The sequence below is a fragment of the Cognatundibacterium aquatile genome (assembly GCF_014699135.1).
GTDB classification, from domain to species: Bacteria; Pseudomonadota; Gammaproteobacteria; order Burkholderiales; family Burkholderiaceae_D; genus Undibacterium; species Undibacterium aquatile.
Genome location: NZ_JACOFT010000002.1, coordinates 173,015 through 288,357 on the forward strand (window position 1 = coordinate 173,015; position 115,343 = coordinate 288,357).

97 protein-coding genes, 1 tRNA gene and 1 CRISPR repeat array (2 of these 99 running past the window's edge) are annotated in these 115,343 nt (G+C 47.7%); of the genes, 43 read left to right on the forward strand and 55 right to left on the reverse strand.

Going from position 1 to position 115,343, the window contains the following annotated elements:
• The 3 genes in view from H8K26_RS05190 to H8K26_RS05200 are tightly spaced (at most 8 nt apart) and all read right to left on the reverse strand, a layout consistent with a single transcriptional unit that may run on beyond the window.
• On the reverse strand, nt 1–560 hold the 5' portion of the coding sequence (locus tag H8K26_RS05190; protein ID WP_190477873.1) for a LysE family translocator. The gene continues 58 nt to the left of window position 1, outside the view; only the first 560 of its 618 coding nucleotides appear in the window; the start codon lies at nt 558–560; the stop codon falls past the left edge of the window.
• Between the two features lie 8 nt (nt 561–568).
• Nucleotides 569–1,378 (reverse strand): alpha/beta fold hydrolase, encoded by an 810-nt coding sequence (locus H8K26_RS05195; RefSeq protein WP_190477875.1) that lies wholly within the window; start codon nt 1,376–1,378, stop codon nt 569–571.
• A 1-nt stretch (nt 1,379) separates the two neighbouring features.
• Entirely contained in the window at nt 1,380–2,690 is a 1,311-nt protein-coding gene (locus H8K26_RS05200; protein WP_190477876.1) for an O-acetylhomoserine aminocarboxypropyltransferase, read from the reverse strand.
• 153 nt (nt 2,691–2,843) lie between these two features.
• Between H8K26_RS05200 and H8K26_RS05205 the strand changes: the two genes are divergently transcribed.
• Nucleotides 2,844–3,293 carry a CBS domain-containing protein gene (locus H8K26_RS05205; RefSeq protein ID WP_186885470.1) on the forward strand — a complete coding sequence of 150 codons (450 nt, stop codon included), beginning with the start codon at nt 2,844–2,846 and terminating at the stop codon, nt 3,291–3,293.
• A gap of 87 nt (nt 3,294–3,380) precedes the next feature.
• Complete coding sequence (locus tag H8K26_RS05210) at nt 3,381–4,373, forward strand: NAD(P)/FAD-dependent oxidoreductase (RefSeq protein WP_190477878.1); 993 nt, start codon at nt 3,381–3,383, stop codon at nt 4,371–4,373.
• A 179-nt stretch (nt 4,374–4,552) separates the two neighbouring features.
• On the opposite strand, the gene H8K26_RS05215 is transcribed toward H8K26_RS05210, so the two are convergent.
• The 6 genes from H8K26_RS05215 to H8K26_RS05240 form a co-directional block, all read right to left on the reverse strand.
• Complete coding sequence (locus H8K26_RS05215; protein WP_223826860.1) at nt 4,553–6,358, reverse strand: ABC transporter ATP-binding protein; 1,806 nt, start codon at nt 6,356–6,358, stop codon at nt 4,553–4,555.
• A 110-nt stretch (nt 6,359–6,468) separates the two neighbouring features.
• Complete coding sequence (gene lysS / locus H8K26_RS05220; RefSeq protein ID WP_190477880.1) at nt 6,469–8,007, reverse strand: lysine--tRNA ligase; 1,539 nt, start codon at nt 8,005–8,007, stop codon at nt 6,469–6,471.
• A 119-nt stretch (nt 8,008–8,126) separates the two neighbouring features.
• Nucleotides 8,127–9,231, reverse strand: a protein-coding gene (prfB, locus tag H8K26_RS05225; protein ID WP_186885467.1) for a peptide chain release factor 2 whose coding sequence is annotated in 2 segments (ribosomal slippage) — nt 8,127–9,149 and nt 9,151–9,231 — 1,104 coding nt in all. Because the reading frame shifts where the segments join, the coding sequence is not laid out codon by codon here.
• Nucleotides 9,232–9,343: 112 nt separating this feature from the next.
• Nucleotides 9,344–9,634 carry a hypothetical protein gene (locus H8K26_RS05230; RefSeq protein ID WP_186885466.1) on the reverse strand — a complete coding sequence of 97 codons (291 nt, stop codon included), beginning with the start codon at nt 9,632–9,634 and terminating at the stop codon, nt 9,344–9,346.
• Nucleotides 9,635–9,793: 159 nt separating this feature from the next.
• Nucleotides 9,794–12,037 carry a YgiQ family radical SAM protein gene (locus tag H8K26_RS05235; protein WP_223826908.1) on the reverse strand — a complete coding sequence of 748 codons (2,244 nt, stop codon included), beginning with the start codon at nt 12,035–12,037 and terminating at the stop codon, nt 9,794–9,796.
• A 176-nt stretch (nt 12,038–12,213) separates the two neighbouring features.
• A complete protein-coding gene (locus H8K26_RS05240; RefSeq protein WP_190477884.1) occupies nt 12,214–12,642 on the reverse strand; it encodes a ribonuclease HI family protein in 429 nt (142 codons plus the stop codon).
• A 143-nt stretch (nt 12,643–12,785) separates the two neighbouring features.
• On the opposite strand from H8K26_RS05240, the gene H8K26_RS05245 reads away from it, so the two are divergent.
• The 4 genes from H8K26_RS05245 to H8K26_RS05260 all read left to right on the forward strand — a co-directional run bounded on the left by H8K26_RS05245 (nt 12,786) and on the right by H8K26_RS05260 (nt 17,894).
• Complete coding sequence (locus tag H8K26_RS05245; RefSeq protein ID WP_190477886.1) at nt 12,786–13,745, forward strand: 2-hydroxyacid dehydrogenase; 960 nt, start codon at nt 12,786–12,788, stop codon at nt 13,743–13,745.
• 263 nt (nt 13,746–14,008) lie between these two features.
• A complete protein-coding gene (locus H8K26_RS05250; RefSeq protein ID WP_190477888.1) occupies nt 14,009–15,400 on the forward strand; it encodes an MBOAT family O-acyltransferase in 1,392 nt (463 codons plus the stop codon).
• 8 nt (nt 15,401–15,408) lie between these two features.
• Entirely contained in the window at nt 15,409–16,683 is a 1,275-nt protein-coding gene (locus H8K26_RS05255; protein ID WP_190477890.1) for an SGNH/GDSL hydrolase family protein, read from the forward strand.
• Nucleotides 16,680–17,894: an SGNH/GDSL hydrolase family protein gene (locus tag H8K26_RS05260; protein ID WP_190477892.1), complete on the forward strand. Its 1,215-nt coding sequence runs from the start codon at nt 16,680–16,682 to the stop codon at nt 17,892–17,894. The genes H8K26_RS05255 and H8K26_RS05260 overlap by 4 nt, the downstream gene beginning before the upstream one ends.
• A gap of 190 nt (nt 17,895–18,084) precedes the next feature.
• On the opposite strand, the gene H8K26_RS05265 is transcribed toward H8K26_RS05260, so the two are convergent.
• Both H8K26_RS05265 and H8K26_RS05270 read right to left on the reverse strand, forming a co-directional pair.
• A complete protein-coding gene (locus tag H8K26_RS05265) occupies nt 18,085–18,303 on the reverse strand; it encodes a hypothetical protein (protein ID WP_186885459.1) in 219 nt (72 codons plus the stop codon).
• A 41-nt stretch (nt 18,304–18,344) separates the two neighbouring features.
• Complete coding sequence (locus H8K26_RS05270; RefSeq protein ID WP_186885458.1) at nt 18,345–18,599, reverse strand: hypothetical protein; 255 nt, start codon at nt 18,597–18,599, stop codon at nt 18,345–18,347.
• A gap of 613 nt (nt 18,600–19,212) precedes the next feature.
• Here H8K26_RS05270 and H8K26_RS05275 point away from each other — a divergent pair.
• Together H8K26_RS05275 and H8K26_RS05280 are read left to right on the forward strand one after the other, a co-directional pair.
• Nucleotides 19,213–20,697 (forward strand): sensor domain-containing diguanylate cyclase, encoded by a 1,485-nt coding sequence (locus H8K26_RS05275; RefSeq protein WP_223826861.1) that lies wholly within the window; start codon nt 19,213–19,215, stop codon nt 20,695–20,697.
• Nucleotides 20,698–20,875: 178 nt separating this feature from the next.
• Nucleotides 20,876–21,394 carry a hypothetical protein gene (locus H8K26_RS05280; RefSeq protein ID WP_223826862.1) on the forward strand — a complete coding sequence of 173 codons (519 nt, stop codon included), beginning with the start codon at nt 20,876–20,878 and terminating at the stop codon, nt 21,392–21,394.
• A gap of 58 nt (nt 21,395–21,452) precedes the next feature.
• Here H8K26_RS05280 and H8K26_RS05285 read toward each other — a convergent pair whose 3' ends face one another.
• Nucleotides 21,453–24,590, reverse strand: a complete 3,138-nt coding sequence (locus H8K26_RS05285; RefSeq protein ID WP_190477894.1) for a bifunctional diguanylate cyclase/phosphodiesterase — start codon at nt 24,588–24,590, stop codon at nt 21,453–21,455.
• A 720-nt stretch (nt 24,591–25,310) separates the two neighbouring features.
• Here H8K26_RS05285 and H8K26_RS05290 point away from each other — a divergent pair.
• On the forward strand, nt 25,311–25,925 hold the full coding sequence (locus H8K26_RS05290; protein WP_190477896.1) for a LysE family transporter: 615 nt from the start codon (nt 25,311–25,313) through the stop codon (nt 25,923–25,925).
• A 69-nt stretch (nt 25,926–25,994) separates the two neighbouring features.
• Here H8K26_RS05290 and H8K26_RS05295 read toward each other — a convergent pair whose 3' ends face one another.
• Complete coding sequence (locus H8K26_RS05295) at nt 25,995–26,744, reverse strand: tetratricopeptide repeat protein (RefSeq protein WP_190477897.1); 750 nt, start codon at nt 26,742–26,744, stop codon at nt 25,995–25,997.
• Between the two features lie 85 nt (nt 26,745–26,829).
• Nucleotides 26,830–28,905, reverse strand: coding sequence for a bifunctional 2',3'-cyclic-nucleotide 2'-phosphodiesterase/3'-nucleotidase (locus tag H8K26_RS05300; protein WP_190477899.1), 2,076 nt, complete (start codon nt 28,903–28,905; stop codon nt 26,830–26,832).
• A 468-nt stretch (nt 28,906–29,373) separates the two neighbouring features.
• Between H8K26_RS05300 and H8K26_RS05305 the strand changes: the two genes are divergently transcribed.
• The gene (locus tag H8K26_RS05305; protein WP_190477902.1) at nt 29,374–30,228 is read left to right on the forward strand and encodes a patatin-like phospholipase family protein; all 855 of its coding nucleotides are present in this window, start codon (nt 29,374–29,376) and stop codon (nt 30,226–30,228) included.
• Nucleotides 30,229–30,353: 125 nt separating this feature from the next.
• Here the strand turns inward: H8K26_RS05305 and H8K26_RS05310 are convergent, their stop codons facing one another.
• Nucleotides 30,354–30,896 (reverse strand): C40 family peptidase, encoded by a 543-nt coding sequence (locus H8K26_RS05310; RefSeq protein ID WP_186885452.1) that lies wholly within the window; start codon nt 30,894–30,896, stop codon nt 30,354–30,356.
• Nucleotides 30,897–31,072: 176 nt separating this feature from the next.
• On the opposite strand from H8K26_RS05310, the gene H8K26_RS05315 reads away from it, so the two are divergent.
• The 4 genes from H8K26_RS05315 (at nt 31,073) to greA (ending at nt 36,734) form a co-directional block, all read left to right on the forward strand.
• The gene (locus H8K26_RS05315) at nt 31,073–31,480 is read left to right on the forward strand and encodes a heme-binding protein (RefSeq protein ID WP_186885451.1); all 408 of its coding nucleotides are present in this window, start codon (nt 31,073–31,075) and stop codon (nt 31,478–31,480) included.
• A gap of 273 nt (nt 31,481–31,753) precedes the next feature.
• The gene (gene carA, locus H8K26_RS05320; RefSeq protein WP_190478790.1) at nt 31,754–32,908 is read left to right on the forward strand and encodes a glutamine-hydrolyzing carbamoyl-phosphate synthase small subunit; all 1,155 of its coding nucleotides are present in this window, start codon (nt 31,754–31,756) and stop codon (nt 32,906–32,908) included.
• Nucleotides 32,909–32,913: 5 nt separating this feature from the next.
• Nucleotides 32,914–36,132 carry a carbamoyl-phosphate synthase large subunit gene (gene carB / locus H8K26_RS05325; protein ID WP_186897303.1) on the forward strand — a complete coding sequence of 1,073 codons (3,219 nt, stop codon included), beginning with the start codon at nt 32,914–32,916 and terminating at the stop codon, nt 36,130–36,132.
• 125 nt (nt 36,133–36,257) lie between these two features.
• Nucleotides 36,258–36,734 (forward strand): transcription elongation factor GreA, encoded by a 477-nt coding sequence (gene greA / locus H8K26_RS05330; RefSeq protein WP_186885449.1) that lies wholly within the window; start codon nt 36,258–36,260, stop codon nt 36,732–36,734.
• A gap of 65 nt (nt 36,735–36,799) precedes the next feature.
• Here greA and H8K26_RS05335 read toward each other — a convergent pair whose 3' ends face one another.
• Entirely contained in the window at nt 36,800–37,273 is a 474-nt protein-coding gene (locus tag H8K26_RS05335) for a YhbY family RNA-binding protein (protein ID WP_186885448.1), read from the reverse strand.
• A 99-nt stretch (nt 37,274–37,372) separates the two neighbouring features.
• Here H8K26_RS05335 and H8K26_RS05340 point away from each other — a divergent pair, with 99 nt between their 5' ends.
• The 5 genes from H8K26_RS05340 (at nt 37,373) to H8K26_RS05360 (ending at nt 42,517) form a co-directional block, all read left to right on the forward strand.
• Nucleotides 37,373–38,017: an RlmE family RNA methyltransferase gene (locus H8K26_RS05340; protein WP_186885447.1), complete on the forward strand. Its 645-nt coding sequence runs from the start codon at nt 37,373–37,375 to the stop codon at nt 38,015–38,017.
• Between the two features lie 121 nt (nt 38,018–38,138).
• The gene (gene ftsH / locus H8K26_RS05345; RefSeq protein ID WP_190477904.1) at nt 38,139–40,028 is read left to right on the forward strand and encodes an ATP-dependent zinc metalloprotease FtsH; all 1,890 of its coding nucleotides are present in this window, start codon (nt 38,139–38,141) and stop codon (nt 40,026–40,028) included.
• Between the two features lie 61 nt (nt 40,029–40,089).
• Complete coding sequence (folP, locus tag H8K26_RS05350; protein ID WP_190477907.1) at nt 40,090–40,932, forward strand: dihydropteroate synthase; 843 nt, start codon at nt 40,090–40,092, stop codon at nt 40,930–40,932.
• A 66-nt stretch (nt 40,933–40,998) separates the two neighbouring features.
• Nucleotides 40,999–42,336 (forward strand): phosphoglucosamine mutase, encoded by a 1,338-nt coding sequence (gene glmM / locus H8K26_RS05355; protein WP_190477908.1) that lies wholly within the window; start codon nt 40,999–41,001, stop codon nt 42,334–42,336.
• A 104-nt stretch (nt 42,337–42,440) separates the two neighbouring features.
• A tRNA-Arg gene (locus H8K26_RS05360) sits at nt 42,441–42,517 on the forward strand.
• A gap of 199 nt (nt 42,518–42,716) precedes the next feature.
• On the opposite strand, the gene H8K26_RS05365 is transcribed toward H8K26_RS05360, so the two are convergent.
• The 5 genes from H8K26_RS05365 to H8K26_RS05385 all read right to left on the reverse strand — a co-directional run bounded on the left by H8K26_RS05365 (nt 42,717) and on the right by H8K26_RS05385 (nt 45,658).
• The gene (locus tag H8K26_RS05365) at nt 42,717–43,517 is read right to left on the reverse strand and encodes a sulfite exporter TauE/SafE family protein (RefSeq protein WP_190477909.1); all 801 of its coding nucleotides are present in this window, start codon (nt 43,515–43,517) and stop codon (nt 42,717–42,719) included.
• 18 nt (nt 43,518–43,535) lie between these two features.
• Complete coding sequence (locus H8K26_RS05370) at nt 43,536–44,396, reverse strand: MBL fold metallo-hydrolase (RefSeq protein WP_190477911.1); 861 nt, start codon at nt 44,394–44,396, stop codon at nt 43,536–43,538.
• A gap of 23 nt (nt 44,397–44,419) precedes the next feature.
• Nucleotides 44,420–44,800: a rhodanese-like domain-containing protein gene (locus H8K26_RS05375; RefSeq protein WP_186885441.1), complete on the reverse strand. Its 381-nt coding sequence runs from the start codon at nt 44,798–44,800 to the stop codon at nt 44,420–44,422.
• A 185-nt stretch (nt 44,801–44,985) separates the two neighbouring features.
• Complete coding sequence (locus tag H8K26_RS05380; protein ID WP_370527155.1) at nt 44,986–45,177, reverse strand: YgaP family membrane protein; 192 nt, start codon at nt 45,175–45,177, stop codon at nt 44,986–44,988.
• Nucleotides 45,178–45,295: 118 nt separating this feature from the next.
• Nucleotides 45,296–45,658, reverse strand: coding sequence for an ArsR/SmtB family transcription factor (locus H8K26_RS05385; protein WP_223826863.1), 363 nt, complete (start codon nt 45,656–45,658; stop codon nt 45,296–45,298).
• 126 nt (nt 45,659–45,784) lie between these two features.
• Here H8K26_RS05385 and H8K26_RS05390 point away from each other — a divergent pair, with 126 nt between their 5' ends.
• From H8K26_RS05390 to H8K26_RS05420, 7 genes are read left to right on the forward strand one after another with little or no spacing between them, the layout of a single operon-like run.
• On the forward strand, nt 45,785–46,843 hold the full coding sequence (locus H8K26_RS05390) for an efflux RND transporter periplasmic adaptor subunit (RefSeq protein ID WP_190477913.1): 1,059 nt from the start codon (nt 45,785–45,787) through the stop codon (nt 46,841–46,843).
• An 11-nt stretch (nt 46,844–46,854) separates the two neighbouring features.
• Complete coding sequence (locus H8K26_RS05395; RefSeq protein ID WP_190477915.1) at nt 46,855–50,058, forward strand: efflux RND transporter permease subunit; 3,204 nt, start codon at nt 46,855–46,857, stop codon at nt 50,056–50,058.
• A 10-nt stretch (nt 50,059–50,068) separates the two neighbouring features.
• The gene (locus H8K26_RS05400) at nt 50,069–50,278 is read left to right on the forward strand and encodes a YgaP family membrane protein (RefSeq protein WP_186885438.1); all 210 of its coding nucleotides are present in this window, start codon (nt 50,069–50,071) and stop codon (nt 50,276–50,278) included.
• Nucleotides 50,279–50,293: 15 nt separating this feature from the next.
• On the forward strand, nt 50,294–50,722 hold the full coding sequence (trxC, locus tag H8K26_RS05405) for a thioredoxin TrxC (RefSeq protein ID WP_190477917.1): 429 nt from the start codon (nt 50,294–50,296) through the stop codon (nt 50,720–50,722).
• Between the two features lie 39 nt (nt 50,723–50,761).
• Complete coding sequence (locus H8K26_RS05410) at nt 50,762–52,036, forward strand: NAD(P)/FAD-dependent oxidoreductase (protein WP_190477920.1); 1,275 nt, start codon at nt 50,762–50,764, stop codon at nt 52,034–52,036.
• Between the two features lie 13 nt (nt 52,037–52,049).
• Nucleotides 52,050–52,379 carry a rhodanese-like domain-containing protein gene (locus tag H8K26_RS05415; protein WP_190477922.1) on the forward strand — a complete coding sequence of 110 codons (330 nt, stop codon included), beginning with the start codon at nt 52,050–52,052 and terminating at the stop codon, nt 52,377–52,379.
• Nucleotides 52,380–52,385: 6 nt separating this feature from the next.
• Nucleotides 52,386–53,027, forward strand: coding sequence for a class I SAM-dependent methyltransferase (locus tag H8K26_RS05420; protein WP_190477924.1), 642 nt, complete (start codon nt 52,386–52,388; stop codon nt 53,025–53,027).
• Between the two features lie 123 nt (nt 53,028–53,150).
• Here H8K26_RS05420 and H8K26_RS05425 read toward each other — a convergent pair whose 3' ends face one another.
• From H8K26_RS05425 to H8K26_RS05465, 9 genes are all read right to left on the reverse strand, one after another.
• Nucleotides 53,151–53,462 (reverse strand): high-potential iron-sulfur protein, encoded by a 312-nt coding sequence (locus tag H8K26_RS05425; protein WP_190477925.1) that lies wholly within the window; start codon nt 53,460–53,462, stop codon nt 53,151–53,153.
• A gap of 190 nt (nt 53,463–53,652) precedes the next feature.
• Nucleotides 53,653–54,003, reverse strand: coding sequence for a TrbG/VirB9 family P-type conjugative transfer protein (locus tag H8K26_RS05430; protein ID WP_190477927.1), 351 nt, complete (start codon nt 54,001–54,003; stop codon nt 53,653–53,655).
• 79 nt (nt 54,004–54,082) lie between these two features.
• On the reverse strand, nt 54,083–54,448 hold the full coding sequence (locus H8K26_RS05435; RefSeq protein WP_190477929.1) for a hypothetical protein: 366 nt from the start codon (nt 54,446–54,448) through the stop codon (nt 54,083–54,085).
• On the reverse strand, nt 54,441–54,956 hold the full coding sequence (locus tag H8K26_RS05440) for a hypothetical protein (RefSeq protein ID WP_190477931.1): 516 nt from the start codon (nt 54,954–54,956) through the stop codon (nt 54,441–54,443). The genes H8K26_RS05435 and H8K26_RS05440 overlap by 8 nt, the downstream gene beginning before the upstream one ends.
• A gap of 5 nt (nt 54,957–54,961) precedes the next feature.
• Nucleotides 54,962–58,048: an efflux RND transporter permease subunit gene (locus H8K26_RS05445; protein ID WP_190477933.1), complete on the reverse strand. Its 3,087-nt coding sequence runs from the start codon at nt 58,046–58,048 to the stop codon at nt 54,962–54,964.
• Nucleotides 58,038–59,201 (reverse strand): efflux RND transporter periplasmic adaptor subunit, encoded by a 1,164-nt coding sequence (locus tag H8K26_RS05450; RefSeq protein WP_190477935.1) that lies wholly within the window; start codon nt 59,199–59,201, stop codon nt 58,038–58,040. Before H8K26_RS05450 ends, H8K26_RS05445 begins: the two co-directional genes overlap by 11 nt.
• Nucleotides 59,198–60,583: a TolC family protein gene (locus tag H8K26_RS05455; protein ID WP_190477937.1), complete on the reverse strand. Its 1,386-nt coding sequence runs from the start codon at nt 60,581–60,583 to the stop codon at nt 59,198–59,200. The genes H8K26_RS05450 and H8K26_RS05455 overlap by 4 nt, the downstream gene beginning before the upstream one ends.
• A 120-nt stretch (nt 60,584–60,703) precedes the next feature.
• Nucleotides 60,704–62,092 carry a sensor histidine kinase gene (locus tag H8K26_RS05460; RefSeq protein ID WP_186897319.1) on the reverse strand — a complete coding sequence of 463 codons (1,389 nt, stop codon included), beginning with the start codon at nt 62,090–62,092 and terminating at the stop codon, nt 60,704–60,706.
• Nucleotides 62,093–62,097: 5 nt separating this feature from the next.
• The gene (locus tag H8K26_RS05465; protein ID WP_186885426.1) at nt 62,098–62,766 is read right to left on the reverse strand and encodes a response regulator transcription factor; all 669 of its coding nucleotides are present in this window, start codon (nt 62,764–62,766) and stop codon (nt 62,098–62,100) included.
• Between the two features lie 208 nt (nt 62,767–62,974).
• Here H8K26_RS05465 and H8K26_RS05470 point away from each other — a divergent pair, with 208 nt between their 5' ends.
• The 9 genes from H8K26_RS05470 (at nt 62,975) to H8K26_RS05510 (ending at nt 71,763) form a co-directional block, all read left to right on the forward strand.
• Entirely contained in the window at nt 62,975–63,376 is a 402-nt protein-coding gene (locus tag H8K26_RS05470; protein WP_190477939.1) for a DUF2946 domain-containing protein, read from the forward strand.
• A 480-nt stretch (nt 63,377–63,856) separates the two neighbouring features.
• A complete protein-coding gene (locus H8K26_RS05475) occupies nt 63,857–65,788 on the forward strand; it encodes a TonB-dependent receptor (RefSeq protein ID WP_223826864.1) in 1,932 nt (643 codons plus the stop codon).
• An 84-nt stretch (nt 65,789–65,872) separates the two neighbouring features.
• Nucleotides 65,873–67,240, forward strand: coding sequence for a PepSY-associated TM helix domain-containing protein (locus H8K26_RS05480; RefSeq protein WP_190477943.1), 1,368 nt, complete (start codon nt 65,873–65,875; stop codon nt 67,238–67,240).
• A 99-nt stretch (nt 67,241–67,339) separates the two neighbouring features.
• A complete protein-coding gene (locus H8K26_RS05485) occupies nt 67,340–67,762 on the forward strand; it encodes a DUF2946 domain-containing protein (protein ID WP_190477945.1) in 423 nt (140 codons plus the stop codon).
• A 180-nt stretch (nt 67,763–67,942) separates the two neighbouring features.
• On the forward strand, nt 67,943–68,218 hold the full coding sequence (cydP, locus tag H8K26_RS05490; RefSeq protein WP_190477947.1) for a cytochrome oxidase putative small subunit CydP: 276 nt from the start codon (nt 67,943–67,945) through the stop codon (nt 68,216–68,218).
• Entirely contained in the window at nt 68,215–69,834 is a 1,620-nt protein-coding gene (locus H8K26_RS05495) for a cytochrome ubiquinol oxidase subunit I (RefSeq protein ID WP_190477949.1), read from the forward strand. The genes cydP and H8K26_RS05495 overlap by 4 nt, the downstream gene beginning before the upstream one ends.
• Nucleotide 69,835: 1 nt before the next feature.
• On the forward strand, nt 69,836–70,972 hold the full coding sequence (gene cydB / locus H8K26_RS05500; protein ID WP_190477951.1) for a cytochrome d ubiquinol oxidase subunit II: 1,137 nt from the start codon (nt 69,836–69,838) through the stop codon (nt 70,970–70,972).
• 22 nt (nt 70,973–70,994) lie between these two features.
• Complete coding sequence (gene cydX, locus H8K26_RS05505) at nt 70,995–71,108, forward strand: cytochrome bd-I oxidase subunit CydX (RefSeq protein ID WP_186885418.1); 114 nt, start codon at nt 70,995–70,997, stop codon at nt 71,106–71,108.
• A 40-nt stretch (nt 71,109–71,148) separates the two neighbouring features.
• Complete coding sequence (locus tag H8K26_RS05510) at nt 71,149–71,763, forward strand: Crp/Fnr family transcriptional regulator (RefSeq protein ID WP_190477953.1); 615 nt, start codon at nt 71,149–71,151, stop codon at nt 71,761–71,763.
• A gap of 152 nt (nt 71,764–71,915) precedes the next feature.
• On the opposite strand, the gene H8K26_RS05515 is transcribed toward H8K26_RS05510, so the two are convergent.
• The 5 genes from H8K26_RS05515 to H8K26_RS05535 all read right to left on the reverse strand — a co-directional run bounded on the left by H8K26_RS05515 (nt 71,916) and on the right by H8K26_RS05535 (nt 79,774).
• Nucleotides 71,916–73,922: a putative bifunctional diguanylate cyclase/phosphodiesterase gene (locus tag H8K26_RS05515; protein ID WP_190477955.1), complete on the reverse strand. Its 2,007-nt coding sequence runs from the start codon at nt 73,920–73,922 to the stop codon at nt 71,916–71,918.
• A 206-nt stretch (nt 73,923–74,128) separates the two neighbouring features.
• Complete coding sequence (locus tag H8K26_RS05520; RefSeq protein WP_190477956.1) at nt 74,129–75,460, reverse strand: sigma-54-dependent transcriptional regulator; 1,332 nt, start codon at nt 75,458–75,460, stop codon at nt 74,129–74,131.
• Nucleotides 75,453–77,333, reverse strand: a complete 1,881-nt coding sequence (locus H8K26_RS05525; protein WP_190477958.1) for a sensor histidine kinase — start codon at nt 77,331–77,333, stop codon at nt 75,453–75,455. Before H8K26_RS05525 ends, H8K26_RS05520 begins: the two co-directional genes overlap by 8 nt.
• A 295-nt stretch (nt 77,334–77,628) precedes the next feature.
• Complete coding sequence (locus H8K26_RS05530) at nt 77,629–78,933, reverse strand: dicarboxylate/amino acid:cation symporter (RefSeq protein ID WP_186885413.1); 1,305 nt, start codon at nt 78,931–78,933, stop codon at nt 77,629–77,631.
• A gap of 580 nt (nt 78,934–79,513) precedes the next feature.
• Nucleotides 79,514–79,774 (reverse strand): hypothetical protein, encoded by a 261-nt coding sequence (locus H8K26_RS05535; protein ID WP_190477960.1) that lies wholly within the window; start codon nt 79,772–79,774, stop codon nt 79,514–79,516.
• A 256-nt stretch (nt 79,775–80,030) separates the two neighbouring features.
• Between H8K26_RS05535 and H8K26_RS05540 the strand changes: the two genes are divergently transcribed.
• Both H8K26_RS05540 and H8K26_RS05545 read left to right on the forward strand, forming a co-directional pair.
• Nucleotides 80,031–80,216 (forward strand): hypothetical protein, encoded by a 186-nt coding sequence (locus H8K26_RS05540; RefSeq protein WP_317889251.1) that lies wholly within the window; start codon nt 80,031–80,033, stop codon nt 80,214–80,216.
• A gap of 437 nt (nt 80,217–80,653) precedes the next feature.
• The gene (locus tag H8K26_RS05545) at nt 80,654–82,162 is read left to right on the forward strand and encodes a tyrosine-type recombinase/integrase (protein WP_190477963.1); all 1,509 of its coding nucleotides are present in this window, start codon (nt 80,654–80,656) and stop codon (nt 82,160–82,162) included.
• Between the two features lie 296 nt (nt 82,163–82,458).
• Here H8K26_RS05545 and H8K26_RS05550 read toward each other — a convergent pair whose 3' ends face one another.
• The 9 genes from H8K26_RS05550 to hsdR form a co-directional block, all read right to left on the reverse strand.
• The gene (locus H8K26_RS05550; RefSeq protein WP_190477965.1) at nt 82,459–82,731 is read right to left on the reverse strand and encodes a type II toxin-antitoxin system TacA family antitoxin; all 273 of its coding nucleotides are present in this window, start codon (nt 82,729–82,731) and stop codon (nt 82,459–82,461) included.
• Nucleotides 82,732–82,918: 187 nt separating this feature from the next.
• Nucleotides 82,919–83,293, reverse strand: a complete 375-nt coding sequence (locus tag H8K26_RS05555; RefSeq protein WP_190477966.1) for a hypothetical protein — start codon at nt 83,291–83,293, stop codon at nt 82,919–82,921.
• A gap of 51 nt (nt 83,294–83,344) precedes the next feature.
• Nucleotides 83,345–84,214: a GIY-YIG nuclease family protein gene (locus H8K26_RS05560; protein WP_190477968.1), complete on the reverse strand. Its 870-nt coding sequence runs from the start codon at nt 84,212–84,214 to the stop codon at nt 83,345–83,347.
• 363 nt (nt 84,215–84,577) lie between these two features.
• On the reverse strand, nt 84,578–85,435 hold the full coding sequence (locus H8K26_RS05565) for a DUF3800 domain-containing protein (protein ID WP_190477970.1): 858 nt from the start codon (nt 85,433–85,435) through the stop codon (nt 84,578–84,580).
• A gap of 449 nt (nt 85,436–85,884) precedes the next feature.
• Nucleotides 85,885–87,549 carry an AAA family ATPase gene (locus tag H8K26_RS05570; RefSeq protein ID WP_223826866.1) on the reverse strand — a complete coding sequence of 555 codons (1,665 nt, stop codon included), beginning with the start codon at nt 87,547–87,549 and terminating at the stop codon, nt 85,885–85,887.
• Between the two features lie 14 nt (nt 87,550–87,563).
• The gene (locus tag H8K26_RS05575) at nt 87,564–89,321 is read right to left on the reverse strand and encodes a restriction endonuclease subunit S (protein WP_190477972.1); all 1,758 of its coding nucleotides are present in this window, start codon (nt 89,319–89,321) and stop codon (nt 87,564–87,566) included.
• The gene (locus H8K26_RS05580) at nt 89,322–90,791 is read right to left on the reverse strand and encodes a type I restriction-modification system subunit M (protein WP_190477974.1); all 1,470 of its coding nucleotides are present in this window, start codon (nt 90,789–90,791) and stop codon (nt 89,322–89,324) included.
• A gap of 11 nt (nt 90,792–90,802) precedes the next feature.
• On the reverse strand, nt 90,803–91,624 hold the full coding sequence (locus H8K26_RS05585; protein ID WP_190477976.1) for an HNH endonuclease: 822 nt from the start codon (nt 91,622–91,624) through the stop codon (nt 90,803–90,805).
• 79 nt (nt 91,625–91,703) lie between these two features.
• Nucleotides 91,704–94,094, reverse strand: a complete 2,391-nt coding sequence (gene hsdR, locus H8K26_RS05590) for an EcoAI/FtnUII family type I restriction enzme subunit R (RefSeq protein ID WP_190477978.1) — start codon at nt 94,092–94,094, stop codon at nt 91,704–91,706.
• A gap of 340 nt (nt 94,095–94,434) precedes the next feature.
• Here hsdR and H8K26_RS05595 point away from each other — a divergent pair, with 340 nt between their 5' ends.
• Nucleotides 94,435–95,007, forward strand: a complete 573-nt coding sequence (locus H8K26_RS05595; protein ID WP_190477979.1) for a recombinase family protein — start codon at nt 94,435–94,437, stop codon at nt 95,005–95,007.
• A gap of 114 nt (nt 95,008–95,121) precedes the next feature.
• On the opposite strand, the gene H8K26_RS05600 is transcribed toward H8K26_RS05595, so the two are convergent.
• Nucleotides 95,122–96,369 carry a type II toxin-antitoxin system HipA family toxin gene (locus H8K26_RS05600; RefSeq protein ID WP_190477981.1) on the reverse strand — a complete coding sequence of 416 codons (1,248 nt, stop codon included), beginning with the start codon at nt 96,367–96,369 and terminating at the stop codon, nt 95,122–95,124.
• Entirely contained in the window at nt 96,353–96,691 is a 339-nt protein-coding gene (locus H8K26_RS05605; RefSeq protein WP_190477983.1) for a helix-turn-helix domain-containing protein, read from the reverse strand. The genes H8K26_RS05600 and H8K26_RS05605 overlap by 17 nt, the downstream gene beginning before the upstream one ends.
• Before the next feature lie 576 nt (nt 96,692–97,267).
• Between H8K26_RS05605 and H8K26_RS17935 the strand changes: the two genes are divergently transcribed.
• Together H8K26_RS17935 and H8K26_RS05615 are read left to right on the forward strand one after the other, a co-directional pair.
• Nucleotides 97,268–97,405, forward strand: coding sequence for a TA system antitoxin ParD family protein (locus H8K26_RS17935; protein ID WP_317889262.1), 138 nt, complete (start codon nt 97,268–97,270; stop codon nt 97,403–97,405).
• Nucleotides 97,406–97,411: 6 nt separating this feature from the next.
• Nucleotides 97,412–97,693, forward strand: a complete 282-nt coding sequence (locus H8K26_RS05615; RefSeq protein ID WP_190477985.1) for a type II toxin-antitoxin system RelE/ParE family toxin — start codon at nt 97,412–97,414, stop codon at nt 97,691–97,693.
• Between the two features lie 221 nt (nt 97,694–97,914).
• On the opposite strand, the gene H8K26_RS05620 is transcribed toward H8K26_RS05615, so the two are convergent.
• From H8K26_RS05620 to H8K26_RS05630, 3 genes are all read right to left on the reverse strand, one after another.
• The gene (locus H8K26_RS05620; RefSeq protein WP_190477987.1) at nt 97,915–98,409 is read right to left on the reverse strand and encodes a hypothetical protein; all 495 of its coding nucleotides are present in this window, start codon (nt 98,407–98,409) and stop codon (nt 97,915–97,917) included.
• A 62-nt stretch (nt 98,410–98,471) separates the two neighbouring features.
• Nucleotides 98,472–98,807, reverse strand: coding sequence for a hypothetical protein (locus H8K26_RS05625; RefSeq protein WP_190477989.1), 336 nt, complete (start codon nt 98,805–98,807; stop codon nt 98,472–98,474).
• A gap of 14 nt (nt 98,808–98,821) precedes the next feature.
• Nucleotides 98,822–99,241 (reverse strand): hypothetical protein, encoded by a 420-nt coding sequence (locus H8K26_RS05630; protein ID WP_190477991.1) that lies wholly within the window; start codon nt 99,239–99,241, stop codon nt 98,822–98,824.
• A 75-nt stretch (nt 99,242–99,316) separates the two neighbouring features.
• Between H8K26_RS05630 and H8K26_RS05635 the strand changes: the two genes are divergently transcribed.
• Together H8K26_RS05635 and H8K26_RS05640 are read left to right on the forward strand one after the other, a co-directional pair.
• Complete coding sequence (locus H8K26_RS05635; RefSeq protein ID WP_190477993.1) at nt 99,317–99,739, forward strand: MerR family transcriptional regulator; 423 nt, start codon at nt 99,317–99,319, stop codon at nt 99,737–99,739.
• Between the two features lie 62 nt (nt 99,740–99,801).
• Nucleotides 99,802–102,156, forward strand: a complete 2,355-nt coding sequence (locus H8K26_RS05640) for a VIT domain-containing protein (RefSeq protein ID WP_190477995.1) — start codon at nt 99,802–99,804, stop codon at nt 102,154–102,156.
• A 134-nt stretch (nt 102,157–102,290) separates the two neighbouring features.
• Nucleotides 102,291–105,981: a CRISPR direct-repeat array (repeat unit 28 nt; unit sequence TTTCTAAGCTGCCTGTGCGGCAGTGAAC).
• Nucleotides 105,982–106,480: 499 nt separating this feature from the next.
• Here H8K26_RS05640 and cas6f read toward each other — a convergent pair.
• Genes cas6f through cas1f form a run of 6 tightly spaced genes read right to left on the reverse strand, consistent with a single transcriptional unit; the run spans nt 106,481 to nt 115,065 of the window.
• Nucleotides 106,481–107,083 carry a type I-F CRISPR-associated endoribonuclease Cas6/Csy4 gene (cas6f, locus tag H8K26_RS05645; protein WP_190477997.1) on the reverse strand — a complete coding sequence of 201 codons (603 nt, stop codon included), beginning with the start codon at nt 107,081–107,083 and terminating at the stop codon, nt 106,481–106,483.
• 13 nt (nt 107,084–107,096) lie between these two features.
• Entirely contained in the window at nt 107,097–108,080 is a 984-nt protein-coding gene (gene csy3, locus H8K26_RS05650; protein WP_190477999.1) for a type I-F CRISPR-associated protein Csy3, read from the reverse strand.
• An 11-nt stretch (nt 108,081–108,091) separates the two neighbouring features.
• Entirely contained in the window at nt 108,092–109,156 is a 1,065-nt protein-coding gene (gene csy2 / locus H8K26_RS05655) for a type I-F CRISPR-associated protein Csy2 (RefSeq protein WP_190478001.1), read from the reverse strand.
• Nucleotides 109,153–110,673: a type I-F CRISPR-associated protein Csy1 gene (locus H8K26_RS05660; RefSeq protein ID WP_190478003.1), complete on the reverse strand. Its 1,521-nt coding sequence runs from the start codon at nt 110,671–110,673 to the stop codon at nt 109,153–109,155. Before H8K26_RS05660 ends, csy2 begins: the two co-directional genes overlap by 4 nt.
• The gene (cas3f, locus tag H8K26_RS05665; RefSeq protein WP_190478005.1) at nt 110,666–114,004 is read right to left on the reverse strand and encodes a type I-F CRISPR-associated helicase Cas3f; all 3,339 of its coding nucleotides are present in this window, start codon (nt 114,002–114,004) and stop codon (nt 110,666–110,668) included. The genes H8K26_RS05660 and cas3f overlap by 8 nt, the downstream gene beginning before the upstream one ends.
• Nucleotides 114,001–115,065 carry a type I-F CRISPR-associated endonuclease Cas1f gene (gene cas1f, locus H8K26_RS05670; protein WP_190478007.1) on the reverse strand — a complete coding sequence of 355 codons (1,065 nt, stop codon included), beginning with the start codon at nt 115,063–115,065 and terminating at the stop codon, nt 114,001–114,003. Before cas1f ends, cas3f begins: the two co-directional genes overlap by 4 nt.
• A 156-nt stretch (nt 115,066–115,221) precedes the next feature.
• Here cas1f and H8K26_RS05675 point away from each other — a divergent pair, with 156 nt between their 5' ends.
• Nucleotides 115,222–115,343, forward strand: the beginning of a protein-coding gene (locus H8K26_RS05675) for a WYL domain-containing protein (RefSeq protein ID WP_190478008.1). The gene runs 733 nt beyond the window's last position; the window shows 122 of its 855 coding nt (coding positions 1–122); the start codon lies at nt 115,222–115,224; its stop codon lies beyond the right edge, outside the window.

Sequence of the window (115,343 nt, forward strand, 5' to 3'; positions counted from 1 at the left end):
GTCATTACTGCATATTTTTCTTGTGTCGCCCAATGGCTGGCTTTGCTTGCCAACACACCGTATCCCAGCAAAATAAAAAATTCAGGAATAATGGAGCAGATGGCCAGAATCAGCATTTGCAAACCGACGGCTTCATGCTGATCGATAAACTGCGGCAGGATGGCTACAAAAGTCAGCAAGATCTTGGGATTGGTCAATTGCAGGCTAAGAGCGCTGAAAAAGATGCGGCTTCCTTTTTTTGGCGGCCCATCCAGTCTGGAGATGCTGATGGGTGAGGGTTTTCCCAGTATTGCTGATAAGCCCAGATAGACCAGATAGGCAGCACCAAGATACTTGATTCCCATGAACAACATCGGCGATGTCAGCAGCAAGCTGCCGATACCAGTTGCCGAGAGCGCAAAGTAAATCGCATTGGCAGTCAAAATCCCCAACGTGACAAACAAAGATGTTTTCCAGCCCCGCGCAATGCCAACCGCAACCACCATCATGACTGCCGGGCCGGGAGAGAGTGACATTGCCGCTTCTGTCGCGGTGAACAAGGCCCAGCTTTCAAGATTCATCGCCACACTCAGCTACCTCGCACGAAATCGAATAAGGTATCTAGCACGGCATCGGCCTGTTCTGCCATCAGGTCGTGTCCGCAATTGTCTATAACGGAAGTTTTGCTTTGAGAAATCAGACTACGCAAGCCTGCAATTGCTTTTGGTGGGGTCATCTGATCTTTTTTGCCGAGCAGGAATAAGGTCGGACACCTGACTGATTGCGCAGCGATTTCGCCGTTGCTGTAGGTGTTACAGGCGAAAAAATCCGTATAAAAAACCAGCTCTGGGTTGATGGCAGAAATGCGTTGCATCAGCCTCTTGCTGCCGCCAAGGACGGAAAATCCAGGTCCAGGGCAGGAAGGTTTATGCGCAATGCTGCTGTGTGACCAGATGTTCACCATATCTATCGCAGCCTGCTCGTCGTCGCGTGCCGCATTCAAAAGCAGGTCTGATACCTTCATCGGGTAGGCTGTACCTATCATTGCGAGATGACTGACTCTGTCAGGCGCCCGATAACTGGCTTCCAGAGCAATCAGCGAGCCCATACTGTGTCCTGTCAGAGCGGCGCGCTCAATACCGGCAGCATCAAGCAAAGCAATCAGCCAGGTCGCCATCTGCTCTACGTTATTCAGCGCCTGGCCTTTGCTGCGGCCATGTCCCGGTAAATCAACAGCGAGGACGTTATAACCATGATGGGCGAAATAGCGGGACTGTAAGGCCCAGACGGAATGATCATTCTGTGCGCCGTGTATGAACACGATGCTTGGCAGCGCAGGATTGAAGGTTTTACCTCCGGTGTAGCAATAAGCGTCTTTTCCTTGAATTTGAAACAGCATCTCAGGCTCCTTTCTGAGCAGCTTTCAAGCCGCGTGTCAGGTCTTCAATCAGGTCTTCGACGTTTTCCAGACCCACAGATAAGCGCAGTGTTCCTTCCGTAATGCCGGAGGCCTGCAATTGCTCTGCCGGGACGCGGAAATGGGTGGTGGATGCCGGGTGTATCACCAGCGATTTCGCATCGCCGACGTTCGCCAGATGTGAAAACACATGCAGCGATTCAACGAAACGCTGGCCGGCAGCGCGATCACCTTTCAGATTGAACGAGAAAACCGCTCCACAACCTTTGGGAAGCAGGGTTTTTGCCAGTTCGTAGTCAGGATGTGTTTCTAATTCCGGATAAGAAACCGCAGCAACAGCAGGATGTTTTACCAGAAAATCAACGATTTTGCGGGTATTGGCAACATGTCTGTCCATGCGCAAGCCCAGTGTTTCTACGCCTTGCAGGATAGCGAATGCATTATGTGGGCTCATGCAGGCACCGAAGTCGCGCAATCCTTCGCGTCGTGCCCGTAAGGAAAATGCGCCGACAGTCGACTCTTCGGCAAACACCATGCCGTGAAAGCCGTCATAGGGTTCGCAAAGCTCGGCAAAACGTCCGGTTCTGTCATACGCTTTCTGCCAGTCGAATGTGCCGCCATCGACCAGTAAGCCACCAATCGCAGTGCCATGCCCGCACAAAAATTTAGTTGCGGAGTGAAAAACCAGATCAGCACCGTAATCAAACGGACGTAATAAATACGGCGTGGTAAACGTTGAATCCAGCATCAGCGGTAAATCGTGTGCGTGGGCAATTTCTGCGATCAAAGGTATGTTCAGAACATCCAGTCCGGGATTGCCGAGAGTTTCAGCAAACAAGGTTTTAGTATTTGGACGTATCGCCGCCCGCCAAGCGTCCGGGTCACGCGGATCAACGAAGGTGGTTTCTATGCCAAAGCGTTTTAAGGTATAGGCGAGAAGGTTTTGTGAGCCGCCATACAAAGCACGGGAAGCAACGATATGTGATCCGGCACCGGCGATGGTCGTTAAACCCAGATGCAATGCGGCTTGTCCGCTGGCGACGGCTATTCCGGCAACTCCGCCTTCAAGTGCCGCAATCCGCTCTTCCAGTACTGCATTGGTCGGATTTGAAATACGCGAATACACGTGACCGGCGCGCTCCATATTGAATAGCGATGCGGCGTGATCCGAATCTTTAAACGCAAATGAGGACGTCAGATAAATGGGGGTCGCACGTGCGCCTGTTGTTGGGTCGGGCGTCGCACCGGCATGTAAAGAAAGTGTGTCGAATCCGGGATAATGGGGGGCACTCATAAACTCTGGTCTCCGTATTGTGATCAGCCAATGCTACCATTAAGACTGCAAAATGAAATTCCGTTTTCATGTTGAACTTGCTGGATTTTTTGCATGGCTTGCGATACATTGAAAACAGTTTTAAAAAAACAGAATACACAGGAGGGGAGCCCCATGAAAGTTTCGGAAATTCTTCAGGTCAAAGGCAACATCCTTTTCACTATCACACCTGATACGCCGATTGCAGATGCGATCAGTGTCATGGAAGAAAAAGACATCGGTTCTCTGGTCGTAATGGAATATGGTGATCTGGTTGGCATACTGACCTTCCGCGAAGTGATTCGCGCGATTCATACGAATAAGGGTTCGCTGGGCAGCGGTACCGTCCGTAAATATATGGACGATCATCCTATGACGGTCACACCGGAAACCGAAGTTAACGAAGTACGTCGCATGATGCTGGAAAAACATTCACGCTATCTGCCTGTCATGGATGCAAAAACGCTGATGGGCGTGATTTCGTTTTACGACGTGGCGCGTGCAGTGCTCGAAGCGCAGAGTTTTGAAAATAAAATGCTGAAAGCGTATATCCGCGATTGGCCTGTTGCCGAAAATGAAGAATAGGTAACCGCCTGATGCCGGTTTGATTCGAAATAACGCCCGCAAATAATCAGATGCGGGCGTTTTTTATTGTCTGGAAAAGGGGAAATTATGCATATCGCCATCGTAGGTGCCGGATTATCCGGACTCACCGCAGCTCGCCAATTGCAATCGCAGGGACATCATGTCACCGTGTACGAAAAAAGCCTGGGTGTCAGCGGGCGCATGAGTACACGACAAACTGAGGTTGGCGGTTTTGATCACGGCGCCCAGTATTTCACTGCGACGTCTGACCGCTTTAAAAAAGAAGTCACCGATTGGAAAAAGCTGGGCTGGGTTGCCGCCTGGGATGCGCGTCTGGCAACACTGGATGCCGGACATGCTAAGCCTGCGGGGCGCAGTTCGACGCGCTATGTTGCCGTGCCTGGTATGAATGCACTTGGTAAGCAACTGGCACATGGTCTGGATGTCCGCAAAGAACAACAAGTACTCGGATTGGAGCAGCATGACAAACATTGGCTACTCAAAATTCAGTCAAATACGGTTGCGATTCCAGCGACGGCGGGCCCGTTTGATGCGGTCGTACTGGCAATCCCGGCCGATCAGGCGGTGCCTTTACTTGCTGTTGCGCCTAAATTCGCTAAACAAGCGGCACAGGCAAAGCTCGCGCCTTGTTGGACGATGATGCTGGGATTTCAGAATTCTCTGGAACTGCCATACGATGGTGCATGGGTCAATCAGTCGCGTCTTGGCTGGATAGCCAGAGATACCTCCAAGCCAGAACACCGCGTAGGCGAACGCTGGGTTGCGCATGCGACACCGGCATGGAGTCTTGAACATCTGGAGGAAGATCCCGAGCGCGCTAAGGAAAAATTATTAAAAGCCTTCCATGAAGCTACCGGATCGTGGGTGCAGCCTATTTATGCGGTCGTACACCGCTGGCGTTTTGCGCAGGCAGAGCATCCATTGGCGCAGGATTGCTTATGGGATGCCAAACTGGGAATCGGTGTCTGTGGCGATTGGTTTGCGACCGGACTGGAAGGCAATGGCAGAGTAGAGCATGCTTTCCTCAGTGCGCTCGCGCTGGCAAAAACAATTTCCTGATGTGTTGTGAATGCTGACAACCCCTATTGCAAGGGGTGTCAGTATCGATATCTAATCTGCTCCAACGTGACTGCAACGATTATCGTTGCAGATAAAAAAGTCGGCTGCCCCCAAATGTTGGGTGCATTCCTCATGCCGAAAAAATTAAATTTAAGCAGACAGCATTACGTGGCTGATCATTACGTGGCTAATTGTGTTTGACCTTGTGCGCGTTCGCCTGTTTGCAGACGCCACAGTGCTGCATAGCCAGCATTTAATTTCAGTAAATCGTCATGGGTGCCACTTTCGACAATTCGGCCCGCTTCCAGCAAATAGATGCAATCGGCCTGTCTCACCGTTGAAAGTCTGTGTGCGATGACGATGGTGGTGCGGTCACGACTGACGACATCGAGACTGCGCTGTATTGCGGCTTCGGTTTCATTGTCAACTGCGCTGGTCGCTTCATCGAGAATCAAGACCGGTGGATTTTTTAAGATTGCCCTTGCCAGTGCCAGCCGTTGGCGCTGGCCGCCGGAAAGTTTCTGCCCGCGCTCGCCGATACGGGTGGCAAAACCCAGAGGTAGCTTGCTGATAAATTCAGTCGCTTCCGCCGCCTGAGCGGCAGCGGCAATCGCTGTTTCTGTCACGTTGTCTGAGCCGTAGGCAATGTTGTCAGCGATGGTGCCATCGGTTAAAAAACTATCTTGTGCAACGTAGCCGATCAGACGACGTAAGTCCTGCAGGTTCACGCTATCGGTCGCAACGCCATCAATATAAATTTTTCCGCTTTGCGGTGTGTAGAACCGCAATAACAGTTTGACTAGCGTTGACTTTCCTGACCCCGTTGAACCTACGAAGGCGATAGTTTTGCCAGCCGGAATTTCGAGGTTGATATTGTGTAAGGTTTGTTGCTCGCCATAGGCAAACCCAACTGCGTCAAAACGGATATGTCCCTTCACATCGGCTGCACGCAAGTGTTGTCCTTCGTAGGTGATATTGATTTTCGTATCGAGCAAATTCATGGCGCGGTCAATGGCTGACATCGAGCGTTGATACATATCCGCGACCTCTGCCAGGCTGGTCATCGGCCATAACAGGCGTTGCGTCAGATAGACCAGTACTGAATATGCGCCGACTGCCAGCTCATCATGCAGGGTCAGCCAGCCGCCGTACACCAGCGTCGCGGTGAAGCCTGCCAGAATCGCCATCCTGATAACCGGGGTAATGGCAGCGCTGACCGCAATTGCACGTGCATTGGCTTGGCGATAAGTATTGCTGGCTTCGGCAATGTGATTTTTTTCAAAATCTTCGGTTGCAAACGCTTTGATCGTGGCTAGCCCGAGCAGATTATTGTTCAGGCGGGCGCTGACATCGCCAGCTGCTTCGCGGACTTCTGCGTAACGCGGGGCCAGCCGTTTCTGGAACCAGAATGCGCCAAACAGAATTGCCGGTACTGGCAGCAGGGAAATGATCGCTAGCGAAGGTTGCAGCACAAAGAAGACAGCGCTGACCATCACGGACGAGCAGATCACCTGAATGATCTGGTTCGCGCCACCGTTCAGAAAACGTTCCATCTGATTGATGTCTTCGTTCAGCACCGACATCAGATTGCCGGTACGCTGATTTTCAAAATACGCCATCTCCAGTTTTTGTACGTGGTCGTATGTGTCTAACCTTAAATCATGTTGCAGATTCTGCGCCAGCTTGCGCCATTTCAGCGACAGTAAATATTCAAACCAGGATTCACCCATCCATATAAACGCATTGACCACACCGAGAAACACCAATTGATGCCAGGTTTCCGTAATGCCGAAGCCGCCCAGCACACGTTTAGCAAGGAAGCTTTTTTCGCCATTGACGACGATATCGACTGCCACGCCGATCAGCACTTCCGGCAGCACATCAAAAAATTTGTTCAAAATCGAATACAGTGTCGCCAGCCGCAAATCAGTTTTATAAGCACCGGCATAGTGTAGTAATTTCTTAAGCGGATGTATGGCTGGCATGGTATGTGGCTCAATCTGAGTAATTCACGTAAATGAAAGAAACAAAAAAGGGACTGCTTGATACAGTCCCTTTTCGTTACTTACGGTGTGTTTCGCTATCGTACCTGAGATCAGTCTTCGCGGCGCAGATGCGGGAACAGAATCACGTCACGGATATTCGGTGAGTCGGTAATCAGCATCATCAGACGGTCGATACCGATACCGCAGCCGCCGGTCGGTGGCAGGCCATATTCGAGCGCTCGGATGTAATCAGCGTCGTAGTACATCGCTTCTTCGTCGCCCGCATCTTTGGCGGCAACCTGTGCCTGGAAGCGTGCTGCCTGATCTTCGGCATCGTTCAATTCCGAGAAACCGTTCGCGATTTCGCGGCCAGTCATGAACAGCTCGAAACGCTCGGTGATGCCGGGAACAGTATCAGAAGCACGTGCCAGTGGCGACACTTCGACTGGGTAGTCGATGATGTACGTCGGATTCCATAACTGCGCTTCGGCGGTTTCTTCAAACAGTGCCAGTTGCAAGGCGCCAAGCCCAGCGGTAGCAAACGGTTTGACACCGAATTTCAGTAATTCAGCCTTGATGAATTCAGCATCGTGCAATTGCTCATGCGTGTATTGCGGTGCATATTTATTGATTGCGCCGACGATGGTCAGGCGTTCAAACGGCTTCGACAGATCAAGTTCTTTACCCTGATACGTCAGCACTGCTGTGCCGTGTGCGTCTTCTGCGGCTTTGCGAATGACTTGTTCAGTGAAGTCCATCAGCCATTTGTAATCGACATAGGCTGCATAGAATTCCATCATCGTGAATTCAGGATTGTGACGCGGTGATACGCCTTCGTTTCGGAAATTACGGTTGACTTCGAATACGCGATTGAAGCCGCCGACCACCAGGCGCTTCAGATACAGTTCAGGTGCGATACGCAGGTACATTTCCATGTCCAGCGCATTGTGATGCGTGATGAAAGGCTTGGCTGCCGCACCACCTGGGATTACATGCAGCATCGGTGTTTCGACTTCCATGAATTCATGGCTGGCCATGAAATTACGGATCGATGTCATTGCCGCAGTACGTGCTTTGAAGGTGCGGCGCGTGTCTTCGCTCATGATCAGGTCAACATAGCGCTGACGGTATTTGGTTTCCTGATTTGCCAGACCGTGGAATTTATCTGGCAGAGGGCGCAGCGACTTGGTCAGCAAACGCAAGGTCGTGACTTTAACGGTCAGCTCATCAGTTTTGGTTTTGAACAGCACACCTTCAACACCGAGGATGTCGCCCAGATCGTAATGGCGGAAGGCTTCCATCGCCTCTTCACCAGTTTTATCCAGCGTCACATACAACTGTATGCGGCCATCAGCCTTCAGGCCGGACGCATCTTGCAAGGTCGCGAAAGCAGCTTTTTTACCAGCTTCTCGCTTGAGCATCATGCGGCCAGCAACGCTGACTTCGACATTCATTGCTTCCAGCTCTTCGCGGCCTATCGTGCCATACTGCTCTTGCAGGCTGGCGGCTTTATGTTGCGGGCGGAAGTCGTTAGGGAAGGCAATGCCTTTGGTACGGATAGCATCGAGCTTGGCACGGCGTTCCGCGATGATGGAATTTTCATCGACCGGTAATTCGCTGGCAGCGGTTTGATTATTCAGTTCTGACATAAGATTTCTCTCAGATTTCTCTTCGTTGTCCGGGCAGTTTGTCTGCCTGTTTGTTTTGTCGGCGCAATTTCAAATGACGGAAATTGCGCCGTTGTACTTGCTTGTTTGGCTCGATTTATTTAAACGCCTTGCTTCAAAGAAGCGGCGATGAATTCATCAATATCGCCATCGAGTACGGCTTTGGTATTACCTGTTTCAAAACCGGTACGCAGGTCTTTAATGCGAGACTGATCGAGCACGTAAGAGCGAATCTGGTGACCCCAGCCGACATCGGTTTTGGAATCTTCCAGATTTTGTTTTTCGCTCATGCGCTTGCGCAATTCGAGTTCAAACAATTTCGCTTTCAGCATTTCCCAGGCTTCCGCACGGTTGCGATGCTGGCTGCGATCATTCTGACATTGAACAACAATGCCTGATGGGCCGTGTGTCAGACGAACGGCAGAATCAGTTTTGTTAATATGCTGACCACCAGCACCGGAGGCGCGATAAGTATCGGTGCGCACATCAGCTGGGTTGATGTCGATCTCAAATGAATCGTCGACTTCAGGGTAAACGAACAAGCTTGAAAACGAAGTGTGGCGGCCATTATTTGAGTCAAATGGTGACTTGCGCACCAAGCGATGTACGCCTGTTTCGGTGCGCAGGAAGCCATACGCATAGTCGCCTTCGACTTTCAGGGTAGCCGTCTTGATGCCGGCAACGTCACCATCGGATTGTTCAAGAATTTCAACCTTAAAGCCTTTGCGTTCGCAATAACGCAAATACTGGCGCAACAGCATCGATGCCCAATCCTGTGCCTCGGTTCCGCCAGCACCCGCCTGGATATCGATGAAGCAGTTGTTCGGGTCCATGGGGTTGTTGAACATGCGGCGGAATTCCATACCTTCGATCAGGCCGCGCAAATGCTGCGCGTCGGTTTCGATGGATTCCAGCGTATCGTCGTCGTTTTCTTCTTTGGCCATAGCAAACAGATCGTTCGCATCGCGCAAGCCGGATTCCGCTTCGGTCAGCGTGTTGACAACGGCTTCAAGGGATTTTTTTTCTTTGCCCAGATCCTGCGCGCGCTTAGGATCGTTCCAGACCGTTGGGTCTTCTAGTTCGGCGTTAACTTGTTCGAGTTTCTCTGACTTGATATCGAAGTCAAAGATACCTCCGTAATTCGGCTTCACGGACCGTCAGGTCGGCAAGCAGGGATGACAGGCTATTGAGGCGTTCGGCTTCCATAATATTAGCTTTTCTTATGCAATCAAACCTTGCATTATACCTTGTACCGCGCCAAGAATACTGAATTTGCCTGCCTGCGGATGTTTATCTGATGCGCTTGCGCTCTATTACGTTACCAGACTGAAGTCGTGGTCGTTGGTTTTGCGTGACGATGACTTTCAAACCATTTTGCCAGATGGTCTTTAAAGCAGCTTGGGCAAATGTGATATTGAGTGAGTTTCGACTGGCCGCCGTTCGGAAACGATTCTTCCTCTTCCATAGAAATAGTGGTGTTAATTTTCTCGTATTCTTTTGTACCCCAGTTTTCATCCCACAGAGATTCTGCGCCACAGACATCGCAGGTAAGCTTGTCAAAGACTTCTTCAGTGTGTTCAAGAATCAGAACCGTTTTCATGTGTTTCATATTTCCTCCGTTGGATGATGTTGGAATCGAAGCAGCGATGAATTGATTCTACATCAGCCAATTGTGGTGAAGTGTCAGAAAAAGAAAAAAGCTGCGGAGCGGGTATGCTCGCAGCTTTGAAATAGACTTGTCCGATTTGCGCCGGATTGTGCCTGATTATTAGCGTCTGCCTGATTTTGCTGGGCTGGTTTTCGGTTTTGCTGATTTGTAAGCTAATGGCGGGCGGGCAGTTGTCGTTGAGGCTGGCCTGGATGTGGTCGCGGCATTGACACGCGCAACTGGCTTTTTGCCATAAGTATTGATTTTTGGTGCAGCGACACGTCGCCCATTGGCTACACCGCTTTCATCGACGGTAACAGGAATCGCAGGTTGGCGTGGCGGTATCAGATGACGCGGGCTGCTGCCAATCAGATCGCGCCGCCCCATGCGTACTAACGCTTCGTGGATGATTTCCCAGTTTTCCGGCGCATGATAGCGCAACAGTGCCTTATGTAGTTTCCGGATTTTTCCTGAACGCGCAGTTTCCACGACTTCAGAATCCGCACTGACTTTTTTGAGCGGATTTTTGCGGGTATGGTACATCGTCGTCGCCAGTGCCATCGGCGTTGGCATAAACGTTTGTACCTGATCGAGTTTGAAGTCGTTTTTCTTGAGCCAGATCGCGAGGTTCACCATGTCTTCATCGGTGGAGCCCGGATGTGCAGCAATGAAATAAGGAATCAGATATTGTTCCTTATTCGCTTCACGCGAATATTTTTCAAACATCTGTTTGAATTCATCGTAGCTGCCGATGCCGGGCTTCATCATTTTCGATAAAGTATCCGCCTCAGTATGTTCAGGTGCGATTTTTAATAAACCGCCGACGTGATGCGTTACCAGTTCTTTCACATATTCTGGGGAACGTACAGCGAGGTCATAACGCAGTCCGGAACTGATCAGAATTTTCTTCACGCCCGGTATCGCCCGTGCTTTGCGATAAATCGAGATTAATTTGCTGTGATCGGTGCCGAGGTTTGTACAAATTGATGGATAAACGCAAGACAGCCGGCGGCAGGATTCTTCGATTTTTTTATCTTTGCAGGCGAGACGATACATATTCGCCGTTGGGCCACCCAGATCAGAGATGGTGCCGGTAAAGCCTTTGACTTTGTCGCGGATTTCTTCGATTTCGCGAAGAATAGAAGGTTCTGAGCGGCTTTGTATGATGCGACCTTCGTGCTCGGTAATGGAGCAGAACGTGCAACCGCCAAAACAGCCACGCATGATGTTGATGGAAAAACGTATCATTTCCCAGGCTGGAATACGTGCTTTACCATAAGATGGGTGTGGCGCACGTGCATAGGCACGGTCATAGACACCGTCCATTTCGTCCATCGCCAGCGGCAGCGGTGGTGGATTCAGCCAGACATCACGTTCACCATAGCCTTGTCGCAGCGCTTTGGCATTGCCGGGATTCGCTTCCAGGTGAAATACGCGTGATGCGTGCGCGTACATCACAGGGTCATCTTTGACTTCATCGAACGATGGCAGGCGTATCACTGATTTGTGCTGTTTATTCTTCAGCATCAATTGACGTTCTTCACGGCTCATCATACGAACCGCCTGCTGCTTAACAACATCCGTCTTCACTTCCGTTGCCACTGCAGTTTGCACAAGATTTGTAGCCGTTGCGCTGTCGCCTTCGCCAGTTGCGCATTTCGCGCCTTCTTGCGGTGTCATCGCGTACGGATCAGTGTGAGCTTCGACTTTTCCCGGCGTATCAATTTTGACGGAATTGATTTCTACCCATTCTTCATCTGGCAACCAGCCGCGTGGCACCATAAATGCCGTTCCGCGCAAATCACGTATTTCTTTAATCGGTTCACCTGCTGCCAATCGGTGTGTCAGGTCGATCAGCGCCCGTTCAGCGTTACCGAATAATAGTATGTCTGCCTTAGAGTCAGGTAAAACAGAGCGGCGCACTTTATCTGACCAGTAATCGTAATGGGCGATCCGGCGCAGACTGGCTTCGATACTGCCGATGACAACGTTGGCATCCGGAAAAGCTTCGCGCGCGCGTTGTGCATACACGACCAGCGCACGGTCAGGGCGTTTGCTGCGGTCGCCATCGGGTGTGTAGGCATCTTCCGAACGAATTTTTCTATCGGCAGTGTAGCGATTGACCATAGAGTCCATATTGCCGGCAGTAACGCCAAAATACAGATTTGGCTTACCGAGAGCGCGGAATGCGTCGGCCGAATGCCAGTCGGGCTGGCTGATGATGCCGACACGGAAGCCCTGATGTTCAAGTACGCGGCCAATCAAGGCCATGCCAAAGCTTGGGTGATCGATATAGGCATCGCCGGTGACCAGAATGACGTCACAACTGTCCCAGCCGAGCGCATCCATTTCAGCGCGTGACATAGGAAGAAAAGGTGCAGCGTTGTCACCGCCAACTTCAGGGCGGAAACGTGGGCGTGAGAAGAGATTTTTAGGCAAAGGATTCATGGGCGCGATTGTACCGGAAAGCCTGCAACCTTGCCCGCCGGCCGATGAATTTATGCTGAAGAATCAAATGCTTGCGTACTTTAAACGGCGCATCAGGTGCGTAAAAGCTGGTCGGTTTCGATATTTTTATGTCGCGGCACCCATTTCAACTTTAATCGCGGCAAAGATTGCATCAGCTCCAGCGCCTGCTGGCGATAAGTGGATAGCAGTCTGGATGCCTTCGCTTCCACGGCCAGAACATCGTTGATCACAACCAGACTGTCTCCACGCAGCAGTACCGTTTGTGTTTCTGGCTGCGTCACCTGTTGTGTCAGTAGTGTCAAGGCTGCGATCAGTGCCTGATATTCGGCGTCGCTGCTGTCACCGTGACCAATGTTGGCGGTGTGTTGTGTGACTTTGCCATCAGGACTATGCAGTATGCAGGCGATTTTGCAGTTGCCGGGATTCGGTTTTGCAGAGCCGTCAAACCAAGCCAGCCAGTCGGCTTCGCGGGAGTTTTTCAGAGAAGAAGAGGGCGGCATAAAAAGGGCGCTTGAATAACTTAACAGGTCGCTTGAGCACTCATTATATTCTGTGGATAGGGCATTCATGGGAGATTGCGTCATTGCTGGCGCGTCGCGGTATGATCTTGCTTTGTTAAAAATCCAAAAAGAAGCACCATACAATGAAACCAGATCACGTCAGAATGCCGATTCCTTTTGTTGCTGCATCTGACTATACACAGACGAATGCCTGGGTGCAGGCCTTACAACAGGCGATGCCAGACGAACGCATCGTTGCGTTTGATCGATTATCCGAAAATGAAAAGCAAAGTGTGACGGTCGCGATTGTGGCGAACCCAGATCCTGCGAATTTACAGCAACTGCCTGCGCTGATGTGGGTGCATAGCGTCTGGGCTGGCGTAGAGCGTCTGGTCGCTGATCTTGGTCAGAGTAAATTAAAGATCGTGCGCCTGGTCGATCCGCAACTGGCAGAAACGATGGCAGAAGCAGTGCTCGCATGGACTTTATATCTGCACAGGGAGATGCCAGCCTATGCGCGACAGCAGAAAAATAGCCAATGGCTGGCGCGGGAATATATCCGGCCACAATCTAAAACGATCAGCTTGCTGGGATTGGGGGCTTTAGGTGAGGCAGCGGCGAAACGCTTGCTGGCAGCGGGTTTCCAGGTGTGCGGCTGGAGTCGCAGTCAGAAAAATATTGCCGGAGTTGATTGTTTTTCAGGGGAAGCTGGTTTGTCCGCGATGTTCGCCAGAACCAGTATTCTGGTTTGCCTGTTACCGCTGACACCGGACACCAGAGGCTTGTTGAATGCCGCACGGCTGACGCAGTTGCCTAAGGGGGCATCACTCGTGAATTTTGCCCGCGGTGCGATTGTGCGGGATGCCGATCTACAGGCGGCACTTAATACTCAGCATCTGCAGCATGCGGTGCTGGATGTGTTTGAAACGGAACCGTTGCCTGACGCCAGCTGGCATTGGCAGCATCCACAGGTCACAGTGTTACCGCATATTTCTGCCCCCACAGACAAGCAAACCGCCTCGGCGATTGTTGCGGGTAATATTCGCCGTTATCGTGATGATGGCAGTTTACCGGTATTGGTGGATGTGGCTAAGGGGTATTGAGTAGGCTAACAAGCGTATTAAAAGGAGTTGGACGTAAGACTAGTGTTCGTAAATCCTTGTCGCATTATTCACTGCAAATGACTTGCGCAATCGCGATGCAACAAGATTGAAACAGCTTTGCAGGTTTCAGGCACGATTGTTGTGAAATGCATTGCGTAAAAATATTGAGATAATGTAAAGTCTTCCTCTTTGTTTTCCGCTGCTTATTGTCATTGCTGGCGGCTGATTGATTTTCGTTTGCGTATTTTGTCTCCGAACCTAGCATGAGTTACCTGTCGCCCGAATTTGCTGTTTGCTTTTTGTTGTTTCTATTACTTTACTGGGCGCTGGCACGTTGGAGTTCTGCACAAAAAGTCGCTTTGCTGCTCGCGTCCTACGCCGTGTATGCATCGCTGGACTGGCGTTTCAGCGCGACGCTGGCATGCTATACGGCGTCGCTATTACTGTTGCTCGCTGCGGCAAAGCGCTGGTCGCAGCACAGAAAAAAACTGGCTGTTGTAGGTGTTGCCGCGTCAGTGATCAATCTGGCGGTTTTTAAATATTTTGATTTCTTTCGCGAGGGTTTTCAGCTCGCAGCTGCTGCGTTGCAGTCCGATTGGGTGATTCCTGCACTGGATATTATTCTGCCTGTCGGTATTTCGTTTTATACGTTTCAAGCCATTGCCTATATCGTCGCGGTTGGCCGCAATGAGCGCGATCCTGCCAATCCGCTCGATAGCGCTTTGTACCTCGCGTTTTTCCCTACACTGATGGCGGGCCCTATCTGCCGCCCGGATACGTTGCTGGCGCAGATCGAAGAAAAAACCGTGCGTCAGATTCGTCAGCCTGACCGTATTTTCTGGTTATTACTTTCTGCATTGATTAAAAAAGTCTGGCTGGCAAGCTGGATTGCTGCAACCTGGGTCAATCCGCTGTTTGCGAATCCCGATGCCTATCAGGGTGTCGAGCTGTTGTTAGGCATGTACGCATTCGCGATTCAGATTTATTTTGACTTCAGTGGCTATTCCGATCTGGTCATCGCGATGGCGATGCTGCTTGGATACAAGTTAAATCAGAATTTTAATTTGCCTTATCTGGCCGTTAACCTGCGTGAATTCTGGCGGCGCTGGCATATCTCACTCTCTACCTGGATACGGGATTACGTATATATCCCTATGGGTGGAAATCGTGGCGGCTGGTGGGCAACGCAACTGACCATTCTTACTTCCATGCTGATCAGCGGAATATGGCATGGCGCCAGTATTAAATATCTGATCTGGGGCGCATTGCACGGGCTGGGCATGGTTGCACAAAACGTGCTGGAGAAAATCACCGGTCGCAAAGCGGGCGGCTTTCTCAGCGGTGTGATCACCTTTCATTTTGTCTGCGTTGCCTGGATATTTTTCCGTGCCGATGGCTGGCAGGAAGCGCTCAATTATCTGTCTGGCTTTACTCGTCACGGCGGCGCGATTGAACTCAATGTGCTAGGCGGATGTGCTTTGTTATTGTTATTTTTCTGGGTGTCATATTACTTTGAGCAAGTACGTGACAGCAGTCTGGGCTTATTAGAAAAAACGCCTTTGATATTAAAACCTGTGCTGCTTGCTTTTCTGGTGTTACTGATTAATTTGCTAGGGCCATCAGGGGTGCCAGCGTTTTTATATTATTCCTATTAAGAGCTTGCATGATGGCGAAGGTCAAAACAAGAGTAAAACCGAAAACCGGTACAGCGTTAAGAGCAACAAAAGTCGATACTGGTTCGATGCCGACACTGGCGGTCATCGCACTCACGCTGGGTTTATTGTTCTGGTTGCGGCAAGATGCGCTCGATATTTACTGGCAGCAGACGCGGCACGGAGAATTAGGGCTGACGCATCTGTCGGATGCTGAGTTATGGCACAGCGGAGCGGACGTCACCAAAGTCGTATCGCGGACGTTGAATCAGCAAATCGGCGCAATGGAGGAAACGCAGGAACGTCTGATGCTCGCAGCTAATGTGTTGTGGCTGGGTAAATCAGCGCTGATACAAAAGGATGAACCGACACTAGCTGCGGCACAAAAAATACATACAACAAATGGCCTGACGTTGAAGGCGCACGCGGATGGAATTGCTGCCAACGTATCGACATCGCCCGTTGCCGGTAAAAAAACGAATAAAGAGAACGGCAGCGATGCCGGGCAAAGTCAGAAAGAATCAGATAAGGTCGCCAGCGTCAGCAGCGACGCGCAACTGCATACAGCTGAAGCAGTGACCGAAACGGAAGAAAACCGGGCAGTTCCATTGACTCAGTTTGCGTCACTCAATGAAGACGGGCGTATCGTGCTCAGCCCCAGCGACAAAGTCTTGCTGGTCGGTGATTCCATGATGCAGGGCGTGGCGCCGCATGTCGCGCGGGCACTGCAAAATGGAAATGTGAAGTCACTGGATCTGAGTCGTCAGAGTACGGGGCTGACTTATCCTGGTTATTTTGACTGGCCGACGACGATTAAGAACACGATCAGTAAAGAACGTATTTCGGTGCTGGTGGTATTTCTTGGTGCGAACGATACCTGGGATATGCTGTTTGGCAACAAATATGAACGCTTCGGCAGCGAGAAATGGCAATCGACCTACGCGTCCAGAGTGGAAAGTATTGTTCGATATGCGCATGCGCAGCATATACGCGTGATCTGGCTGGGTGCGCCGAATATGGGGCGGGAAAATATCAACCGCGGTGTCAAAGTATTGAATCAATTATTTTCTGCGGCGATCAAAGATAGTGCTTCGCGCTATTTATCGACCCGTGAGCTATTAAGCGATAATGCCGAGACCTATCAGAAAGCGATTACGAGGGAGGATGGAAAAAGTGTGACTGTCCGCAACGAAGACGGCATCCATTTCACCCGTGCCGGACAGAAAATTCTGAGTGATCTGATTTTGCGTCAGTTTGCTTTACCAACAGTGAGTAAGCCTTTGTGATCTATCCTTTTTTGTTCGGACGTCTGGCGTCTGTTTTGCTGACGTTCTGTCTTTTTTCATCCGCTGTGGAGGCGACGGTATTGCAGGATTATGGGGATCCGAATGCAGCGCGGCTCTGGCGTCAACTGGCGGCGTTGGAACGCGGTGAAAGTAAGGATGTCATTCATATTCTGCAATTAGGCGACTCTCATACCGGCGGCGATTATTTTACCCAGGCGTATCGCGAGCGTTTGCAGCAGCGTTTCGGCAACGCGGGCATAGGCTGGATTACTCCGGGTTATGTTAAAAATCAGCGTTCTGCGCAGGTCTTGATGAAAATGGCGGGGCAATGGAATACCCGCATCAGCCGTGCGAATCCGGAAAATTTTCCGCTTGGCGGTGTTGCCAGCATGCCGTCTTCAGGCGCTTACATGGAAATTGTACCGAAGCAGCCTTTGAATGGTGTCTACCGTGTCAGCATCTGGTCGCGCAAAGTGTCTGATCAAGCCGCAGGCGGCTGGAAACTGGCTTTTCCCGATGGCGATATCCGCGATCTGACGGCACCGGTGGGCAACGATTGGCAAGTCAGCTATGTGATCGGCAGCGGCGCGGAACTGAATAGTTTGTTTCTGCGTTCCGAGGGTAATCCGGCGGAGCTGGGCGGCATTGCAATTGATGCGATTGCGCCGGGTGTCAGCGTTGATGCGCTGGGCATCGTCGGAGCAACACAACGTGTGATCAGTCGCTGGCAACCGGAAGCGGTGCGCGATCAGTTGCGCTGGCGTCGTCCGCAATTGCTGATTTTGTCGTATGGAACAAACGAAGCGTTTGACAGTAAACCTGACTTTGACGCTTACCGGCTGGATTTGCAAACGACGATACGACAATTGCGCAGCGCTGCGCCTGAGGCGGCGATTTTGTTGATCGGGGCGCCGAATTCAGCGAAAAAGACCGGGCCTGGTGAGAGTGCAGGGTGTCGCTACAAATTGCCGATGGCATTACGTACCGTACAAACCATACAGCGTGAAACAGCAGTCGCTGAAAAATTATTGTACTGGGATTGGGCGGCGGCGATGGGCGGTGATTGTGCGATACAACGCTATGCTGAAGCCAACCCGCCATTGGCGCGACCAGATCTGGTGCACTTTACGGAAGATGGTTACGCCCGCAGCGGCAATGCTTTGTATGAAGCGCTGATGCAAAAATATCAGCAACATCGTTCTGCCAGATAAATGCGCTGACAGCACTCAGAAGGCTACTATCCGACCCCATAAATGACTAAAAACGGGGGAGTATCTGCCGATTTCGCCTTAATGTCTCAGTAAATAAAGGGCGTTAAAATATACTCCCCCCAGTATATTTTTCTGATTTTTTAGTATTTTTTGCTTCTGGAGCTTCTGGATGATGAAAATCTGGGCTGAATCAGTCGCGCCATTGACCAGTGGCGATTCTGTGTTTTGCCTCGCGGATGACTTCTTCATCCGCTTGCGGCTCGGTCTGACAGATCATGTCAAGCTCCAGTACGCCGCCTTCTTCCCCGGTCAGTAAATTCCTGATCGTGGCATATGGTGCGATAGCCGCGGTGTCCTGAATATCATGCTCAAAGGTGATCTCGAAATTTCCGGTTTTAAACGTTCTCAAGATGGTTTCCTTTCAGGTATTAAAGCCTGTCGGCGTTGTCTTCAGGATTGCTGAACCCAGCCGATTTCGATATCGGCGCTGTGCAGATAATAACCTTCGCTCTCTATGCCCGCGATTGCTGCTGCGACATCCAGAGCCACAGGTTTGACCAGCCCCAATGTGTCGAAGCCGCGCTGTATCAGCCGGACATCGGCATAATCAGGGTCTTCCAGATTTAATAGTTTGATGTCGGTATTGGCAGCGACAGACAAGTGCTTTTTGGGCTGAGCGACACTCTGATAAATATCAATTTGCATATTTCCCTCAAAAAAATGATGGGTGGCTGCGTGCATTCAGAAAAGATCAAAAGATCATATCTTGCCAGAACAATTTGAATACTGACGAAAATAAAGGATACAGTTTTATGTCCTTGTTGTGATCATGTCTTTTGTTCGTTTGTGGTTTATCTGACTGATCAGTATCACCGGGTCGCATGTCGCACTTTACCTGAGTTATTTCGGTAACTCGTCATTAAGTAAAATGCAACACTGCGCAGCGTTGTGATGTAGGACGCAGATATTTCTCCTGGCACAATGGTTTGCAATTCATTTCTGCACTTTTGAATATAATTTCTTCCAACCTTCCTTCGCCAGGTACGTCACCTCGTTGACGAAGTGTTTCTTGCCAAATCTTATTGGCGAACGATACAAGTTTGTTTTCCTTTTTTCTTCTGAATTCTCGAGGTTTGAGTTGTCAGTACAGGCGGTTAATACGCTGCTGAATGCCCTCATTACGCCAGTTGCTTGTTGCTGGATATTTGCTGGTTGAACACAGTGCGAATCGGAATAATGTTCATCAGCATTGATCTTCACATGCAATATCACGCATCAAGTGGCCCAAAATTTTTCGTCATTTTTCGGATAATTCAAATTGAATTTCATTTCAAAAAATCAAGTTATCTCAAAATTCCTATCAGACTATGGCGCTTTGCTTTTATTGCTAAGCATAGTCGGTACATGGTTGACTGTTGATTTTTATCAGGAGCGCGAGCAAATTATCGAAGAGTCAAAGAAGCTTGCGATCAACAAGAGTCAGTTGGTTGGCAGTTCAGTCGGTGAGTTGTTTCTTGTCACAGATTACGTGCTGCGCGACATCATTGGCAGACTCGATGTCGTTAAAGATTTGCAGTTAACTAGCAAGGATAATGAAAGAAATATTCACCTGACCGCAATTCTTTCGGAGAAACTCGAAACGGTCACAGGCCTCAGGGATTTCGCGGTATTGGATCGTGACTGCCGCATTGTGGCGACTGCAAAATCACCTTTCATCGGCGTTAACACCGGCCAACATTTTTGCGGAGGTGTGAAGGTGAGTCCGGGGCAAAGTACACATATAAAGTATTTATCCGCTGATCAATCGATTTCAGGTCGATCCGCTGTGTTGATGTCGCGTATCCTGGGGACTGCCGACGGGATTTTTCTTGGCGGTGTTGTGGCGGTGGTCGATCTGGCATTGGCACAAAAATGGATTGAAGCAATACATACTGAAGCAAATGATGTACTCGCCATTATGGATGCGGATGGCCTGCTGCTGGCAAACAAGCCGGCACAACCAGATGCGATAGGGAAACCCGTTCCCGTGCCAATGGCTCAGTTTTTTTACAGCCGGATTAATGACCCCACTTCATTCATCAATAATTCCCCCTACGATGGTCGCCGGCGAATTACCGGGGTGAGTAAAGTGGAGCGCTTTCCGTTTATCACGATTGTCGGCTTTGACTATGACCGTGTGTTGAAGGCTTGGCGTTACAGAATGTGGCAGTTTGCCACTGGATTTCTGCTCTTGTGTATTTTCGCTGTAATCGCTTTGCGATCGCATCACGAGGCGTTGTGTCAACGCGAGAGAATGCGAAAACTCGCCACCACAGATGCACTAACGAATATTGCAAACCGTCGTCACATCATGGATATCGGGAACAGAGAATTTACCCGGGCCAGACGTTATACGCATTCGCTTTCAGTATTGATGCTGGATATTGATAAATTTAAGTTTATTAATGATCGTTGGGGGCATCCGGTTGGTGACCGGGTAATAAAAGAGTTGGCAAACTTGCTGACTATTACCGCCAGAGATCAAGATGTCAGCGGACGTTTGGGGGGCGAGGAATTTACGGTGATACTGCCGCATACTGATACAAGTGGCGCGAAAATCATTGCCGAACGCTTGCGTGTCGTCGTCGCTGAAGCGCAGGGCGTAAATCTGGATGACAATACCATTGTCCGTTTTACAGCCAGTATTGGCGTCGCTACATTGAATGTTGAAGATACATCTTTTGATATGTTATTGCAGCGGGCTGACAGGGCTTTATACAAAGCAAAAGAAAATGGGCGTAATCGCGTAGAAAGCGATAACTGATTTTGTTTCACTGGATGAGCTGATCGTGGCAACGGGTAGGTAAGTCGGTTTTGCTTTGTCCGTGGTGTTTTTGTTTATCAAACAGAGGAGAGGGTGTAGGATGCTGCACGTCGCCTGATGATTGCTTGCCATTGGCTGCAATCGGCATAACACGGTGTTGACAACACGTCGGTTTACCATGAAAACATTCAGCGTTTATTCCATCATAAAACAACTCGTCTTTTTTAGTTTTGCGGCCACTTTAAGCTCATGTGCCAGTTGGCATTCGGCAGATATCGCTGTGCTGCAAACGGAAAATGACGTGCTTGCCAAGCTGGGCAATCCTACCCATGTGTATCAGGATGGGCAAACGCATTTACTTGAGTACATGCATGGTCGCAGGGCACAGGCGACGCACATGGTCAGGGTTGCTGCCGGCGGCAAAGTGCTTTCGTATGAACAAGTGCTGACAGACCAGAAATTTGCCGAAATCAAACCGGGCGTATCTGATAAGGCGGCTGTGTTGAGAATGCTGGGTGCGCCGTATGAAAATGTGTATTACTCCAGAGTCAGGCTGGAAGCGTGGTCGTATCCATACAAGGAAAGTGGTGTGTGGAATTCACTGATGGCAGTCTATTTCGACCACTCTGGCATTGTGCGTAAACTGGAAAATGGCCCAGACCCTGTGTTCGAGCCGCGTGAACACCGGCGTTTCTGATAGCGTTTGGTCAGCGGCAGTATTAAGCGGGGCCGCGTCATCCGCATGTGCATCGACTTTAATCGACGGTAAGCGTGCCGGATCGTTCGGTAAGCAAACGGTTTAGTTCGTCGGCTGGTAACGGATGGCTGAGTAGGTAGCCTTGCACTTCATCACATCCATATTTCTTCAGACAGGCCAGTTGTTCTTTGGTTTCAACGCCTTCGGCGATGACCGTCAGTTGCAGGTTGTGTCCGAGCTGAATGATGGTCTTGACAATGGCCGCACCATCGGCACTGGTCAGCATATCGCGCACAAACGACTGATCAATTTTCAGCTTATCGACGGCCAACTGCTTCAGGTAAGAGAGACTGGAGTAGCCAGTTCCAAAGTCATCGATCGATAATTTGACACCCAGATTTTTTAATCCGTGCAGGATGTTTATGGTGGCGCCGACATCTTGCAATAAAATCGATTCCGTCAATTCCAGTTCAAGTTGATGCGGTGGCAAGCCAGACTTTGTGAGTGCATTGGCAACCACATCCAGAATTTTGCCACGTTTGAACTGTAATGCCGACAGATTGACAGCGACGACCGGGGCGTCAGGATAGTCGCGTAACCAACTGGCGGCCTGACGGCATGCTTCGTTCAGTACCCATTCGCCGATAGGCACGATGTGACCACTGCGCTCTGCCAGACTGATGAATTTGCCTGGCGAAATTAAACCATCCACCGGATGTTGCCAGCGCAGCAGCGCTTCTGCACCGATGATCTTTCCGCTATGAATGTCGGACTGTGGCTGATAATGAATGCGGAATTCCTGATTGCGTAATGCATGTACCAATCCACCGGTCAGCCTGATCTGTTCTGTCAGGCCAGAATTCATCTCATGCGAGAAAAAGCAATAGGTGTTACGTCCGGCTTCTTTGGCGCTGTCGACAGCTGCATGGGTATGTTTGAGCAACGTGTCGAAATCTTTCCCATCCTCAGGATATAAGCCGATACCGATAGAGCATGAAATATTCAGCGTATTGCCGTCGATATCAACAGGATCGATAAAAATATCGCTGATGGTATTCGCCATTCCAGCCACGCCGATTGCATCGCGTTTGCCAGTCAGAAGAACGACAAATTCATCGCCGCTCAGCCTGCTGATGGTAGCGGTTTCTGGTATGCACTGACGCAGTCGCTCCACGACTTTAATCAATACACGATCTCCGGTTGCGTAGCCGAGGCTGTCGTTGATGTGTTTAAAGTGATCAAGATCGAGATACAGCAGCGACACCATTGTGTTTTCATTGTCAGCGATCATTGCCGCATGTTCGAAACGGTCTTGCAGCAGTGTCCGGTTTGGCAGGTGCGTCAAGGAGTCGAAGTTGGCCAGGAAATCCAGTTTCAACTTGGCTTCGGCGTGCGCGGCGCGGGTACGCAAGTTGATAATGCCAAACGCGAGATCGTTAGCGAGTTCCATCAGCAGCCTGATTTCTTCTGCATCGAAAGCGTTTGCTTCACTGGAGTAGAGGGTGAGGGTGCCAATAGTATGTTCGTTATGAATCAACGGTAAACCTATGCTTGACCGGTAGCCACGTTGTATCGCTGCCGTGCGCCACGGCCGCATTCTTTCGTCGGTTAATACATTTTGAATTGTCGTCGGTTCACCGGTTCTGATCGCAGAACCGACCGGCCCGCTACCGAGTGCGTTGCCGCCCCAGGAAATATTGATGCCATCGAGATAGCCATTCTCGTAACCAGACTGTGCAACAGGCTTCACAGTCCGTGCATCGTCATATTCAGCATATCCGACCCACGCCATCAGATAGCCGCCACTTTCGACGCACAAGCGACTGATTTCATTGAGCAAGGTATGCTCGTCTTCAGCCCGTACGAGCGCCATGTTACAGTCGCTGAGCAAGCGCAAATCGCGATTGAGCCGTTTCAATGCCAGTTCGCTGAGTTTGCTGGCGGTGACGTCCTGCACTGTGCCGATTAAGTGCAGGACGTGTCCATCTTCCTGATAAAAAGGTTTACCACGCTCGTTGACGTATTTTATCTGCCCGTCTGTTAATAGTAAGCGACGGGTAATTTCATACGCGGTCTTGTTTTCAATGGCGTCGTTGTAACTGCGACTGAGCAAGACCCGGTCATCGGGGTGCGTCGCATCGACGAAAGAATGAGCTGAAGGCGTAAAAGTGTCGGGAGTCACTTCGTAAATACGGTACACCTCGTCGGACCAGATCACTTCGCCGGTGCTCCGGTTGATATCCCAGTTACCGATCTGCGCAAGTTGCTGGGCGATTTTCAGATTCACCTCGCTCTGACGTAATTCTGCCTGTGCTGATTGGTGCTGATCTGTGATTTGTTTTAATTTGCTTTGCATTTCTGCCAGGCGCGCGAGCACGGAACCTTGCAGGCTTTCAGTCACAGCCAATGGTTTGTTGAAGTCGCCGTTGCCGATACGTGTAATCTCTGCGTGGACTTCGCTAACCGAGCCACCCATAATGATCCTGAGGGCGCGTGAGGTGCGGTAGAGCATCAGTAGTGATAGCACTGCCAGACCAATAAAGAGAATCCTGATTAACAATGCACGATGTTCTGCGTTGCTGACTGCGTTATTGGTTCGCGCTGTCATCAAACCATAAAAATCATCGATGGGCTTCATGATCGCTGCTTTAGCGTTCAGGTAAGCAAAATCGTGCAACATCTGACTTGCTTTTTCTTTGCCATTCTCAGATTGGCGCAATTGCATTGCTTCTCGTTCAGTTTGTGTCAAACGGTCTGAAAAAACCTTCGCTTTTGACAAAACACTGAGTTCTTGCTCGGTAAAACCTGCTTCTCGCATCAATTCCAGAAGTGGCTTCGTCTGTTTGCTTTCCGCTGTCGGTGGTGTTCCTGTCGCGAGCACCAGATCCCAATAGATGCCTCCATAGTTCACTGGTCTTGGTTTTTTACCATCGCGGATATCCAGTATATCCTGATAGTACTGCGACTGCCGGCGATCACCGGAAACAACATAAAGTTGCGCCATGCGTGTCAGGTCATCAGAAGACTGGCGCAACTCATCTGCCAGAAGAAATGAGTTCAGTCGCTGTTCGTTCGCTGCATCGATTGTTTTTTCTGCGATGACGGACAGAGTGAACGTGCAGACCAGGATGACCAGTAACGACAGTGTGTACCAGATGTGGCGTTTAAACGAATTTGAATTGACAGTGGATGGCATGGGCAATCAGTTGATGTCGATTCGATAAAAAACTCAGGATTCGATGAAAATTTGATACTGAAAGGTTGTCGTAAATTTACGTTAAGTAGGAATAGTAGTGGAATCAGAGGGTAAAAAACCTAAGGTACGGATATTTTTTTGCTGGAAGCCGGAGTCATGATAAATGATGGAGGTTGGAATCATTAATATTAATTTAATAATTTCAACTTGGCTCAACCTCTTGGTTTTCTATTTATTTCAGGGACGACGTAGTTGTGAAGTGATTTTGCAGGAAATATGCAGGAACTTCATTTCTGATGTGCGATTGCGGAGGGATGCGGATAAAAAAATAGCCCGCATTAGCGGGCTTAAATCCAAACCTTGACGGTGTTGGAGGAGACAGGAGTAACTATACTGCACTGCAATAAATACGTAAAATCAAATATTTAGATAATAATCATTCATAAAATGAATAACTATCTGGTTCACTTTACTTTTCAGGCTGGTATGACAATCGATCGCGTCCGTTTGCCAGAATGAAAGCGGGCCGGTGGCGGTGCGAAGCGGAGTGCTCGTCCGCAACGAGTAATTCATTCTGATCAACGCTGTCAACAATGACCAGAATCGCTTGTTTGCCTGCAAACAAAGAAATAAAGAAATGCTTGATTGCAAGTCAGGTTTTCTTTTAATGTGTAAAGCAAGACCATTATTTGGTGTATTTGCTTAATTTAAGGATTTATCATGCTCGGCGTTACTGATTACGGCTCGTTTGTCATCGCATTTATTGTGTTACTGATTATTCCCGGGCCTGGCAATCTGGCGTTGATCACCTCGACCAGCAAAGGTGGTATCAAAGGCGGTCTGGCGGCAACGCTTGGTGTGATATTTGGCGATCAGGTCTTGCTCTGGATGGCAGTGGCTGGCGTTGCTGCAGTGCTGCATTCGTATCCGGCTGCTTTTCAGGCCGTGCAGTGGTTAGGTGCGGCGTACTTGATCTGGCTGGGATGCAAGATGTTGCTGGCCAAACCGGGTGTTGCACCGGTGTTAAACATCAAGCCGCATCATTACATGCAACAGGCGCTGACGATTACCTTGCTCAATCCTAAAGCCATCGTGTTTTATATGGCTTTTTTTCCCTTATTTGTGGATCCGGTGCGCCATCAGGGACTTATCACGTTTGGGTTTATGGCAACGACCATCGCGATTCTGACGTTCATTTATGGTTTGATTGCGGTGCTGCTGACACATTTTCTGGCGGAGCGCCTGCGTGCTAATCCGGCAGTGACCCGTGTATTGGAAAAACTGGCAGGTTTATCACTGATCGGTTTTGGCCTGAAACTCGTTTCTTCGCGTTAGACCTTGTGTCTGCGTAAAAAAAAGCCTGCGAGATGCGGGCTTTTTTTTTTGCGGAAAATTTAGCCGCTTTTACTGAAATTTATTCCAGCGCAACATGCGTTCATCGGACGCTTCTTTCAGTAAGTGACGGGCGCTGAGTTTATCGGGATCGTGGTGCTTTTTATCCCCTTCCAGTTCCATCGCAAGAGCTTGTATCGCCGGAGGAAAATCGCCTTCCGCTGAGTGTTCCAGCCATGTCCTGGCTTGTACGGGATCTTTGGCGATGCCGTCGCCATCGGCGTAGGCATTCGACAGCAGGAACATTGCCTGGGCATTGCCCTGATCGCTGGCGACTTTTAACCAGTGCACCGATTTTTGCAGATCAAGCGGTGTGCCTTCGCCGTATTTTGCCATGCGTGCCAGCATGAAACTTGCCTTGGCATTGTTTTTCGTTGCTGCTGCTTCGTACCATTTCCATGCAACCGCCAGGTTTTGGGGAAGTCCAAGTTTGGCTTTGTAGTTCGCTTCAGCGAACGCGAATTGCGCTTCGGTATCGCCAGCTTTTGCTGCTTTTTCCATCCATTGCGCTGCTTCTGCCTGTTTGTCCTGTTGTACTGCAAGGGCTAAGCCGAGTTCTCTTTGTGCTGTGACTATTCCCTGATTCGCCCATACTCTGAGAGTTTTAATGGAATCCGGGTGTTGCGCTTGTATCGCGTGCATGCCTGTCGATTCAATTTCCGCGGTGCCGGGATGGTTGTTGACGCCAGGTGTGCACGCAATGAAAAGGCTGGTGGTGCAGGTGAGGGCAGCACGGGTGATGATGTTTTTCATGGTATTCATATTATAAAAACCTGCCCCTGTTGCCAGGAGCAGGTTTACCGCTGAAATGACTACTTACAACTTTTTAATGCGGATTGCCTTGCGATTATTTGCTCAGGTCAATGGCATATTTGGCGAAACCGTTGGCATCGAGTGCGCCTTCGGATTTCACCAGGCTCAGGCCAGAATTGCCGGCGATGGCCAGTTTGCCAGGTGCTGAGCGCAGAATGACGGGACCAGCAGTCGTGGCTTTAACGAAGCTCCAGCTTTTGCCCGAGCCATTTTTTGCCAGAGTCAGTTTGCCTTGTTTTTTCACGTAATCGCTGACCACAGCCTGATTTGCGTCAGGTGATTTGATGATAGTTTTGCTGCCGTCGATACCTGGGACATTACCACCGCCTGCTGCACGATAGTCGTTAGTGGCTACGATGAAATCATCAGTGTCAGCAATAGGCTTACCTGCGTATGTCAGATTCACGATGCGGCTGCCAACGGCTTTCGTTACATCAATCTGATAAGTCAGCGCATTGTTTTCAGCGTAGAACACATCGTAGTTATAGATGGTTCCATACGATGGCACCAGATCTTGCTCTGTGGTCAGGGCAGGATTGATTTGCGCGAACTGTTTTGCGACAGTTTCCAGCCATGCTTTCAGATCTGAACCTTTGATCTTGACTGCCTGGATATTATTGTTGCCGTACAGGTAAAGGTCGCCAGGATTACGCACTTGTAAGCCGACTGGTGCCGTCGATGTCGCGGTTGGTGCGACATCGGTAAAGTCTGTCGCACCATTGCGGCCAGCCTTAAACGGCGCGCTGCAGGAGATGACAGGGATCGTTTTGTAGCTGGCGATGGTTGCGTCAGTTGAGTTGGTAATGAAATTTTTGACGTAATCGATCTGTGCCTGATTCACGATTTGAATCGCGCTGACATCGCCGACCAAAGCAAAGTAAGCAGACATTTCAAAGTCGGTTGTCGTTCCCAGAGGCTGAGTTGCGTAAGACAGAGCTGCTTTATGCTCAGTATCGACCAGCGGAGCAACAGATGCATCGGCATCAACAATTGTTGTGCCATCTTTGTATTTAAAGCCGCGCGCTTCGACGTTTGTCTGATCTTTTTGTACTACCCATTTACCACCCTGGTATTTCAATACCATCTGGATGATGCCGAGACGACGTCCCCAGCTTTGTGCCATCACGGTAGGAACGCCATTAACCAGACCTTTGACGGTATCCACCTGGCTTGCTGGTAGCGCAGCTAAGGACGCATCGATCGCCGGGCCGTTGGTTTCTTTGGCTTTTGGGAAGATCAGATGAGAGTGGCCTACCATCAGAGCATCAATGCCGGTGTTGGTCAGATGCAGGCTGGCATTTTCCATTTTTGGGCTATAGGCTGAAGCATCCAGACCGCCGTGAGATAAAGCGACGACCAGATCAGCACCTTTTGTGCGCATTTCAGGAATGTATTTGTTCGCTGTTTCGACCGCACCATTTACCATGACTTTACCCGCCAGGTATTTTTGATCCCAGTCCATGATCTGCGGTGGAACAAAGCCCATGATGCCGACATTCAGCGTAACACTCAGCGGTGAGCCGTCTGGTGTCGTTGCATTGAATTTTTTAGGAATGATGGAGTAAGGATTGAAGATCGGTTTCTGGCTGCTGACGCCGACGACGTTAGCAAGAACGACAGGGAAGTTAGGTGCGCCGCAGTTGACTGGTTTTGTAACGTCACTCAGACCAAAATCTGTGTTGGTGATCTGGCTGAGGAAATTCAGACCATAGTTGAATTCGTGATTACCGACACCGGCACCATCATATTTCAGCGCGTTCATCACTTTATGGATGGCCATCGTGCCACTGCAAGGAACTGGTGAGGCCACAGCTTGATAATCACCGAGCAATGTACCCTGAATCACGTCACCATCGTCCAGCAATACGGTATTTGGATTTTCTGCGCGTGCCGAATTGATCAGTGCGGCAGTGCGCTCAAGACCGAGGCTGGTATCCGCTTTTAAGCCGTAGTAGTCATAACTCAGAATGTTTTGATGTAAATCGGTCGTTTCAAGTAACGCGACTTTTAAAACAGTTCCCTCAGGAATCACGCTGACAGTATTTGAGCTGGTGCCGCAGGCTGTTAAGGCTAATGCTGTAAGCGGCGGTAGCCAATGGATTGTTTTCATGTTGTCTTTCTCAATTTTAGGTTCAGAAACGGTTGCCAGCGATTGCGCAATCGATTGCTAATTTCATTAAAAAATATAAATTTTTATTCTTTGTCTTCATTCCCAAAAGACCTGAGGATTATCAGTGGTGAATATGTCAATGATATGACAGTACAATATTTTCTTTTTATTAATGCACAGTTGCTTCTGAAAATTAAGTAAAAACGTGTTCTGAACCGGTCTGTTTTCTCGCTGTCCAGACGTGAGCAGGTGTTTGGAAATATAATTCGGTTCTGCAAACAAGATGTTGTTAAAGCGTTTTGCTTTAATGGTGTTGTCTTGAAGTAATTCCTTATTCAGTTTCTGACCAATCACATGCCAACCTTCTTCGTGTTTTCTGTTTTCGCATTTCAGTTACGATTTTCACAGTTCAAAAAATATACAGCGCTCTTTGCCTCGGTGTCCGCATTGAGTCTGATGAGTGCTTGTATGAGTACGCAGCCATCGGTGGTGCCGACGCCAGTGACGGCGATTCCTGTTGCTAAGGCAAACCGGCCGGTCAGGATAGGTCTGGCGCTGGGTGGTGGCGCGGCGCGTGGGTTTGCCCATATTGGCGTTATTAAAGCGCTGGAATCGCAGGGGATACAGGCTGACATCGTGGTTGGTACCAGCGCTGGCAGCGTTGTCGGGGCGATGTACGCTGCCGGTAATAATGGTTTTGCGCTGCAGAAGATGGCACTGGAAATGGACGAGGCAACGATTTCTGACTGGTCTTTACCCTTGTTTGCCAAATCCAGCGGTGTCCTCAAAGGCGACGCCTTACAAGCGTATGTGAATCGCATGGTACATCAGACACCGATTGAAAAACTTAAAAAGCCGTTTGGTGCGGTGGCGACCGATTTGTCCAGCGGGCAAGCCGTTTTATTTCAGCGCGGTAATACTGGCACGGCGGTGCGCGCATCGTCTGCGGTGCCCGCGGTGTTTCAACCAGTACGGATCAATGATCGGCAGTATGTTGATGGGGGTTTAGTGGCTCCAGTGCCGGTACGTTTTGCCAGAGATATGGGGGCCGATCTGGTGATTGCCGTCAATATCTCTCAACAACCCGAAGCGCAAAACGGCAACAGTACAATCGATATCTTGTTGCAAACAGTGACGATCATGGGACAGAGCATTAATCAGTTCGAGCTGAAACAGGCGGATGTCGTGATTCGCCCTGAACTGCCAAGCATGAAGGGCAGTGATTTTGCTGGTCGTAATCTGGCGATATTGGCGGGTGAGCGGGCTGCGATGGCAGTGATGCCTGAATTGAAGCAAAAATTAAAGGCGATGCAGGAGCGCTGATTGAAAAGGTATTGACTGGTAAATATACTCCCGGGGAGTATTTTACAAAGCCTGGTGTCGACGCTGGCGCCAGGCTTTTTTATTTAAAAATCAGGGGAAGTATATGCAGGGGGTTGAAATGCTAACTATTGCTTGGTGTCGTTGTCGTTAATGCGGCGGGCGCCGTTGAAACGATTTTTCCAGTAGGCAATATCCATGCTTTCAATCCGCACCTGACCACCAGCGGAAGGGGAGTGTATAAATTTATTGTCCCCGAGGTAGATGCCGACGTGGGAAAAGCCGCGGCGCAGCGTGTTGTAAAACACCAGATCACCAGGCTGAAGATCTTTCTGATCGATATTTTCGCCAACGCGACTGATTTCTGCGGCGGTACGGGGCAGGTTGGCACCTAAGGCATCTTTGAATACCAGGCGTACAAAGCCGCTGCAATCGAGACCGTTTTCCGGCGTGCTGCCACCACGTTTGTAGCGTATGCCCATGAAGTCCATCGCTTTCATGGTCAGATCAGAGGCACGTTGTTTGATTTCTTGCAGTTTGCTGAACGCAGTGGAGGATTCAGGGAAGGGATTGTCGCTTGCCTGAGCCTGATGGCAGACGGATAGTTGCAATGCTGCTGCGACGAGCACTAATGTGGCATTTCTTTTTAGTCTGGAAACGTTTATTAGCATCTTGGCACTTATTGAAGAAAACTGGTCAACTTTAAGCGAAGTCTTCAATAATGTAAACCTTTGGGGCGTCATTTCATGGATTGCCCCTTTTAGAAGTGAAAATTGAAAAACACTTTTTACTCCAATGAAATTAGGCATCGCGTACAATCCCCGCTCTACTAAATACGGAGCTGACTATGCAAACCAAACCTATTCTGACGCTGGATGATGTCAAAAAAATCGCGGCAGCAGCCGAGGCAGAAGCCAAAGCAAATAACTGGGCGGTGGTGATCGCGATTGTTGACGATGGCGGGCATCTGATGTGGCTGCAGCGACTGGATGGCGTGGCGCCGGTTTCTGCGCACATTGCTCCAGCCAAGGCAGCGACGGCGGCATTAGGTAAGCGTGAGTCTAAGATTTATGAAGACCTGATCAATAACGGACGCTATTCGTTCCTCAGCGCACCGCTGATTGAGGGGATGCTTGAAGGTGGTGTTCCTATTTTTGTTGATGGCCATTGCGTTGGTGCTGTTGGTGTTTCCGGCGTGAAGTCTCAAGAAGATGCGCAAATTGCCAAAGCAGGGATTGCCGCCTTAGGTTTGTAAGTGTTTATCTTCCCGTGTTTTTATTCATGGATGCTTAGTGGGTAAGTTGAAACACGGGAATTCAGGGGTTTGCAAGGGTTTATGATTTGCCTGAGAGGTGGTTTTGAGCTATAATTCGAGGGTTTAACTAATTCGAAATCTCGCCGTAGCGCCTACCCAAATTCTCATCGCTCCATTCTTATTGACAGGCCGCTCGTTTATCGTTCGGCCTGAGATAACGCAACTTGGGGCGTCGCAGCGGCGGTAACAATACAGGAGTTGCCCTTGCTGCCCATTCCGCAGTCCCTTCTTCGTTCCGGTCAGGACACCGCCATACTTGCTCTTGCCGATGGAACTATTTTCACTGGATATTCTATTGGCGCTGCCGGTCATACTCTTGGTGAAGTTGTTTTCAACACTTCCATGACTGGCTATCAGGAAATTCTTACCGATCCCAGTTACAGCTCTCAAATTGTCACCCTGACGTATCCGCATATTGGTAACACCGGTGTTAATTCTGAAGACGTTGAATCAGACAAAATCCACGCCGCTGGTCTGATTATTAAAGATTTACCGCAATTGGTTTCCAATTTCCGTTCCGAACAATCCCTCTCTGCTTATCTCCAGTCTCAAAAAATCGTTGCTATTGCCGGTATTGATACCCGCAAGCTGACACGTATCTTGCGTGAAAAAGGTGCGCAGGGCGGTGCGATTCTGGTTGGAGCAGATGCTGAAAAAGCGATCGCGCTGGCGAAATCGTTCCCAGGTCTGTCTGGCATGGATCTGGCGAAAGTTGTTTCTGCCAAGCAGGCTTATGATTGGACTGAAGCAGAGTGGGTGCTGGGTCAGGGTTATGGCCAGTTGAAAGATCCGAAGTTTCATGTGGTTGCTTTAGACTTTGGCGTCAAGCGCAATATTCTGCGTATGCTGGCCGAGCGCGGTTGCAAGGTTACCGTATTGCCCGCGCAATCCAGCGCTGCCGACGTGCTGGCGCTGAATCCTGACGGCGTGTTTTTGTCGAATGGTCCTGGCGACCCTGAGCCTTGCGATTATGCAATTGCTGCTGCCAAAGAGTTGATCGAGAAGGGCATTCCGACCTTTGGTATTTGCCTGGGTCATCAAATCATGGCGCTCGCCTCCGGTGCAAAAACACTGAAAATGAAATTCGGCCATCATGGTGCCAACCACCCGGTGCAGGATCTGGATACCAAACAGGTATTGATTACGTCACAGAATCATGGTTTTGCCGTTGATGCCGCCTCTTTGCCAGCAAATTGCCGTGTTACGCACGTGTCTTTGTTTGATGGCTCCCTGCAAGGCTTTGCGCGTACTGATAAACCAGCTTTCTGCTTCCAGGGGCATCCTGAAGCGTCTCCGGGACCGCATGATATTGCGTACCTGTTTGATCGCTTTATCACATTGATGACCACGGCAAAGACAGGAGAATAATAAAAATGCCAAAACGTAACGACATAAAAAGTATTTTGATTATCGGCGCTGGCCCTATCATCATCGGTCAGGCTTGCGAATTCGATTATTCCGGTGCACAGGCTTGCAAGGCTTTGCGCGAAGAGGGTTATAAAGTCATTCTGGTTAACAGTAATCCAGCCACCATCATGACTGATCCGGAAATGGCCGATGTGACTTACATCGAACCTATTACCTGGCAAGTGGTTGAGCGCATCATCGCTAAGGAAAAACCGGATGCGATCCTGCCGACCATGGGTGGTCAGACCGCACTGAATTGCGCGCTGGACTTATGGCGTAACGGCGTGCTCGACAAGTATAAAGTCGAACTGATCGGCGCAACTCCTGAGGCGATCGATAAAGCGGAAGATCGACTGAAATTCAAAAATGCGATGACCAAAATTGGTCTTGGTTCTGCCCGTTCCGGCGTCGCACACTCGATGGATGAGGCCTGGACAGTACAAAAGGATGTCGGCTTTCCGGTCATTATCCGTCCTTCGTTCACTATGGGTGGTACGGGTGGTGGCATCGCCTACAATCCGGAAGAATTCGAGACCATCTGCAAACGCGGTCTGGAGGCGTCGCCTACCAATGAATTGCTGATCGAGGAATCGCTGATAGGCTGGAAAGAGTATGAGATGGAAGTCGTGCGCGACAAGGCCGACAACTGCATCATCGTCTGCTCCATCGAAAATCTGGACCCTATGGGTGTGCATACCGGCGACTCCATTACTGTGGCGCCAGCACAGACTTTGACCGATAAAGAATACCAGATCATGCGTAATGCCTCATTAGCGGTGTTGCGTGAAATCGGTGTCGATACTGGTGGTTCTAACGTGCAGTTCTCGGTTAATCCGGCTGATGGTCGCATGATCGTCATTGAGATGAATCCGCGTGTGTCCCGTTCATCTGCATTGGCATCCAAGGCAACTGGTTTCCCTATCGCGAAAATCGCTGCCAAGCTGGCAGTTGGTTTTACGCTCGATGAATTGCGCAATGAAATTACTGGTGGTGCTACGCCAGCTTCTTTCGAGCCTTCGATTGATTACGTCGTCACCAAAATCCCACGTTTCGCATTTGAAAAATTCCCGCAGGCAGATAATCGCCTGACGACACAGATGAAATCTGTCGGTGAAGTGATGGCGATCGGTCGCACCTTCCAGGAATCGTTTCAGAAAGCGTTGCGCGGCTTGGAGGTCGGCGTCGATGGCATGAATGAAAAAACCCAGGATCGTGAGACTCTTGAAAAAGAACTTGGTGAGCCAGGTCCAGACCGTATCTGGTATGTTGGTGATGCTTTTGCCCAGGGTTTTACTATGGAAGAGGTGCATCAGCTGACGCATATCGACCCATGGTTCCTGGTGCAGATTAAGGATATCGTCGACATCGAATTATGGCTGGACGAACAGTCACTCGACAGCGTTGATAAAGCCCTGATGCTGCAACTGAAGCAAAAAGGTTTCTCTGACCGTCGCCTGGCAAAACTGCTGAAAACAACCGATACTGCGATTCGTGAAAAACGCCGTGCTCTGGGTGTGCGTCCAGTGTATAAGCGCGTTGATACTTGCGCCGGTGAGTTCGCCACGAATACCGCCTACATGTATTCGACTTATGAAGAAGAGTGCGAATCCAATCCGACTGATAAGAAGAAAATCATGGTGCTGGGCGGTGGCCCTAACCGTATCGGTCAGGGTATCGAATTCGATTATTGCTGCGTCCACGCTGCATTTGCGATGCGCGAAGATGGCTATGAAACCATCATGGTCAACTGCAATCCTGAAACAGTTTCGACAGACTACGATACGTCTGACCGTCTGTATTTTGAGCCGTTGACGCTGGAAGACGTACTGGAAATCGTCGACAAAGAAAAGCCAGTTGGCGTGATCGTGCAATACGGTGGTCAGACACCTTTGAAGCTGGCACTGGATTTGGAAGCGAATGGCGTTCCTATCGTCGGCACCTCGCCTGACATGATTGACGCTGCTGAAGATCGCGAACGTTTCCAGAAAATGCTGCAGGAATTGGGTTTGCGTCAGCCGCCTAATCGTACTGCGCGTACTGAGGCTGATGCGCTGGCGCTGGCACAGGAAATTGGTTACCCATTGGTTGTGCGTCCATCGTATGTGTTGGGTGGTCGTGCGATGGAAATCGTGCATGAACAACGTGATCTTGAGCGTTACATGCGTGAAGCCGTAAAAGTATCGCACGACTCTCCGGTATTGCTGGATCGCTTCCTGAATGATGCGATCGAAGTCGACGTCGATTGCTTATCTGATGGTCAGCGTACATTCATTGGCGGTGTGATGGAACATATCGAGCAGGCTGGTGTACATTCCGGCGACTCGGCATGTTCATTGCCACCATATTCTCTGTCGCAAGAAACCATTGCTGAACTCAAGCGTCAGACTGCGCTGATGGCTAAGGGCTTGAATGTCGTTGGTTTGATGAATGTGCAGTTTGCGATCCAAAAACAAGACGGTAAGGATGTTGTTTTCGTTCTTGAGGTGAATCCACGTGCTTCCCGCACTGTGCCTTACGTATCTAAATCAACAGGCTTGCAACTGGCGAAAATCGCTGCGCGTTGCATGGTCGGTCAGTCTCTGGATTCGCAGGGCATCGGCGCTGAAGTTGTGCCGCCATACTTCAGTGTTAAAGAGGCCGTATTCCCATTCGTGAAATTCCCGGGTGTTGATACTATTCTTGGCCCAGAGATGAAGTCGACTGGTGAAGTCATGGGTGTTGGTAAAACATTTGGTGAAGCTTTTGTAAAATCCCAGTTGGGTGCCGGTGTTAAGTTGCCTACCTCAGGCAAGGTTTTCCTCAGCGTGAAAAATAGCGATAAGCCGCGTGCAGTAAAAGTAGCAAAAGACCTGGTTGAGCTTGGTTTCTCTGTTGTCGCCACTCGTGGTACTGCTGCTGCGATTGCTGCTGAGGGTGTTGCAGTTTCCATCGTCAATAAAGTGGTTGAAGGGCGGCCGCACGTTGTTGATATGATCAAAAACAATGAAATTGCGATGGTCATTAACACAGTTGAAGAAAAACGGAATGCGATTACTGATTCACGTGCGATTCGTACCTCAGCACTGATTGCGCGTGCGACGACGTTCACAACGATTGCGGGCGCTGAAGCTGCAGTCGAAGGGATGCATCATTTGAATGAATTGCATGTTTATGATTTACAAGGTTTGCATAAGACCTTAAACTGATAAAAATTACAGTGTTGGGGCTCTGTGTTCTAATACTGCATCTTCGATACAGAGGTCACAAAAGATATCGCTTACGTGATGTCGGATGTGGCCTCTGTATTTTTACTTTTAAAAGTGTGAACGATATGAGTACAGTACCTATTACCAAGTTCGGTGCAGAGTTGTTGAAGCAAGAGTTACACAACCTGAAGACAAAAGAGCGCCCAGATGTGATTAACGCAATTGCGGAAGCGCGGGCGCAAGGGGACTTGTCTGAAAATGCCGAGTACGATGCTGCCAAAGAACGTCAGGCTTTTATTGAAGGTAGGATTGCTGAGTTGGAAGGTAAGCTGGGATCAGCGCAAATTATTGACCCGTCTACTTTGGATGCAGAGGGGCGCGTCGTCTTTGGTGCGACCGTACATCTGGAAGATCTTGAAACAGAACAGAAGGTCAGTTATCAGATCGTCGGAGAAGATGAGGCCGATATTAAATTAAGTAAAGTATCAATTACATCACCGATAGCCCGTGCTTTGATTGGTAAGTATTCTGGTGATGTCGTTGGCGTACAGGCGCCAGCGGGTGTACGTGAGTACGAAATTTTAGAAGTCAATTATATCTGATGGTCTTACCCGGTCTCATGCATGACCGGGTTATCTCTGCAGGGTAGATAATCCACCCTGTGCCATCATTTACCTAAGGCTGATTTTTTCGCGCTGGCTTGACGAGGTTTTGCACGTTTAACATTGCCACCTTGGGTGACGCGCTCATTACCCTTTACCATTACTTTTGAAACCGTTGGTTTTTTTGTGCCGCTTGGGCTAGGTTTGACGATAGTTACTTCACGTAAGCCTCTGCCCTTTTTAACCAGCTTGGTCTCTTTTACGCCTTCTAATTTAGGGCGGTAAATAACCAGCAACTTGCCTATGTGTTGGATAGGTGCAGCATTCAGTTCTGTGCAAATCGTATCGTACATTGCGCTACGTGCTTCGCGGTCATCACCGAAAACGCGTACTTTGATTAAGCCATGTGCATTCAGTCCTGCATCAATTTCTTTCAGAACTGCTGGTGACAGTCCGGCGTCGCCGATCAAGACGATAGGTTTTAGTCCGTGAGCTTCGGATCGGAGTTCGCTTCTTTCGGCGGGTGTAAGTTTTAACATAAATTTTCCTTGTGCATTTTATTTTTGGTGCACGATAAATACATCGCCTGGCTCAGCCAGGCTAAACACAGTTTCTTTTAAAAGCAGTATTTTACGCGAATGGCTAAGAATAAATTCAATCAAAATTGGGTTCACGATCATATTAATGATCCTTATGTGAAACTTGCACAAAAAGAGGGCTATCGCGCGCGTGCCGTTTATAAGCTAAAAGAAATAGATGAGGCTGAAAAACTGATTCGTCCTGGCCAGGTTGTCGTCGACTTAGGTGCGACTCCGGGAAGTTGGTCGCAATATGTGAGAAATAAACTCGCCGGAAAAGATGGTGGCGGCATTAATGGGGAAATCTTCGCGCTTGATCTGCTGCCGATGGAGCCTATCGCTGATGTCCAGTTCATACAAGGCGACTTCCGGGAGGATGACGTGCTGGATCAGTTGGAGAGCAGGTTGGTTGGCAGGAAAGTTGATTTGGTTTTATCGGATATGGCGCCAAATTTATCTGGTAATTCAACTGTGGATGCCGCCAGGGTTGAGTACATCATCGAATTAGCGGTCGCTTTCGCTAAGGCGCATCTGAAGCCCGGCGGTTCTTTGCTGGTCAAATGTTTTCATGGACCCAGTTACAATAATATTGTGAATATATTCAAGGACGAGTTTAAGGTTGTCATGAATAAAAAACCGAAGGCAAGTAAAGATAAATCTTCCGAAATATTTTTGTTGGGAAAAGGCTTAAAGCATCCTGATTGAGTATTTTCCTCTTGATAATCCTCAATATCGCCAGCATATGCTGGCTAGCAAGCTCTACCTATTGGGGGTAGAATGACTGATTACAGTGTCAAATGGCGTATGTTGCGTCCAAGGAGTTCTCGTGAATAATATGTTTTCAAAAGCAGCTATATGGGTAGTAGTCGCCTTAGTGCTTTTCACACTTTTCAAGCAGTTTGAGGGGAAAAGTATCGGTGCTGGTATGGCTTCTGTGCCTTATTCCGAGTTTTTGGAAGAGGTCAAAGCAAAGCATATTAAAGAGGCGACAATTGACGATGCTAATCGCACAGTCACCGCTGTCACTACAGATGGAAAGAAAATCAAATCCCAATTAACGATTTTTGATCGCGGTTTGGTTGGTGATCTGGTCAATAATGGCATTAAATTTGATAACAAACCGCCAGAGGAGCAATCTTTCCTCTCGCAAGTGTTCATCTCCTGGTTCCCTATGCTTTTATTGATTGGTGTATGGATTTTTTTCATGCGTCAGATGCAGGGCGGCGGCAAGGGGGGGGCATTTTCCTTTGGTAAGTCAAAAGCACGTATGCTTGACGACACAAATAACAATGTGACGTTCAGTGATGTTGCTGGCTGTGATGAGGCTAAAGAAGAAGTCACTGAAGTTGTTGATTTCCTGCGCGATCCCACAAAATTTCAGAAGTTAGGTGGACGTATTCCGCGTGGCATTCTGATGGTGGGACCTCCAGGTACTGGTAAGACCTTATTAGCTCGCGCGATTGCTGGCGAAGCTAAGGTGCCATTCTTTACCATTTCTGGTTCTGATTTCGTCGAAATGTTTGTCGGTGTAGGTGCGTCACGTGTTCGCGATATGTTTGAAAATGCGAAGAAACATGCGCCTTGCATTATCTTTATTGATGAAATTGATGCTGTTGGTCGTCATCGCGGTGCTGGCATGGGCGGTGGTAATGATGAGCGTGAACAAACCCTGAACCAGATGCTCGTTGAGATGGACGGTTTTGAGGCAAATTCCGGTGTGATTGTGATTGCTGCAACCAACCGCGCTGACGTACTCGACAAGGCTTTATTGCGTCCGGGTCGCTTTGATCGTCAGGTTTCTGTTGGCTTGCCGGATATTCGTGGTCGCGAACAAATTTTGAATGTTCACATGCGTAAGGTGCCTATCAGTAGTGATGTAAAGGCAGATATCCTTGCACGTGGTACCCCAGGTATGTCCGGCGCTGATCTTGCAAATCTGGTCAATGAAGCGGCGTTGTTTGCTGCGCGCCGGAACAAGCGTCTGGTTGAAATGATCGACTTTGAAGACGCTAAAGATAAGATTTTCATGGGGCCAGAGCGTAAGTCTATGGTGATGCGTGAAGATGAACGTCGGAACACCGCCTATCATGAATCTGGACATGCAGTTGTTGCTAAGCTCATGCCGAAAGCCGATCCTGTCCATAAAGTAACGATTATGCCGCGCGGGTTTGCATTGGGTTTGACCTGGCAGTTACCAGAACATGATCAGATCAGCGGCTATAAAGATAAGATGCTGGAAGAAATCTCTATTTTGTTCGGTGGTCGTATTGCTGAGGAGATTTTTGTCGGCCAGATGTCGACTGGGGCTTCCAACGATTTTTCACGTGCGACTAAGCTGGCTCGTTCCATGGTGACACGTTTTGGTATGTCTGACAGCATGGGTGTGATGGTATATGAAGACAGTCAGCAAGAAGGTTATTTCGGAGGCTCTTCTAAAACTATTTCCGAAGCTACCCAGCAAAAAGTAGATGCTGAAATTCGTTCTATTCTTGATACACAATATGCTCTGGCGCGTAAATTGTTAGAGGAAAACAGAGAAAAGGTCGAAATGATGACCAAAGCTTTGCTGGACTGGGAAACGATTGATGCTGATCAGGTGAATGACATCATGAATGGTCTTGAGCCGCGCCCACCTAAGATCGGTCAGTCTGCTGGTCGTTCGTCTTCGGATAATACATCAGGAGGTGTTTCTCCTAACGCGGCGGCACCTGCCTGACCTATTGAGTTTTAAGGCTATCCAATTAAAAAGGTGAGGAGAAATCCTCGCCTTTATTTTTATGAACAAATTTTTTCAGTGCGGACGTTATCGTTTTCCGCTTCAGGGTAATAAAGTAAAGCCGTTGGTGATGGGAATATTAAATATCACTCCCGACTCGTTTTCTGATGGTGGACGCTATTTATCTTTAGACGGTGCGCTTTCTCGTGCGGAACAGATGATCAATGATGGCGTTGATATCATTGATATCGGAGGCGAATCAACCCGTCCGGGTTCGGCTCCTCTGTCTTTGGATGAAGAGTTAAGCAGAGTAATGCCCGCCATTTTTGCATTACGCGATTGTGGTAAGCCCTTATCTATCGATACGTATAAACCTGAAGTGATGCGTGAAGCATTGCTTGCCGGTGCAGACATGATCAATGACATCAAGGGCTTTAATTCACACGATGCTATTAACGTAGTTGCAGGTACGGATGCAGGCTTATGCGTGATGCACATGCAGAATTTGCCGGCCAATATGCAAAGTCGCCCTGATTATCATGATGTAGTCACGGACGTAGAAGGTTTTTTACGGCATCGCGTCGATGCATTATTGAGTGCTGGAATAAAGCCAGAAAATATTTGTATTGATCCGGGTTTTGGTTTTGGTAAAACGCTGGAACATAACAGTACATTGTTCCGGAGTATTGACGAAATACAGACCAAGCTGGGTTTACCTATGTTGGTTGGCATCTCACGTAAAACGGTGATCGGAGAAATTACCGGAAGACCAGTTGAGCGCCGCCTGGCTGGTAGTCTTGCCGCTGCAATCGCTGCCGCAGATCGTGGTGCAAAAATTATCCGTGTTCATGACGTTCAGGAAACAGTTGATGCTTTTAATGTGTGGCAGGTATTAGGTAATTAAATAAAAAGCATGTCAGATATTCTGCCTGGATATTTTTAAGTAACTCCCGCAAATAAAATAAATAAAATGACTAGAAAATTTTTTGGTACGGATGGCATTCGTGGCAAAGTCGGTGTCGCACCGATTACACCTGATTTTGTTATGCGTCTTGGATACGCTGCGGGTAAAGTACTTGCTCAAAGTGGTTCTGAGTCACGACCGACGGTTTTGATCGGCAAAGATACGCGTATTTCGGGATATATGCTGGAGGCGTCTCTCGAAGCTGGATTTGCTGCTGCAGGTGTGGATGTCATGCTTTCTGGTCCTATGCCTACACCAGCGATCGCTTATCTGACAAGGGCTTTGCGTTTGTCGGCAGGGGTGGTTATCTCGGCGTCACACAATCCTTTTGACGATAATGGAATTAAGTTTTTCTCTGCCGAGGGAAACAAGTTGCCCGACGATGTTGAATTTGCGATTGAAGCCGAGCTTGAGAAGCCAATGCAAAGTGTCAGTTCTGAATATCTTGGTAAGGCACGACGCTTACGCGATGCGAATGGCCGTTATATTGAGTTTTGTAAAAGTACGTTTCCATCAGAACTTGATTTGCGCGGATTGAAGATCGTTGTAGATTGCGCCCATGGCGCTGCGTATGATATTGCACCCCATGTATTCCACGAATTAGGGGCGGAAGTTCTCGCTATTGGTAATGCGCCGAATGGTTTGAATATCAATGATAAAGTGGGCGCGACCGCGCCTGAGGCGCTGGCTATTGCTGTCAGAGCAAATCATGCTGATCTGGGGATTGCTCTGGATGGTGACGCGGATCGCCTGGTCATGGTGGATAGACATGGAGTAATTTACGATGGTGATCAGTTATTGTATTTAATGGTATTGGACAGGCTGGCAGTTGGCTCTGTCGCTGGTGCTGTCGGCACATTAATGACTAACATGGCGGTGGAGATTGCCTTCAAAGAGCTGGGGGTCGGTTTCACCAGAGCAAAGGTCGGAGATCGCTATGTGCTTGAGCAAATGCGCGAACGCGGCTGGATACTTGGTGGTGAAGGGTCCGGACATTTATTGTGCCTGGATAAACATTCAACAGGCGACGGTATTGTGTCTGCATTGCAGGTGTTATCAGCATTGCGTCGCACCGGAAAAAATCTGGACCAATGTTTTGATAAACTCAAATTATTTCCACAGGTATTGTTGAATGTGCGTGTCAGTCCCGGATTCGACTGGCAAAAAAATTCAGCATTGGTTCAGGAAAAAATAAAAGTAGAAGCAGAGTTGGCAGGGCGCGGGCGTGTATTGATTCGAGCTTCCGGTACTGAGCCAGTTATACGTGTCATGGTGGAGGCTGACGACAATGAATTGGCCACGACTTGCGCACGCCGCTTAGCTGCTTGTGTCGATAAAATCTGAATGAATTTTGTTTTTAGTTGTGCAGGCATTCTTGAAACTGTGGCTGATACCATGTAGTATTCAGCCTTCAGTTTTTATCTCTTCTGATGAAGACATAAGTAAGGCTGTCCATAGCTCAGTTGGATAGAGCACGAGCCTTCTAAGCTCGGGGTCGCAGGTTCGATTCCTGCTGGGCAGGCCACAACTCCCGCATATTTTCCATTCGCTTTGGTAATTCTTTCACTTGTATAAGCTTCCGTTTGATTGCCGGTGGAAGCAATCTTCATTTGTGAAAGCTCGCTTCGGAATTCGTAATATATTTGATGATCGTGCTGCTACTTCATCAGTAGAGTATATAGACGATGATAAACGAAGATCTCCAATCACAGATCGTCAGTTCTTCAGAGCACCAGTCCGCTGCCTTTGAGCAGCATACTCACTGCAACGAATAGTACAAGCCATGCAAATAGCAGTTGTATTGTTGCCTGATTGAGGCGTTTGGCGATTTGCAGTCCCCCCAATAAACCAAATGTGCTGCCGATCGTAAATGGCAATGCAACTGCCCACGGCAGACTGCCATGAAGTGCGGCCGAAGATACGCCGCTGATGGAGACCAGTGTGATCACTGCCAATGAGGTTGCCTGAATACTGCGTATATCGAGATGAGAGTGCCGTATCAGTGACGGAATGATGATAAATCCACCACCGACCCCGACTAAGCCACTCAAATATCCAGAAATAAAACCGGTTCCCGCGATCGCTCTTGCGCAACGCATGGTCCAGTGAAAACGTTGATTGTCCGCGTTTAAACTGCATGCGACATCTTGTTCATTGCGTGAGAGTTGTTTACTGCGGAATGATCGGAAAGAAATCAGCAATAAAATACATGCAAAGAGAATCAACAGCGGTTGATTAGGTATTCGCTGTGCTGAAAAAACGCCGACTGGGGCCGCCAGCATGCCGGAAATACCCATTAACACTGCAGCACGGTAGCGGACTATGCCCTTGCGCAAACCAGTGATGCTGCCGAGAGCAGCCGCAAAGCCAACGGCCATTAAACCGACAGGTGCTGCTTGTTGTACTGATAAATGGAGGCCGTAAACAAGCAGTGGAATAGAGAGCATGCCACCACCGGCACCGGTCAGCGCCAAAACAAAACCGACGACGGTGCCCAGAATGATGGTGATAAAACTCAAGTCCATAGTTGATGTTGTTGCGTTTTACAACGCGTTGATTGGTAACTTCAGATAGCTGACGTCGTTACTTTCAACGGGCGGAAATTTTCCGGCACGTATATTTACCTGCACTGAAGGCAAAATCAGGTTGGGCATATCCAAGGTTTTATCACGTGCTTCACGCATAGTGATAAACGTGAGCTGTGAAACGCCATCGTGAACATGAATATTGTTTTTACGCTCTGCCTCTACGGTCGTTACCCACATTGGAGAGCGGTTTTCCGGTGGATAGTCGTGGCAAAGATGCAGACGGGTATCGTCCGGAAGTTGAAAAATCTTTTGTATTGACTGATAAAGTATTGCCGCATTTCCACCGGGAAAATCGCAACGGGCAGTGCCATAGTCTGGCATAAATAATGTGTCGCCGATAAAAGCATCTTTCCCAGTCAGGTACGTCACACAAGCTGGGGTGTGCCCCGGCGTGTGTATGACGCGCACGGTTAATTCTCCGATCTGAAATTCCTCGCCGTCGTGAAACAGATGATCGAATTCCTTTCCTTGCGCACTGATGTCCTCAGCATTGAATATCTTTTTGAAAACACGCTGAACATCGCAAATGTGAGCGCCGATGGCGATTTTCCCACCGAGTTTCTTTTTCAGATAGGGTGCTGCCGATAAGTGGTCCGCATGCGCATGTGTTTCAAGCAGCCAGTCAACAGTCAACCCCGCTGCTTTCGCATACTGAATCAATTTATCTGCGTTAAGGGTAGAAGTTCGTCCTGATTTAGCATCAAAATCTAAAACACTGTCGACGATTGCTGCTTTTTTTGTCAGTGGATCTGTGATGATATGCGTGACCGTACTCGTCGCTGCATCAAAAAAGGAATCTATGATCGCTTCGTTCATATATTTTCTTCGGCGGAAAATCGTTACTCAAATGTTGGCAGTGCAGGGGAAACAATGCTTTTGCCTGACTGTATCCAGGCATCAAACCCACCGGCAATCGATTTTACTTGTAAGTAGCCCATCTCATGTAAAGTGCTTGCTGCTAAAGCCGCGCGTCCGCTGGTTTTGCAATAGACAACAATATTCAGATTGCGTGCCGACAGCTCAGGGCTGCCGCTCAGTTTAAACTCAAGTAAGCCGCGCGGAATATTAACTGCACCTTGCAAATGACCGGCTGCGTATTCATCCGGCTCGCGGACATCGAGCAGAATATCAGCTTCTTTTATTGCATGTTCAGCATCGGCGATGGATATTTCCTGTATCTGAGATTTTGCTGCGGCAACGAGGTCATGTGCTGTTTTCATATACTTTTTCTTTTAAGAATGATTAGTGGTGTCAACATGCCAGGCTTATTTCATCAAGTCTGGATGCATTATTCTGGATAAAAGCAGGCCATACATGACGAATCTTCGTATCACTACAACTGCCGCAAGGGTAGTGATGGTCTATCGAAATCTTGTAATGGCCTGATATCACATCATCAACGCAATTACTTTGTTTTGCAGGTACTGATGCCAAATGGCAAGTACGCTGGGCAAACACGGAAAATGCCTGTCAGCAGCGGAACAACGCCCAGCCATCCCCATGCACCGATATACCCGGCAAAGTGCGCACCTAATAAAAGTGCGCCAATAAGAATTCTGACTACCCGGTCTGCGGATCCTACGTTTATTTTCAACATGATTTACTCCTTATTTGTTTTTTAGAAAAATCAGAAACACTATAGAACTATTTCAACTATCGCGAATGAACAATTAAATAGTTTTTGCTATACATTGATCTATTTAAAACAGCTTAGGTCAATTTGACTTACCTGACAGCGCCGCAGCTTGCTCTGTCAACTGGGAAGCGACGTTATGGCACACCAGATCACATAGCGCGTAGATGGAAGGATCTGCGATCTTGTAGTACACAGAAGTTTTACGGCTTTCTCTTGTAATAATTCCATGATTTGCTAAGTTTGAAAGATGGCGGGACACATTCGCCTGAGAACAAGAGCAAATGATTGCCAGTTCTCCTACATTTTTTTCACTCGCTCTCAACGCATTCAGTATTCGTAGGCGAGTTGGTTCTGCGAGCACAGAAAAATACTGAGCAATTTGCGTTAACGCCTGATCCGGTAAGCCCTTCAACAAGGAGCATATTTTTTCATTATTGCTCATCACCATGCTCATTTTAAATAAATGGCAAATATTTAAAACTGTATTTGCGTAACTGTGCAAATAAGTATATGATCAATTCGTGCTTAATGCAATTACTAATATTATTTTGAATGAGGAAATTGAATCATGACGGGAAAATCATGGATTTATGCTTCCCTTTTGCTTGCTCTGACAGGTATGACTGCATCGGTTCTGGTAGTCGCTGGGAATCTCACGGCAGTGCCTGTACGCTCAACGAATGACGCAGTCAGTTTTGTCGCCGATGGTGTGGTGGAGGCCGTCAGGCAAACTGGTATTGCTGCGCAAATCTCCGGTGCAATTATTGATCTTCCTGTCAAAGCTGGCGATACCGTGAAAGCGGGGCAAGTGCTCGTCCGCATGGATGCAAGAGCCGCGAACCAGGAGGCGAAGGCGAGCCGGGCGCAAGTAGATGCGGTGCGCGCCAGTTTAGTTGTTGCTCAAAAAGACTATGAACGGCAAAAACAACTCTTTGCTAAAAATTACATTAGTCAGGCTCAGTTAGATCGCGCCGAATCTCAATTTCAGACCGCCAGTGCGCAGGCCAATGCTCAGATCGCCCAAGCGGGCGCTTTACAAACGCAGTCTGGATTTTATGTGTTGGCCGCGCCGTATGCGGGTGTTGTTTCTGATGTTCCCGTGATGTTGGGGGATATGGCAATGCCCGGTCGTTTGTTGATGACAGTTTTTGACCCCGTTGCGATGCGCGTGACCGCAACCGTTCCCCAGGAACGTGTTGCAGAGATTGCTGCTGAACAAAAAATTATTGTAGAAATTCCCGGCATGCCTGCTTCTCAGCGTTTGATTCCTGCAAACAAAGTCACTGTTTTGCCGATGGTGGATGCGGCAACGCACACGGTACAGGTCAGGCTGGAATTGCCGCAAAAAATATCGGGCTTAAGTCCGGGGATGTTTGCCCGCGTCAGCCTGAAAAGCAAGCCTGTGAACAGTGATGCGAATCGCTTATATGTTCCGTTGAAGTCCTTGTTTCGTCGTGCTGAGCTGAGCGCTGTCTATGTCGTCAATGCGCAAGGAAAGCCCATACTACGGCAGGTAAAGTTAGGTCCGGTGACAGGAACCGAGCAAGAGATACTCAGCGGCGTGTCGGCAGGTGAACAAGTCGCAGCAGATCCGCTTGCTGCAGCGCGTATTGCAACCTCCCGCTAAGGAGATTTCAGATGAATAAAATCTTGGGAATATCCGGGCGCATCGCGGCTTTTTTTCAGACCGCGCAGATCACGCCGTTGCTGGCTTTAGTGGCATTTCTGCTGGGTTTGTTCGCCGTAATGGTGACACCGCGGGAAGAAGAGCCGCAAATCAATGTGACGATGGCGAATGTACTGATTCCTTTTCCAGGCGCGTCAGTTAAAGACGTCGAGCAGATGGTGGCTATCCCGGCAGAACAAGTGTTGAGTCAGATCGAAAATGTCGAGCATGTGACATCGGTATCGCGCCCTGGTCTGGCGATTATGACTGTTCAGTTTGAGGTCGGCGTTCCGCGTACAGATGCTTTAGTGCGCTTGTATAACACGGTGCACAGCAACCGGGATTGGTTGCCTGTCAATCTGGGGACATCTGAGCCATTGATAAAGCCCAAAGGTATTGACGATGTTCCTATCGTTTCCCTGACCCTGTGGAGCAAAAATCTGCAAACCGGCGCGTTTGATATCGAACGCGTCGCACATAGTATTGAGGCGGATTTAAAGCGGGTTAAAGGAACGCGAGAAGTCATGAGCATAGGCGGACCCGGGCGGGCGATCAATGTAGAACTGGGCCCTGCAAAACTCTCTGCCAACGGTTTGACAGTCGCCGATTTGCGGAACAGTTTACAGTCGGCCAATTCCGGTATGCCGGGTGGTGAACTGGTTGCAGGTAGTCGGTCGATTCAAGTGGATGCCGGAGAATTTCTGCGCGATGCAAAGAGCGTTGGTGAACTGGTGGTCGGCGTAAAGGCTGGCAAGCCTGTGTATTTACAAGATGTCGCCAAAATTGAAGACGGGGCTTTACCTGCTGCAAAATTTGTATGGCACGGCGTTGCCGGTAAGGATGCCGCTGAATATCCGGCCGTCACAATTGCGATCACAAAAAAGCCAGGCCAAAATGCGGTCGATGTTGCGACTGCCGTGATTGCGCGAGCCGAAATCTTGCGTAATACCGTTATCCCTGCGGACGTTGAAATGACGACTACGCGGAATTATGGGCAGACCGCAGACGATAAAGCAAAAAAATTAATTCAAAAATTATTGTTTGCCACCGCATCTGTCGTTGCGCTGGTCTTTCTTGCTCTGGGACGTCGCGAGGCGGCGATCGTCGGTACGGCGGTCATTCTGACGCTGACGGTCACCTTGTTCGCCTCGTGGGCATGGGGATTTACTCTGAACAGGGTATCTCTGTTTGCCCTGATTTTCTCTATCGGGATACTGGTGGACGATGCGATCGTGGTCGTTGAGAACATACACCGCCATCAGGCCTTATTCCCCGGAAAGACTTTGCAGGAAATCATTCCAGGGGCAGTCGATGAAGTGGGCGGGCCGACCATTCTGGCGACGCTGACCGTGATTGCTGCGTTGTTGCCGATGGCCTTTGTTACTGGCTTGATGGGCCCTTACATGAGTCCGATACCGATCAATGCGAGTATGGGGATGTTGTTGTCTTTGGCGATTGCCTTTGTCGTCACGCCCTGGTTGGCAAGATTGTGGATGAAAGAGGGGTATCACGGTGGTGACGGTATTGCGACAAAACTGGCACCACTATTCAGTAAAGCCTTCAGGCCGTTTCTTGAGGAAAAAAACGGCGCAAGTAACCGACGTAAATTAGGTCTTGGCGTTGCGATTCTGATTGCTCTTTCCGTCTTGTTACCGGTACTGGGTTTCGTGCAATTAAAGATGCTGCCTTTCGATAATAAATCCGAATTTCAGATTGTCGTGGATATGCCGGCGGGCACACCCGTTGAAAAAACGGCGGCTGTATTGCATGAGCTTGGGGCTTATTTACAAACTGTGCCGGAAGTCACTGATTATCAAGCCTATGCGGGTACGGCTGCACCGATTAATTTTAATGGGCTGGTGCGCCAATACTATTTACGTGCAGCCAGTGAGCTTGGTGATATTCAGGTTAACCTCGCCGATAAACATCATCGTACTGAAAAAAGTCATGTCATCGCAACCCGCGTCAGACCGGCGTTGCAGGAAATTGGCAAGCGTTATTCTGCGAACGTGAAAATAATTGAAGTACCACCGGGCCCACCCGTGCTGGCACCAATTGTTGCTGAGATTTACGGCCCCAGTGACGAGGGGCGCAGGCAAGTCGCGAAGTCTGTTCGTACTATCTTTGAAAAGACGAAAGGAGTGGTCGATGTTGATGACACGAGTATCGTTGACGCCCCGCGAAAAATCATTCTGATCGACAAACGCAAGGCGTCACAGCTCGGTGTTTCGCAAATGACGATCGTGACCACGCTGCGTGCTGGTCTCGCTGGTGACGCAGCAAGCTATCTTCACGATGAAAGTAAATATCCTGCATCAGTCAATCTGCGTTTACCTGTCAGTGATCAGGGCAATATTGATCAGTTGCTCTCGTTAGGCGTGAAAAATGCGCAAGGCAATATTGTTCCGGTGCGCGAACTGGTGACGATCTCCGATACGGTAAGAGAGCAGCCGATCTATCATAAAGATGGGGCAGCCGTGAATTATGTGACTGGCGACATGGCCGGTGCCATCGATAGCCCGCTGTACGGCATGTTCGCGATGCGTTCTGACATTGCTAAAGTGCAGACACCAGGCGGTGCTGCGATAGACGAGTACTTTATCAGTACACCAGCAGACACTTATCGCGGCTTCAGCCTGAAGTGGGATGGTGAATGGCAGGTGACTTATGAGACTTTCCGTGACATGGGCGCAGCCTATGCTGTCGGACTGGTGCTGATTTACCTATTGGTGGTCGCGCAATTCGGCTCTTATCTGACACCGCTGATTATCATGGCGCCGATTCCACTCACCATCATCGGCGTCATGCCAGGACATGCGCTGCTTGGTGCGCAATATACGGCGACCAGCATGATAGGCATGATCGCTTTAGCTGGCATCATCGTGCGCAATTCCATCCTGCTGGTTGATTTTATTCATGTTCAGGTGGCGGCGGGAATGACGTTTAAAGAGGCGGTGGTGAGTTCTGCAATTACCCGGGCTCAACCGATTGCGCTGACTGGTTTGGCAGCCATGATGGGGGCATTTTTTATTCTTGATGATCCCATTTTTAACGGGCTCGCGATCTCTCTGATCTTCGGTATTTTTGTTTCAACATTGCTGACCCTCGTGATCATTCCATTGCTGTATTTCACGGCGTATCAGCATCAATATCCATCGCAAACTCAATCACAGTAAGGAGCTTCACATGAACAGCTGGCAAGTAGTACGCGTTATTGCAGGTTTTTTCATCCTGTTAAGTCTGGCGTTGGGAATTCCCGGCAGCCCCATTTTCGTCAATCAGTGGTGGCTGGCTTTTACCGCATTCGTCGGTATTAATTTATTTCAGAGCGGCCTGACCAAATGGTGTCTGATGGAAAGCATTGTCCGCAAACTCGGCATCAAAGCAGGTAACTGAACAAAGGAGATTGTCATGCACCTGGTTTGCCCTGTATGCGGTGCTACGAATCGTGTCGCAGATGAACGCTTATCTCAGCATCCAGTCTGCGGCAAGTGCGGTGCTGATCTGATGGCGATTGAACCTGTACCAATCAGTGAGCAGGTCTTGGTTAAGTTCATCGAAAAGACGGAGTTACCGGTATTGATCGATTTCTGGGCCGATTGGTGTGGCCCTTGCCGGGCGATGGCACCACAATTTGCGGAAGCCGCGAGAAATGCACCAGATATTCGTTTTATAAAAGTGGATAGCGATGCGGCACCGATGGCTAGTCAACGCTATGGCATTCGTAGTATTCCGACTTTGCTACTGATGTATCAGGGGCGGGAAATTGGACGGCAGAGCGGAGTGATGCACGCTTCGCAAATAGTTGCATGGGTGCGCAGCATATTACCGAAGAAGTAATCAGCGCAAATTGATGAACGATACACAGGAGGAGACACCATGGCGCATATCGTTATATTGGGAGCGGGCACCGGCGGCATGCCGGCCGCTTATGAGTTGCGCGAAAAACTGGATACGTCGCATCGCATTACCGTGATAAACGCAGTTGATTATTTTCAGTTCGTACCTTCAAATCCCTGGGTGGCTGTTGGTTGGCGTCAGCGCGAGGCGATTACATTTCAGATTCGTCCCTATCTTGAAAAGAAAGGCATAGAATTTATTGCACAAGCTGTTGTGCGTATTGATCCAGAAAAAAATTCATTGACTGTGAATGATGGCACTGTTGTTGAATATGATTTTTTAGTGATTACTACCGGGCCAAAGTTGGCATTTGATGAGGTGCCAGGCGCGGGTCCAGTGAATGGATTTACGCAGTCAATTTGTTCTGTCGATCACGCAGAACATGCTTACCAGGCATATCAGAAATTTTTAGAAGATCCTGGGCACGCGATTATTGGTGCGATGCCGGGTGCATCGTGTTTCGGTCCTGCCTATGAATTTGCATTTATTTTCAATAAGGATCTGAAGAAGCGCAAATTGCGCAATAAAGTTCCGATGACCTACGTGACAAGTGAACCTTATATCGGACATCTCGGACTTGGTGGTGTGGGTGACTCCAAGTCGATGTTGGAAAGCGAGTTCCGTCATCACGATATTAAGTGGATTTGTAATGCAAAGACTACTCGCGTTGAGGATGGAAAAATGTTTGTCAGCGAGATGGACGACATGGGCAATCTCAAAAAAGAGCATGAGCTACCGTTTAAATACAGCATGATGTTGCCGGCGTTTCGCGGTGTTGATCCAGTTGCTGCTGTTGAAGGTTTATGTAATCCCCGTGGTTTCGTTCTCATCGACGAAAATCAGCGAAGTAAAAAGTATCGGAATATTTTTTCTGCCGGTGTGTGTGTTGCGATACCACCGGTAGAAGTGACACCGGTGGCCACAGGTGCGCCGAAAACGGGATACATGATAGAAAGCATGATTACCGCGATTGTGCATAACATCGAGGCTGATCTGGCTGGTACACCGGCGACTGCCAAAGGGTCATGGAACGCGATCTGTCTTGCTGATATGGGCGATACCGGAGCGGCTTTCGTTGCTTTGCCGCAGATACCCCCACGGAATGTAGCCTGGTTTAAAAAGGGACAATGGGTGCATCTGGCCAAAATCGCTTTTGAAAAATATTTCCTGCATAAAATGAAAGCAGGAACCTCTGAACCGATTTATGAAAAGTATGTCTTGAAGCTTTTAGGCATAGAACGTTTAGATAAATAAAATAGGTAAAACAATGAGTTTGTTAGGAAAATTAATCGGAGCATTTGTCGGTACAGAACAGGAATTACCGGCAAATGCGATATTGATCGACGTCCGTTCTTCAGGTGAATATCAAGCCGGATACATAGCTGGTGCTGATTCTTTACCATTGGGCGAGGTCGGTGACCGTATTCACAGCGTCGTGCCAGACAAGGACGCACCCGTCATCGTCTATTGCCAGTCGGGTGCCCGTTCTGCTTCCGCAAAAAATATTCTGGCGAACATGGGCTATACCAATGTCGTCAATGGCGGCGGGGTTGGTAGTCTGGCGCTCCGTTTACAAAAGCAAATTTGCCGTTTGTAATCCACCATGGCAACACAAATAACTGCCCCCCGATTCAGCAATCCTGAGGAAACCTGGAGCAAGCGTTTTTCTTGCGACGAATATATTTTTGGAACTGAAGCCAATCATTTCCTGATTCACTGCCAAGACGCGCTCCATCCCGGTATGCGTGCGCTGGTTGTTGCAGACGGGGAAGGGCGTAATAGCGTCTGGCTGGCAGAGCAAGGTTTGATCACAACAGCGTTTGATATTTCACCTGTCGGCGTGAATAAAGCAAGGAAGTTGGCGCAACAAAAAAATATTGACGTGAATTTTGTCGTTGCTGACTGCGATCACTTTGATTGGGAACCAGCGCATTACGATACTGTTGTTGCGATTTTCGTCCAGTTCGCTGATCCGGAAATGAGAGCACGTCTGTTTTCGAATATAATCCGTGCACTAAAACCGGGTGGTGTTCTGATTCTTCATGGATACAGCCCGGCGCAGCTTGAATACAAGACCGGCGGCCCTCAGGATATTGCCCGCCTTTACACAGAAGAATTACTGCGTGATTCTTTTTCTTCGCTGGATATTCGCGAATTGCGTTTTTACGAAGAAGTATTGAATGAAGGAACGCAACATGCCGGTAAATCAGCTTTGGTTGGTATGCTGGCTTATAAACCTGAATAAAACAGACTGTTTAAGCAGGGGGGAATGATGCAGAGAATCCAACCATAAACCGCAGTCAACTATAACTGTGGTTCCGGCAAGTTTCCGCTGCAGAAGCCGGAAACTTGCTAAATTCAGACGAACTTACGCTTTCTTCGCCCAGGCTGCACACCAGCCTTTGCCATTAACCAGTTTGTTACCCATGGCACCGCAGGCACCCCAGCTGTCAGTTGCTTTACCTTGATACAACATGCAGTTAGAGCAGGTTTTTCCAGCCGCATAGGCAGGGAATTTTTTAGCATCGACTTTCGTCGCATCGTTTTTATAGCCCAATGCAGTTGCGGCAGCATCAGTTTCCGCGATTTTTTGTGCTTGCGCCTGTGCGAGTCCGCTGGCTGAAATTGTCAGTGCAACGACTGGAATAGTTTTGAAAATGAATTGGCGACGTGACGTCATGGCAATGTCCTTTGGCTGGTTCATAGAAAATAAAATTGAAACTACTTTTCTAAGTCTATGCTTTCTATCAAAGTCAGATGTGAGTTGAATCAATAAAAGATAGAAATTTGTTTTTCTTATGCTTTTATTTTTAATTTTTTATCTGAAACATGATGTCCGGTGAGCCAATCTTCATGTCAATTTCAGATCATCAGTTTTTAGCTTTTTCTTTAAAAATCCCGACAGCAGGCTCGCCTGCATGGCGTAAAACGATATGACTGAATTTCGCTGGGACAATTAATGTTTTGCCTTCAGAATCAAAGTTAAATTTTGATTCTGTACCGGCTGAATCAATAGAAAATATTTCGGGTGTCAAGGTCGCGGTTTTTAACTTTATCAAGACATCTTCATTGACTTGACTGACTTCGACAGGATACAGATTGCTATCTGCATCACCTTCGATTTTGTAGACGAAGTTTTCATGTTCTCTGACTGCTTTCTGACATGCGGAGGTAAAAGCCAGCATGCAAGCCAAAGCAATAATTTTCAGTATTTTCTTCAATTGTTTACTCCGCTATCTGTCGTTTAAATTTTACTACTCTAATCCATCGTGCCGAAGCAGATGAAATCTGAGCTCGTTTTTATTTTTCCTGAAGAACCTGAACAAATGTTGAAGTTTTTCCTTCACTACATTTTTCCGGGATTATTTCAATTTCATCCCCTGCTTTGACTTCGGTATCTTTAGGAACTTCAACGATCGTCGTGATGAATTTTCGTATGTGGCGATAATGAACTTTAACGAAATGCCGATTTTGAATATCATCGCCAGTCAATAAATCAAGACATGGCAGTATGGCGTCTTCGGGAGGTTTTGTGCTGATAATTGACAGTACCCAGGCACGGCGAGCACCTTGATCCCAATGTATATCCGTTGCGAATGCAGAGCTGAATATTCCAGCCATGCAGAAAAAGAAAATGAACAGTTGGTGGCTTAAGTGTCTATTCATGATCGATTTTTGCCAGATGCAGATGGGCTAACAATTGTTGAGTCTCGGATTTATTTATCCTTGAAATATGTTCATTTCTTTGATTAAAGTAAATGCCGAGATTCACTTTGTAAAAATAGGCTACTCCGGCTTTAAACTCCCGTTCTATCTGATCACCGCCGAATGTCGCTGAGCCTAACTGATGTTTGCCAGGTGAAACTTCAAATGCGATGAAGGTATCTGGAGCAAGAGTTGTAATTTTTTTCTGATCGAGACTGACCCTGGTGGGTAATTGTGCAGCGACGAATCCTGAGCGAACGAGATACAGTTTTGCCTTTTCTGCTGTGGGTAAATGCAATTCCTTTGCTTGCATTTCGTCGGCATCGTCAGCCATAGGAACGGAGATGCATTCGCGCCACGAACCAAATATCTTGCATGAGGCGGTTTTATTTGCACTATGTACCGGCACGATGGATACACAATACAGGCAGATAAAAACGCTGAAAGAATGGGGCAGGGATATCTTCATTTACTTTACTCTTCCTCTCGTGCTTTATCTTTGAAGAGGGAATAGCTCAGCGGCAACAACAGTAAAGTGAAAATAGTTGCCGTAATAATTCCCCCAACAATCACCACCGCAAATGGTCGCTGTGTTTCTGAGCCGATTCCGTGTGATAGTGCGGCAGGCAATAATCCCAGGCCTGCCATCAAGGCTGTCATCAGAATAGGGCGCAAACGCGCAACGGCACCTTCAATCGCGCTAGGAAAAGTAATATCTTTCTTTCTTTCGAAATCAAGAATTTGTTCCAGCATGATGACGCCGTTTTGCACAGAAATACCCGCAACGGCAATAAAGCCAACCGCAGCGGATACTGAAAAGTGCAAGCCTGCAACTGCGAGACCGGCGATGCCACCGACCATGGTAAATGGCACCATGACCAGTACAAGTAATGCCATTCTGATTGACCTGAATGCCCAGAATAGCAAGGCGAAAATCAGGAAAATGGTCACGGGAACAATGATCGCCAGACGTTTCACTGCACGCTGTTGATTTTCAAACTGACCGCCCCAGGTTATAAAATAACCAGGTGGTAAATTCACTTGTTCACTGACTTTCTTTTGTGCTTCGGCGACAAAATTACCCTGATCTCTGCCCAGTAAGTTTGCTTTCACAGAGGCATTACGACCGCCAGCTTCACGGCTGATGCGACCGGCACCTTGTTTCAGAAATATTCTGGCAATATCAGCCAGATCTATGGTTCCGGCTCCGCTCGGCAAATTGACTTGTAGGGCGCCTATGCTGTCAATGGAGTTGCGATAAGCTGCTTTCAGTCGAACGGTAATATCAAACCGTTTATCACCCTCAAAAAAAGTATTCACTGGATAATCCGCGAGCGCAGTCTGAATCGCGTTATTCACATCGACGACATTAATACCTAATCGCGCAATTTTTTCGCGATCTATCACGATATTGAGTTCAGTTTGCCCGCCGATTTTGACTGCATCGACATCGGCCGCACCTTCTATGCCGCGTAAGATGTTGGCAATCTGTTCGCTTTTCTGAGTCAGCACATCAAGATCCGGACCGAAGATTTTGATCGCGATTTCTCCTTTGACGCCGGATAAAGACTCTTCAACACTGTCTTGGATCACCTGCGAAAAATTGGTCGGAACGCCAGGTAAGACGCCGATTTTGGCAGTCATATTGGCAATCAGACTTTCTTTATCTTTAAATTTCCATTCACTGTGCGGTTTCAGTTCGGCGAGAATTTCCATATTGTTCGGGCCTTTAGGATCCGTACCATCATCTGGTCTGCCCACGTGAGCTACAACGGATTTCACTTCCGGATAGCTGAGTAAAATCGAACGCACCTGACGCTCAATATCTTTGGTTTTTTCTAAAGCAGTGGATGGCGGCAGGCTGATGGTCAGCCAGATATTTCCCTCATCCAGTTTAGGAAGAAATTCACTGCCCAACTGGGGAGCGAGACCCAATGTAATGATAAGAATCAATGTCGATACAAAAATGACGCCATGTTTTTTCTTTGTCGCAGATTGCAGCAATTCTCGGTAGAACTGTTGCGCTTTCTCCAGCCACTGACTATGCCGCTCAGCAAGACTGTGCTTTTTCATTGTCAGAGTCAACAAAGTAGGAATCAGGGTGATCGTCAGAATCAAGGCGCCGAGCATGGCAAAACTTAAGGTCAGCGCGACTGGCGAGAATATTTTTCCTTCCACTCGTTGAAACGTGAAGATGGGAATGAACGCCAGAATAATGATGGCTTTGGCGAACAGGATGGGATGGCCCATTTCAACGACGGTATCTTTGAGAACATGTTTTCGCCATAGAAACAGATTCCCATGTTCTTCATTATGCTTGAGTGCCAGTCTCACCATTAATGCTTCAACCAACACGACAGCACTGTCGATAATGATGCCGAAATCAACAGCGCCCAGTGAGATCAGATTGGCCGGAATCCCTCGCAGATCAAGCATGATAAAGGCGCACATCAGCGATAAGGGAATCACCGTGACGACAATCAGGGCCGCGCGCCAGTTACGCAGAAATACAATCAGAATCGCGACGACCAACACGGCACCGACGACCAGATTCTCAAAGACTGTCATGATCGTGTGATGCAATAAATCAGTGCGATCATAAATCGGGCGTATCTTCACGCCCTGAGGTAACTTGGCATTAACGATCTCGATTTTTTTCTTTAATTCTTCAATGATTTTCGCTGCATTACCGCCTTTGGTCATCTGTACGATACCCAGAACATAGCTGTCACCCTGGTTATACGAGACGATTCCAGAGCGGGGGTGATGCGTAATTTCTACATCTGCCACATCGGATACCAACACAGTTTTTCCATTCTTTGCATTGATAATGACGCGGCCGATATCTTCTTTCTTTTCAAACAGACCCTGACCACGGACAACCAGCGCTTCATCGCCACGGCGTATCGTGCCGCCACCGACATTGCTGCTGTTGTTTGTCAGTGCCTGACTGACCTGATCGAGTGTGACGCCGTAACGTTTTAAGGCATTCGGATCGACCTGAACCTGATATTCTTTGACCGTGCCGCCAAAACTGACCACATCGGCGACGCCAGATACAATCCGTAATTCCGGACGTATCGTCCAGTCTTGCAAACTGCGCGCATCATTTTCAGACATGTCCTTGGGAACTTCCAGCACATACCGATAGATTTCACCGACGGCGGTCGTCAGCGGTGCAATTGTTGCCTGTACGCCTGTGGGCAGCGTGACGCCTTGCAGTCTTTCGAGTACCTGTTGGCGAGCGAAATAGTCGTCGGTGCCATCTTTAAATGTGATGGTCACCACCGACAATCCTGTAATCGAAACGGAACGCAATTGTGTCTGCCCGGGAACGCCGCTCATTTCGCGTTCTATCGGCAATGTCACTGCACGTTCAACTTCTTCGGCTGCCTGTCCCTTGAATTGCGTGACTATCTGTACCTGTACGTCTTGCACATCAGGGAATGCTTCAATCGGCAAATTGCTCATAGCGCGATAGCCAAAGAAAATTAAGGCAACCGTCAGGACTAAAACAAAAACGCGCTGCGTCAGAACAAAATCAACGAATTTATTGAGCATGTGATGCAACCTCTGAGTTGAGTAACAGAGCGCCTTCTTCAACGATGCGTTGCTTGTTGTTCAGTGCAGCATTCGATGTCACATCGGCATAACTGACATCACGGTCTTTGCGCACAATATTGATTTTTTGTTTTTGAAACTCACCTTCGCGTTTTTCCAGGAAAACATAGTTATAAAGACCTTCAACGATCAGTGCAGCATTCGGTATACGAAACGCTTTCTTATCGCTATCGGCCAAAAATGACACGCGGGCAAACATTTCCGGACGCAGCTTTCTGTCCTTGTTATTTAAAACTCCCCTGATTTGTATCCGCCGTGTGGTTGGATCAAGCGCTAAACCAACACGATCAACAAGTGCATCAAAAATCTGATCGGGATAAGCGTCAAATTCAAGCTGAATCTTTTGTCCGTTCTTGATGTTGCCTATATACCGTTCAGGGACATCTACGAGCACCCACAATCGGTTTAAATCCGTTATCGTCAACAATGGAGCCGTGGCATCGGGGCGTACTTCCAGGCCTGGGTTAATTTGCTTATCTGTCACCAGCCCGCTGATCGGGGCTTTCAGAACGAATTTTCCATTTTCGCTGCCTTGCGCATTCAGGTTGCGCATGCGCAAGCCGGCGCGTTTTGTTTCTGCTGCAGCCTGCAGATAATCAGCTTCGGCAGATTCAACATCCTTACGCGCAATCACTTCTTGCTCGAGTAATTTTTGTGTTCGATCCAGATTTAGTTTCTTACGCTGCTGGTCTGCTTTGGCTTTTGCGAAGTCGGCGTCTGCCGTTGCCATATCCGGCGAGTCCAGTATCAGAAGCGGAGTATCTCTCTTAACGTAATCGCCAATCTCGACGGTAGAGCGGATGACGCGTCCTGCAACAGGCGAGCTGACGCGGCTAGTCACGTTTTCGTCGTAAGCGAGTTTGCCGTTCATCGTGTCCGCTATAGGCAAGCTGACTTCGCTGATGGTTGCTAATTTGATTGAAGCAAGTTGCGGTGCATTTGCCGGGTAGCTTATTTTTCCGATTTCCGCTTTTGCTGTCTGCGGAGTGTCTGTCTTTTTCTCAGTCGCTGTGACTAGTTTTGCGGAGTAGATTACAGCGATGCCAGCGAAAGCAAGCGCGATAAGTACAACAGGGATTTGACGTAATTTCATTTGTGCTCCAATTCTTCCAGGCTGATACGCAGTGTCATGCTGGCTTTCGCCAGATCAGCTTTGGCGTTGATCGTATCTAACTCGATTGACCTATAAGTGCGGCGCGCATCCAATACATCCATGACGGGAACGGCACCATTTTTAAAGGCGAATTCAGTCGCCTCTGCTGATTTACGAGCCGCCGGAAGTAATTCATTTTGAAAGCGCGCCAGCAGTGTCTTTGATGTTTGCAGTGATTCAAACTGCAGGTTCAATTCGTTGCGTGCTGCATCAATGGTTTTTGCTAAGTTTTCTTGCGCCGCATCGACGGCGACTTCCGCAGCGCGGATTTCTCCCTGAAATTCGTAGCGACTGAACAAGGGGATTTGTATGGAAATGCCATAGCTATTTCCGGAGCCCAGTTGATTGGCGGGGCTGGTTGGATAATGCTCGAATTGCAGGCCAACAGTGACATCACGTGTCCTTGCTGCGAGGGCTAATTTCCGTGCCGCCAGCGCAGCGTCCAGTCTGGCTTTCGCCGCAGCAACGTCCGTGCGTTTCTGAATTAATTCTTCTGACAAAACGCTTGCTGGCAACGCATCTTCAGTGTGCCAATCATCCATGACCTGTAGCGACATGAACGGTGCTTTGATACCTATGAGTAAGGCCAGAGCACTTTGAGCACGTTTAAGTTCACTGGCTGACTGCAGCAGATCATTTTCTGCGCGCAACGCATCCACACGTACCCGGGCGACATCTGCACCAGCAATATCCCCTGATTTTTTGCGCTTATCCGCCGCGTTTAAGGTCGCCTGATAAGAATCAGAATTTTCTTTACTGATACGTAATTTGTGTTGCGCTGCCGCCAGATCAAAATAAGCAGCACCGATCATTTGTTTTAATTGACGCTCTGTGTCGTTAAAGTCCAGCCGACTGGCCCTTTCAAGATGCGTCGCAGCTTCAAGCCGTAATTCACGCTTGCCACCGCGTTCGACAAGCTGATCAATTCTGAGGGTGCTATCGACGGTTTTATTTTTCAGCGAACCTGGACCTATACCTAGTCTGGGATTGATCCCGCTGGTTTGAATTGTCAGATTTGGGTTGGGGGCTGCGCCAGCGATTGTCGTTGCCGCCTCTGCATTGGCGACATTGGTTTTTCCAAGCTTCAAATCATGGTTGTATTGACGTGCTAACTGAATTGCACGTTCCAGACTGAGTGGCGATAAGACCACTTCCGGAATGTTTCCGGAAATGTCGGTATTGTTATGTGCCTTGTTTGATTGGTTCTGAACTGGTTCAATGAGTGACTGAGCATAGCTATGTATTGCTGAGCTACATGCTGCGGCAATGGCTATCCTGACGACCCAATTAAACTTTGCCAGTGTAGGGCAAGGTTTAGTCATTTTTATCCTGCATGATGGGAGTAATACATTGCCCCATTATGCAAATGCAAACTGTCAAAAACATGACAGTAAGCTGACAAAATCCTGACAACTAAAAATATAAACGTTATTCTTTAACCGTCATTCATTATCGCGAATTGCCGGAAAGTGAACCGAAAAAATGGTGCCTCCTGCTTCGGCGTCACTGATCGTGATTTGCGCATTATGATCTTTGACAATGTCGGCAACGATTGCCAGTCCGATACCATTCCCTTTGACACGTTCACCTGTTCCTTCGTAGATACGATAGTGACGGTGAAAAATCAATTCTCTCTCTGCCTCAGGTATGCCCGGGCCGTTATCTTCAACGGAAAAAATTACTTGTTCGCCTTCGGTAAAGGTGTTGACCGTGACGACCCCACCCTCTGGGGTATAACTGATCGCGTTATCGATCAGATTTTCTATCAGATCGCGCAGTAAGAAAGCATCGCCGGAAATACGCGTCGGAGCAAGCTCAAAACCTAAGTCGATATTTTTTTTATCAGCCGTGCCCAGAAAATGAGGAATGCAATCAGTCACGATCATATCGAGCGATACGGGCTCTAGTCGTTTTCGTTCAAATTTACTTGGTTCTGCTCTTGCGAGTGAAAGCAACTGATTTGTTTGCCGTATCATCCGTTCGGTTGAAATCATCATTAACGAGATGGATCTGGCTGTTGTTGTCTCGCTCGCATATTTGTCCTGTAGCCATTCGATTTGCGCTTTTAATCCGGCTAAAGGCGTGCGTAACTGATGCGCAATATTGGCCAGAAACTCTTGTTGGGCATTGGAACCGATTTCTATTTTTTTGAGCAAACGGTTAATGGCGGTCACCACAGCACCAAGTTCCAAAGCGTTTTCTTCAACCGGGATCGCAGACAGCGCATCAAAATCGCGTTGATTCAGATCCGCCTGTATTTTCTTCAGTGGTAACAAACCTTTTGTTACCGCGATCCACACCACGCCCAGAAGTAAAAAGGTTAAAGCCCCTTCGATAAATATTAACGCTGTCAGTATTCTGGTACGGATCGCATTACGCTTTTTTAACGTCTCGCCAGCATAAATGACGACATCCTGATCGCCCGCTGAAAATTTAATATTAATGATACGAATCTCTTCTCCACGCATTTTTCCATTTGAAAAATGAGGTTCGTCGAGATTCTCCGGCTGAGCCAGAGTCGGAAAGTCGGAATCGCCAGCCAGCGTCTGATTTTTTTGATTGCGGATCGCAAAATAGATGGTGTTGATATGATCAACCCTTAGTACCTGCTCTACAGAAGAGGGCAGATCTACGCTGATGCCAGCTTCTGTTTTATTTAACCGGGTCGCCAGTGCCCAGCATGTATCAGCCAGACTTTGGTCAAACGCAAGTTGAGCCGGCTCCCAGGCCAGCCAGTACACAAGACCGCCGCCGATGAAATTCACTAATAAAAGGGGAATGATTAACCATCCTAATAGACTGCGACGAATGCTTGGCTGTCCGGAACTCATCAGTTTCACTTTTCCTCTTCCAGCATATAGCCAAAGCCACGAATTGTGCGGATCATCACCTTAGCGTTGTTGAGTTTTAAGCGTATCCGTGAGACATAGACTTCAATTGCGTTGAGCGAAATATCTCCGTCATGCAGCAAGATGGCATCGATGATCTGCTGTTTGGACACGACACGGTTTTCATTTTTAAGCAGATATTCAAGTATTGTCCATTCCCTGGCAGATAAATCGATGACCTGACCATCAACGGCAGCCCGCTTTGTTTGTGAGTCAAGATGAAGCAGACCAAGCCGGATTCCGACCGAAGCAGGGGATGATCGTCGGACCAAGGCCTTTAAACGTGCCACTAATTCCAACGTCGAAAAAGGTTTGACGAGATAATCATCTGCCCCCATTTCAAAGCCTTTGACGCGATCCAGGATCGCATCTCTTGCAGTCAACATCAGGACGGGGAAATTATTTCGCTGAATTTTCCGTATGTGATGCAGTACATCAAAACCATCCATATCCGGCAAGCCGATATCCAAAATCATGACCGAGATTTTTTGTTCCTGAGAGATAAAACAGGCGTCTTTACCATTGCGTGCGACGTCCACCAACATGCCATGCTCGCGCAACATCTGAGAGATGCCTTCTGCCAGCACCGGATCGTCTTCGACTAAAAGAATATGCATAAATGAAAAGGAAGAATGATTGGCGATTGAGGACGCTTACTGTTTCGGGACATTATTGCATGAGCGTTGACACAGAGACGCTCTTAAATACGCATCATGCTACGAAGATGGAAGCGCAGCATCGTCGTAGTATTGTTTTGTCGCGCGGACGATGAACTGAGTGATAAGCTGAGTTATAAAATGCGTTATGTTGAATTATAATACTGACATGAAACTTGGAATAATCAATCGACACTGGTATGAAAAGAGCATCTGGATCGCATGTATTGCGATCTTTTTGAATGCGCTGCTACCGTCATTGGATTATGCCGTTTCGAAAATGATCTCTCCACAAGAGATGGTAGAAATATGCTCTGCTGCCGGAACAAAATTTCTTCCGGCCGAGCAAGTTCTGCTCAGTAAGTCTTCTCCCGATACTACGCATCACCAGTTTAAACAATGTTCATTTTGTGCGACGCATGCCGGAACATTTGCGTTGCCGGTTGATCTGTCTGTGCGGTGGATGGTGCCTGTTGGTCACGCCTTGCTGCCTTTCCTGTTTTACCATTCCCCTAAGCTATTATTTTCCTGGTTGCATGCGCATCCGCGCGCTCCTCCTGCTATCGGCTGATTGATTGGCTGATTGTCTTCGCGACTATTATTGAATTTTTTGTGATTCGAGCAGATATCATTCTGTTTCGATCCGTTTGCACATTCATTCATGTCGCCATGACACCTCAGCATTGTTTGTACGCTGCTGATTGTGATGCTGAATGCATCCCGGCGTACATCTTTCTACCTGATACGTAATTTACGACAGACAGCCGAATTTATTTGCGCTGAAGCGGGCAACATCTGCTGTATTCGTAAGTTAAAACCCGTCTTACTTTTTCAGGTCAACGGGTGAGCACTATTGTGACCAAGGATCTTTATGTTTTTCTGTACATCGTCTGCTAACCGTTTAATTCATCAAGCTCATTCAGAGCGATTTTCCCTTCCTGTTTTAAGAACTTGTGCGCTTGTTATTGCAAGTTTATTTGCTCCTGTCGGTATTAACTCCGCCTCAGCAGAAACTGTCGCCAATAGTGGCGGCGGGCTCAATGATTCAGCAATGGAAATTGGTAAAGTCGAAATCAGCGGCCAAAAAAATGGCCCGATAGCGGCAAAAAGTGTCCTCAGTTCCGTCGATATTCTTGGTTCCGATCTGATACAGACCCAGCAGGTAGTGAATACGTGGGAGCTCTTCAGCAAAGCACCTGGTGTGATGATGACCCAGTTCAGGCAAGGGAGTGAATCAGGTAAGCTGTCTTTCCGTGGCTTCAATGGTGAAGGTGAAGTGAACGCGGTCAAGTTGCTGATCGATGGTGTGCCGAGTAATGATAATGGCGGCGGCATGCAACTGCTGGACATGTTATTCCCATTAGAAATCAGATCGATTGAAGTCGTACGTGGAACGAATGATCCACGTTATGGACTGCACAATATCGCCGGAAATGCGAACATCGTTACTCGTAGCGGTGGCAACTACAACGACGCGCGGGTGACCTACGGCAGCTTTGATACAAAAGAGGTACAGCTCGCAAAAGGATGGGAAAGCAATAACTGGTCGCAGAATTATTTTGCCGGTTATCTGAAATCAGCGGGATATCGTGATAACGCGACCTTTGAAAAATCCACCGTGGGTGGCAAATGGTTTTATACCACTGATGATGCTCGTATGCGATTTGGCGTCATTGCGCGTCATACAGAAAGTAATGGAGATGAAGCCGGTTACCTGACGGCAGCTGATGCTTATACTCGTCCGACGATATCGTATCCTTATGCGCAGTCTGAAGGTGGCAATCGTCAGATGAATCAATTAAGTGTGCATATTGATGCTGATCCTACAGATAAAATATCGCTGGCGACTAAGGTGTATCTGAATCAGATAAAAGATCAGCGCTGGTTACGCTATTCCAGTACAACATCGCAACAGGAACGTGTTATCGATGAAACGCATGTCGGCGTTCTGAATTCTGTGACGTATCGCCCAGGTCTTGCATTAACAGATTGGTTGAAAGATCTGGCGATTGAGGCGGGCGTCAATGCCGAACATCAGGATGATAAAAGTCCGCGTTACAGTACGTCGAACAAGGTAAGGGTGACGACGACCCGAGATCAAAAATTTACGCTGAATAATTACGGGGCATATATACAGGCCGCCATTCAGACAACAGATACCTTAAAAATTATTCCTGCGTATCGCGTGGATAAATTTGATGGCAGTTTTACTGACGTATCCAAAAATGTGCACTACGGTATTCAGGATTATGGGGTGATCGGTCAGCCCAAGCTGAGCATCGTGTACTCGCCATTGCACTCAGCTAGTGTCTATGGCAATTGGGGGCGGACATTCCAGATTGGAGCGGGTGCTGCAGCATACAAATCGAATAAAAATGATTTGCGCCCGTCGATTAATGATGGCTGGGAAGCTGGCGTTAAACTGGCACCAGCCAGCTGGATAAACGGTCGCTTTTCTGTGTGGGAACAAAGTGCATCGGATGAAGTAAAACGCCGTTTGAATGATCCCTCCGGCGATTCTGAAAACGTCGGCAGTACCAGACGCAGCGGTATAGACCTGCAGGTAAATATCCGTCCTGACCAATACAGCAGCGCGTGGTTTTCCTATTCACGTCAACGCTCAAAGATTGTTGTACCTGACCCAACTGCACCAATAACGGCAGGTAAAGAAATTGACCACGTACCCGGATATATATTTTCCGCTGGCTATGATGTTCAGGTGTCGCCGGCATTGCAGTTATCCGTATCAGGTAATGGGCAGGGCGATTATTATCTGACCACGGCGAACACTGGAAGTAAATATGGTGCGTACGCGTTGTTTAATGTCGGTGCTAAATACAAATTCACCTCATCGGTAGAGTTGGAATTCCAGGTGAAAAATCTGGCTAATCGTTACTACGAATATGTGTGGATTAATGATCAGACACGTCATTCTCCTGGTGACGGCCGGGCATTTTATCTTTCTGCCAATATGAAGTTTTAAGTGAAATGATCTGCCTGATCAGTGTTTTTCTATACGGTGATCAGACAGGCCTGATAGCTGCTAACTAATTTAAATAGATACCGCATGAATACATTTTTTTCTGCAACGCGACCTGTCGATATTTACCGGGCGGCATGGCGTTGGCATTTTTACGCAGGCTTACTGGTGCCGCCATTTATGCTGATATTGGCAGTAACGGGAGCTATCTATTTATTCCACACCGAGATTGATGATTATATTTATCGCGACATCAAGATCGTTAAAGCGACGGCCGGATCGCCGCATTCACATGAACATATTGTGCAGACGGCGTTAGCGGCCTATCCCGGTCATGCCTTGCGCTATGTTCCTCCTGCCAGTGAATCTGGCTCTGCTGAGGTGGATATTAAAGGTGATGGTGGTGATGTGATGGCCATCTTCGTTGATCCCTATCGCGGTACGGTGTTAGGGCGTATGCCGAATCGGGGTATGGTATCGTGGACAATACGGCGACTGCACAGTCTGGCATATTTTGGTCCGATCGCGAATGGCATGATTGAAGTGGCTGCGGGGTGGTGTATTTTGCTGGTGATCACTGGCACCTATTTGTGGTGGCCGAGGCAAAACACATCATCACTGGATGGCGTACTCAAGGTGCGTGGTGTGCCGTCTCAGCGCGTGTTTTGGCGTGATGTGCATGCCGTTACCGGAATCATCGCCGGGGTATTTATTCTTTTCCTCGCCGTCACTGGCATGCCGTGGTCGATAGTGTGGGGCGACAAAGTGAATCAGTGGGCTAATGGCAGCAACTTTGGTTATCCCGCTGGCGTGCGCGTCAGCGTACCCATGTCGGATGAACATATCAATCATGTTGCCCCTGTTGCGTGGTCACTGGAGCAGGCGAAAGCACCTGTTTCTGCTACTCATGTCCATCCTGCAAGCGATGCAACTACCCTTACTCAGATCAGTCTTGATAAAGCGGTTTCTATTTTTGATCAACTGGGTCTTGCGAAAACCTATGCGATCAATTTGCCAGTCACTACGACTGGTGTGTTCACCGGTTCTGTCTATCCAAACGACCTTGCAAAGCAAAGAGTCGTTCATCTTGACCAGTTCTCCGGACAGGTGTTGCTTGATATGAGTTTTGCCGATTACGGTCCGGTTGGTAAAGGGCTGGAGTGGGGCATCAATGTTCATCTGGGGCAGGAATTTGGTCTGGCGAATCAACTGCTGATGCTGGCGGTTTGTTGTGCAATTGTGCTGATCTGTATTTCGTCTGCTGTGATGTGGTGGAAGCGGCGTCCCGCAGGGACGATAGGAATTCCACCGTTACCAGCCAATCGCCACGCGTTAAAAGTTGTTTTTATATTGCTGATGGTGGGCGGTATCATTTTTCCTCTGGTGGGCATTTCTATGTTGTTGATGTTGGTGCTGGACTATGTATTCGTTATCCGACGCAATACCGTAGATTGATTTCTTCTGATTTGCTGAATGCCTGTATGCGCCAGATCAAATAATCCTTCATTTGAGCGCGTACACTATCCTGTGGATTTACTTTTTATTTCATTTTTTATGCGAAATCGTCGACGCAGTAAGGGTTTTAGCTGGATCGCCATTCTGGCGATTCTGTTGAATTCTCTGATGCCGTTGGCTTCGCAGGCCATCAGTCATTCATCGGCTAAAAGCAGTATTCAAGCGGGCGAATGGAAAGAAATTTGTGCATCGAATGGATTGAGCTGGGTTTTATTTTCCCCTGCCGGGGCCGTACTCGAAAAAACGAGCGTCAAGCCCGCCGATGTCTCTGATACCGCGCATTTCGAGCATTGTGCCTATTGTCTGACGAATGCGGCGACATTCGCTTTACCTCCTGTTCCTGAATTTACTTTCCCTGTCACGATCAGTGAAAGTCAGTTTTTCTCTTTTCAAACGCTGGCCGTCGCAAAAAAAATTGCGTGGCTGGTACCTTCCGTTCGCGCACCTCCCGCCGCCTTTTGATTCCAGATGACGTTCTGTTTCACGATATCGGTTTTCTGATGTTGTGGAGCACTACCGTCATCTTCAGAAAGAAGTAATGCCACCAGACTGTCATGACGCGCCTGTCATCAATATTGGCTCTCGTCGTGATTGCGGCTGGTAGCTTACTTCCGATTTTTATCTCATTTCCGGAGACAGGCTATGTCTTTGCAAAATACAGCAGGAGTATCAAAGACTGATACTCCTGTGACACCGCATCGTCCGTTGCAATTCAAATTAAAGCGGGAAATTATTCTGGTGTTGCTGTTCAAGCTGGTACTGCTTTTTTCAATTAAAGCTGCTTTTTTTCCACAACGTTTGCCAGCAGATGCAGCGGCGCACGGTATGGAGGAGCGCATGTTGCCAGCAACTAAAGATCAGCAAAGCAGAGCAGGCGATCTCAACGGAAATGAAACAGATGCAAAGGAAAAGCAATGATTTCAGAATCTTTGGTGGATTTGTCGCGGCTACAGTTCGCGGCGACCGCCTTATACCATTTTTTATTTGTTCCCCTGACACTGGGTTTGTCTCTGTTACTGGCCATTATGGAGACCGTCTATGTGATGACGGGAAAAACAATTTATCGTGACATGACCAAATTCTGGGGAAAATTATTCGGCATTAATTTCGCGCTTGGTGTGACCACCGGGTTGACAATGGAATTTCAATTCGGTACCAACTGGGCTTATTACTCGCATTACGTCGGTGATATTTTTGGTGCGCCGTTGGCGATAGAAGGCTTGCTGGCTTTTTTTCTGGAATCCACTTTCGTCGGACTGTTCTTTTTTGGATGGGACAGACTGAGTAAGGTCGGCCATCTCAGTGTCACTTACCTGACTGCGATCGGATCAAATTTGTCTGCATTACTGATATTGATTGCGAATGGCTGGATGCAGAATCCTGTCGGTGCCGAGTTTAATCCTGTGACCCTGCGCATGGAATTAAGCAGTTTCACCGACGTGATTTTTAATCCTGTAGCACAAGCAAAATTTGTGCACACCATCAGCGCCGGTTATGTCACAGGTTCGATCTTTGTTTTGTCCGTCAGCAGTTGGTATCTGCTTAAGAAGAGAGACACCGCATTTGCATTGCGTTCATTTCGCATTGCTGCTGCCTTTGGATTGGCATCGGTTTTATCGGTCATTGTGCTGGGCGATGAGTCTGGTTACACCGCTGCTGAAACCCAGGAAACAAAAATGGCGGCGATGGAAGGTATGTGGAAAACGGAAGAGGCTCCAGCGGGCCTGACGCTGTTTGGTATTCCTGATGAAGTAAATAAAACGAATCATGCAGAGATACGCATACCTTATGTTCTGGGGCTGATCGGCACTCGCAGCGTCGACAAGGTCATTCCCGGTATTGATGCCTTGGAGGTGAAGATTGCGAGTCGCATAGAGCGTGGCATCGTCGCTGTTACCGCGTTGGAGGCTTTGCGCAAAGATCCCAAAAATGCTGAAAAGCTGGCTTACTTTAAAGCAGTACAGGCAGATCTGGGTTATGGCTTACTGTTAAAAAAATATATCTCTGACGTACGTCTGGCAACGCCAGAAATGAAAGCCCAAGCCTTGCGCGATGCTTTCCCTAAAGTGACGCCTATGTTCTGGACTTTCCGCATCATGGTTGCTGTTGCTTTTGCCATGCTGGCGCTGATTGCGGTGGCGTTCTGGTCGGCGGCACGGAATCGCATAGAGTCTCGTCCATGGTTGTTGAAATGGGCCGTATGGAGTGTGCCGCTGCCGTGGATTGCCTGCGAAATGGGATGGTTTGTTGCTGAGTACGGGCGCCAGCCATGGACAGTGCAGGGGATGTTGCCGACGCATTTATCGACATCGGCATTAAGCGGAAACGATGTGCTGTTTTCACTTGGCGGCTTCTTGCTGTTCTATACCCTGCTGCTGATCGCCGAGGTGTATCTGATGCTGAAATACGTGCGCCTTGGTCCTTCAAGTCTGGGTACCGGGAAATATGCTCTGGAATCAACCAATGCTAACGCTGGCGCTAATGGTGTGAATGCGCCCGTCTATGCGGCCGCTTTGTCTTCAAAAGAGGTGTGACATGCTTGACTACACATTACTGAAATTAATCTGGTGGTTGCTGGTGTGCGTACTGTTGATCGGCTTTGCCATTATGGATGGGCATGACATGGGTGTCGGCACACTGCTGCCGTTCATCGGTCGCAATGATGATGAACGTCGTGTCATTATCAATACGGTCGGACCACATTGGGATGGTAATCAGGTCTGGTTTATTACTGCTGGCGGCGCGATCTTTGCCGCATGGCCACTAGTCTATGCAACAGCATTTTCCGGGTTTTATTTTGCCCTGATGGCCGTATTGTGGGCCATGTTTTTCCGTCCGGTTGGTTTCGACTATCGTAGCAAAGTAGCCGATCCGCGCTGGCGTACGGCCTGGGATTGGGGCTTGTTTGTAGGTGGCGCAGTGCCTTCGCTGGTATTTGGGGTGGCGATAGGAAATGTCATTAAAGGTGTTCCATTTCACTTTGAAGACAATATGCTCCCTGTTTATACCGGCAGTTTCTGGGCATTGTTTACGCCATTCACATTACTGTGCGGCGTTGCCAGTCTGACGCTGCTGGTATTTCACGGCGCGAACTATCTGCAATTACGCACTGAACAACAGATTGCGCAGCGCGCCCGTCGCGTCAGTATGGTCAGCGCCTTAGTGCTTGCATTGGTATTGACGGTGGCGGGTGTCATGGTTTCCGGGATGGAAGGTTACCGGATCACCTCAGACATACTCGTTGGTGAAGGCATTTCACCGTTGACAAAATCGGTGTTGCATCAGACAGGCGCATGGTGGATTAACTATGAACGTTATCCGCTGATCTTTTTGCTGGTCGGCCTTGCCTATACGGGAATTGCACTTGGATTGATCGCAACGCTGGCACGCCGTGGCGGTATCGCTTTTATCGGCAGTGGTATTGCTTGTGCCGGCATTATTCTGATGGCAGGCTCCGCGATTTTCCCATTTGTGCTGCCATCCAGTTCACATCCTGATCACAGTCTGACGGTTTGGGATTGCGTCTCCAGTCAGCGTACGCTGAACATTATGTTTTGGGTTGCACTGGTGATGACGCCAATCGTCGTCGGCTACACCAGCTGGGCTTACCGCGTCATGCGTGGAAAAGTCACGGTTGCCAATATTCAGGCGAATAGCAAGTCGCTGTATTAAGCGCACTCAGAAAGGAATCATTATGTGGTATTTCAGTTGGATGTTGGGAACGTCGATGGCGGTATTGCTGGCAGTCGTTAATGCTTTGTGGTTCGAGGCGCAAAGTGTCAGGGATCACGAAGATGACGATAAATAATTCGAACAAATACATCATTTGTTAATTTTACGGAGATCTTATGCAATCCAGCGTAATGAAAAGATCTGAGCGGTATTTGCTGCCGCGTCAGGTCTTAACAATGAATGAGTTAAGCGCCTTGTGGCGTATAGAATCTGGGACGGTACGTATCAATAGTGTGGATGAGTCAGACGAAAGCAAAATCAATTTTGTGCGTTTGGCGTTACCCGGCGATTTGCTGGGTGTCGAGTGTTTTTCAGGGTTGAGTGAAACATTGCAAGTCCGGGCAATTACGCCGGTAAAATTGCAGCCGGTCGATGTCGCTGATGATAAGGCAATGACGGCCTTACTGATGAAAACGATTGCTACCAACCATATTCGCTGCCGTCAGGTTGTCAGTCTGAGAACCGGTACGGTGGACGAACGTGTCAAACGCTTGCTGCAGATGCTGAAGCCAGATGCCAATCAGGTATTCAGCGAATTTGCCGCAGATGCGTTGCCCAGTTTGGGGAATATGGCGGAGATTGTGCATTCAACCCGCGAAACAGTCTGCCGGGTTCTGACGAGCTTACGCGGGGCGAATTCTCTGAAGAATGAGAATCGCAAGCAAATGAAACGAACCGAACCCGCGCGTCGTCTTCGTCGTATGGCGGGAGAGGCAGCACTTTCGCATTAAGAGTTATTTATGTCGCTGCAAAGCCTGATCTGTAAAGATCAGGCTTTTTTATTTGATGTTTTTTAAAAGCGTAGATTTAAAAAGCAGGAAGAGCTTAAGGCGATAGTGAGGCTTCACGTAGTCCATGAAATGGAACCGTGGCGGTTCGATCACTATGCGTTGTTTGTCAGCTTGGGCACGCTAGTCTCTGTCAATGACAGTGTTGCTATTTCTGTCGGTTTTCCGAAGAAATAGCCTTGTAATTCGTCAACCCCAAGTAGCATTAATTTTTCACGTTGCTGGGCGGACTCTACACCTTCCGCTATCACTTTCAATCCAAATTTTTTGGCAATCAGCAGCGCTCCTTCAACAACCGCCAGAGATTTTTCATCTGCCGACATGACGAAGCTCTTATCGATTTTGATGGCATCGATCGGGAACTCGTGCAAACGTGACAGCGACGAATAGCCAGTGCCAAAATCATCGAGGTGTATTTCTACTCCCATCTCATGCAAAGCAAGCAGGCTGATCAGGGCCTGCTGCATATTCTGTTCATCGAAAACACTTTCGGTAACCTCAATCACCAGACGATCGGCACCAAGCCCTGTATTTTTCAGGATAGCTTGTACCTCATTGGCAAACGATGTTTGTATTAACTGCCGGATCGACGTGTTCACTGCGACTTTTGGGGCAATGCGATCATCGTTTTTGTCTTGCCAGGCTTTGGCTGCAGAACATGCTTGCTGGAGTACCCATTTACCGATGTTGATAATATGATCGGACTCCTCGGCCAGAGGAATAAACTCGTCGGGAGAAACGGGGCCGATTTCAGCACACGTCCAGCGAAGTAAAGCCTCCAACGCAACAACTTCTGTTGATTTTGCCGCGACAATAGGTTGAAAAAGCAGTTTCAAAGAACCGTCTTTGTGCGCATTTGCCAGTGCAATCGATAGCGCCAGCCGGCGCCTCTGAATATCTGCCAGTACCTCAGAATAAAATACAATCCTGCCACGACCTAAACGTTTGGCTTCTGACGCAGCCATATCTGCGCAACTCACCGCATCAGCAATATCGGTCAGTTTTTCGCTGCGTTTTTCAAAGATGCCGATACTGGCTCCAATATGTAATTGGCGACCATTGATCTGGTAAGGTTGCGACAACATTACCTGCAGATAGTGGCAAGCAGGATGTACGTCTTTTGCAGAGAACGTTTCGCATATAAAGTGCACTGCAAATTCGTCTCCACCCCAGCGACAAACTGAGTGATGGCAGGCGCCACATTCGGCTGCCAGCTCATCCACCAATTCTTTCAGGCGACGTGCTACGGCTTGTAACAACAGATCACCCCAGTCATGGCCTAATCCGTCGTTAATATGTTTAAAGCGGTCAAGGTCAATGAACAGAAATAACTGGTGATGTATTACTGGCTTAGGCTGATAAGATTGCTCCGCTAATCCACGTCGGTTCAACAGGGATGTCAACAGATCGTGATTTGCCAGGTATTGCAATTCCTTGGTTCTGTCTTCAACGGTTTGTTCCAGTTCTGAATTAATGTTGCTGATTTCTGTATTTTTGACGGATAGCTGAGAGATCAGATCTTCGTTGCTTCTTGCCAGATGCAAGGAGCGCTCGAGTAGCCTGAAATTATTCTGATGGCTGCTCATCATGACCCACGCAAAAATAAATCCCAGTATTGCAAGAACGGACAAGCTCGGATCGTCCATCAACAACATTCGCAAGGATGCCGGGATAATCAGCAGCGCGATATAAATTTTGCCTGTGATTTTTAACGATGCCAGCGTGCCGGTCGCGCCTCCTGCAAGGGCGGAAATAATAATCAGTATGGCGAATTTATCTTTTGCCTGAAATTCAGGAATGCCTATCCAGGCAACGATCATCCAGTTGATAGCAGCACTTAAAATTGACAAGTGAAGCAGGACTATCTGATGCCTTGGTATGGCTTGCGCTGAGTGCTGTTTGATGGAGTGGCAGCAATACACATAAATACCATACCGCACAGCGGAAACACCCAGAGAAATGACAACCCAGAGCCAGAACCAGTGCGAGTGCGTATGGCCGACAATTAAAGTGGCACCGAGAATCGCCGCGGTGTTAACAACCAGACCTCGTGGGTGATTACGCAGAGTTTCATGCCATATCTGAGTCCTGTGCTGCAACATAGTCTTCCATTACACGGTCGGGTAATCTTCCATGATATTAAAAGGCCTTCGCTTGCACTGTTACTTTTTGTTAATGCTTAACGGTGTTTGACAATTAGCGGGGCGGTCAGACGGGGCTGTCAAGACGTAATTTGAAAGGCCTTAGTAAATGTGAGTGGCCGGATCAGCAGGCGTCGCCTTTGCTTAACTGCCTTTATTCACTGCCTTTAATTTCCATCCAGTCCGTATTTTTTTATCTTGTCGTGCAGTGTTGTTTTTGCGACGCCCAGTGCTTCTGCCGTGCGCGCTAGGCTGCGGTGGCGGTGCAGGGCATCGGCGATCAGCGCTCGTTCGAACGCATCGACGGTCTCGGCTAATGATATTGCGCCGTCTGTTTGTGGCTGGCCAAAAGGTGGTGAGCCGCTCTCTATCCCGAGAACGCAGCGGTCAGCAACGTTCCGAAGTTCGCGGATGTTTCCCGGCCAGCCGTAACCGACTAATTGGCGAATGCGGTTGGCTGTTGTCTCCGGCACCGCGCGTTGATGGCGTGCGGCACCCAGCAGCAGGAAATGTTCGAAAAGTAGCGGTATATCTTCACGTCGCTCGCGTAGTGGTGGCAGATCCAGCGTGGCGACGCTAAGTCGGTAATACAGATCGTTACGGAAAGCGCCAGTGGCGGCCAGTTCGACTAAGTCTGTTTTGGTCGCGGCAATGACGCGGCAGTCAATTGCAATCGGTGTGTTCGAACCCAGACGTTCCAGGGTGCGTTCCTGCAGTACGCGAAGCAATTTGATTTGCATGGCGAGCGGCATGCTCTCGATTTCATCAAGGAACAGCGTGCCGCCGCTGGCGTGTTCAATTTTACCGATGCGTTTTTTTGCAGCACCGGTATAAGCGCCAGCTTCGTGGCCGAAAATTTCGCTGTCAAATAAGGTTTCCGGCAGCCCGCCACAGTTGATGGCGACGAAGTTACCGTGTCGGCGCGAGCTGGCTTCATGCAGGCAACGGGCGACGAGTTCTTTGCCAGTCCCGGTTTCACCGTGAATCAGCACATCTGCTGCGCTGTCGGCGAGGCGGGCGACCATGTCGCGGATTTTTTGCATTGATGGCGCGCGGCCTATCATTTTTCCTTCGAGCAGGTCGCGTTGGTCGAGTTGACGACGCAGATCGCGCACTTCCAGTACAAGGCGACGTTTTTCCAGCGCCCGGCGCACGACCTCGACCAGATATTCCGGAGCGAAAGGTTTCTGGATGAAATCGTGTGCGCCATCTTTCATTGCTTGCACGGCCATTAAGATGTCACCATGTCCGGTGATCAGAACTACTGGCAGTTCCGGGTCAATGTTGAGCGTCTCACGCAGGAAGCTCATGCCATCCATTTTAGGTAGCCGGATGTCGCTGACGACGATACCGCGAAAGTCACGACCCAGCCGGCGGCGTGCCTGCTCGGCGCTGCTGACACATTCGACGGCAATTCCTTCGAGTTGCAACGCTTGTTCGCAACCAAGTGCGACGTCAGGGTCATCCTCGATGATCAGTACTTTCAGAACTTCACTCATGTTGCCCAGCCTTGTGTATGAGAGGGATTTCTAATGTGAACAGAGCACCGCCTTCGGGATGGTTGGTACCAGTCAGGGTGCCACCGAAATCGCGAATAATGTCGGCAGAAATCGTCAAACCAAGCCCCAGTCCGCCACCGGCCTGTTTCGTGGTGAAAAACGCTTCGAACAAATGGCTCAGAGCCGTGTCGTCCAGCCCTGGTCCGTGGTCGCGCACCGTCAGGCGTGCTTGTTGGCCGATTGATTCACAGCCAAGCTCAATAACGGGCGCGGGTTGACCTTCCATGGCATCAAGTGCGTTACCGATCAGATTGATTAATACTTGCTCCAGTCGGTTAACATCGCACAGCGCGACTGGTTCGGGCAGTGGGCAGTAACGGCGAACCTCGGCATTGGCATGAATCAAGCGCTGCTCTAGCAGTGCCAACGAATTGTCCAGGGCGTTACATAGTGGAACCGCCTGTAACTGACCGCTGGACTTGCGGGCAAAGGTACGCAGTTGGCCGGTAATCAACCCCATGCGATCCGTCAGTTGGGCAATTCTTTCGAGATTAGTGCGAACAGTATTGAAATCGCCGCGATCCAGGAAGCGCACGCCATTGCCTGAGAGTGTGCGCAGGGCAGCCAGTGGTTGATTGAGTTCATGCGCGATGCCGGTCGATAGCTGACCGATTACCGCCAGCTTGCCAGCCTGCACCAGTTCATCCTGTGCGGCACGCAATGTGCGTTCGGCGCGTATGCGTTCCGTAATTTCGTCCTGTAACTGGAGATTGGTTGCGGACAGGTCAGCAGTGCGTTCATTTACCTTGCGCTCCAGCTCGTCATGCGCTTGTTGCAGCGCTTCGCGGGCAGCCAGCCTATCCTTCAGATGACGACGTCGTTCATTGGCCATCAGACCAAACATAAAGAGCAGTGCGGTGACGACAACCGCAACGGCGGCACGGCTCTGTGCAATATCATCAACCTGTTTCAGGTGCGAAAGTACGGTCAGCGTCCATGGTGTACCAGGCAATGGTCGTGATTGCGCCAGAAAACGACCAGCTACTGGATAGACCGAGGCGATCTCAGGGCTATCCTTCGCAATGCTGACCAGTCTTGCGCCGTGATCGAGTTCGCGCAACTCTTTCAAGCCCAACGGTTTCAGGGCGCGCCGGTTGTATTGCTGCGTCTGATCGAAGGCTGTGCGGGTCTTTTCTTCCAATGGACGCAGAGTCGTGAATTTCCAGTTGGCGACCGAACCGAGGATGACGACGCCATTTTCATCACTGACCATGGCAGGGGTTTCGACGGTAGTCCATGATTTTTCAAGTTGTTCCAGGCTGACTTTGATGACGGCAACGCCCAGCGTCTCGTTATCGTCGGTCAGCTTCGAGGCCAGGTAATAGCCGGGCTCGCCGCGGGTTGTCCCGATACCAAAGAAGCGCCCATGACCGCTCTCCATCGCCTCACGAAAATACGGGCGAAACGCAAGCTCTTCGCCGACGAAACTGTCAGCACGACGCCAATTGCTGGAGGCAACGACATGCCCGTTGGTATCGATTAAATAGATAGAAAGCGTGCCTGCACGCTCGTTGAGTTGCTCAAGGTAAGCGTTGACCTGTGGCTCCAGCTTACCCGACTTGTCATGGTTACTCTTTTCCAGCAAGGCCAGAACGTCACGTTCCAGACCCAGCGTGCCGGGAAGAAATGCGTATTTACCGATTTCACGTTCCAGGCTGGCACTGTACAGATCAAGGCGATGCAAACCCGTGGTTTGCAGGTCGGCCAGACCTAGTTGCTGGGCAATGCGGTATGCGCCAAATCCACTCATTACCATCAGGATGACGAGCGATATCAGAAGCAACAGGTAGCGTAGGGGACGATGACTGGACATGGTGGCGGGGTGGTTCGGCGGCCTATTATAGAGGAATTTGCGACCACGATTGACAAACAGGCGGCACTCGCTGGTCGTTGTTGGTTCTTTGATTAGCTCTATGGCGGAAACTAAAAAACGGAGCCATTTTTCCTGATGCCGGCCAGCCTGATGAGGGTATTGCAGTCGAAACGAACGCAAGAAAGAGGTGTAACTTTTCGTCGTTCACTCCCTGAAATCAGGTATTACAGGAGTGATAGGGTGTCGCTCTCTGGTTCAGTCCAAAGGCCGTACTGAACCAGAGAGCAGGTAAAAATCAGGATGCTTTAGTCATCACCAGATCATCTGCGATAGGTAATGCTTCGTCTGCTTCAGCCAGGGAATTATCGACATTGTCTATCGCATTTTCCCACTTGGCGACGACGGCGGTGGCAATTGCGTTGCCAAGCACATTGGTGGCAGTGCGTCCCATATCAAGGAAGTGATCAATGCCGAGAACCAGCAGCAAACCCGCCTCCGGCAGGTTAAACATCGGCAATACTGCGGCGACTACAACCAGCGAGGCACGCGGTACACCGGCGATGCCCTTGCTGGAGATCATCAGTACCAATAGCATGGCGATCTGCGTGGTGATACTCAGTTCGATACCGTAAGCCTGGGCGACAAACAGCGCTGCGAAGGTGGTATAAATCATTGAACCGTCAAGGTTAAACGAGTAACCGAGCGGCAGTACAAAACCAGTGATGCGGTCGCGGATGCCGAATTTTTCAAGTTGCTCCATCAGTTTTGGATAAGCCGATTCGCTGCTGGCGGTAGAAAAACCCAACAGCATCGGGCTGCGAATCAGTTTGATCAAACGGAAAACTTCCTTACCCAGTACAAAGTAACCAGCCAGAATCAGCACCAGCCAAAGAGCACCCAGCGTGACATAGAAACTGATCAGCAGCTTTCCGAAAACCATCAACATGCCCAGACCTTGCGTTGTGATAATGCCAGCAACAGCACCAAAGACGCCGACGGGCGCAAAGCGCATCACGTAATCGGTGACCTTGAGCATGACATGGCCAACTTCTTCCAGTGTTTTGACCAGACTGCGGGCGGATTGATTATGAATATGACCGAGCGCCACACCGAAGAAAACCGCAAAGACGAGGATTTGCAGAATTTCGTTCGCAGCCATTGCCTCGAAAATATTTTTCGGGAAAACATGCGTGATGAAATCCTTCAGATTCAGCGCACTGGTTTTTAAACCAACAGAACTGCCGACCTCCGGTAAAGGAATGCCGAGATTCAGACCGGGATGCAATAAATTTGCGAAGACGAGACCCAGCGCCAGCGAACACAGCGATGCGCCGACGAACCAGCCCAACGCTTTGGCACCGATGCGGCCAACTGCATTCGAGTCACCCATGCCAGCCAGACCTGACACCAGAGTGGCGAAAATCAGCGGGGCAATGATCATCTTGATCAGGCGCAGAAAAATATCGGTCAGTATGCTGAAGTAAGAGGCTATTTCCTTGGCTTGAGCCGGGCTTGTAGCGAGAGTGTTGCATGCATAGCCGACAATGATGCCGAATACCATGGCAACCATGATCAGCGTCGTTAATTTGTTCAATTTCATAATGGCTTCCTATTGTTTTGACGTGAAGTGGACTTCAGACGGTCATATTCGGGATCATTGGTGGCGCGATCAGCACTTCGGGGCGATGAATTTCAGCATGTTGCCCACGGCTGATTATTTTGCGTTTGAGCACGATTTCTCCATTACGACGGACATCGACGACAGTGATGTCGCGTTTTGCCAGTGTATGTGGCCGATGTTGTCGCTGTTGATAAGGGTTTTGCTGTTACCGGACTGGCCGTGCTCCATGTGAGTTCTTACTGCACTCATGGGTTTGTCTCCGTTATTTATTTGTTGGCCGCGCGAGTGCGAGGCTGGTGTTTCTATCGCACAGATCATGCCACTACTAAATAATCTATAAGCTGTTGATTGTTATAGATGATTTTCAGATGTGAGTGCGTGTGAAGATCGGTTTTCCGGAAAATGATTGGTGTTGATATTCGGATTTCCGAACGAATTTCGCATGAAGAAGGATAGAGGTGTTTGCGGTCGGCTCATCTTCCCGCATGAGGTCATGATAAATAAACACTCAAGCAGTGAAGTAATGTGCGACTACATTCATTGAACTCTCGAATGATGCTCACGCTGTGTGCTGTACATACCAGCTGTGACGAGCTCCAGATCGGTTGATCTGCGACGAATGCGCCATCTGCATCAGGCGTGGCGCACTGTGTACTGCGAATCCTGGTAAACAGATAGGTGCTTTTCTTGTTGTACGTTTTTTAACTGAGACATTTTGTCTCAAGGTATGAAAATTGTTTTGAAGTAGTATGCCTGCGTGCGTGCAGTAATGCTGCGCTTGCATGGCAGTCGTTAAGGTTTTCTCTTTTTCATCTTTCATCTGCATTCGTTTCTATTCGGCACTATTCGGCCTATCACTGCGCTTTAGACGCCCCGTGTTATCGATAAATCGAATGACAATTCAAACTGAATGCCTGATGAAATGGGCAAGCAAAAAGTGTAACGGCTAACGCAGCGTTTTAAGGTCGCGCCTTTTACGATAAATACTGTTAAGTAATAGCCTGGAAATACGCAAAATGATGGATTGGACCCCAATAGTCTTAGTGATATTTAAACTTCTCGTGCTTGGCACAGGCATGTTTTTCGCCATCAAATGGCATTACGATCAAGGGCAGAAGCAGAAAGACAGTGCAGCGGAGATGCGCGCAGTGCTGCGCACGGGCGGCAAGGTGGTCGTAGTTTTCATGCTGTTGCTGCTGGGCTTGGGGCTGATTACCTTCGTCCTTAGCCGCCTGATCGGCTTGGACATGACATTCCCATGATGCAAAGAATCGCTGGCCGTTATTGATTGATGTGCCAGCGTCTTCCTTATGAGGTTATTGAACTAACGGAAGCCTTGGCTAACTTCATTTCGTCGGAAAAAGAAGAAAAATCTGTTTGTGTACATTCCTCAGAAAGAAAAAAGGCCAATCGCATGATTGGCCTAAGTCCTTGATTTTATTGGTCGGGACGGTGTGATTCGAACACACTACCCCGTGCACCCCATGCACTTAATTCAGTGTCCAATAAGATCCAATAAAATTCAACGTTATTAAAATTACTGTTTTAATTCAAAGAGTTATGTGAATTTATTGTCCAGTGACGTCCAATGCTGTAAACTGCAATCCACGGATTTTTTCTTACCAAGTTCTTACCAAGTTCTTACCAAATAAATGCCTCATCGCTGGGCAGCAAATGGTAAGAATTTTCTAGGGTTGATATGCCAGCATTAACAACAACAAAAATCGAGAAATATAAACCTACCAAAAACACCGAGGTGCTTAGTGATGGCAATGGGCTTTCCGTTCGCTTTAGGAAAAGTCAGTCAGGAGTCGTTTCCATGAACTGGTTGTACACCTACCGTGTTGGCACACAGTCAAATTACATTACGATCGGCGAATACAATGAATTCCTGAGTGACGTTGACGCAAAGATCTTTGAGATGCCGCCTGCCACAAAATTATCCCTGGCAAATGCGCGTTTAATAGCATTGTTTTTTAAGTCTTTGCGGGATAGGGGTTTAGATCCCAAAGAATACATCCAAACTGAAAAAGATAGACTTCCAATCGAGCGACAACGATTAATCGATGAAGAACTGGCTCAGCAAAAGGAAGCAGAACAGAAGGCTAAGGAGCTTTTGCGTCAAAATTTGACGGTCAAAGATATGTTTGATGCATGGATAGTTGATGGTGTCAGGCGCAAGGATGGAAACGAAGTTCTTCATAGGACCTTCAATAAAGATATTTTCCCCCTAATCGGTCATATTCCTATCAAAGACATCACTGAGCATGAGTTGCGGTCTGTTTTGCGCCAAATGGTTGCACGAGGAGTGAATAGAACAGCCGTGCTCATGCGCAACTCGCTGGCGCAGATGTTTTCCTGGGCAGAAAAGCGCCAGCCGTGGCGTAAACTGCTCGCAGAGGGAAATCCTATGGACTTGATCGAAATTAAATATATTGTTAGTCCAGATTATGATATGGACAACCTGCGGAACAGGCGCTTATCAGAAAGCGAGATCTTTGAGCTAAGCAATATCTTCAAGGAGAAGCAGTCGGCATTTGATAACGCCCCAAACAGACGTAGCTGCGAACGTCCAATTAGTATCGCTTTGCAATGTGCTATTTGGATACAACTTTCGACTATTTGTCGTAGTGGAGAGATGTTGATGGCGCGATGGGAGCACGTCGATTTCGAAAAGGGAGAGTGGTACATCCCCCGAGAAAACGTCAAAGACAATGTTAATGAGATGATGGTTTATCTCTCCCCATTTGCCTTGAATCAGTTCAGATTGCTATTTGAGGAGACAGGTGATACGGAATGGTGTTTCCCAGCAAGGCATAAGCATAACGAGCACGTGTGTATTAAGTCTATGGCGAAACAAGTAGGGGACAGGCAATCAATGTTCAAAAAGGGCAATGATGGTGAGCCAAGAAAGCCGATGAAGAATCGACGCCATGATAACTCGTTTGTACTGGGAGGCGGCAAGGACGGCGCATGGACCCCGCACGACCTCAGACGAACCGGCTCCTCAATGATGCAGGCCTTAGGTATCCCAAATGATGTAATTAATAAATGCCAAAACCATGTTTTTGCTGGAATGAGTAAAGTTGATCGACATTACCTGCTTCACGCATTTAAAAATGAGAAGAAGAGTGCTTGGGCTGAATTAGGTGCGAAACTAGTTACTATTTTCAATAACGAATTCAATGCATCTACAATCGAGGACTGAACACTTTGCTATATTTTGTCTTTCCTGATTTAAAATTTGCAATGATTCAGTCCTCCCTTCCTCAGGCTATCTCCAATTGAAAATGTTTGCCACAAGGTCTTTATAGACAGAATCATTTATTGCTGGGTAATGTTGAAGCTTGACGCTGGTGGTAATCCTGCTTTGGAGTACCGATGCACCAAACCTAATGCCTTGTGCACCGAGTTGATTACCATCTTTAGAAAATGGCTTCGCCGTACGCAAATCCATCCAAAAGGTAGGTGGTCGCTACTGGCTGAGGTGCGTCGCTTGCAAACTCATGCCTTGACTTTGCTCCAAGGAGCCGTCACGGCCATGAGGCGTTCAAGCCCGGGATTGTTGCTGGGCGGGGCGTTGAGCATTGCATTGAACTGTTGGAGCTTGTCGGTATTCGGGCTGAAAAAAACCTGATCAAGCACCACTGCCTGTGCTCTGTCGCAGGCGGTTTCGAGCATGAAGTCTGAGCGATTCTTGCCCAGCAGCGTTGCAGCGTGATCAATTAAGTCCCGCTGCTCGTGTAAAACCCGTAGATTGATGGCGACATCGCGCATGGTTTTTTCCTTTGGTTGCATACACAACAGATACACGAATCATAGTCGCCTGTGTAGCCGTTATCAATACAACGGGCAGCAGTGCCGCTTAAATGTTGGCCATCGAAAAATGGGTGCGAATGAGTGTGTTTTTGGCTGCTTGGTACGACCGGGGGGGGGCAGAAGAATTCTCGGAGCGCTCGTTTAACTAAGGATGTATTTTTATTGAGAAGGGGTTACCTCTGACACCAGCACCCTCGATCGGTTCACATAGCTGCAACTTTTCAAAAATACGAAATAGAATGGTGCAGTTGCACGAATGTCCCGCAGGCCTTGCTGAGGAATCAAAGATCGCAGGTCTGAATATTTTCAAATCGCTTGAAGTTAGCTGCATTCCCCGAAACTGTTCATAGGCAGCAAATAAGTCAATCAACTTGACTGACATTGTAGATTTTCCACGTTGATATGTAATCTTGAAATCCTTATTTGCTACGATAAGCGAAGTACCGCCACCGGGATTTTTCACAAGCGTACCAACGGGAAATGCATTTATCACCCGTGTCATAAAATCTTCAAAGTTCATTTTTTTAGTCCTGTGTTTGCCCCATGTGATGACGGATAGCTTTGTTCTTCTTTAAAGTCCCGCTTGTCGGGTCTGGATTTCTTTGAGCGAACGACCAGTTTCATCTTTCCACTCAGTCCGACCATTCGCGCTACGCCCCAAGACAATCGCTGCAGCGGTAGATGGGCTAGAAAAGCTGTAGTCCTGCTGAAACACATAGCTCTCACCCACGCGCTGCAATACTTCATTGCTTATCAAATCTTGTCGCAAATCGACGATGCCATGCATTTGTTCTCGCATCGATTGTGTTAAGTCTGCACTCGCCTGAGAATTAGCCTTCACCACAAAGCCTTGATTCGATTCATAGCCTTGGGCTTTTAAGCCTTTGCCGCTGCAGTGTAAAAGAGTGGCGTTCACTTGGTTGGTATCGTTTGCGCGTGTTAATTCAAATGCCGATACGCCCAAGACTGGCAACATGCTGAGCATGTGATCGAGAAACACCAACATGTCGGCACGGTCGGCTTCGGATAGTGTGGGCTCGTTTTCTGATTTGATGTTTTCCAAAGGCATGCGCTTGGCTTCTTTGGCGCGTTGGATTAATTGCGACTCCAGAAACTGCACATGCGCCTTATTTAGTTGCCCAGAGCCAGCGACAAAAAATACAGCGCGCGTCCAAAAATCTTTTTTGCTGAAATGATTCTCCAGTCTTGGTCTGACTGGATCGCCTTCACCGATATAAATCATCTCGCCATCGCCATCAGGACGCGGACCAAGCAAAAGATAGACGCCCGTCTGCGCAAACTCTTCGCGTTGTTTTATCGTTGGTAGTAAAGGGCGAGGAAAGACAATGGCTTTGCCTATCCAATTGCTGCGTTCGACGACGCGTAGGCCGTCGGGGTCGCCTGTGGCCACGAAGATTTTTAGGGAAAATGGTTGGGACATGTAAGAGTCTGTGGGCTAAACGAAAGGGCGCTAATGGATGTGATGTTGATGCAAAAATTTGTTCCTATATTTAAAAATACAATAAAGGAAACATAATGACATTTGTGATTAAATAAGAATAGCTAATAATTTCAAAGACTTATGTGAAACTCTCGTAAAATTTTACGTTGTTGATTAATTAAAGCTAGGCCTAGATTGGTACCTGATTGGCATCTTTTTGCCTGAATTGTGTTCGTTGTAACAGCGATACTTTTAATAATTTTACTTGTGATTTAACGCTTCTTTGCTATAATTTGGTTCAAGTGGACTGGGGGTTCCCGGTCGGCGTCTAAGCCTCGGTGAGTTTCATCGGGGCTTTTCGCTTTATGGCTGTGGGTAAATTTTCAAGCCCCAGTTTTCAAATCCTTCACCGACTTTCTCTCTCCCGCCATCACAATAGAATTTTTTCTTCAGCACATCGAATGCCCGATTTTCTTGCTCGGGTCGAAGGAAGCGCATGCCGATCGGTCGAGCGACTAAGTCAGCGAGCTGCAATCCAGTCGAGTTCACTTTTTTATCAGCAAATATGATGTTGAACGGGAGCGGAATGTTCAGGCGATTCTCGCCGTCGCAAGTGCGGCGAAATTCTAATTCGAGTTCATTGTCTTCTTTCTTTCCGCGACACTCCACTACGACGTGCGTGGTAGCGTCATCCTGATTCTTTTCATGTAAAAATTCATAAAGAGTTTCAAGACAAAATCCAAGTGCAAGGTGATATGGATTTGTCTCCTGTCCGACTTTATTCTTTAATTCCGTTTTGTCGATGACGCAGCTAATCAAAATAAAATTACTGGCATCAATGATGCTCGTCAACTCATTCAAGAACGCATGTTTGTGCGCACGACTTTGGAAAAAATTGAAGTTGCCTTTTTCTTTTCTTATTTCGTTTTCATGCAGGACAATGAGATCATGGCCGAAATGATTAAACTTAAATTTCTCTAAAGCGGGCACGACAGTTTCACAATAATAGCGTTTGTGGAAGATGCAAAATGCCAACACAAAAACCGGATAGTTCTCATCTAAAGTTTGCATGCCGTGGTCACCGCTCTCATCGACATACACCACGTAATTGCTGAATTTGCCGACTGGCGGCACCGCTAAATCCGCCTGTGCGTTTGTGGGATCTATGTTCTCGAACAAAGAGAATTGTTTTGGTTGGGAGTTTGTAGTTTCTGTTGACATGTTTGTTCTTCAGTTGGCTGTCTTTAACTATCTATTTCAAAATTATTGCGATGCTGACCCCAATCGTGCGCAAGTGACTGCATCAATGAACCCTTTATTTAGTTAAAATTGAACGGTTGATTCCTATTTTATCGCCACATATCCCAGTTTTCGACTTCAGCCGGATGTTCGTGATGCGAGATTTCGGTTGTCCGTGTTTTGAGCAACCATTATGCTGTGGTAGTTTCTTTTTTACACTTTGCTAAAATGAAATCGAATAACGGTCTAAATATCTCAAAAGATTTGGCGTCAATTTTTGGAACTATATCGTTGGCAAACTTAACTTTGTCACCTGCGAAATCTATCACTTCACCACCACCCGGCATTGCACGTTTTTTATACCATTGACCAAGCCAATCTTCGCGATAAAAAAGTAGTTCGATAGAAAGATACGAATCACAGCCTTTTCCTCAAGGTTGCCCGATGTCGTTTAATACTTGTTTCTTTATCGCTGGCGATGCGGGCACAGGCAGTAACATTGCATAGTGAAATTTGTATTGGAGTTGTTTGGCGAGGCCATTCTGCGGAACAGATTCCTCTAACTTGCCCTTAGTATGAGACTTTAAGCCGTTCCAATCGTCGTACGCCTCATCAAAATCAAATAGTGCAAACATAAGTCGGTTAGGAAAGTTATTCTTGAGTTCTTCTCTGGAGAAAAGATTACGAAGAAAAATTCGATCAAACGCATTTTGCACATCGAATGGCCTATCCTGATTTGGATGCAACTTACTCCATGCAGTTTCTAAAATTACCTCATCGGTAATGCCTTCTGTAAATAGAACTGGAAGAGTAGTGTTCTTTAAAACGTGATTAATATTTAATCTTGCTTCGCCTTCAGTGAAGGCAATTAATCCAGCCGAGAGCGATTTAATAATTTCTGATTTTTTAACCCTATTGATGACGACTTTGCCATCTTCAAATTCAAATAGGCTAATTGTGTTTTCGTCTGCTGTCGCTATAGTAGAAGCGCTATGGGTGCTCATTAAGATATGGTTCGTTTCTGCCGCAGTTTCGCTAATTTCGAATATCTGTTCCAAAAACGTAAATTGCCATTCAGGATGCAAGAATGAGTCGGGCTCATCTAAGAGCGTTATGCAATGACGATCCTTAAATAGCTCAGTAATCGCATAAATATAGATTGATTGAAACTGACCATCACTGAAATGTTCGAGTGTGACAGGCTGATCACTTTGGAGTGTCACGCCAACGCTCATGTCGTTAAGCATGCCAAGCGTCTTCAAGTTATCGAATTGTCGAAATTGTGTACAAATATCGACGTCTGAAAAGGTTCTTTGAAATAGTGCAATGTTGATAGGTATCGAATAAGTATCGTTAGCACTGTTATACACGTCATTGTGATTGAATCCAATTTTTACACAAGTGATTAGCTTATCTAGGAACTCGCGGGTGATACCATCAGATCCCCAATAGTGAGAGCGCGTATCAAAAGTCTCTATAGACTCAAATCTAAGTTCTTTTAGTCGACTATTAGCAAACTTTGGGCGCGATAATTTCAGAATTACATCGTCTGAAGTCGACTTGATGTTGAGTCTTTGGTAAACGTATTTTGTAGCGCTATTAGTAGTTGGCTGCATTAATAAGCTACATAATAAAAGTGATTTGTATTCTGCGCCAATTCCGATAAAGCGACGGCTTTCAGAGATACTTGCACCTTTTATGCGTAAACGAAAACGCTCTTCGTAATCGCGAACGAGTTGCTTTATCGTGTCGTTGTGACCTGAGTAATAAATCAATACGTTTTCTGGTAAGGGAACGGTGCTAAACGATTTTTGTCCTTTTTTGCTACCGTTTAGAAAAAAGAGATTATTCTTCCATTCAATTTTTACGATTTGGCGATCTATTTCGTAGCTTATCGAATAATTGAAAATTTCGATTGCGGTACCTTTACCATGCTCGTAAATGTGGCGAAAAATCTCGATTAATGCTTCCAAAACGTTTGATTTTCCACTGCCATTTTTTCCTACAAAAATATCAATTAGATTTTCTTCTTTGAAAGCAAGCGTGAAGTTATTTAGATTTTTATATTGAGAAATAAATACTGATTTTATCTGCATATATATTCAATTTCTTAGCGTGCTGTATTTCTAACGAGTATTTCGGCGATTTTCATTTTTTTCTGACTTTCAGTAACAATATTCGATCTGAGTTGGTCGCAGATGGACAAGATCTTAAGTACACTTAAAACTATTCGTCGCTGTTCTGAAAGTGGTGCGACAGGTACTAAGAGTTCCTCCCATTTTGATTTATTTATGATTGGTGTTGCTGATCCTGACGAAAATTGAATCAACTTCGATTGAAAACTGTTTGTCATCATTGCGATATGAACATATTTACTTTCAACCAAAATAGGGGATAAGCAATTAATTTGTTGATTGAATCCCAGTTCCTTATCGACCAAAGCAGATTTTCCAATCGAACCTCCAATGCATACCATCAAAATATCTCCAATATTTGCCATTGATGTTTCTGCCTTTCCGACCTCTGAGATACATTTTTCAGCAGGTAAAAGTTCGCATGATGGCGTGATTTGTCCAGGTCCAATAAATGGAATAACGCCATCATAAAAGGCTGGAACTTGCGTACTTGGTGTGCGCCCCGTGCAGGTCATCCCCAACATTTCTAATCGTGCCCATTGCCACCCGTGGGGCAAAGCAAATTCCGTGTCTTCCTCAATGATTAGATTTGACGCCCTTCCTTTTTTTGACCTTCCCTCAGCAACCAACTTAGCTTTCTCAACCTGTATCCGCTTAAGTAACTCATTAGCGGGCTCATCGTTCGGGTCTTGTGGTACGAGCTTGCCCATGACTGCTAGTTGTAGCAGGGTTTGTTTGAGGGCGTCTATGCTGGATTCTGTGGTGAATAGGGTGTCGAAGTGCGTGGCGATGCGTTGCCAGTTGGCGTTGAAGTCTTCTGCGTCTTGCGATTGCGTGAGCGTGCTTAACAAGTGGCTGACGAGCTGTTCGTGGGCGTCGGCGGCGTTGTTGTGTTGGGCTTCTAGTTGGTCGCATAGCGCCATTAGTTCGTCTACTTTGGCGACTATGCGGTGTTGTTCCTTTATTGGTGCCAATGGGGTCAATGACAGTCGAATCAAACCGATATTAAGAGTTGGCTGTGCTAGGGTCTTTGTATCGCCAATAAAGTTATCTTGCATGAATCGACTTTGCAGTAGTAGAGCAACATAAGCTTTACACACGTGATCAGTAACTTTAATTCTGCATATTGCCCTCGCAATATTGGCGCCCTTCCAACTTTCTGGAGCTATACCTAATTTTCCGATGCTGCCAACTACTCCCATGAGAATTTCGCCACCCTCCAGTCGAGTTCGTTCATATTGAGCATCTATCTCTCTACTAATCGACTTCTCTGGCTTAAACGGGGGATTCTTAATGTCTAAATCGGCAATTCGCACAAATGGGATACCTTCTTTTTCATCACTGCCGGGCACAAGTACGCCATACGAAATTGAATAGGCTGGATCGACTATGTCATTGAATCTTACCCATTCCCAACCATACGCTAAATCAAATGGATTTTCACTTTCAACATTTGCTGCCAGCGGCTTGTCTTTTTTGATCTTACCGTCAGCAGCCAGCTTAGCTTTCTCATCCTGTATGCGCTTCAACAATTCACTAGCAGGTTCATCATTCGGATCTTGCGGTACCAACTTCCCACGCACAGCCAATTCCAAAATCAACTCACGCAATTTCTTAATGCCATACACGCTGTTTGCATTACCGGAAGCGCGTCCACGTCCCGACTTTTTCTCGGTGTCTGCTGCTGTCCAAATATCGAGATGATCGGTGATTAGTTTATGTACTGCGCTCATTTATTCCTCACCCTGAAATGCTTTGGTCAAGATATCTTTGAGCTGTTTGCGTAGGCCGCTGATCTCGGCTTGCATGCTTGCGTATTGCGCCAACAATTGTTCAGGGTCGTGCACTTCTTGTTCGCCTACGTGCGGGTTTTTGCAGTCGAGGTTGTAGTTGCGCGCTTTGATGTCGTCTATGCTGACTTTCCATGCTTGGCTGTTTTCCGTACGGGTACTGAAGCCATCCGTTTCTTTGCCCCACCACGCGCGTTCTGCTGCGAACTCTTCTATCTTCATCGGCTTGGTTTTGTTATAGCTCTTTACGCCCTCTGGGTAGGGGTGTTCGTAAAACCAAATGTCCTGTGTGGGTTTGCCTTTGCTGAAAAACAGTAGATTGGTTTTGATGCCAGTGTAGGGTGCGAACACGCCATTCGGTAAGCGCACGATGGTGTGCAGATTACATTCTTCTAGCAGCTTTTCTTTGATGCGGGTTTTGATGCCTTCGCCGAATAAGAAACCGTCTGGTAAAACGAGGGCGGCGCGGCCATTGGCTTTGAGCATTTGCATGATCAATACCAAAAACAAATCGGCCGTCTCGCGGGTGCGAAAGGCGGCGGGGAAGTTGGATTCGATGCCGTCTTCTTCCATGCCACCAAATGGTGGATTAGTCACGATGACATCGACGCGCTGTTGCGGCCCCCAACTGATCAGCGGGTAAGACAGGGTGTTGTCATGGCGGATGTTGATCGGGGTGTCGATGCCGTGCAAGATCATATTGGTGGTGCAGAGCAAATGCGGCATGGGTTTTTTTTCTATGCCCAAGATACTGTTTTGCAATTGCGTTTCGTCGTCGACGGTTTTGACGTCTTGGCTGCGGATGTGTTCGATCGAGCAGGTTAAGAAACCGCCTGTACCACAGGCTGGGTCCATCACTTTTTCACCAAGGCGTGGGTTGACCATTTGCACCATGAATGCGGTGACGGCGCGGGGTGTATAGAATTCGCCTGCATTGCCTGCTGCCTGCAGATCACGCAGTAATTGTTCGTACATGTCGCCGAACAGATGGCGCTCTTGCGCTTTGTTGAAATCGACGCCTTCTTGAATTTTGTTGATGACCTGGCGTATGAGTTGGCCGGACTTCATGTAGTTGTAGGCATCTTCGAATACCGAGCGGATCACGAAGGCGCGCTGATCGTCCCCTCTGGCTTCTAGTTTTTGTAGCGCTGGGAACAAGTCAACATCAAGAAACTGTTTGAGTTCGTCGCCGGTCATGCCTTCGGCATTGGCCGCCCAATTCCGCCAGCGATATTGCTCTGGTAAAGGGGATACGTAGTTGTCTTGCAGCAGCTCCCATTCTGATTCGCGGTCATCAAAGATTTTGAGGAATAACATCCAGACTAATTGGCTTAAACGCTGTGCGTCGCCGTCAACGCCTACGTCTTTGCGCATGATGTCTTGGATGGATTTGATGGTGCTGGAAATGCTCATGGTGTTCTTTTCTAAAATTGATGTATGCGGCGATGTTCTGCCAAGTATGTTTGATGTCGATTTTCGCATTTCCTCAGCTTCATATTGTGATGAATGCCGAGTTTTGACAACGAATCTTGATCTAAGATGTCCGACTTGATGAGGACATTGCCTTTATCATCAAAGCTGATAAATCCTTGATCAAATGCGAGGTCGAGATTTGGGCTAAGAAGTAGACCATTGAAGTGATCCAAGCGTTCTATGTTGTTTGCGCTTCGCCATGGCTTTATATGTGACGCACGTAGTAATTTCTGAATCGCACATCCAGTCACTGCGCAAGATTTCCAATAATTGATCAAGTCGGCTCGGAAAATGCCTTGTCCAAGCCTGGCGTCAACGATCGATTTTCTCGTTGTTTCAGGAAGAGTTTCAAGAAAACTTGAAAGCAAAGTTATGTCTTCATACGATGACTGTGGGACATCTTGTCTACCAGATAAAACATTAATAATTTTCTTGAGATGACTGATCGACTCAACATCTACTGCGACCCCGTTTTGTTTTCGGCCAGATTCCGGTTCTTCAAAACCTCTCATATTATGATTTACGTATAGAAGATTTGATGACCCAACACACTCTTGAAGTTTAGTAAAAAGAGGTGAGCTCTTTATGGACCAACGTAAAACTAATGGTTGCTTATACATTGGGGTTTTGGGATCAGTTTTGAACTCTTTGTATCTTTTTACAAACACCAAAAGACCTTCAGCGTTTCTATAACCTCCCGCATGCGCATTATCAACTTCTAGCGTAAAACCCTCAGCTTTTAGCGCTAATTCAATTTCAATTGAATTCAACATTTTCCTAATTTTTGGCAAATTCGAGGTCATCAAAGTAAATTGGACTTTCTAATAAATCTGGGACAATGAGATAACTTTATTACGCATATAAATTGAGTTCTAGCTCATGCAGTGCCGCCATGTAGGCGGGTTTTCCACCGAAGGCGGATACCAATTCGCTGGCGGTGCCCATGTTTTTGAACGGGTCTAGCGTGAGGATTTTAATGTCTTCGATGTTCTCTATGCCTGTGTCAGCGTATTTTTCTAACAGGATTTCTAATACCTGTCTGGCTTGCTCGCCGTATTTGGTGAAGTAATTACGTTTCTTCACTTGATCGGCGCGTTCACGGCGGGTGAGTGGTGGTTGATCGAAGGCGACGTGACAGATTAAATCGAAAGCGTCGAAGTCTTTGCCGACATCTTGTGCGAGTGCTTCTAACAAAACGCCGTGTTGTTCTAGCTCTTGGAGGATGGCGCTCTTGCGTCCTGCTTTGCTCCAACGCAGCAAGAATTGATCGAGCGAGGAGTAATCTTTGCGTATGGTCTGTCGGGTGTAATCTTTGAGTGACTCGGTGATGAGCTTGCCATCTGGCCCCATGTATTGCACCCGCTCTGAAGTGACATAGACATCGACATCGCCGACGATGTATTTGACGCGGCCTTGGCGTACTTCATCGTCGCCTAATTGGGTTTGGCTTTCATCGTAGGCGAAGGGATCTTGGTCTTCGGGATAGGCAGGCGCGATAGGATTGCCATGTTCGTCTAAAGCGATTTCGACGACTTCATCCGGTGGTACTGGAGAGTCTGCGCCCTTTGGTTCGTAGATGATTACTGGCTCGCCATCAAAGTCTTTGTCGGCAAATAGCTCGGTCGCCTTTTTAAAGTCCATGATGGTGAACCAGTATTTGTTGTAGTCCTCGTTGATGCGCGTGCCACGGCCTATCATCTGTTTGAACTCGGTCATGGATTTGATGTGCTGATCTAGCACCACCAATTTACAAGTTTGTGCATCGACACCTGTCGTCATGAGCTTGGACGTGGTGGCGATGACGGGGTAGCGCTCTTCTGGGTTGATGAAGTTATCCAACTCGACTTTGCCTTCTTTTTCATCGCCTGTGATGCGCATGATGTATTTGCGACTTTCTTTCACTCGCTCTGGATTGAGGTTGACCAGCGCTTGGCGCATGCGTTCGGCGTGGTCGATGTCATCGCAAAAGACGATGGTTTTGGCGTAAGGATCTGTTGCTGTGAGAAATTCGGTGATCTTTTTCGCGACCAACTCTGTGCGTTTCTCTAGCACTAGCGTTCTATCCATATCGACTTGATTGTAGATACGGTCTTCGATCTCTTGACCATGCTTGTCGAGCTGGCCTTTGCTCGGTCGCCAACCTTGCAGGTCTTTGTCGATATCAATACGCACCACTTTATACGGCGCGAGGAAACCATCTTCGATTCCTTGCTTGAGGGTGTAGCTATACACCGGATCACCAAAATAATTGATGCTGGAAACTTCTTTAGTTTCTTTGGGTGTAGCGGTTAAGCCTACGTGCGTGGCGTTGCTGAAATAAGTCAAAATAGAGCGCCAAGCAGAATCCTCAGCGGCACTGCCACGGTGACATTCGTCAATCACGATCAGATCAAAGAAGTCTGGCGTGAATTGTTTGTAGATGTTTTGTTCTTCTTCTGAGCCTGTGACCGCTTGATATAGGCAGAGGTAAATCTCATAGCTCTTATCGACTTGACGCTTGCTGATCTTGGTCATGGCCGCGCCAAAGGGTTTGAAATCATTGTTCTTGGTTTGATCGACCAAAATGTTGCGGTCAGCTAGAAACAAGATGCGTTTCTTGGTGCCGGATTTCCATAGACGCCAGATGATTTGGAATGCCGTATAGGTTTTACCGGTGCCGGTTGCCATGACTAGCAGTACGCGTTGCTGTCCTCGGGCGATCGCTTCAACGGTATTGTTGATCGCATTGGCTTGATAGTAGCGCGGCGCGCGGCCAGTGCCATCGTCGTAGTAAGGCATTTCTACGGTTTGGATCGCTTCTGGTGTGGCGATGCCTTTCCAAACGCAGTAGCGTTGCCATAGTTCGGATGGGGTTGGGAACTGTGCGAGACTAATCTCGATCTCAGTTTTTGCGGCATTGCCTGTACGGTCGTGGAACTGAAATGCGTCGCCGTTTGAGCTGAAGACAAATGGCACACCTAAGGTTTCTGCGTAATTTAAGGCTTGCTGCATACCATCGCCAACATTGTGTTTGTTGTCTTTGGCTTCGATGACGGCGATAGGGATATTTTTCTTGTGGTAGAGAATGTAGTCCGCGCGTTTTTGTTCACCACGTGTGTGCAACTTACCACGCACAATAATACGGCCTTTGGTAAAGCTGACTTCTTCTCGAATTTGGGTGTGCAAATCCCAGCCAGCGTGCAGAATGGCTGGGGTAATGTATTTGCTGCAGATATCGCGTTCAGAAAGCGCTTTTTTACTCATAGGCGGTCATAAAGTACATCGTACGTAGGGAGAAATTCGATTGTACTTGGTAAGGTGATAATTTTGCGTGTTCTACATCTATATTTTGATATTTTGAAAACACATCTAGTTTTAGCGAATGAAGTTTGCGTTTAGCAGATAATGTGGTTCTAAACCTAGAATTAGGGGCGGAGAAATTTCGTTGGCGAGTTGTTCATAAATGACCGTTTTTGAACGGTAGTATTACGTTCTCTCTTTTGTGTTCATAAAATAGGTATTGATTATATGAACATGTTCATATATATTTTATGCCTTATTGAACATTAAAGCCTCCTGTTGGGCGGTTTGAAGAAGAGGGGATATGGCAACTTTTGCTTATGGACGAGTTAGTACTAAAGATCAAACAACTGAGAATCAGAAACATGAAATTGAGGCACAAGGCTACCGCATCGATTATTGGTTTGCAGATGAAGGAGTCAGCGGTAAGGTGCCTGCTAGTCAACGACCTCAGTTTAGCAAGATGCTTGGGCAAATTAGAGATGGTGAAACATTAATTGTTTCTAAGCTTGATCGTTTAGGTAGGGATGCTCAAGATGTTGGCGCAACTATCAAAGCTATGGCTAGTCGTAAAATTGAAGTGATCGTTCTTCAGCTTGGAAAACTTGACCTGACTTCTCCAGCCGGAAAATTGATGCTGAATATGTTGGCCGCCGTTGCTGAAATGGAGCGGGACTTATTAGTTGAACGCACTCAAGCTGGGCTGGCACGTGCAAAAGCTGAGGGTAAGGTGCTTGGTCGGCCAACGAAAACCAATGATGAACAACGAGAGCAAATAATTAGTCTTCATAAGCAGGGAGCGTCAATCAGCTCGTTAGCGCGAAATTACGGTATTTCGCGAGCGAGCGTAATGAGAATTACAGGAGCTTTATCTTGATCCTGACCAATTCGATTAGCACTATCGGTGGCTTTATTTTGGTGCAAACTGAACCAAGTAGTTTTCTTGCGAGTGCCTTGCCTGTTTCCTTTCTCGATGGTTTGCGAAGCGATCTTATGCTTTTAGGATGGCAATATTCTCCCGCATACGCGCACGGAGCAACTCTTGCCACTCTGGCTCCAGCCAGTGTACAACTTGGTCGAAACCGTTGAAGATGCGCATCAGTAGCGCATCAAGATAGGCGCTAGCCTCGTCACTGTTGTCGAAACCAAAACGATGGGCATCGGCCAACACTGCTGAGCGGGAAATATCGAAACGCCCGGTTGACAGTTGTAGTGTCAACGTGCGTGGTGTCTCAACCGGATTAGGTACGACATCGAAAGCGGGTGCCAAGCGCCAGCGCCGCTGCTCGTGTTTGTACACAACCGCATGATTTCGAACATGGTCATCGTCATTTCCGCACACGGCGTTGAAAACCATGCGGCCAAACAGCTCGCGCCTATCCTCAACCGGAGCACCTATGATGCGCAGCTCCTCCGCCAAGCGCGGATAGCTCCAGAGGGCGGTTTGCGTGAGCTTGTCCGGATACTCTGCCTGCAGCAGGGAGGCTGCACTGACACACATCAAGCGACGGCTTCCGATTCGGTCATAGCGAAGTACGCGCACTGCACTGTGACCCTCCGTCGCAGGATGCAGAACAGTTGCTGCGAAATCCAAACCGCTTGCCACTCCCCATTGCTGGCCGACATGCTCAAGGGAAGGAATATCAGCAATATCGCTGGCTATCCTAGGCTTGACTAGCCAGTACTGTCCCTCATCGTCTTGCACAGTCGCCTTCGGTCGGGCTCCGCCCACGCTGGCAGTTTGTACCAGACGTCGGCGAAGTCGAGCGTCGACCGCCGGCCGTTGCGCGCTCATGGCGGCCAATTCTTGCACCAATAGCGGTAGCTGGAGTAACTTCGGATGGGACAACTGCGCCACCGAAGGAGTGGGTTTTGTACCTACAGCGAGTGCGCCCCAGCGGTCAGCGTTGTTGGCCAGAATCAGATATCGTTCCAGAGGCGTGCCTTCTGACAGATTGTGTTCTCGCCTGAGTAGCGCTTGGCCCCAGGAATCAGGACAAGCGTCTCGCAGCACATCGTGCAGACCATTGTAGCGGGGCGCTGGCCGATCGTCCTCCGGACGAAACGGTAAGTTGACGGGGTCAATCGCCCAAGTGAGGCTTGCATCGACATAACTTGGGGCGTACTTGAACCTGCCAGCACCTGCCGCGGGTCCTGCAAGGTAGCGTCCGACCGTGACCCATTCTTCATTGTCCGGACGCTGCAAATAAATATACAAAGGCTTAGAAGTATTCAGCATCTTCTTCGCCTCCTTGTTCTTGTCGGCTCAGCTTTACTCTACGATGTGGCGTGTCGGACCACAGGGTTGATGCCAGCGCAGGTGTTGCTTCATCCATCACGCCCAGAATCAGTAGTGCAGAGAGGTATGCGCCAGCAGCGGTGCCTGGGTCGCCTCGTTCCATGCGGCGTAAGGTAGCCTCTGAAATGCTCATGCGCGCGCACAAGTCGGCAGCCGTGATGCGTTGGCGTAAGCGTTGCGTATGGATGCAGCGCCCCCAAGTAATCAGGCGCTCCCCCACCAAAGTTGGTACCGTATCCGTGTTCAAGAGCTTTTTAGGCATGCACAAAACCCCTCATAAAAAGTGTATTGTAGATCATAATATGATTTTTATGAGGGCTTTTCAATGTGGTGACAATTGCGAATGACTGGTAATGCAGGATAACCTCTCGTATACAGGGGCACCAAAAAGAATAGCCACATTCGTTTTCGGAACTGAGCGCGTCATTCAAGGCGGGCTATACAATAAAGACTGAGGTTCCTGTAATCCTCCCATAAAATCGAGCCGCGTATTATTAGCGTTTTGAGGTAATGAAATAATCAATATTAAGTTGGTGTCATCCCGTTGAGTGAATTGTGTGGACATTGGCCTTTGTAGTCGTTCATCCACAATTCCGCTGAAAGCTCTTAAACACTTACATATCCAATGCGCCTTGGCAGTAGCTGCACTTATGTGCTCAATATTCGGTGAGCGTCAACACACTGACGTATGATTTTTTCTGATGATCGGGTTATTAAAAGATGCCAATGGTTGTAATCGGTAACCTTTTAAATGATGATGTGATTATCGTAAATAAAAGGGGAAAACCATGGGTGTTGTCGTAAAACTATCTAACGAGTTAATTTCACTGGCACAACCATACGCAACTGTTGGGCAAGACTTGGAAAAGCGGCAGAGGATAATCCAGACCTTCCAGCCGCATTTATCCGTGATGTGATGCTATCTGAAGCGGAAGCTAATGCCGGACAGCTTACTGATTATAAATTCGGGGTGTGATTGACGATGGAAATTAAAGTAACACCGTCATTCACCCGATCAATTAAGAAGTTACACGAACGGGATAAGCTGACACTTGATGATGCGATTAACGAAATTGTGAAAAATCCTCATATCGAAACGCAGAAGAAGGGGGATTTATCAAAAATCCTGGTTCACAAGTTTAAGATAAACAAGCAAGAAGCTTTGCTTTTATATAAGTTAGAGCCAAGTCGAGATAATCCGGAAGTGCTTGTGTTGGTTCTACTAGGTCCGCATGAGAATTTCTATCGGGAGTTGAAGCAATAATTCAAGAAGTCAGAAACTCTGCAGATGACGCACGATGACGCCGACATGCCCGTCAATACGTCGTATCAGCTAACGCCCGAAGCGAACATAGGCAATCATCCGCAGAGGTTGTTAAATTTATGCAAATAGAATGATGCTGTCAATAAAAATTAAGTTGAAAACGGAAAACTACATTACTTCGTTATGTGCAACGTGGTTTCTGACCTTGATTCTGTGTAGAGCTACTTCATTTTTTGCATAGACGGCGACTTGGCGAGAGTTGCAACGCTAAATATGATTAAGCCTGACGCTGTCATCATCAGACATATAGCTTCAGTGCCGCTCAATGCGCCGTAAGTTGTCTGTGCAATTTGCCATTGGGATTGCGGCATTCTCATATCAAGGTGGTACATGCCATCAAGGAATAAGTGAGATAGTGTGCCGAAAAACGCGGAAAACAATAAGACTGGAAGATTGACCTCTGCCTGCGTATATCTGGCAGGGCGAATGCGCTCCCACGCAATCCATAGTCCAGCAGCAAGTAATGATATGGCGATCGCCGCTGGGAGATTGTGAGTCAGTACATGCAAGTCTTCTTGTGACTGCGTGAACATTTTATATCCCGGCTCAATGTCGATGAGCACTTGAGATAAGGTAAATACCATCAGGGAAAAACGCTTCCGTAGTACTGATTTGGCGAGAATTCCTGCGCCTAAATGAAAGGGAGTAAAGGGCATAAATGGAGACTGGATGATGTTGGTAAATTTCAGAGTTATTGATCAATTTTTATTTAAGCAATTTAATCTAGCTGCCACTGTTTGACTGATCGCACAAGATTATTCTCTGTCGTGATTTCGCATATGCTGCGATCAAACGCAAAAAATCCATGGAATGCGGCAATAAATTTGTGCTGGTTGTTGTCATCTACAAAGAAGACTGACATTCTTGGGTCAGCACCGAAGGAAATAGCTTTCTCTTTTATTCCATTATCTGGCGAGTTGATGACAACGGAGTTGCAGAATGCAGCACTTGCTTTGCTTGCTTGCCGCTTTTCATAAGTGCCAAACGCTACCAGCGTTGCAAATAAGCTGACGATCACAATCACACCTTTAGATATATTTTTTAAATAATTCATAGAGTTTTCTATCTTCACGTCATTCTTGCATTGACGATGGCGCGCCAGAGTTCCGCAAGTGATCCGTTAAATCCCCAGATTATTGCGCAGCTAAAGTACAAGCCGGTGGAGGCGAGCAGGTTTTCATAACGGATCATAGTGTTGCCGAGGAGGGTGTGATAAACCCAGTAGCAGCCATCTACCGACCAATACCAGGCAAAAATGGCACCGACAATCGGCCATGATAATTTTCTTTCGCGGTAGCTCTTCAGTATTGTCCTGATGCACCATGGAGCACTCAGGTACGTCGAAAAGCCCATTAAAAAGCAGATGCCGATATCCCAGTCGTTGAATTGATAATGAATCGCACCCCAGATCAGCCAGCTCATACCCACCGCTAAGGTCAGTAGTTTCCAGGGGCGCAGCACGTCTGCAAGATACAAGGTTTGATGCATGGAATCGCTTTCACGTATAGCGGGTAGGGTTGGTGAAGGTTGATTATATACAGTTAAAGTGTTTTAATGTTATGTATGAATAAAACGACTCCTACCTCGCCGGAAGAATTTACGCTTGCAGATCTTTGTGTTCTTGCTGATTTGCCAGTTCGCACCGTGCGTTATTACGTGCAGATTGGTTTGGTGGATAAGCCACATGGGGAAACACGTGCCGCCAGATATCGTACTCATCATCTTGAGCAACTGCTGCTTGTTAAAAAGTGGACCGCTGCCGGAGTATCGCTTGACCGGATTCGTGAACTCTTACATGGCGAAGATCCACCCGTTCCGGCAAAACCACACGCCGCTGGCAGCATAGAAGTCCGCAGTCATCTGACAGTAGCGAATGGCATTGAGATCGTGATTGAGCCAGGGCGCGCTGGTTTAACGCCAGAACAGGTTCGGGAATTCGTGCGTAGTGTGATGCAGGCCTATGCTGCTCTGGTTGAAAAACATTAAGTGCTGTTCCGCAATCGAGTTTTTTGCTCTTTTAAATATCAATGTGTATGTAAGGAAAAGAGATGAATACGCTTCAGCATGCCAGCCTGAAAACGACGAGTGGTAAAGAGTTCATACTAGAAAGTATTCGCATGAGCGGCGACGTGCGAGGCCTGATGCTCGACATGCAGATGACGCAACAGTTTTATAACCACATGTCCTCCCATGCCGAAGTGATTTATACCTTCCCATTGCCGTGGGGCGCGGTCTTGCTGAGCGTTGAAGTGACTCTCGGAGAGAAAAAACTGACGGGTATCGTGGTCGAGAAAAAACAGGCTGAAGCCGGGTATGAGGAAGCGCTGTCGTCCGGCGACACCGCAGTGATGCTCGAAAAAAATTCCGACCACAGTTATAGCCTGAATTTCGGAAATCTTGCGCCGAAAGAGCACTGCAGCATCTTTATCCGGTACGCACAAACACTGCAATTTGAACAGAGCGGCTTGCGTTTGTTGATTCCGACCGTGATCGCGCCGCGCTATGACGGCAGTAAATCCTATGTGCCGAAGAGATCAGATATTCCCGAATATCTGGTACCTCGACATACTTTGGCGGCTGACTATCCCTTCGACATCGAACTTCGGCTGCACGACGTGCTCGCACAGGCACGAATTGCGTCACCCAGTCATCCGGTGGCGCTGAAAAGCCGGGATGGCACTGCTTACATATCTCTGAGTCGGCAGGGGACCTTAGATAAAGATTTTGTATTGGTATTGGATCAGCTTTCTGATAACGCGGTCGTCGCTATCGGGCCAGATTATGTCAATGCCGAGCGACATGTCATGCTGGCCAGTTTTTATCCTCAGATTCCACAAAATGCGAATGCAAAGGTTTCGGTAAAAATTCTGGTTGATTGTTCTGGCTCAATGGCCGGTGACAGTATTGCTTCAGCGCGCCGGTCATTACAGTCGATTGTGGACAATTTGACCGATGGTGATCGCTTTTGCCTCAGTCGCTTCGGTAATCACGTAGAACATCGCTCACGTGCAATGTGGAAGTCAGCGCCAGCGAGTAAAGCTGCCGCACAGCGTTGGATAGATGGGCTTGAGGCAGATTTAGGCGGCACTGAAATGGAGGCAGCACTCAGTTCTACTTTTGAGTTGAATGATCAGTTACAGAGTGATGTTTTACTGATTACGGACGGTGATATCACCGATATAACGAGTGTCATTCTTTCTGCTAAAAAATCCGGACACCGGTTATTCATTGTTGGCGTCGGTAATAGTCCTGCTGAGAGTCACTTGTGTCTGCTGGCTGATGCGACAAAAGGTGCTTGTGACTTTGTTGCGACTAGCGAAGCCGTTGAACCAGCGGTTTTGCGCATGTTCAACCGCTTACGTTCACCGCATTTCGACACAATAACCTGTGTCTGGTCAGAAGAGTGCACCCCCATCTGGACCTCAGAAAACACGAGTACGCTGTTTGAGGGTGATACTTGTCATGTGTTTGCACTGTTTGCGCAAAAGCCCAAAGGGGCCTTGCAACTGCTTGGCCAGCGAGCGGGGAGTGCATTGCCGGAAGAGCTTGGAACACTCGATATGTCATCTGCGACGACTTCCGATCATCAATTGTCGCGAATGGCTGCCAACGCCAGACTGAATGCTTCAGCGTTAATCAGCCATGACAACGCTGAAGCAGAAAAAATCGCATTAGATTACCAACTGGTGACAGCGCATACTAATTTCCTGTTAATCCATGAACGGCCCGAGTCAGAGAAAGCGAGCGATATGTCGACTCTGTATCAAGTGAAACATATGGTACCGGTAGGCCATAGTGGAATAGGACAGACAAAAGTTTTCGATTCCGCGAGTTGCAAAGCAGCTGTGTACCGTCGAGAGTCAGTCAGCGATCGGATAAAGACTTCAGAATCTTTAGAATATTATGATCTCCCCGCCTTTCTCCGAAAAAAACCGGATGACACAGATAAGGCGTTTGAGTCACAGCATGTATATGTTGCGACTCGGGGATCAACCTTATCACCTTCGGGATTGCTGAGCTTGTTAGACGCCACACCAGATAGAGATTGGCTGATTAGCTTCAATGATTTGCGTGATCTTAAACTGAGCGATAGCGTGATTGATTGGTTAGAGTTCGTCGTCATGCCTGAATTTCCGTGGGCAACCGAAAGTCACATCGTTACCAGCTTCATTTATGCCGTGTCGAGGATGGACGCTTGTCGCCTTTTGCCCGGACAAACCAAAAAGAAAGCGGATATCCGGCCAATCTTCCAACGGTTCTTCAAAAAAAGCGGGCAGCCGTTACCTCAGAATGTCAGTCCACATGTCGATATGAAGATCGTCGAAGCAATACAGCATCTACTCAAAGGAATTCAACCGCAACAATGGCCGATTCAATTTAGTGATGCCCTTGATGATGCTTAAAATTCTTTCAAAAAATAGCTAAAGAGGTAATCTTTTCTGATCTGAATGACCTTGCCACAATAAATAGTGCTCCTGCGTCAAGTGTGACGCTGATTGGGGAGCATGATCTGTCTGCAAGCGCTGCATGAGTTTCATTTCTAAGCTGCCTGTGCGGCAGTGAACATTGAGTTTTCATGATTTCGTTTTCCTTTCGTTTTCTAAGCTGCCTGTGCGGCAGTGAACTTCCGAATGTAACCGTTCGACCTGCTCCGGTCTTTCTAAGCTGCCTGTGCGGCAGTGAACGTAAAACATCATCCAAAGAACTGACATGGCAATTTCTAAGCTGCCTGTGCGGCAGTGAACGACACCATGACCAGCCAAGAACAACGCCATCATTTCTAAGCTGCCTGTGCGGCAGTGAACTTTCGGATTTGGCACAGTCGCCATCGCATGCTTTTCTAAGCTGCCTGTGCGGCAGTGAACGACGCTTATTTCTACGCCCCGCGTACTTCAAATTTCTAAGCTGCCTGTGCGGCAGTGAACAACAGCAGGCAAACAGCAAGCTGCGGCAAACGTTTCTAAGCTGCCTGTGCGGCAGTGAACCACACAAGCGCATTGACGAGACCGGTGTCCACTTTCTAGCTGCCTGTGCGGCAGTGAACACACAAGAACAGAAGCAGGCGATGCTATCAACTTTCTAAGCTGCCTGTGCGGCAGTGAACATCATGTTTGATTACAAGGATTTATCCGGCAATTTCTAAGCTGCCTGTGCGGCAGTGAACAACGCAGTTTGATCGCTTTTGCCGTTGCGTCTTTTCTAAGCTGCCTGTGCGGCAGTGAACCTGGTTTGCTAAGTATCGGCTTGCAGCATAGCTTTCTAAGCTGCCTGTGCGGCAGTGAACCAAACGGGGCAGGGTAAAGGGCTGCTGATGAATTTCTAAGCTGCCTGTGCGGCAGTGAACTTTTGTGATCCCTTCCCATGCCGACAATCGCTTTTCTAAGCTGCCTGTGCGGCAGTGAACAAAATTTTCACCTAGTGCCGAGCCACCTAGCTTTTCTAAGCTGCCTGTGCGGCAGTGAACAGTGTTGGCCTTGCCGGTGAAGTTTTCACGTATTTCTAAGCTGCCTGTGCGGCAGTGAACTTCCTTATTTCATCATCAATCATGATCGTTATTTTCTAAGCTGCCTGTGCGGCAGTGAACTAGAATAGCGTGGGTCACTCAACTCACCCGAATTTCTAAGCTGCCTGTGCGGCAGTGAACGCTGTTTTGTCGTCGCTGCAACGCGGATAGTATTTCTAAGCTGCCTGTGCGGCAGCGAACTTTTGTGAAGCAAGGAAACGGCCAAACTTGCTTTTCTAAGCTGCCTGTGCGGCAGTGAACCTTGCGTTTCATCGCGGCGATTACATTGGGCATTTCTAAGCTGCCTGTGCGGCAGTGAACCTGAAATGCTAGAAGGCGTTGTCGTATCTGAAGTTTCTAAGCTGCCTGTGCGGCAGTGAACACATATCAACACTGGTGCGGTTGATCGAGGAATTTCTAAGCTGCCTGTGCGGCAGTGAACCAACCATTCATCGTTGCCTACTTCGACCACAATTTCTAAGCTGCCTGTGCGGCAGTGAACTGTCCAAACAAATAGCCTCAGCATCTTGATCTTTCTAAGCTGCCTGTGCGGCAGTGAACGATGAAACACTAATTGCTGCGGGGGGGGTGATTTTTCTAAGCTGCCTGTGCGGCAGTGAAAGTGATCAAGTGCATGACTGCGGCCGCCGTGCTTTTCTAAGCTGCCTGTGCGGCAGTGAACTTGCAAAAACAATTCCGACAACGACATTTACTTTTCTAAGCTGCCTGTGCGGCAGTGAACCTGGTACTGGTTCCGGTAATGGCTCAGGTTCATTTCTAAGCTGCCTGTGCGGCAGTGAACAACAGCTATGTCTTTTATGACCAAAGCTGTCTTTTCTAAGCTGCCTGTGCGGCAGTGAACTACAACGCATCAACCGGTGTTTATACCGTACCTTTCTAAGCTGCCTGTGCGGCAGTGAACTGGAATGAAGTTTTCGCCTTCAGCTCGATATGATTTCTAAGCTGCCTGTGCGGCAGTGAACTTCAGCAAAAAGCCCATCAAACGGCAACGCTGTTTCTAAGCTGCCTGTGCGGCAGTGAACACGCATAAACCGCAAAGTAATTTGCGTATGTTTTTCTAAGCTGCCTGTGCGGCAGTGAACGCAGCAGCGGCGACGGGAGCGAGTTCAATGAATTTCTAAGCTGCCTGTGCGGCAGTGAACAGGATCAGCCGTATATGGGTGTTTGGCTCAACGGTTTCTAAGCTGCCTGTGCGGCAGTGAACTCGTGCTTAGTGCGGCTTTCTTCTTCAAGCTCTTTCTAAGCTGCCTGTGCGGCAGTGAACGTAATGATTGGATTCCGCAAATGACTTGCGAATTTCTAAGCTGCCTGTGCGGCAGTGAACGGTACGCGGGCAGATTTTGATGCTCATAACAATTTCTAAGCTGCCTGTGCGGCAGTGAACAAAATTAAACAGCGGCGCTTCGCAAACTTTGCTTTCTAAGCTGCCTGTGCGGCAGTGAACTGGAACTACCGTTAGGATTCGCGCTGCCGTTATTTCTAAGCTGCCTGTGCGGCAGTGAACCTTTCCGGCAATTCAGAGTGTCGCTTGGTTATTTTCTAAGCTGCCTGTGCGGCAGTGAACTTCCGCAAAAAGCCCGTCAAACGGCAACGCGGTTTCTAAGCTGCCTGTGCGGCAGTGAACACTGACGCAGAACCATACGCACGAACAGAGTATTTCTAAGCTGCCTGTGCGGCAGTGAACCGTGGCGGTAATTTTCACATCGGTTTTGATCTTTTCTAAGCTGCCTGTGCGGCAGTGAACCATGTAAACGTACAGATCCGCCGTTTTTCACATTTCTAAGCTGCCTGTGCGGCAGTGAACAGGGCGCGGATTTAATAGCGGTAAGGGCGGTCTTTCTAAGCTGCCTGTGCGGCAGTGAACGCGGAAGGGTCAAAGAACGCCAATTTTGCAAATTTCTAAGCTGCCTGTGCGGCAGTGAACATTAAATTAAGCCCTGCAAATTTGTCTGTTCCTTTCTAAGCTGCCTGTGCGGCAGTGAACCCAGTCGTCAGCTTGTAAGAATTTTTGGTTTCTTTCTAAGCTGCCTGTGCGGCAGTGAACGCACCTCGTCGTAAGGCTTATCGCAAAATTGATTTCTAAGCTGCCTGTGCGGCAGTGAACGATCGCATAACGCACAAGCGGCATCGCGAAGCTTTCTAAGCTGCCTGTGCGGCAGTGAACTTCCCAGTGACTACGCACTTGCTCAACGTCTTTTTCTAAGCTGCCTGTGCGGCAGTGAACTCAGATTGAACCCACTCGTTCACTGGTACAGCTTTCTAAGCTGCCTGTGCGGCAGTGAACGCTTACCCATGTTTCGCTGAATTCTTCGATCATTTCTAAGCTGCCTGTGCGGCAGTGAACTCTGTTAACAGTAGCAAAAGAAGTAATTTCATTTTCTAAGCTGCCTGTGCGGCAGTGAACCACGTCATCGGCTGCTCACAATTTCCGGCGCATTTCTAAGCTGCCTGTGCGGCAGTGAACGTTGTCCTGCACCACTGGTGTGACCCAATCAATTTCTAAGCTGCCTGTGCGGCAGTGAACTATCGCCTATCCAGTTGGTGCCATCGGTCAATTTTCTAAGCTGCCTGTGCGGCAGTGAACAAGACAGTCGCGCGGTCACTCGGCGTCAAACATTTCTAAGCTGCCTGTGCGGCAGTGAACAGGCGTCAGGTGGATGGTTTCAACCTTTGATCTTTCTAAGCTGCCTGTGCGGCAGTGAACAGCATTCTACTAAGAAAAAATAAGTTGCAACAAACACTTAGCGCATTTTTTCGGTTTTTACCAATGATCTAAGGGTATGTTGCAACTTATTGATTTTTATATGATTTTTTTAAAGAGCAATTTGATTGGTATCAATTGGCGTCCGACCGTTTTGATTGAACACCTAAAAAATATGAACTTACTACTTGAGTTGCTTATTCGTGCCGCGTAACAAAATCGTCATTTGTGAGATAGCAAGCGCATTAGGTTTTTGCAATCGTTCAATCTGACTTAAACCTTCCGTTATGTAATGCGCATTCATCGACTCCAGATTTGCTAGACACACCAACTGATGCATATTCGCGTGGTCACGCATATTGCCTGTGAACGTAGGGGGGGGCAGTACGCCACTGTTGCGCCGTCACGCCAAATAAAGCGATATTGAGCAGATCGGCCTCCGTTGCAGACTTGTTGATCTAGGACTTGGAGTTTGGTTTTTATGGTGTGAGCGATCTTTAATTTAGAACCAAGGAACCGTGGCAGTTTTGCTTAATCCGTAACAATCAAACTTGCCCTCCGTTGATTCATCTACAAGCTCTCTCTCAATAAAAATCAAAAATTTAGCCGACTCTCGTAGCTCCAATCGCTTTTTAGTTTGCTGACTCTCCACATTAATAAAAGGTAACTTGCATTCATCAGACCGCCCCTCCTTTTTTAGATAGGCTAATACTTCGTCGTATGGCAGATCTAGATGATTAGCTCTACGTTCTGCCTTCTTTTCGATGGACTTAACAGGTTTTCGTTTAAAGCGAGCGTATTGCAAAACATTGGTTGGCACTAATTTAATCGGCTTAATATGACAGTAGTCACTCAGCCTATTTAACCAGCGATGAACGTCTAATTTTTGCAATACCTCCTCTGTGTTAGCCAACAGCCGCAGTTGATTACCCAAAGGAAAATCCTTATCACCATAATTGACGATCGAAAGCGCAACCGCGGATTCGTTGTCACCGATTTTGTTATCGACCAAAGCAATATGCAGTTGCTGAAAAACCTTTTGCCAGATGAATCCAAGGTTGGCTTCAGCGTCTGGTAAAAGGGTGATGTCGAGATAATATTTCATAACCGTCTCCTTTTTAACTCTCACCCTCACCAAACACACCACCACGAATAATCATCGCAACAACAAAGTGCTTGTTACTTTCGGAGATGTCTTTTCCATTTAGCCATTTAAGTAACAGCGTTTTAAAATCATCTTGACTTGAACGATATGCGACACCTCGTTGTGTTACTGAACCATATGCCTCTATCGCTATAGGCGTAGTTGCGTCTTTGTACCAATCGTCAATCGTCCTTAGCGCGTTACCAATTTTTTCACAGTGCATCGCTGCCTTACCATTCAAACTAAATAAATGGCGGCTCTTTTCGCCTTTAGGGGAATTTAAAACCATTTCTTGTGATGGCCAAACCCGTTGCCCTTCACCGAGTTTTACAAAGGCATTAATCGTTAAGAATGTATTCTCCCCAGAAAGCCCCGCTTTAATCAACTCGGCTAATGCATTAATCGAGATATGATCTGCCGTAGTTTTGTTCAACGAAAACTCATAAGCATTAAATTCCAATGGCGAACTTAAACTTGAATGCGAAACAAACACTTTAATATCTTGCGCTCCGACCCGATTGCGCCATAGAAAACGCCCATTCGCGATGTTATAGGCGTAACGCCTAGCAAGCTCACCAAGGCTCGTATCGGTATAAGCAGAAATTTCTTTACGATAGGCGTCTTCAAATTCTTTTTTATTACAAACAGATGGTCGTTCTAATCCCCTCACAACTCGCAAACTAAAGCTAACTTGTAAGGTGTCATTGTCATGCGCTAACGCGGCATCATCACCCCATGCAAGGTTGGCTTCTGCAATTTGCTTTTGCAGTTCTTCTTCGTTATCAAGAACTTCTTGCTTAAAGTTACTTTTCACCGCACGGTTACGGCGCTCAAAAAGTTCAATCGCTTGCCACTGTTTCTTGTCATTCATATTGACCCATAGCCCTGAATGCATGAGTGCATCAGAGGGCTCTAATTTGCGATCAAAAGCTAATACGCTTGGTAAGGTAATTGTCATAATTCTGTTCCTCAAAAAAGGTTAAGTGCGTCGTTAAAGTTGATGATATTGGATTGCTCTATTGCTGGTGTTTGCATTGCAAGTGATTCACTATCCTTTGCTCGGCTTCCTTGCTTACATAAATACCATTGTTCATCTTGCTCATAACGCCAAATGGCATCATGAATTGAGTGAAGGTTATGAATGCCTTTCCATTCACCAATTGAATGAATGGCTTCTACAAAACGTGACGGCGTAATTTCATCGCGAGTATTTAAAACTTCTCCCGCAGGATATAAATCGCTAATGGCTTTATAGCCTGTCATCAGCGGAACTAAATAACCAGGATTTGGCTTCGCTATATATTTCCAATTGGCTGGCGTGTTTTCGTCCGGCTCACTTTGCCCATCATTCAGCAATGGTATGGCTTTGGATTTCAAAGCTGCGAAATCCAGCCATGCATCCAATAGTCCAGGCTCACTTGAAGCATCTTCATTTTCTTTGTGACGCACCGCCATAGCTTGATAGTGGCTTTCCAAATACTCACTGCGATCCAGCAAGACAAAACCCGGCAAAGTTAAGCGTTTAATTCTTCTCAACATACTGGTATGTTGCTCTTGAGTGCTAGCAGATAATAATTTCGCCTGTTTGATATTTAAAATTGTGCCACCAGCTAAGCGCATGCTGTAACACAGCTCTAAAATTGCGTTTTCAAATTTACCTATTTCCTCCGTGGTTAGTGCGAATGGTTGATCCAACTCAATCACCAAACTTACGGTCAGATTCATTTTCCCTTCTTCAATAATGGGAGGCGATGAATTTTTATGCTTAGCCAATACCGGTGGATTCTTGCTTTGTATAAATTCAAAATCAGCATACTGTTTCGGTTGATACACCTTATTTTCGAAGGAATGAGATATCACCACACACCCAGTTAATTCACCTTCATACGCTCCCTCATAGTGCCTTGATAGTTTTCTATTCAATGCATGCGTGAAACCTAAAAAATGCGTTATTGCGGGATAACCCCACGTTAACCCAGCAATAGAATTCGCATTCTGTATATCAATGTGACTCAATACTAAATACTGGCTCATAGTGCGACCTCCTGTGTTGCAACCATTTCTCGTAGTTCATTCAAAAAGCAATCAGCCCAAAGTGCGGCATGAATTGCAGTTGGGTTTAGCTTACTTTTTGTGGCAAGCTGCTGATTTAACCAGCGTCCATAGTTTTGGCTAAACACTTTCTGCCATTCCATACTTACTTTTTTGGCTTGTGCAACTTCATCCTTGCGCCACGGCTCAAAGGCAAGTTGCTCTTCAATCGGCAATTTGCTATTAACCGTCCAGCCATGACTGCCTTCATTAGCGCTAATCTTTTCTAAGTAGTTAAAAAGCTGACCACTAATGTCCCGCAACTTATTTATCACCGCAGCATTACGTTGTGGCTCACTAATGCTTAGTGACTTATTTTTGATAAGCAGTAAGTAGTTCTTTAACTCATTGATTTCATCTTTTAATTCATATGCTAAGGTCTTATCAAAAAGAGAGGTCTTGCTCACATAAGAAATTAAACGTGTTCGCCATTGCGGTGGCATAGAGGGAAACAAAGCAATTCTGCCGCCTCGCTGTCCATTTAGTGATGATGCATTTGAATGATTTGATCCTGTTACGTGCAAATACGCTCTGCCCGGATAAACGCAGGCTATTGTCGCTGAATACTTCTTCAATCTTTTTTGTAGTCGAGCGCTCTTTTGAAGATCTTCTACATTTTTCTTATCTAAGTGCAATGTGTGCACTAACGATGATGACGTAAGTGGGAGCAGCAAATGATATTGCCTATCTGCGACAGGAAAATAAACTTGTTTTGAAAGAAAAAAACTGTGTTTTCTTTTATTGGTAATTAATTCAGAAAATCTACTCGACCATAAATCCATCAAATTTTCATTTTTAGTAAATTTATTTAAATATTTACGTCCATTCTCGCGCAACAAATCACCGATATAAACACCGTTAACTTGAATATTGTAAAGCTGTGAAATAGAAGAATATTTGTTGTCGGGATATGCTGTGTCCAACGAAGATGGCTTCTTCGTATAAATGTAATGTGAACTGTATTTATCACATGAATCAAAATATCTAACGTCAATCGAAGATCCTTTACTACTAGAATGGTTTAACTTAGCGATATGTGTCGCAAGATAACTACCCTCCCCGAAATCCAATGCCCAGTCAATCCACTGTTCATATTGGTTCCAGCTTTTAATAAATTTTTCTTGCCGCTGTAGCTGTTGATACGATTCTAGAACCTCATTAAGCACACAATAACTCTTGATCAAGCAAATCAGCCCATCAATCACTCTCTTATTGAAATCAAGTTTTTCAAGTTTTGTAGCACTCTTAGGCACCTTTTCTTTCTTCGATTTTTCAACCTTAACCTTGATTTCATCAAACTCTTTACACAAGGGCTTTAGTTGATCAAATAAGTCGGATAAAAAATCCTTATGCAGCTTATCTAACTTATCTAAAGTTCGATCGGCTATTTTTTCTTCTCCAATTTCATCAATGTATTCCTTAATGATTTTTTGGACATGTTTAGTGAAGTCATCATCCATTTTTGCATTCATCCTTTTTCAAAATTTTATATATACCTAGCACTGGGTGGCATTGCCATTGTTCTGCAGTTTTCTCATCAATTCTTCTTAAAGATAAATGGGTAAATTTTTCCAGCACTCGCTCTTCCGTTAGTCCCAGCGATTTAACAAGTTTTTCAGCTTCAAGCTTTAAATCAAATTTCCCCCAAATTAGATTTCGTAAGCCGATTTGTATGTGTTCGGATTCCTTAGCGATGTCTGTCGTGTTTTGAAAATCAGGAGGGGATGTTTTGGGTATTTTCTTTTGCCAAAGAACTTTACGTGTGCGAGTAAAAATGATTTTAAAATCATCGTTGGCACCAGATTGTCTGAATGGTTGCAAGCGCTGTAATTCACCACACCAAGTTACCTTGTTATTCCACCACTGGGCGGCATGATTAAGTTGCTTAGGACTACCGCCTAAGCGCAGGGATTGTGCAAAGTGCTCGAGTTGATTAAATGATTTAAATCGCGGTGGAGTTTCTTGAGTGAGCTCGAATGAACTTGGCGATTGTATTCTCGCGATAGCGCTTATTTCAGCTAACTCATTTTCTGCAAGCAATTTTCCTTCAACTAAATCACTATGGGCATAACTTAACTGTGCCGTTTCATAGCCTGGCTTTTCAAAACTAGGTGTTTGACCTTTTAAGCCTTTAAAGTTTTTGGTCAAAATGTGTATATTTTCGCTTTGTGGAATTTGTTGGCGATGACGCTGCACTCGGCCTGCCAATTGGATGATTGAACGCATTGAACTAGGTTCAACAATCGCCCAATCATAATCATGGTCTCGCCCGACTTCCGCTACGGCAGTAGCTAGTACGACAAAGATATGATTCTTTTCAACGTGACTTTTTACGATCGTTTTAATACCGCTTTGCTCTAGCCATTTATGCTCGTTATGTCGTGACAATGCGCCATCCAATTGCTTTTCGATCTGCGAGCGTTGCAATAACGGGAACTGGCTGTGATATACACAATAATGAATCACGGTATCTTCAGGCGCTTGCTGTGCTAATAAACACTTTGCCACTTGCACTAGCGGATCTATGTTTGCCATACGAACTAGACCTAGCGTCACCTTTTTATCTGCAACCAAAACAGTATGCTCTTGATGAAGTATTTCCATCGATTGCCTAATTGTCGTTGCCATCCAATTGCTTGGCGCATATGCAGGGTTTGCAGCAATTGAAATAAGTTTTGCTTTTCGCAGTGGACTTGTTTTATTTTTTAGGTTTTTAATGCGCTTGTTTACAAAACTGTTATGCATTTCTTCATATGAAGTGGAATCCGCTATTAATGCTGATTCAGGCGATTTAAATTCATCAAACCATGCACAACATACTTGCGCTGTTTCGCCGTACTCGCCATTGACTTGGGTGTACTGTTTTCTACCAGCTTGATAGGCCAAAAATAATGCGCGAGCCAATGCGGGGGAAATAGTAGCGGTTGATAGCAATACTCGGCTACCTAACATGCCCGCCCAATTCACTAAGCGACATAAGGCAGGCAAATCTTCAAGTCCAAAATCATCAGGCTCGTCAAGAACCAAATCTGAAGTTAATAGTCGTAGCATTGGAGCTATCTGACGGCCGCCACGCACTGCTTCATTAGCAGGCATCAAATAATCAATGGTACTCACCAAAACAGGTGCTTGTATTAGTTTCAGTATTTTAGGATCGTGTTTAAACCATTTGGCGCAAATCCCGTCATAATCAGGCAAACCTTCTATCAGGGTTATTTCATCTTTTAATAAAGATTCCGCCGATTCACTTCCATTTTTTTGTTGCGCACTTTCTTCGGACGAGCGCGATTGTTGATGCAGATCTTTCACTGCTTGAGAACCAATTAACACTGCAAGTTCATCGTCCTTGAGATTTAGATCTTTTTTTAATGCATCACCCGTTTGTAGGGTCAAGGTTCTAAGTCCCAATGCAACATTAAAACGGCACCGCTCCTCATCAGCTAATCCATACATAATGCGTGCATTCGTTAGCGTTTTCCCTTTGCCAGTCGACGCCATACAAACACCAAAAAAGCCATATTTTTTGGTGTCTTCCCTAACAGACAGCGCTAAGTTATAGGCATTATCTTGCCAACCAAAATTTTCTTGAAAGTCACGAGAAACTTTTTCCGTGAAAGATCGGTTAGGTTTTAATGTCGGTAATTCGTGACGCAATTGCGGTAATGCTATAGCGATAGCACTGGCATGAATGCCAACCGCAATATTGTGCTCATCAAGCTTTTGCTTGCGGTATTTGTTCCCGTTCGCATCTCTATCTGTATTGGCATACGCAAGGTAATTTCTATCTTGCCATTCTGGCGATGTTTCCTTTTTTGACGAGTAATAATGGTCAGATAACATTAACGATAAGCGCGCTAGATGTGCTGTAAATTGCTGATCAAACCAATCTTGCATAAACATGCGATCACAACTCAATATTTTTTTTGCGACAATACTGGCTTGCGTTTGCCAATGTGCGCTCTTTAAAGGTGTCCCATGCGGAAAAGACCAGTTACGTTCAATGATGCTCTTCCGCCAGTCATCGTTTAAACACTGTGGCGAGTTCCAGCAGGCTTCAAAAATATTTAACCACTCACTCATATTTTCAAATGCTGGCGGGTTATCTTTATTTTTTGGGTATTGTGGCAGTTTATGGTGGGAGGCAATTAACCAAGCCACAAGCTTAGCAATAGGAGGCATTTTTTTAAAAGGATTGATTGGATTTGGATCAATCCCATCTCTCAGAGATGCAAGATTAACCATCATTTTCTCTTCAGAGGAATTATCAATACTAGCAAGATCCTCTAGCCAATCCTTATCACCTCTTCCCGCAATAAATGCCTGAAAAATGCGCAGCGAAACCCATTCGTGACGGTATGGTTCAAAAGACTTTCCCGAAAATTTTGGGTCTAATTTTTCTTGAAACAGTGCCATAGCCTTACCAACATCATGAAACAATCCTGCTAATTGAGATAGCAGTGCTATGACTATTGTATTAAGTAAGAAATGTTCTTCTGAATTAAGCGTTTTAGACGTTGCATTTACTGGCACTATACCCTCGTCATTAAATTTGCTTCTATTCCCAACCACCCACAACAACTGACTTCTTGAGCGAGACCGTATCCAATGACAACTAATAGCAGTGTTTTTACTGGCGTTTTTGCGCAGCATTTTTTTAACCACCGCCAAACCATCCTCAGTGATCACCGTCTGCCAAGTATTATCACCAATACGATTCGCAAATGCGTCTAATACGCGGCGGGTCTTTTTGAGTGCGTTTTTTTGACATTGCGAAACGAAGGTGACCATCATGATGTGGCGTCTCCTTCGTCCGTTTCGTCATCAGCCACATCACTTATTTCATCATTTGGTTCTTCGCTAGTCGCATCGCTTATCATCGCGTCAGCCGCAGTAACATCTTGTTCTGCTTCGCCACGTAAAGCGATTGCTTTGATTTGGTCAAACATAAAATCAAGTGCTTTATGATTGGTGAAAGATTGAAGGCACTGTTGACGGAATTCTTGCTCGGAGGCGTTTTCTTTTGCGCAGATAAATGCCCAAGGCAGGACAATGGCGTCCTTGATTAAATCGGCGACGTCAAATACCAGCGCACCACGTCGCGTTTTGCCGTGCATGACGGCGAAGCCGTGTGGTATGCCTAGCACCCATAGTGTGCAGGCGGCTAAGCCGTAGGCGAGGTAGTTGCCGTGATTGAGAAAGGCGTTGGCTTTGTCGGTTTCTTGATGTTGGCGTGTGAACCCGCTTTGCTTGGTATGGTTAGCGGCGTATTTGTAGAGCATTTTGGTGAGTTGTGCTTCGTTTAGTAGTAGCTCTGCTGGTTTGTCTGCTTGTTCTATTCTTTGGCTGCAAAGTTGTAAGGCTTTTTGAATCTCTGCGTCATTGACATCGAAACCTTCTGCTTTGAGGTCTTTGTCTTTTTGCCAGACTTGATTTAAATAAGTGATGCGTGCTTGTTGCAAAGCTTTGGCGGCGGCTAAGCGTTGTTCATCATCAAACCAGAATGAACACCAGCCTTGTAAATATTGCGTTGGGCGATATTCGCTTTGTGGTGTCATCCATTCAATCTCATTGCCCATGTAAAGCGGCGTGCCGCCTCCACCACAAAAACCGACTAAGACACCAGCACGTGCAAGCATGCGAACCGCAGCATGCGTGATTGATGTACCACTGCCTAACAACAGTACTGTCGTGTTTGCTATCGGAATATTCCAATACTGATTTTCGTGTTTGGCTTCTTGCAGATATAAGACTCGCCCGTCTTTTTGCATGACGCGACAATGTTCCAGATAATAGAGATTGGCTCTCTTCGAATGAAGTATCGCTTTTAAATCTGAGGGGGATAGGTCATCCATTTCACCGACTCCTTCGATCTATACAAAATTAAACTCAACACCAATTGAAAATTCGTTGCTTAAAGAATATTAACTACATAATATGACGATACTGCGTACATATCCATACTGACTGCATGTACATGACGATTTTTCAGGCATATTTCGGAGGAAATAATGAATTGGCCATTACGTTGGGATTTATTAACTCGGTATCGTCTAATTGAAATTGTCGCGTATTGGGAAGGACGATTAACGACGAACCACTTGTGCAATAGCTTTGGTATAGGCAGGCAACA

Coding starts and splice junctions, on each gene's coding strand:
- H8K26_RS05270 (WP_186885458.1), bottom strand. CDS start 18,599: ATGCAAATTGATATTTATCAGAGTGTCGCTCAGCCCAAAAAGCACTTG.
- H8K26_RS05495 (WP_190477949.1), top strand. CDS start 68,215: ATGATTTCAGAATCTTTGGTGGATTTGTCGCGGCTACAGTTCGCGGCG.
- H8K26_RS05615 (WP_190477985.1), top strand. CDS start 97,412: ATGGAAATTAAAGTAACACCGTCATTCACCCGATCAATTAAGAAGTTA.
- H8K26_RS05565 (WP_190477970.1), bottom strand. CDS start 85,435: ATGTCAACAGAAACTACAAACTCCCAACCAAAACAATTCTCTTTGTTC.
- H8K26_RS05375 (WP_186885441.1), bottom strand. CDS start 44,800: ATGAAAACAGCACATGACCTCGTTGCCGCAGCAAAATCTCAGATACAG.
- H8K26_RS05440 (WP_190477931.1), bottom strand. CDS start 54,956: ATGAAGATATCCCTGCCCCATTCTTTCAGCGTTTTTATCTGCCTGTAT.
- H8K26_RS05365 (WP_190477909.1), bottom strand. CDS start 43,517: ATGGACTTGAGTTTTATCACCATCATTCTGGGCACCGTCGTCGGTTTT.
- H8K26_RS05600 (WP_190477981.1), bottom strand. CDS start 96,369: ATGCTGAATACTTCTAAGCCTTTGTATATTTATTTGCAGCGTCCGGAC.
- H8K26_RS05640 (WP_190477995.1), top strand. CDS start 99,802: ATGAATACGCTTCAGCATGCCAGCCTGAAAACGACGAGTGGTAAAGAG.
- H8K26_RS05535 (WP_190477960.1), bottom strand. CDS start 79,774: ATGAAAGATGAAAAAGAGAAAACCTTAACGACTGCCATGCAAGCGCAG.
- H8K26_RS05215 (WP_223826860.1), bottom strand. CDS start 6,358: ATGCCAGCCATACATCCGCTTAAGAAATTACTACACTATGCCGGTGCT.
- H8K26_RS05470 (WP_190477939.1), top strand. CDS start 62,975: ATGAAACTTGGAATAATCAATCGACACTGGTATGAAAAGAGCATCTGG.
- H8K26_RS05415 (WP_190477922.1), top strand. CDS start 52,050: ATGAGTTTGTTAGGAAAATTAATCGGAGCATTTGTCGGTACAGAACAG.
- H8K26_RS05530 (WP_186885413.1), bottom strand. CDS start 78,933: ATGAAATTGAACAAATTAACGACGCTGATCATGGTTGCCATGGTATTC.
- H8K26_RS05455 (WP_190477937.1), bottom strand. CDS start 60,583: ATGACTAAACCTTGCCCTACACTGGCAAAGTTTAATTGGGTCGTCAGG.
- H8K26_RS05630 (WP_190477991.1), bottom strand. CDS start 99,241: ATGCATCAAACCTTGTATCTTGCAGACGTGCTGCGCCCCTGGAAACTA.
- H8K26_RS05475 (WP_223826864.1), top strand. CDS start 63,857: ATGGAAATTGGTAAAGTCGAAATCAGCGGCCAAAAAAATGGCCCGATA.
- H8K26_RS05240 (WP_190477884.1), bottom strand. CDS start 12,642: ATGCCGCCCTCTTCTTCTCTGAAAAACTCCCGCGAAGCCGACTGGCTG.
- H8K26_RS05370 (WP_190477911.1), bottom strand. CDS start 44,396: ATGAACGAAGCGATCATAGATTCCTTTTTTGATGCAGCGACGAGTACG.
- H8K26_RS05295 (WP_190477897.1), bottom strand. CDS start 26,744: ATGAATACCATGAAAAACATCATCACCCGTGCTGCCCTCACCTGCACC.
- H8K26_RS05515 (WP_190477955.1), bottom strand. CDS start 73,922: ATGTTGCAGCACAGGACTCAGATATGGCATGAAACTCTGCGTAATCAC.
- lysS (WP_190477880.1), bottom strand. CDS start 8,007: ATGTCAGAACTGAATAATCAAACCGCTGCCAGCGAATTACCGGTCGAT.
- greA (WP_186885449.1), top strand. CDS start 36,258: ATGAGTACAGTACCTATTACCAAGTTCGGTGCAGAGTTGTTGAAGCAA.
- cydB (WP_190477951.1), top strand. CDS start 69,836: ATGCTTGACTACACATTACTGAAATTAATCTGGTGGTTGCTGGTGTGC.
- H8K26_RS05635 (WP_190477993.1), top strand. CDS start 99,317: ATGAATAAAACGACTCCTACCTCGCCGGAAGAATTTACGCTTGCAGAT.
- H8K26_RS05255 (WP_190477890.1), top strand. CDS start 15,409: ATGATGGCGAAGGTCAAAACAAGAGTAAAACCGAAAACCGGTACAGCG.
- H8K26_RS05620 (WP_190477987.1), bottom strand. CDS start 98,409: ATGCCCTTTACTCCCTTTCATTTAGGCGCAGGAATTCTCGCCAAATCA.
- H8K26_RS05300 (WP_190477899.1), bottom strand. CDS start 28,905: ATGAAAACAATCCATTGGCTACCGCCGCTTACAGCATTAGCCTTAACA.
- H8K26_RS05435 (WP_190477929.1), bottom strand. CDS start 54,448: ATGAATAGACACTTAAGCCACCAACTGTTCATTTTCTTTTTCTGCATG.
- H8K26_RS05520 (WP_190477956.1), bottom strand. CDS start 75,460: ATGAGTGAAGTTCTGAAAGTACTGATCATCGAGGATGACCCTGACGTC.
- H8K26_RS05245 (WP_190477886.1), top strand. CDS start 12,786: ATGAAACCAGATCACGTCAGAATGCCGATTCCTTTTGTTGCTGCATCT.
- H8K26_RS05205 (WP_186885470.1), top strand. CDS start 2,844: ATGAAAGTTTCGGAAATTCTTCAGGTCAAAGGCAACATCCTTTTCACT.
- H8K26_RS05450 (WP_190477935.1), bottom strand. CDS start 59,201: ATGAAATTACGTCAAATCCCTGTTGTACTTATCGCGCTTGCTTTCGCT.
- H8K26_RS05380 (WP_370527155.1), bottom strand. CDS start 45,177: ATGTTGAAAATAAACGTAGGATCCGCAGACCGGGTAGTCAGAATTCTT.
- glmM (WP_190477908.1), top strand. CDS start 40,999: ATGACTAGAAAATTTTTTGGTACGGATGGCATTCGTGGCAAAGTCGGT.
- H8K26_RS05410 (WP_190477920.1), top strand. CDS start 50,762: ATGGCGCATATCGTTATATTGGGAGCGGGCACCGGCGGCATGCCGGCC.
- H8K26_RS05625 (WP_190477989.1), bottom strand. CDS start 98,807: ATGAATTATTTAAAAAATATATCTAAAGGTGTGATTGTGATCGTCAGC.
- H8K26_RS05195 (WP_190477875.1), bottom strand. CDS start 1,378: ATGCTGTTTCAAATTCAAGGAAAAGACGCTTATTGCTACACCGGAGGT.
- H8K26_RS05525 (WP_190477958.1), bottom strand. CDS start 77,333: ATGTCCAGTCATCGTCCCCTACGCTACCTGTTGCTTCTGATATCGCTC.
- H8K26_RS05445 (WP_190477933.1), bottom strand. CDS start 58,048: ATGCTCAATAAATTCGTTGATTTTGTTCTGACGCAGCGCGTTTTTGTT.
- H8K26_RS05210 (WP_190477878.1), top strand. CDS start 3,381: ATGCATATCGCCATCGTAGGTGCCGGATTATCCGGACTCACCGCAGCT.
- H8K26_RS05385 (WP_223826863.1), bottom strand. CDS start 45,658: ATGAGCAATAATGAAAAAATATGCTCCTTGTTGAAGGGCTTACCGGAT.
- H8K26_RS05285 (WP_190477894.1), bottom strand. CDS start 24,590: ATGCCATCCACTGTCAATTCAAATTCGTTTAAACGCCACATCTGGTAC.
- H8K26_RS05425 (WP_190477925.1), bottom strand. CDS start 53,462: ATGACGTCACGTCGCCAATTCATTTTCAAAACTATTCCAGTCGTTGCA.
- H8K26_RS05400 (WP_186885438.1), top strand. CDS start 50,069: ATGAACAGCTGGCAAGTAGTACGCGTTATTGCAGGTTTTTTCATCCTG.
- cydP (WP_190477947.1), top strand. CDS start 67,943: ATGTCTTTGCAAAATACAGCAGGAGTATCAAAGACTGATACTCCTGTG.
- H8K26_RS05570 (WP_223826866.1), bottom strand. CDS start 87,549: ATGCAGATAAAATCAGTATTTATTTCTCAATATAAAAATCTAAATAAC.
- H8K26_RS05280 (WP_223826862.1), top strand. CDS start 20,876: ATGAAAACATTCAGCGTTTATTCCATCATAAAACAACTCGTCTTTTTT.
- trxC (WP_190477917.1), top strand. CDS start 50,294: ATGCACCTGGTTTGCCCTGTATGCGGTGCTACGAATCGTGTCGCAGAT.
- H8K26_RS05390 (WP_190477913.1), top strand. CDS start 45,785: ATGACGGGAAAATCATGGATTTATGCTTCCCTTTTGCTTGCTCTGACA.
- H8K26_RS05310 (WP_186885452.1), bottom strand. CDS start 30,896: ATGCTAATAAACGTTTCCAGACTAAAAAGAAATGCCACATTAGTGCTC.
- carB (WP_186897303.1), top strand. CDS start 32,914: ATGCCAAAACGTAACGACATAAAAAGTATTTTGATTATCGGCGCTGGC.
- H8K26_RS05540 (WP_317889251.1), top strand. CDS start 80,031: ATGTTTTTCGCCATCAAATGGCATTACGATCAAGGGCAGAAGCAGAAA.
- H8K26_RS05555 (WP_190477966.1), bottom strand. CDS start 83,293: ATGAACTTTGAAGATTTTATGACACGGGTGATAAATGCATTTCCCGTT.
- H8K26_RS05585 (WP_190477976.1), bottom strand. CDS start 91,624: ATGTTGAATTCAATTGAAATTGAATTAGCGCTAAAAGCTGAGGGTTTT.
- H8K26_RS05550 (WP_190477965.1), bottom strand. CDS start 82,731: ATGCGCGATGTCGCCATCAATCTACGGGTTTTACACGAGCAGCGGGAC.
- H8K26_RS05250 (WP_190477888.1), top strand. CDS start 14,009: ATGAGTTACCTGTCGCCCGAATTTGCTGTTTGCTTTTTGTTGTTTCTA.
- cas3f (WP_190478005.1), bottom strand. CDS start 114,004: ATGATGGTCACCTTCGTTTCGCAATGTCAAAAAAACGCACTCAAAAAG.
- H8K26_RS05290 (WP_190477896.1), top strand. CDS start 25,311: ATGCTCGGCGTTACTGATTACGGCTCGTTTGTCATCGCATTTATTGTG.
- H8K26_RS05395 (WP_190477915.1), top strand. CDS start 46,855: ATGAATAAAATCTTGGGAATATCCGGGCGCATCGCGGCTTTTTTTCAG.
- H8K26_RS05230 (WP_186885466.1), bottom strand. CDS start 9,634: ATGAAACACATGAAAACGGTTCTGATTCTTGAACACACTGAAGAAGTC.
- H8K26_RS05235 (WP_223826908.1), bottom strand. CDS start 12,037: ATGTCACGCGCTGAAATGGATGCGCTCGGCTGGGACAGTTGTGACGTC.
- H8K26_RS05575 (WP_190477972.1), bottom strand. CDS start 89,321: ATGAGCGCAGTACATAAACTAATCACCGATCATCTCGATATTTGGACA.
- H8K26_RS05340 (WP_186885447.1), top strand. CDS start 37,373: ATGGCTAAGAATAAATTCAATCAAAATTGGGTTCACGATCATATTAAT.
- hsdR (WP_190477978.1), bottom strand. CDS start 94,094: ATGAGTAAAAAAGCGCTTTCTGAACGCGATATCTGCAGCAAATACATT.
- csy3 (WP_190477999.1), bottom strand. CDS start 108,080: ATGACAATTACCTTACCAAGCGTATTAGCTTTTGATCGCAAATTAGAG.
- H8K26_RS05420 (WP_190477924.1), top strand. CDS start 52,386: ATGGCAACACAAATAACTGCCCCCCGATTCAGCAATCCTGAGGAAACC.
- H8K26_RS05335 (WP_186885448.1), bottom strand. CDS start 37,273: ATGTTAAAACTTACACCCGCCGAAAGAAGCGAACTCCGATCCGAAGCT.
- cas6f (WP_190477997.1), bottom strand. CDS start 107,083: ATGAAATATTATCTCGACATCACCCTTTTACCAGACGCTGAAGCCAAC.
- H8K26_RS05560 (WP_190477968.1), bottom strand. CDS start 84,214: ATGTCCCAACCATTTTCCCTAAAAATCTTCGTGGCCACAGGCGACCCC.
- folP (WP_190477907.1), top strand. CDS start 40,090: ATGAACAAATTTTTTCAGTGCGGACGTTATCGTTTTCCGCTTCAGGGT.
- H8K26_RS05480 (WP_190477943.1), top strand. CDS start 65,873: ATGAATACATTTTTTTCTGCAACGCGACCTGTCGATATTTACCGGGCG.
- H8K26_RS05545 (WP_190477963.1), top strand. CDS start 80,654: ATGCCAGCATTAACAACAACAAAAATCGAGAAATATAAACCTACCAAA.
- cydX (WP_186885418.1), top strand. CDS start 70,995: ATGTGGTATTTCAGTTGGATGTTGGGAACGTCGATGGCGGTATTGCTG.
- H8K26_RS05660 (WP_190478003.1), bottom strand. CDS start 110,673: ATGGATGATGACTTCACTAAACATGTCCAAAAAATCATTAAGGAATAC.
- cas1f (WP_190478007.1), bottom strand. CDS start 115,065: ATGGATGACCTATCCCCCTCAGATTTAAAAGCGATACTTCATTCGAAG.
- H8K26_RS05460 (WP_186897319.1), bottom strand. CDS start 62,092: ATGAGTTCCGGACAGCCAAGCATTCGTCGCAGTCTATTAGGATGGTTA.
- H8K26_RS05605 (WP_190477983.1), bottom strand. CDS start 96,691: ATGCCTAAAAAGCTCTTGAACACGGATACGGTACCAACTTTGGTGGGG.
- H8K26_RS05485 (WP_190477945.1), top strand. CDS start 67,340: ATGCGAAATCGTCGACGCAGTAAGGGTTTTAGCTGGATCGCCATTCTG.
- H8K26_RS05305 (WP_190477902.1), top strand. CDS start 29,374: ATGAGTACGCAGCCATCGGTGGTGCCGACGCCAGTGACGGCGATTCCT.
- H8K26_RS05510 (WP_190477953.1), top strand. CDS start 71,149: ATGCAATCCAGCGTAATGAAAAGATCTGAGCGGTATTTGCTGCCGCGT.
- H8K26_RS05200 (WP_190477876.1), bottom strand. CDS start 2,690: ATGAGTGCCCCCCATTATCCCGGATTCGACACACTTTCTTTACATGCC.
- H8K26_RS05595 (WP_190477979.1), top strand. CDS start 94,435: ATGGCAACTTTTGCTTATGGACGAGTTAGTACTAAAGATCAAACAACT.
- H8K26_RS05580 (WP_190477974.1), bottom strand. CDS start 90,791: ATGAGCATTTCCAGCACCATCAAATCCATCCAAGACATCATGCGCAAA.
- H8K26_RS05315 (WP_186885451.1), top strand. CDS start 31,073: ATGCAAACCAAACCTATTCTGACGCTGGATGATGTCAAAAAAATCGCG.
- csy2 (WP_190478001.1), bottom strand. CDS start 109,156: ATGAGCCAGTATTTAGTATTGAGTCACATTGATATACAGAATGCGAAT.
- H8K26_RS05465 (WP_186885426.1), bottom strand. CDS start 62,766: ATGCATATTCTTTTAGTCGAAGACGATCCGGTGCTGGCAGAAGGCATC.